Consider the following 115,343-nt stretch of genomic DNA (forward strand, 5'->3'; position numbering starts at 1 on the left):
CAGCAGGGTTTTGGGACTAGTGGCATTGTAGATCGCCAATACTTCAATGCCGTATACTTCCGCGAGCAAGGCGGTATTCTATTCGAGATCGCAACCGATCCGCCCGGATTTACGGTGGATGAGGAATTGAATGAGTTGGGGCACAAGCTGATGCTGCCTGAATGGTATGAGACTCAGCGCACCCAGATTGAGTCTAACCTGGTTCCCATTGAACCTAGAGTATTAAAACAGGATTAATCTGCTCGATCCAAACAATCATATTAAAAGCAAAAAGGTCCAATACGGGAAGATTTCTACCGTGATTGGACCTTTTTGTGCATGTGGAATTAGCTAGATCATGAGCAGTTCGCGAATCTCCAGCTCGGTCAGTGCCGAAAGGGTTTCTTGCCCCGGCTGAATGACCTGGTCGATCATGTTTTTCTTTTTTTGTTGCAGTTCATACATTTTGTCCTCTACCGTACCTTGGGCGACGAGACGAATAACCTGCACGACCTTTTTCTGGCCCATTCGGTGTGCGCGGTTGGTAGCCTGCTCCTCTACAGCGGGATTCCACCATAGATCATACAGTATGACTGTATCTGCGCCGGTGAGGTTCAGGCCAGTACCTCCTGCCTTTAGGGAAATCAGGAACAGCTCGCGTTCTCCTTCGTTGAAGCGACTGCACAGTTCGACTCGTTCCATAGCGGGAGTCTGCCCATCCAGGTAAAAGTAGGGCACTCCTTCTCGAGCAAGCTCGCGTCCGATCATTTGAAGCATCGTGGTGAACTGTGAAAAAATGAGCATCCGTTTCCCGGAGCTGAGACATTCCGTAATGATCTCCAACAGCTGTTCAAATTTGGCGGAGCTTCCCGTATATCCTTCGATGAACAAGCCAGGATGACAGCAGAGCTGACGAAGCCGGGTTAGACCTGCGAGAATTTTGATCCGATTTTTCTGAAATCCTTCCTCGTTGAGATGCTTTAACGTTTCATGCTGGAGCTTGGCCAGATAGGTCGTATACAGCTTTTTCTGATCTGGCAGAAGCCGGGATACCTGCACGGATTCGATTTTTTCCGGCAGCTCCTTGAGGACATCACTCTTGAGACGGCGCAGCAAAAAAGGACGAACCCGCTTGGCAATCACATTTCGAGGCAGGTTGTGAAACGCTCTTTTCCCGCCGGGAAATAACGCAGGAAATACAACGTCAAAGATGGACCACAGCTCTTCCAACGTATTTTCTACTGGCGTTCCTGTCAGGGCAAAACGGTAACGAGCTTTTACATCCTTAACAGCCTGTGCCGTCTGGGTGGCATGATTTTTGAAAGCCTGTGCCTCGTCCAGAATGAGCGTATGAAACGATGGCTTGCTGTACACATCTGCATCGCGTCGTAGCAGCGGGTAGGACGTAATGACGACGTCATAACTGGCGGCATCCCGTATGATCCGGCCGCGTTCTTCCGGGCTGCCATCTGCGATAGTAACGCGGATATGTGGAGCAAACTTCTCCAGCTCATTCCGCCAGTTGTACACCAGTGATGCAGGGGACACGATCATGGCTGGAAGCTGCTGGCTGCGGATTTCCGGCAATACTGAGACGAGAAAGGCGATACTTTGCAGCGTTTTACCCAGCCCCATATCATCTGCCAAAATGCCCCCAAAACGGTAATGCGCCAATGTCTTAAGCCATTGAAAGCCGTAAACCTGATAATCTCTTAAGATTGGGGCAAGCATGTCTGGAACTGGAAAGTCGAGATGGTCTGGGTTGCGTATATTTTCCAGTAGCTGGCGAAAGGTTTTACCCAAAGTCAGGTTTTTCCCATGATCGTGAGGATCAATTAAGTACAGTCCTTGCGTGACGGGAACACGAATTTGGGCTGCATCCAGATCACTTTTGCGGATACCTGTTTCATTCATGAATCGAATCAATTCCTTGTATTCCTCTGTTTCCAGCGGCAGCAAGGCACCATTCGGCAGACGGTGATATTTCTGTTTTTCCTCTAACGATTTGAGCAGTTTGCGAATTTCCGGTTCCGGTATGCCCTCCATATCAAATTTAAATTCAAGCCAATCTGTACGTTCATCCCACTCCGCGCGTATCCTTGGGGTAGGCAGAGTATTGTTTATTTTTGCTTTGACTGCACCTGTAGCATAGACGTCCAGCAGCTTTTCCAGTTGCGGAACCGTATGGTACAAAAAATCATACTCTGCATCTTCATCTTCCATAAAATATCCGCTGTCTGTTCTGGCAAAGGAGCTATGCTCCATCAGCTCCAAAATCCGTTGCTCCTGTTCCCCATCACGTATCAGAATTCGGTCGTTACCAGGCGTTCGTGCATCTGTTTCCAGCGGGTTGATGATGATATCCCCATATTGGAACTCCAGCCCTGCCAGCAGCTTGTCTCTTACTCGGTCCAGATACAGCTTGGCCTTCAATGGCTGCTGTGTGACCCGATCTGAGACGGAACGTGTCATATGAACACGTCCGAGCTTCATTAACCCGGGTACAACCTTGTCCATAAAAGATTCCATCTGCTCTGGCGCGATCTGAACTTTTCGCCTGTGGTGTACTTCTACCATCCGTTTTAGCTCGGACAAACGCCGTAAGGGGTCGGCTTTCTGTTTGACAAGCTTGCCATCGGCAATGACGACACCATAGTCTTCCATGATGGTCAAGTCATCCAATCCTTGTATGCTTAGCTGGTAGCCTTCGGTTTCGGCCTCAACCTCATCAAATTCAAATTGCAGCGGAAGCATCAGGTCGGACTGGGGAATACCCTCGTTCATGTTTCCGTGAATTTCAAAGTAGACGCCCTGTGCTGCTGTCAGCAAGGGGAGCAGCTTTTCCCAAGCCGCAGGCGGGATGAGGAGCATTCGTTCACCGCTCATATGACTACCTGAAGATGAATACGTACCTGAGGTTTCCCGAATCATACGCTCATGGTGGCACACCTGGGATAATTGCTGGAGAATAGCGTCATGTTCAGGTCGGAAGCGGTACAGCTCAGGCTCGTACGAGAAGCTTTTCGTGAACATGTAGCTATCCCCACGGTCAATACTATCCAGAAACGGACGAATTTTCTGGACGATATATAATCGTTTGGGACCAGCCTTCATTTCTACACCAAACATATATTTTTGGTAACCGTAGGCAAAAGGTCGGATCACGAACTGAAAATCCAAGACCGCACGAGTATCCAGCAGGGTAGGCGTGCTGCGAAGCGGTCGCTTGCGTTCAAATAGTTTTAACATACTGTCGGTCAGCTGGAGATCGCCTTGTGTGATGTCAGAGGATCGTGCTGTTCTAGCAGTGTGATCATATGAAGCATCTGTAGATGTGTACATCCCGTCTGAATCTAGGCTTCCTGCTGTATCTGGGGCAGTACCGGGATGAAGTCTGGAGGCATAGGAGCGCACAGACAGACTCTTTCCACGGCGTATATCATGGGCGTTAAGGAGAACAGCTGCGATATGTTTACAATATCGACCGGTGTTCTGAAATGTGCTACAGGTGCATTCTGCTCGGATACTTCCATTGGATCGGATCATCGCCGCAACAGCATAAAAGCTGCTTCCTTTGACCGTAGCTTCGTATACACCTTCATCATGATCTATTTGTGTAAAGGCCACTCTTTTGGCCCGGTAATAGGCATCCCCGTCGTCATAAGCGGCTTGACTGCATAGTTGTCTGATGGCTCGTCGGGTAAGTTCAAAACTCATGGTTCGTAATCCTTTCCTGGGTTATTCCGTTTTCCTACATGATAACAGAACAGACAGGAGGATGGACATGTGGGGAATGTAATACGAGAAATAAAACTTATCAGCTAAGAACGGAAGGTTTCCACACCGATTTGATACCGTAGACTTAACCCTATCCCATGTCTTATGGCGTATTGATTGTCTTTGGAAAGAAAAGGTACAATTTATAAAAGGGATTTTGTGGATATAAAATGGATGTTACGCATATGAAAGGGATGATTAGGATCAGTCACCGATATCTAAAAGGAATGATGGTGTTGATAGCCCTTATTTTAATACTGGGAGGATGCCACAAGGTGAATAAAGACGAAGATGCTGAACTGATCAGTAAGGCGAAAGCTACGGCTGTTCAATATTTGAAGGAAAAATACGAACTAGACGTTGAAATCACATATGCAAAAAAATTTCCTCCTTATGTAACAAACAAGGTAGATATAAGTGGCAATGTAATAGGTCATGCAGAAGAGGATTTTACGATTTCTGTAAACTATGAAAATCAGGAAACTTCGAATTTTGCTATAAGTCCCGAGCTAAAAAAGGTGCTTATTGAAAATGGGACTTATCCAGGCTTTCAAGATAAAAAGAAAAATCACTAGATCAGAGGAGTGTAAATAGTATGAGTTCACTTCAAGTAAGTGACGAAACTTATAAAATAATGTCTGAAATGGCCTATAAAAAAATGAAAAAAGGTGCTGAACCATCAGAAGAACTCCCCGGCTGGAAAGTGTTAGACACGCTCGATCGCGAGGATTCGGGACTTGCCGCTGTCACATTTTACAACGAAGAAACGGAACAGGCCGTTATCGCCTATCGTGGGACGGAAACGGATGATCCACAGGATCTGTATAACGATGTGACTCTTGCACTTCCTGAAATTAACCGCAAAATTCACGGTAGTTTGAATATTCATTCAGATGAATATAATGAAAAAATGAAAAAAATGGACGGCGCTTTAGGGTTCACGGCGTTTAACAACTGGATGGGAGAGAAAGAAAAAAGCGTAGATAAGGCTTTGTTCGGCAGCTCGAACCAGTTCTATCAGGCAGAGGACTATGCGAAGGATATACAAAACAAGTACAAAAACTACAACTTCTCGCTAACTGGACATTCGCTGGGAGGAGGGAATGCACAATATGTAGCTGCTTATACAGGGTTAAATGCGGTTACATTCTGTGCGCCTTCGGTCATTTCCAGTCTGACACCGGAGTACAGAGAGAAAGCAGAAAATGGTGAGTTTGACCATCAAATTACGAATTTTCTGCATCCCAGTGATATGATAGCTAGCTTTATTGGGGGAGGGTACGATCTTCACGTAGGAGCTTCCTACCATATTGACAATAATTATCAAACAGCTAATGAAGGCTTAGGACTAAAAGAGAGAGTGGACAACACGTTGGGTGGGCCTTCCTATCACTCACTCAATCATTATAAGTTTGATAAGAATGGCTATGTATCCAACCCGCTATATGATCCTGTAACAGGCGAACGAATCGCGGAATCTCCGCGTATTCCATCTGACTTTAACCTAATGGAAACGGTGGACGGCTGGATACATCAATTAGGACAGACCTTAACTCAATTCCAAAAGGCAGCGCTGGTAACGGCGGCAACATCTGCTTCAGCAGGTACGATTCAAGTCATGCCGGAGCATCTACTCGCTGTAGCTGAAAAATGGAAGGCGAATGCACAACAATGTGATGCAGATTTCCAACGTGTCAGAGCCAGGCTTTCACGCTATTTGCACAGTAGTCAGAGTCGGCGGTTGCAGCCGATTGTAACACAGCTTGACTCCTCCATGATGGAATTTAGTCAGTGGCATTTACGGACGACTAATGAATTCCTTTACAATCTCGAGTACAAAATAGAGCAGTTTATCCAGGCAGATATTAGCTAATAACGCTAATAACAAGGTACTAACGATATAGAAAAATGAATACATAGGAGGTGGCCAGTAATTTGAACGGACAATTACGGGTCGAACTGGAAGAGCTATTGCTTGCCGAAAAGGAGCTGACCTGGCTACTCGCCAAACTTCGCACAGATGAACAAGCGGCACGTGTATTATATGGGCGTCTGCATGAATGGACTGGGCATTCGGCCAATGCTATCAGAGACCAAATTGAAGCTTTTTTGTCGGGTTAACGAACAGAATTCATACTTTAGAGCAACAAAAGGCAGAGTTAATTCAGTATGTTGAATTGATGAAACGTACAGACGCTGTACAGTAATGAAGGTAGAGAAGTTTTTACAAGCTGCACATAGCAGGATACAATGGAAGTGTTAGAGAAAGGAGACGGATACTTTTGCAAAATGAAGAGAAAAAGACCGATTCCAAATCCGGCTCATCCAAATGGTACCTTGGTAGTGCAGCAGCATTGCTTCTTCTGAAAGGCAAGTCGTTACTTGCCCTTTTAAAATTCAGTAAATTTGGCGGTGCGCTGATATCTATGGCGATAACGATTAGCACATATGCGATCATTTACCCGTGGGGATTTGCGGTCGGCTTCGTGTTGCTGTTGTTTGTACATGAGCTGGGACATGTATTGGCCGCCAAGCGCAAGGGGCTTCCCGTATCAGCACCATTATTTATTCCTTTTCTCGGTGCGCTGATCACCATGAAACGTCAACCTTTGGATGCGCAGACAGAGGCTTATGTGGCCATGGGCGGCCCGTTACTGGGGACGATTGGGGCTATGGCAGTATACGCAGGAGCCTATGCAACAGACAGTCCCCTGTTGTATGCGCTCTCGTATGTCGGCTTTTTCCTGAACCTGATCAACCTGCTGCCGATTCATCCGCTCGACGGAGGACGGATTTCCACGGCAGTGACGCGTTGGCTGTGGCTGGTGGGTCTATTGGGTGGAATTGTAGTCGTAGTATATTTAAAATCCTTTTTATTTTTCTTGATATGGGCGTTCTTTGCCTACGATTTGTACAAAAAATATGTTAAACGCAATAAAGAAGAGGCTAAGGTCCAATCCTTTTTGCAAAAGCCACTGGTGAACGTACAGCATCTGTATGAACAAGGATATCCGCTGCCTGGACCGGAGCACACGCGCAGATTATCTTTTAATACCTACTCGGATTTAGAGGGGCAGCAATATGTGACGGTGTATATGGAAAGTCTGGATGTGGAGCAGACACTTCTGCTGCCACAGCAGTGTCTTGTCCAGGATGTATGGCTGAACGGTGTGGAACATATACCGACGCCGGATGCGTACCAGCTCAGATTGCTGTGTGGGATTGATTATATTCCGTTTGAAAATGATAAGTATTACGAAGTACCCGCATCATCGCGCTGGAAATTCGGCATCGGTTACTTGGCTTTGGCCGTATTCCTGATGGGGATGATGTATGTGGTGCACCAGCATATAGGGGATATTAGGCTGTGATCCGATGATGAGAGCTTGGTCAAGATTTTAGATCATTAAGGCAACGGGTACAGCTTATAGAAAATAGAGTCAAAAGAGCGCGACAACCGCAATATTCGGTGTCACGCTCTTTTTTTGTTGAATAACACGGAGGAGCCTTTACACTCCGTCCTTATATCTTAATCCTTTGTTCATCAGTAATCGGCTTTAACGTTTGGCGGTATTTAAGTGGGCTGGTGCCTGTCCAGCGCTTGAACTGTCTGCTGAAATGAGCCAGACTGGAGTATCCGAGCAGGGAAGCTACCTTGTTGAGTGGTAGATTGGCCTGCTGGATCAACACCTTAGCTTCATGCAACTTGGTCTCCGATAGATAGTGACGTGGTGAATAGCCGTATACCTTACGGAACACTTCCTGGGCATAGCCAGGACTGATCCCGAGAGAAGCCGCCACATCTTCAAGTCGGAACGCTTGCTCGCCAGATTCATCTTCCCGATAAGGCTTAAACCTCGATTGAATAGCTTCCATGATGGCTTTGGCATATTGAACGGATGAAGGCGCAATTCTGGGCTCCAAACTGGTAGATATCATTTGCGAGAATATCCCGAATAGCTCAAATAAGGCAATCTGCATGCGAAAACGGTCTGCTGTCGTATATTCTCCGCTTTCCCGCACCATGCCAATCCAGCTATGAACAACCTTTTGCAGCTTGGCATTCGTTTCAGTACCCGCCGGAAAAAAGAGCTGATTGCTTTTAATCATTTCCTGACGGAATAATGGATCATCGACATTAAAATGAGAGCTAAAATAGTACATGCCGTTTGGGGAAACACACTGACTCACATGTTTAAAACCCGGCGGAATGATTAAAATATCACCTTCTCCAACCGAATATACGTTATTTTCCATAATCGTTTCCTGACGACCTTCTAAAATGAGTGCAATTTCAAAACCGATATGAGATTCCTCCGGCATGCACCAATCCGCTTGGACCCGGTGAATATGGGCGCCAAAAAATTTCACATTCCAGTCAATAATGGGCAGCCATTGGCAATCATGAAATAGAGATGGATCAACATCAGGATTTAATATCATCAGATCACCTTCGATTAGGGCAAATTTTACACCGCTTAGACAATCTCATTGTATCTAACATTTAACTATAATAAAAGAGCGCTTACAAATACTATTGTATAAGCTTTTATATAAAAGAAAGTGCTTATATATAGACATTTTGAAAGTGATGCGGATTATGTTGACATATCTGTTTCAATTATCAGTACTCTATTTGTACTAGCCCGTATATGGAATGCACTTAGTGCTCCGATCTTCGGAGTGGCTGGAATCGAATTTTGCAAAATCCTGATGAACCTAATTGGAGGACGACTTGATGAAAAAGCTACTGTACGGTGTTGCCTATTATGATGAATATATGCCATATGACCGTTTGGACCAGGATATCCAAATGATGAAGGATGCGGGCATCAACGTGGTGCGGATTGCGGAATCCACTTGGAGTACGCATGAACCGCAAAATGGCGTGTTTGATTTTACTTCTGTGGATCGGGTGCTGGACGCCATGCATAAGGCGGGCATTGAAGCCATTGTGGGGACGCCCACCTATGCCGTACCCACGTGGCTGGTGAAGGAGCATCCTGATGTATTGGCGACAACGCCTCAAGGGCCGGGCAAATATGGTGCTCGCCAGATTATGGACATTACGAACCCGGTGTACCTGTTTCATGCCGAGCGAATCATACGCAAGCTGATCGGACGGGTGAGTCAGCATCCGGCGGTCATTGGCTTTCAGACGGATAATGAGACCAAGCATTACAACACGAGTGGGCCTAATGTGCAATTGCAATTTGTAAAGTATCTGCGAGAGCGGTTCGAATCGCTGGAGGAGCTAAACCGCAAATTTGGTCTGGACTATTGGAGTAATCGCATCAATAGCTGGGAGGACTTTCCTTCAGTGGTCGGAACGATTAATGGAAGTTTGGGCGCAGCCTTTTCCCAATTCCAGCGCAAGCTGGTGACGGACTTTCTGGCATGGCAGGTCGCGCTGGTGAAGGAATATAAGCGGGAGGACCAATTTATTACGCAAAACTTTGATTTTGAATGGAGAGGTCATTCCTTTGGTGTTCAGCCAGACGTGGATCACTTTGCGGCATCGCAAGCCTTTGATGTGACTGGGGTGGATATTTACCATCCATCACAGGATGACCTGACTGGTATTGAAATTTCCTTCGGTGGCGATGTGGCACGTTCGACGAAAAATAACAACTATCTAGTGCTAGAAACGGAAGCGCAGGCTTTTACCCACTGGGTTCCCTATCCGGGGCAATTGCGTCTGCAAGCGTTCAGCCATCTGGCTTCAGGGGCCAATATGGTGGCATACTGGCACTGGCATTCCATCCATAATTCCTTCGAAACCTACTGGAAGGGTCTGCTGAGCCATGATTTTGAGCCGAATCCAGTGTATGAGGAAGCACAGACCATAGGGAAGGATTTTGCAAGATTGTCTCCGCATTTGGTCAACTTGAAAAAAAATAATAAAACGGCGATTCTGGTCAGCAACGAAGCATTGACGTCAATTGACTGGTTTAAATTTAATATGAGTAGTCCGTTGAATTACAATGACATCGTACGTCGTTTGTATGACGAGTTGTATAAACTGAATATCGGGACAGATATTGTTCATCCAGGTACAGAATCGTTTGACGACTATGATCTCTTGATCGTCCCGGTTCTCTATTCTGCCCCAGATGCACTACTGGAGAAGCTGAACCGATATGTGGAAAAAGGTGGTCATGTAGTATACACATTCCGAAGCGGATTTACCAACGAGCATGTGCAGGTGAGAACGTCCCGACAGCCGGGCGTGATTAGCGAAGCCTGCGGCATTCATTACAGCTTGTTCGTGGAGCCGAAGAAAGTGACGCTTAAGAATAATCCTTTTGGGGTGGCACCAGAGGACAATCAGGTAGATACGTGGATGGAGCTGATTACCCCGACGACCGCCGAAGTATTGGCCTATTACGATCACCCGCATTGGGGCAAATATGCAGCAATTACGCAAAACCGCTATGGTCAGGGAACAGCGACCTATATCGGCTGTATCGTCAGCCCGGCGGTCATCCGCGAACTATTCAGCTCTGTAGCCAAAAAGGCAGGAGTATGGGGACTGGATCAGGAAACGTCTTATCCGATCATTGTTAAATCCGGCACGAATGAGCTAGGACGGACAATCCGGTACTATTTTAACTATTCTGAACAAGCAGGCTCGGTGGTCTATCCGCATGGAGACGGCAAGGAGCTGATTGGGGAGCATGCGGTTACCCAAGGAGAAACGCTTCCATTAGAGCCTTGGGGTGTTATAATTATCGAAGAAGCGTAAATGATGAATAATGAGCTGAAACCAACTTACGAATAATATCATATAGGTTTTCCCCGGGAGTATCCGGTACATGAAGCGCCCCTGCGAATTGCGGGGCGTTTTCGCATATGGCTGAAAGAGGAGTGCATCGCTATGCCAACCCGAGCAGTTCGCTGGTTCCGGGCGCTGACGGCCCCGTATCGACGTAGCATTCAGCTCAAGCTGATCTTGACGATGGTTGTTTTGTCTGTGCTGCCGGTCATTGCTGTCACGGTGCTGGCTGCGGAGAAAAGCAGAGCTTCCATGGAAACGGAAGTGGTAGAGACGAACATGTCCAATATGAAATGGACGGGGATCTATATCAGCGATCAGCTAGATCGTCTGAATCATCTGATTTACAGCATTCAGATCAGTCCTGATCTGAGCGATTATTTGAATGAGCGCGAGCCTGACAATCTTTCAAGCCAATTTAATGCCCAGCGAAAAATGCTGAATACGATGGCGAATGTGTATTATTCGGCCGGAAGTCATGTGATCGGCATCCAGCTTTATTCGAAGCAATCGCAAACCTTGTTTACCTTCAATAGCATGCAAAATGAAATTACGACGGTGAGCGGTATTCCCCCACAGTATGCCGAGATGTGGCAAGCGAATAAGGATTATTTGATTCGCCCAAGCTCTACTGACCCGGAACGCTTTACTCTGACGCGCAGTATTCGGCGTTTTGAAGACCAAAAGCAGACGGGAGCTATTTCTTTGGATGTATTGTGGTCTCAATTCGATCAGACGCTGGGCCTGCTGGGACGAGGGGATCAGCATCAAGTGTTGATTACAGATGCAGATGGCAGGGTTATGTATCCAGCACAGGCTCTTCAGTCGCCTCCTCCTGCAGGAGTGCTGACAGCTCTGCGTGACGTTAAGCCGGGCCCCGGGATGATTCAAACTGCTGAACATTATGTGTTCTATAATGATCTGGATGTAGTTGGGCTGAAGCTGGTCAAAATCGTACCCACTTCCTCCATTAACCACAGCGCCTTTTCAACCATGCTGTATGGTATCATCGTCGGCGTGATTTCAATCCTGGTTTCCATCTGCATTGCCGTTTTCATCGCATGGCGGACTGCACGTCCGATTGTTCATTTGGCACGTTCCGTACAGGAGCTGGATATGATCAAAGGACCGGTTGGACAGCCAAGTACACGTCCGGATGAGATAGGACTGCTGGAAAGAAGTCTGCATGGGATGGCAGGCCGAATCCGCGAGCATATCCAGACGGAATACAGTATCAATTTGCAAAAAAAGACGGCTGAATTGAAAGCGCTCCAGGCACAGATTCATCCACATTTTCTGCAAAATACACTGCAAATGATCGGGAGTATGGTATTTTCTCAAAAGCCGGAGGACACCTATGAAGTTATTCGGTCGCTGAGTGAGATGTTCCGTTACGTGGTACGGGAGCCTCAGGATTTGGCCTCTTTACGCGCAGAGCTCGACCATGTAGGGCATTATATGCGCATCCAACAACGTCGATTTCCACAAAGATTAGTGTTTCAGGTGGAGACGGAAGAACAGGCGATGGATATTCGTCTGCCTAAGCTATCGCTTCAGCCATTGTTAGAAAACGCGTTTCAGCACGGTCTTGACCGTAAGGCAGGGGCATGGCGAATGGGAATTCGAGTGGAGATTATGAGAGAAGATGTGTGTATTACGGTTTGCGATAATGGAAACGGCATGACCCCGGACAAGCTGGAAAAGGTACGGGCAAAGCTGGAAAACGCGTCGGAGGAACCGATCTGGGCGCAGGGTAGTCATATCGGATTGAGCAATGTGTCTTCACGCATACGGATGAATTTTGGAGTGCACTACGGAGTGATGATAGATAGTGAGCAGGGTGTTGGTACACGTGTTACCATCCGCATTCCATTCATCTCAGCAGAGGAGGGAAAAGTATGATCAGAGTATTAATTGTGGACGATGAGCCGTGGAATCGCGATATTCTGAAGACATTTGGCACATGGGAAAAACTCGGAATGTGGGTAGTGGGTGAGGCTGAGGACGGAGACGAGGCGTTCAGACTAGTCGGGGAGTTAGCTCCCCATATTGTGATTACGGATATGCACATGCCGGGTGCGGACGGAGTGGAGCTGCTGCAAGCGCTAAATAACCATTGTCCTGATGTAAAAATCATTGTCGTGAGCGGATATGATGACTTTGCGTATGCCAAACATGCCATCCGTTACAAGGCCGTCGATTATTTGTTAAAGCCAGTCAATCCTGCCGAGCTGAATGCAGTGTTGCTCAAATGCAAAAACGATCTGGAGGTCAAGGCTGCTGAACAGCAGCAAGAAGCGACGGAGCTGGATTATGAGTTTTTTCACAAGCTGACCCGGTATAAGCAACTGCTGCGTCTTTATTTTAATGAGTTGAACTGTGACGGGGTGAACCTAACCTGCAGACAGGTTATGCAGGAGCTGGAGAGTTATGGAGCGCCGAGTCCACCTATGCTAGGCAGGCTAGTGCAGGAGCTTCTTTCCCTGCTGAAAGAGCTGGCAGCGGATAACGGGCTGGATACTTCTACGGCAAAGGCAGGATCTCTACTGTCGCAGGATGCCGTATCCTCTGTAGAACATGCGTTGGAATTCGTATCGTCGTGCTATGTTCAGGAACTGGATCAGCTCATTCGGCAGCGGAAATACAAAAACAAGCTGAATTTAGAAGAGGTACGGCGATATATCGACAGTCACTTTGCTGGGCCGATTACACTGGAGCAGTTGGCGAAAAACTTTTTTGTGAGCAAGGAGTATATGAGCAAGGTATTTAAGCAGGAGTATGGTCAAAATGTAACGGACTATATTGTAGGGCGAAGAATGGAAAAGGCGCGAGAATGGCTGGTCAATAAACAGGTTTCAATTAAAGCAGTTGCGGAGATGGCAGGATATGAGGATGTGTCTTATTTCTATCGGGTATTTAAAAAGCATTTTGGCATGGCACCCGGTGAAATGAGGAAGGAAGTTTAAAAAAGTCCAATCCAATAAGCTAAGGGTGTCCAATGGCAGAAGTGACCTCCCATTCTATAATGAAAGCGTATACAAAACAAGTTGTACAAAGGAATTTGGCCTTTAGGAAGTTCGCACAGAGCTGAATAGAGGTTGAAGACCGGCGGCATAGCTGCTTTGAATAACAACTGATTTGCCGGTGGGTAGCAGTTATTTTCAAAATAGGGGAGGTCATTTTTTATGAAAATGTGGAAAGGTGTATTGAGCACAATGCTGGTTGGCACGTTATTGGCCGGGTGTGGAGCGAATTCTTCAGGCAGTGACAGCAGCGGTTCCGGTGGAGACGGCAAAACGGTGAATCTCAAAATGTTTATTGCTCAGCCCCGTTTGAAGGAGCACTACGATAAATACATTAATGCGTTCGTAGCGAAAGAGAAGAAAGATAAAAATATCGACGTTACGGTTCAACTGGAGATGCCGCCTGCGGACAACGCTGCACAAATTTTGAAGACAAGACTCGCATCCAACGATGCGCCGGACGTATTTGCATTGCACGCGGTGAATGAAATCCCTCCGTTTTATAAAGCGGGCTATTTGGAGGATTTGTCCGGTCAGCCTTTTGTTAACAAATTGATGGATAGTGTGAAGCCTTCGGTAACAACCAAAGACGGAAAGGTCGTAGCGGTTCCTTTGGAGACGATCTCATGGGGCTACTTGTACAATAAAAAGATATTTAAGGATTTGGATTTGCAGCCGCCGGGAACGTTAACCGAAATGAAGGCAGTGGTCGAGAAGCTGAAAGCGAATAATGTGAAACCGTTCCTGTTGTCCTACAAGGAATCCTGGATTCCACAGCTGTTCGTGCCGCTGACAACGGGTGCGATGATGAACACACAGAATAAGGATTTTATCGACCGGATGAATCAGGATAAAGGCTCTTTTTCCGAAATGAAAAGCATGTTCGATATTATTGATCTGGTGAATAGTAACGGTACGGACAAGGCGCTGGAAATCGGTGGGGATGATGGATCGGCTGCGTTTGCCTCGGGTAAAGCGGCGATGTGGATTCAGGGACCGTGGTTTGCAGAAACGATTTTAAAATCGGATCCGAAGATGGATTTTGGGGTAGCACCGCTGCCGATCAATGACGATCCCAATGCGACACTGATTAATTTGTCCACTTCGACTTCGCTGGCTGTATCCTCTACAAGCAAGAATAAGGAGGTTGCGCTCGATTTTGTTAACTATGTGCTGGATGACAAGGATTCCAGTGCGTTCTATGAAGCATTGAAATTTAACCCGATCTCCAAAGTGCATACGTTTAAAAGCTATCCTTGGGTTAATGACGCTACCGAATACGTAAAAGCAGGCAAGTCGTACCAAGATCCATCGATCCCGCAAGCGGTCAAGGACGAGGCAGGCAAATCGCTACAATCCTATTATGCGGGTCAGCTCTCGCAGGATGATGTCATTAAGGCGCTGGATAAGGCATGGAAATCGTATAACAAAGTGAACAAGTAACGGTAACCTACAGAATTACACCAGGAGGGAGAGACTCCATGCCTTTTAAAATCTATAAAAAATACGTCATGCTACTGGCGTTTACAGCCCCGGCGCTGATCTTTTATGCCATCTTCCTGCTCATTCCAACGATCAGCGGCATGTACTACAGCTTTACAGACTGGAACGGATTGAATCCCAATTACAGCTTTATCGGCTTGGGGAACTTTGTGGAATCGTTGAAAGAAGACCCCGATTTTCTCAATTCCCTTTGGTTTACCCTTAAATACGTATTCGTCATGATTGTGCTGCAAAATGTACTGGCGCTGGCACTGGCAGTGTTGATTGAGTCGCGTACACGTACCAAAGGATTTTTCCGGACGATATTTTTTATGCCCAATATGATCAGTACCATTATTAGCGCATTTATGTGGACATTCGTTTTTTCCTCCGTGCTGCCACAGATCGCCGAAAAGACGGCTATCGCCTTTTTGGGCCAATCGTGGCTGGGCGATCCGAAAGTATCTTTCTTCGCTATTATTATCGTGTCGCTCTGGAATGGTGTCGGTTATATGATGATCATCTATCTGGCTGCGCTTCAAGGCGTGCCACAAAGCTTGAAGGAAGCTGCGATTATTGACGGGGCGAACGCATTTCAGACATTGCGAAGTGTGACGATGCCGATGATTACTCATGCGATTACGATCTGTTTCTTCCTGACGCTGAATGGTGCCTTCAAGGTGTATGAGGTCGTATACGGCTTGACTGGCGGGGGTCCGGGACGCAGTACACAGGTGATTACGATGAACATTTATGAGGAGGCGTTCTCCAACAACTTCCGTTATGGTTATGCGAGCGCCAAATCTGTTATTTTGTTCGCGATTGTTCTCATTTTCACCCTGATTCAGCTGCGTGTCATGAAGAAGAGGGAGGTGGAGGCATGAGGTTGAAGAAAGCCAATTCCTTGCTGATTACGCTGATTTTGTGCGTGGGCGCAGTCGTGTCCTTCTTCCCGATCTACATGGCGGTAATTAATTCGTTTAAAACACAGGGTGAGATGTTTGCATCCTTTACAGCGCTGCCGACAAAGCTTCATTTTGAAAATTACAGTCAGGCTTTTCATCAGACTCATTTGCTAAACAGCGCTCTGAATTCCACGATTATTTCTTTTATCGGCATTGGTGGCATTGTGATCTGTTCGGCGCTGGCAGGCTACAAGCTGTCTCGTACACAGGGGAAACTGAGCAGTGCGATTTTCTTCCTGTTTGTCGCGTCGATGCTGGTGCCGTTTCACTCCATTATGATACCGCTTACACGAATGGCAAAAGATTTGTCCGTTCAGGGTAGTACGTACGGTTTGGCCCTGATCTATATCGGCTTGGGTGTGAATATGGCGATCTTTTTGTATCATGGATTTGTCAAATCCATCCCGCGTGAGCTGGAAGAATCCGCGCAAATGGACGGTTGTAATGAGTTTCAGACGTTCTTTCGCATTATATTTCCTTTGCTGCTGCCGATTACAGTTACTATCGCGATTTTGGATTTTTTGTGGATTTGGAATGACTTTTTGCTTCCATTGTTGATGCTGACGGATGTGAACCATTACACCCTGATTCTCTCGACCAATATGCTGTTTGGAGAGTACAACAAGGAATGGTCACTTATCCTGGCCGCACTCGTGCTGACCTCCATCCCGGTTATCCTGATCTATGCATTCTTTCAGAAATTCATTATGGAAGGAATCGCGGAGGGAGCGGTTAAGGGATAAGGTGGAGATGTGGGTAGGCGGATCATACTTCCCATCATCCCCATGACATAAATACCAAAGCCTTCCTATAATTAAGGAAGGCTTTTGTTTTGGAACGACGCAGATCCAATTTTCACTTCGAGAAAATACTTATAATAAAAAACAAAAGCGAAATGATGATCAAAGTTAGATATATACTAGAAACCCGTTTTCCGATTGTAGCTCCAAACTCTTTAGGATTTTTATATCCAATGATTAAACTGGGAATGAAAAAAATACTGGATAGATAAATGGTGTAGTGAAACCTAGTATTATCGACAGGATTGGACCATGCGGGCAGTCCTAAAAAGGAAAGCAACTGGTCTCCCCATATGTACTCGCCAAATTCAAAGGAAACGGCCATGCCAAGAAGAGATAACAGCAGTGAAAGTGATCCCCAGCCTACTTTTTTTCTGTTTTTTCTCAACAATTCAAAGATAATTAGTAAAATTGCAATTGCTTGTATGCTGTATGTCAACGTGATTGAAAACATAAAGTACCTCCTTGAACATCAGAATCCAGTGATAAGATATCCATTTGGAAATAAGTATACCGTTTTATGGTATGTCTTCATATGCCTTTCAATACAGCGATCGTAAGGTCAAATGGAACGCGAAGCGGCCTTAGCCATACAATATTTCATCTGAATGTAAAAGGAGATGATTATGTTGGCTACCTTCTCGGCCGCGCTTCAAGTGAAAAAGCGGATGGCCAAGCGAGTCTTAAAAATGTCCGGTGTCCACGGCATTGGCGTAGGATACAGGGACCCTGCCCATCCCAAAAGGGGAGCCGCTGTCATTGTGTACACGGACCGTTTAGCGTCGGCCTCTACTGGACTCCTGTCGGCCACCGCATTAGGAAAGAAAACGAACGTTCCAGTCCGAATTGTAAAGACTGGAAAGATCAGAGCCAATGCTACGGACTACAAAGTGCGCATACGCCCGGTCATCGCCGGCTACAGTGTCGGGACGATTGAAGGCTCCGGTACAACCGGACTCATCGTTGCCCCAACTGGAGCGCCGGCTACACGTTATCTTTTTAGCAACAACCATGTCCTCAATCCCTCCAATACAGACAATCGGGAGGCTACAATTCAGCCAGGCGGAGCCGATGGGGGGACGGTTGCTCAGGATCGTATAGGACGGCTATATCGTTACGTACGCTTGAATCCCACCGGAACGAACCTGATTGATGGGGCGCTTTCGCTTCCGACCCGTAACAGCCTGCTCAATCCGCGTTATGCCACAGTAGGAGCGATTCCGGGTCATGTGACCGCTTATCGCATAGGGGATAGGTTGAAGAAGGTAGGGCGTACGACCGGGCGGGTCAATGGCACGGTAGAGTCCGTCTATACGGACCTTCAAATCAATTATGGTGGAGAGTTGGGCTTACTGACCTTCGAAGATCAGACGGTTATTAGAGGTACGACTCCTGTATCACTACCCGGGGATTCTGGCTCTGTATGGCTCAGACAGTCTGATAATTATGCAACTGCGGTTAATTATGCAGGCACGGCAGATGGTCGCTTATCCATAGCCTTTCCAGTGCAGTGGGCCATGCAGGTATTCAACACACGGGTAGCCCGCCCCAACGGGGCAGGCAGGGTGCTGAGGGTAGATACAGGATCTTCCCCTCGCTCCTATACTAGACAACTCACCAGTGAGGAACTCGCTCGCTTAAGACCAAGAACGACACGCATTAGACGGAGCTAAACGCCCTCCCGATGGAAAAATTGCCGCTGATCGTCCCGGTAAGGCGTCAATTTAAATGCTTTCCATAGGGCGGCTCACTTCGGAAGCATCACCTCCCCGGATTTCACCCCTGATTACAGAATTAATATAAGAAATCCGGGGCGGAGGTAATGAGAAGCACCAGCAGAAATAATTCACGATCCCAATCATTTACGATGCAAATGTTTCACGATACAAATCATTCATAATACAAATCATTCACAATCTAAAACGTTAACGGCATGAATGAATGCATAATGCATTCTAATCTGCCCCCTCAGCATATGCTTGGACTCCCACATCAGGGGCTGTAATGATGCTACTTGCCGAGGCCAAGCCCCGGATTTCCTGAGCGGTCAGGGCTCTGTTGTAAATGATCAGTTCATCTACTGCGCCGTTCAGATAGGGATCATCAAACTGGGATTTCCCAATATAGTTCCGGTTTGTCAGTCCAAGACTGGAAGGATTCAGCGTCATGTTCGTGTTACGCGTCGCCTCTACACCGTCCACATACATCATTCCAGTATTGCCTGACAAAGTCACGGCGACATGCTTCCAAACCCCTGTTGCCAGCTCCGGCGCATTCAACTGTTGTTCCTTTCCGTTCCCCGAGACGGTGATAGCAAAGCGCATACCAGTTCCCTCGGCCTTAGGTGTCAAAAACATATACCGATCCGTGCTTGCTCCAAAATCAAACAGGCGTGCCCAGCCGTTATGCGTGTTCACCCGTACCCACGCAGCAATCGTAAAGTCATTTAAGCTGCTAACGATACCGCCGGGCAGGCTGGCATAGGCGTCTGTACCGTTAAGGCGCAGAGCATTGCCATTCCGTCCCGCGCCCCACGAGCCTCCATTTACACTGGCCTGCTGTCCATAACCTGAAGAATCGGCTGCGGTAGATCCGGCTGTTTCGTTAAATTCATAACGGGCTACAATGTCTCCGACGGGAGACGGGTTGTCTGTACTCGACTGGACACGGATATCATAGTTGGCTGCCGTACCGATATTCATTCTGACCGTGGTCACAGAGCTGTTAGCAGCCGTGATTGATCCGGTTTTGGTGCCGTCTACGAGCACGTCATACGTACCTGCCGCGAGTCCGATCAAGCTCATAACGGTGGTATGAGTCGTGCCAGGGGGCATATTTATCAGCGTCAGGCGGATGTTGTTCTTGGACTTAGACACGATGGCTGAGCTATATTGGTCCCGATTCAGCTCCACACTCAGCTTCTGGGTGATCAGATGCAGACGTTGGAATACGCCGTCTTTTGGAGTAACCGTATAGCTGTTATTGCTTTCTGTAACGTCACAGCCATAACCGAACAAACCGAATATGGGATCGACAGCAACATCCGAGCTTAGAATTTTAATGGCTCCAAATAGCCCCAGATCGGCTTCCCCGGACATGCCACGCCATCCGTTAAAGAGAGGGCCGCCGTCCAGACCGAGTGCGCCATAATTGCCTTTGCCTGCCTGATATGTCCACGATACCGCCCCGATATTGGCAGGATCAGAGTTGATCTGTCCCGAGTTAATCGCCCCGATGTTCGCCAGCTTGGCGGCATAGGATAGGCGCTGGTCCACTTCGGGGTTGGACGAATAACGGCGTGTCCAGTCATCCATCGCATAGCCTGCCAGCGAGGTCGTGTACTGGAAGTTCCACCAATTTTCTCCGGTGATTGTGACCGGATCGGCGTAATAGTACCAGACAGGCATATGACCACGTGCAGCACGCGTTTTGGCGTTGATTTTGCTCATCATCGTCGTGTTGTTGTTCATTTTGGCGAGTGTATATACGGCTTCTTCGCCTGTATTGTCATAGTTATACTCAGAGCCATAGGGATAGGTGGTATTTTTGAAATTGTTGTACTTGGTAGCCATTTTGGCATTCAGGTCGTTAGCCTCGGTGGTCAAGCCTTCTTCCTGAAGCGCTTTAATGATATCAGGTGTAGTCAGCTCACCCATGAGTCCCGTGTTCCAGTTATAGGCAACAGGACCTTCATACAACGCTTTAAAAATACGATAAGCACGTAGCAAATATGTGTTTTTGCTATTTCGATAGCTGATCAGGTTGGGATACAGCTTGGCAAGTTTATACATGCTAAAAAACGTATTATAAATGTGCGGATAGGCATAGCCCCGGTACGTTGGTGTCGTATTAGGCTGCGGCATCAGGAAATCAGGAACCAGATAATCGGTATGATGGCCTTCCATCAAATTCGTCCAGATGGCCACTTCCAAATAATCATCGACTGCCTTGATCTCAGATGCCACGGGCTTCTGAACGTTTTTCTCCGCCAGAAACTGACCGTGAGTTAGCCCCCAATCGTCACCCCAGCCCCAGTAACCAGCAAAGCTGTTGCGTTTGGCCTTGTACTGCATCATCCAGTCATCAAAGACCTTATCCCTCAGGTCGCCCGGAACGTTCCATTGGGTGCTGTTGACCATGAAGGTAGAGTGACGCTGAAGTGCAGCTTCGATTGGCTCGATGGCATAGAACTGGAGAACGGTTTTTTCGCCGTTACCATAGTTAACCGTAATATTGTTATGTCCCAGTCGTCCCAGTGTAAGTTCATATATTTTATGGTTTGTAGGGGCTGTTTCCAGATAGCTGATGGTCGTTTCCGACGGATATTGCGCGGTGACAGAGGTAATGGATTTGCTGGTATGCAGATCGAATTTAGCCTTGAGATTGGTTGGGAAGATCACACCCGGAACCACGGTCACATCCACATGTCCCTCACTGTACAGCCTGTCCTTTACGGCCTGCTCGTCCGCTACCTTGTAAAATTTAAAAGCATACGTTTTGCTTTCACCAGGAGCCAGCGACAGACTGGTGCTTCCAAGATAGCCACGGTTGGTGCTCTTGATGACATTGGAGTGGATATAGAACACATTCAGTCCTTCAGACCACCCCCCTTGCTCCATAGCCCATGTGCTGCCGGGATGCTCCTCAGTTCTCCAATGGTCCTGATATTCGAGACCAGCCCCCGTTGAGGCATCAGGGATTAGTAGTACATACGGTCCGATGCCGCTAGGTCGTCCAGCGGTAATAAAGGAACTGTTATGGCCTACAAAGGAGTGTGAGAGTACTCTGGTTTCATAAATTTGTTCATTATTGCCACCCGACCAGTACTCGTTAAACGGAAGTGGCAGTCCCCAATCTCCGATCTCCAGCGTTTGATTAGAGCTGTTCGTTACTTTCATTTGCCAGTGCAAATAATCGTTAACCAACGAATAAGTTTCATGTAAAATGAAATTACGTATTCCCTGATGGTTTGATGAATTCTGATAGGCTACCTGGACACTGTTTCCAGAAGAGGTGATCTGGCGCGCATCAGCAGAATTGCTTGTCCATGCCCGAGTCCACGCTCCGTTACCGAGACGATAGGTGAACATGAGTTCACCCAGCCATTGATGATCCGACGTATTCTGTTTAGGTGCGTTGGAGCTGTTCATAACATAGTTGGTATTAAAAGTGTCTCCTACCAGGCGCAAGGAAGAGAGATCCCCGTTATCTCCGACAGAGATGGAGAACACTTGATTAGATAGCTGTACTGCCATGTTATCAACCTCCTAACAAAGGTTCGTGAGCGTGCTCACTACGTTAATATATGTGTGAGAAATACTTTTGCTACCTTTGTATGAGAATTGATAGAAAATAGATTCATATAGATATCCTAGAGGGCTCTCAATCGTGGAGGTAGAGATATAATGAAAAATAAAATGGAGTTGCCAAAGATTCCTGCGGATTTACCCGTATTAAATGAAGAAATACGCTCCATACGATCCAAAGACGAACTCAGTATAGGGTCTGTAGAGGATATCATTTTGGACAATATGGAAGCGGTTAAGGTTTCATTAGAGAAGATGACTTTTAAAAATGTAACGATCATGGAATCGTCATTGCCGGAAAGTGAATGGACAGACGTTATTTTTGATAAATGCGATCTATCGAATGTTACTTTTTCAGGTTCCTTTATTCATCGGGTAGAGTTCAGAAACTGCAAATTGCTCGGAACGGATTTTTCGAGAAGCAGGTTCCAAAACGTTCGTTTTTCGGATTGTTTAGGGGATTATTCGATGTTCCGTTTTGCTAATTTCAAGCAAGTTGGTTTTGAGGATTGTTCTTTGATAAGTGCAGATCTGTATCATTTAACACTACAAAAAACCTCTTTTGCCCATTGCAATCTGGATCAAGCCACCCTGTCGGGGTCCAAGCTCAAGGGAATTGATCTCAGTGATTGCGAATTTGATGGATTACAAGTAGAGATAGAAGACTTGAATGGCTGCATCATCTCACCGCATCAGGCTTCATCCTTTGTGGGCCTTTTGGGGCTAGTAATTAAATAAGGGGATATATTCGAGTCATCCGCCGCAAATGACGAACGAGTCTCAGGCTACTCTTCATATTCTTCATATCGTTGCCGTCTTAACTTTCGAGCGCGTATATTTTTATCCAGCAGCTTTAATTGTCGTGCTATGGTATATCCTATCAGGTATGCAGCAGCGGATGTGTTGCCATCGACCGTGAAGGGGATGATGGAAGCATCGGCAACGATTAAATTTTTGACTCCATGCACGTTACCTCTGCGATCCACGACGCCTCCTCTATTTAATGGGGCCATGCGAAGAGAGCCTTGCTGGTGATGATTATGGCCAAAATTTTGCTTGATAAACTCCTCCAGGTTAGAGTCGTTGTCAATAACGTCAAGCGTAGGAGAAACGAGCTGATATGATGGATCAATGGCCGTCAGCTCTGCCGCTATGTTTTTGACATAATTTTTATATATGTTTTTCACCGCTTCCATGTCCTCGGGATTCGAGAGAAAGCCTTCATCTGCAAGCACGATTTTCAGAGGGTCGTTGTTTTGCAGTTTGATCGATCCCCGGCTTGCAGGGCGTAAGTAAATCAAACCTAAGGTAAGCATGCCTTCCGAACCTATACCTAGCATTTGAACCGCCCGACGATGGTCCTCCGTTCCATTGGGATCAGGCAAGAAGGCTCCACCCGTATATAGAGCACTTGGATCATTAGAAGGCAGTGCGCGATCCTTGGGATTGGTTGAGAAGGAGGCAAAGTTCAGAGTATGGTTACGCAGGCGTTTGCCTACATTGGGATTATTAAATACTACATGAATCCCTTTGTCTTTAAGCGATTTTTCAGGTCCGATTCCGGATAGCATTAATAACTGGGCGCTGTTAATGCCTGCTGAGACGATAACCTTCTTCCGCGCATAAGCTCGTGTACATATTCCTTCACGGAGGAATTCCACTCCTACAGCGCGCTTGTTAGTAAAAAGAACGCGCAAAGTTGTTGATTTAAAGAAAACCCTCAACTTCCGGCCGTTTACGCCCTGTCCGGAAGAAGTCATGATGCCTGGCGAGAGAAAAGCGGTTGAAGAGTTTTCCCTTCGACCATTTGGGTTCTGGAACAACTGCCACCGGGTAAAGGGGCCAAGGGGAGTTTTAGGATCGTTATAATCGAGGATTTCCGAAAAACCTGTAGCACGTTCAATGGCCAAGGTTAGTTTCTGCGCCATAGAAGTAGGGTTAACAGGGGCTTGCCTAATATCAATCCGTCCGCTAAATCCGTGAACCCTCGGGTTATTCGTTGCTCCGTTATAGTTCTCTAGTTTTTTGAATCGGCGAATAGCTCTCCTAGGTGACCATAACGGACCTAAAAGTTTTTCCCATTCTCTAAACACAGCCGAAGTAGGTCGTACATACTGCTCGCCGTTAATTGAAGAACCACCGCCTAGCAGCCGTCCTGTGGTCCATTCGAATGACCGATCGTCTACTCCATTTTGTGGAATGCCTTCCCCTTGCCAAAAGTATTCGGGGAAAAATTGTTCCTCCAGCTCCAGGGCAAAGGTAGAGTCCCTTATTGGTTTGTCTTTATCGTTATTTTCCCCTGCTTCCAGCCCAAGAACCGATGTTTGCTTATCATCCGTAAGGGTTTTCGCTATTACAGCACCTGCAGGACCTGTTCCTACGACAATATAATCAAAGATTAATTTGTTTTTCATAAAGCTCTCCTTTTAGATAAATGGGCTAATGTAGAATATTAATCTGTTTTGTCCTATGTTCCGCCCATAACAAAAAAAGACCCGCCAAAGCGGATCTCTTGCATTTATTGATAGCTTATTTTTTTTTAATAACCGGCCGTACAGGCTTCGTTGTCAAGACATTAAGCGCGTCACGTACTTCTGTGGCGAAAACAAGCGGTTTTTCTACTTTTTCAAAGTGGATGTACCAGAGATTGGGGTTATCAAATAGCCAGTGATTGTGCAGTGCCGTCACTTTGATATCGTGTTTACGAAGTCGAGAAATAAACGGATTAATTTCTGCGGTCAAAATCACGGTTTCACCAAGACATAATCCTTTTCCGTTACGGCCAATACTTTCGAAAGAAAAAGCTTGGGGTATGGCAAGAAAGGATCTGGCCCTTTTCCCTAAAATGATCGGCTTGATGTTATTTCTGACTGTAGATGCAGTACAAACTCCGTTGATGATTTGAGGTGTTGCTTTTAATATAGCTGCAAACTGTCTACAAAGCGGACTAATTGCCATTTCTCTCACTCCAATTCTTTTAAGTTACTAGCATCATATGAAAAAGTAAGAGAGTGGGAAGGGCAATTCTTCTTTATCGTTAGTCTAATTTGCTATATACAAAGCGCGAATGGAGTACCTTTTTAAAGCCTCAGCTTTGCTCCGTGATACTCATGTTTGATACTGTCCCATGCCTGGCGCAGGCGCTTAACACCTTCGATAATTTGCTGCTCCGTTAAGTGAGCAAAGATAAAGCAAGCTGATGGAGGTCCCGGTGTCAGTTGGTAATCAGCGGCATCACGCCATGTGACTCCGTAAAATCGTGCTGTCTGCATCAAATGATGATACTGGGCAGAATCATGCTTCCAGATGGCATAGGCATGTAGTCCGCAATTGTTCTGATGCCAGTGAAACAGTTCATTCAACTGCTGTATTTCCCGCTGGAACACGTCGTAGTGAGACCTGTATATGCGAGTCATCCGACGCACATGGCGAACGTAGTCGCCGCGCATCATAAAACGTGCCAGTGCGCGCTGTTCCAAGCGGGCAGGCGGCAGGGGATCGTATAGTCGTTTGGCAGCTGTCAGCGCTTGGGCTAATTCAACGGGCAGGATTGCAAACCCGAGCCGAAGGCTGCTGAACATGCTTTTGGAAAAGGAACCGACATAGATGACACATTCTGCGCAATCCAGTGCTTTTAACGGTTCAATGGGTCGTCCTGCCCAGCGGAATTCACTGTCATAATCGTCCTCAATGATCCACGCTCCCTTGGATGCTGCCCATTGCAAAATATGTTGACGTCGTGTTAATGGCAAAACTGCCCCGGTTGGAAACTGTCGTCCAGGTGTAACAAACAGCAATTTGGAATCCCAATCCTGTGGGACAATTCCGTGTTGATCCATTTCGGCAGCGAGTATCTGTCCGCCTGAGGCAGTAACTGCACGGTAGATGCCGGAAAAACAAGGATTCTCCAATACAATTCGATCTTGTTCATGAATAAGCAACTGACTTAATAACGTGATTACTTCCATGGAACCACTGCATAATACGACTTGATCCGGGCTGGCCGTAATTCCGCGTGTTCTGCCAACATGATGGCAAATCGCTTCACGTAGCCATTCATCACCGCTCACTGGCGCAGTAGTTTCGTCAGCCGAGGGCTTTTGCAGATCTTTTCCAGCGGCAGTCAGTGCGCTTTTCCATGCGATCTGTGAATTGCCCTCCAATACAACTTCTCCTGCCTGAAAAGAAATCAAAGGCTGTTGTGCACGGTCTCTATCTGTAGCAGAAACAGGAGACGACTGTAAGTTTCGTTCCCTTTCGATCTGCATGATTCGTTGTCCCCATGCTGACAGCGTAGGGGATTTTTGCTTGGAAACGGGTGGATTCTGATTCTGCAGGCCGATTTGAGATGGGTTTGGTAGCACTGCTGTCTGTTGCATAACAAAGGTTCCTCTGCCTACTGCCGAGTCTACATATCCTTCTGCCAGCAGCATATCGTATGCTTCTTTAACACTCCCTCGCGAAATTCCATACATCACAGCCAGATCACGAGTGGAAGGCAGACGCGTACCACTGGCAAGGGAACCATTGAGGATTCCCTCACGAAGAGCATGATACAATGCCAAATATTTTAAATGATATTTATGAAGCGCGCGCTGATATGCAATCGTAATATCCATACTCTTCTCCTTCGATTGGGCCACTCACTTTCGTTCATATTGGGTCTTTTTATGAATCCATTTTCAACATAATCTGAAATGTATCATTGGTCAATAGATGGAGGGAGAGTTCTCTATGAGAAGGAAAGAATTTGCGGTGGCAGAACTAGAGGAAATAGAGCAGTTTCTAAGCGAGGTCAGTTTCGGATTTTTAGGCATGAACAGCGAGGATGGTTTTCCGCGTGTGGTTCCCTTGAATTTCGCTTATGGAAATGGCGTTTTTTATATTCATGGCAGCCGTGCTGGAGAAAAGATGGAACAGATGAAAGAGGATAATCGGGTTACTTTTTCAGCCGCCAAAGAATATGCGCTCATTCCATCTTATTTTACGGATGAACATATGGCATGTCCGGCGACTTCATTTTTTAAAAGCATTACCGTTCGTGGTCATGCGGAGCATGTAGTGGATTTGGAAGAAAAAGCATCGGCCTTTTCCATTTTTATGAGTAAGCTGCAACCGGAAGGCGGGTATGACACGATTGATGCTAGCGATTCTCGGTATGCCTCACGTTTGAAAGGGGTCGCTCTGATCAAAATTGTACCGGAGGATTGGACCGCCAAGTTTAAATTCGGTCAAAATGTCAAAGATCAGGAACGTCAGCAAATTATCGACGGCTTGCAACAACGGGGGCTGGATGATGATCTGACGACGATTGAGATGATGCGCAAATATTGTCCTCATCACTGAGCGTAATAAATCCTGCTCGCTCACCGTCAGATTGGTTAATTATACCTTGTAGGGAGATGCCCTTGATTTTCCAAAACTTTCAGTCCTTCTGTATTAGGACTTTTGAAGGACAGGTATATATCATCCTCAAGCCCGTTGTTCTTACTGCAAAGGAACTTTATAATACGATAGATTTGTGGCGTAAGGGGGCAAGACCGTGATGGGAGCAGGAGTCAGAAGTCGGGAGAGTCGACGGTTGTTACTGGAAGCAGGGGCTGAAGAGTTCGCTCAGACGGGGTTTTATCAGACAAAGGTAAGTTCGATCGCGGCACGCGCAGGATTGACGCAGCCGGATTTTTATATTCATTTTGAAAGCAAGGAACAGATGTATGATGAGCTTGTGGAGAGCTTTCGTACTTTGGTGAATGAAACGGTTCAAAGCATGAAGATAGGTCCGGATCAAAGCGAAGCTGAAATTTTGCAACGGGGACAAGTGTTTCTGGAGGCTATTTTTCGCGTGTTGTCTAACAATCCGGCGATCACCCGTGTCGGATTTTACCAGGCGGCAGACTCGGTGCGCATTAAGGCGGAAATGGCCGAGCATATCAAAAAGCATCTGCTGGCTGCGCAACGATGGGGCTCGTGCCGTGAGGAACTGGACCCTGAACTGATAGCAGAATGCGTGATCGGCTTGATTGAACGGCTGACGTTAACGAAATTGCTACCTGGACGTGAAAGTCCGTCTGTGCTTGCCAAGCAGGCACGAAACCTCCTGTATCACGGCATGCTCGGGTCCGAAGAATAACAGGACTATACAATACCAAACCTAGATTTGGGCGGCAGGCGCGGCATTTGTCCCTATCATGAATGATGGCATAAGCATAAGATGCTCTTGTAAACCATGAAGGGAGGAATCACCATGTCTGGAGTAGGCGCTGGTTATGGAGCTTTTACATCTACAGGAGCGATTCTGGTACTTTTCATTCTGCTCGTTATTATTTCCAAAGCATTCGTCATCTAATTCGTAGCTCATGAATCTGATTTCGGGCGATTTGTTGTAATCGACAGAGGGAGGAGGAACTTAAGATGGGTGAAGTAGAAAGAGGTTGCGGTGGTGGCGGCTACAACATGTTTACTTCCACTGGTGTTATTCTGGTACTCTTCATTTTGCTGGTTATCATCACACGTACCATTTTCATCTAAAGCTATATTCATGGGCTTGAGCGCCGATGCTTCGGGTCTATGACCGTGCTAGTCAAAACAGGAACCGTCTCCAATAGAGGCGGTTTCTTTTTATATCAAAGTTTACGTTGACGTTAACGTTATATAGGCGTAGTATTTATATATAATCTTTTTCATAAGGTGGGTGTCATGGTTACGTATAAAATTGATGAGGTCGCCAAGCAAAGTGGTCTGACGAAGCGAACTATTCGTTATTATGAGGAGATCGGATTATTGCCCTCCCCGCAACGCAGTGAAGGAAATATGCGCCTGTATACGCAGGAGGATGTGGATTTACTAAAAAAAATAGTGAGTGCCAAGGAAGTACTTGGATTCTCCTTGCAAGAGCTTCAGCGTTACATGTCCGCAGCGGAAATGCTCAAGGGTCAGCGGGAGGAATATCGCGAGCGAACGGAGCATTTGCAACCGAACGAGCGACGGGCCATGTTGGAGGATATGGAAGGTACACTGAACGAACAGTTGGAATTAATGGAGGGAAAAATCAACAGCATCCGTTTGCTCCAGACTGAGTTGGAGGAGTTGCGGGTCAGGGTTCGTGAACGCAAAACCCTTTTGGATGAGGAACTTGATCACAACCCATCATAACAAGAACATTTACATTCAGATGTGGAGGTAACATCATAATATGAGTTCACAACATGCATTACCTGAAGAGCTAAAAGAACGCTCAGGCTTGCTGTCTCAACCTAAAGCGGTATGGGCGGTCGCCTTTGCTTGTGTTATTTCATTTATGGGCCTGGGATTGGTCGATCCGATTCTTCCGGCCATTGCCGATCAGCTTCATGCTACGAAAAGCCAAGTGTCATTGCTGTTCACCAGCTATAACCTGGTAACAGGCGTTGCGATGCTGATTACGGGCGTCGTATCTAGTCGATTGGGTGTCAAATGGACGTTACTAACCGGGATTTTGTTTATTATTGTGTTTGCTGGACTTGGCGGCACGGCCAATACAGTTGGCGGAATTGTGGGCTACCGGGCAGGCTGGGGCTTGGGGAACGCTTTGTTTATCGCAACAGCGTTATCTGCGATTGTAGGTCTGTCTACTTCTGGAACAGCTAAAGCAATTATTTTGTATGAAGCGGCCTTGGGCCTCGGGATTTCAGTGGGTCCGCTGCTGGGCGGTGAGTTAGGCTCCATTTCCTGGCGTGGTCCGTTTTTCGGTGTAGCCGGACTAATGGTCGTGGGATTTTTGTTCATTACGTTTATGCTGCCTTCGATTCCAAAGCCCAAAAAACGCGGTTCCATTGCCGATCCGTTCAAAGCGCTTAGTTATCCAGCTTTACTCACGCTCGGTATTGTAGCGTTGTTATATAACTTTGGATTTTTTACGTTGATGGCGTATTCTCCATATGTAATGCATCTGGACGAGCATGGTTTGGGTTATGTATTTTTTGGCTGGGGAATTATGCTAGCCTTTACCTCGGTGTTTGTAGCACCAAAGATTCAAGCACGCTTGAGCGTGGTATCTTCCATTAGTATCATGCTGACGCTATTTGCCATTGATTTAGGTGTTATGGCGATTGGGACGGTAGCTGGCTCGCCAACGACTGTCATTGTCGCCGTCATTGTAGCTGGTATTTTTCTGGGGATTAACAATACATTGATTACAACTGCTGTTATGCAGGCTGCTCCAGTGGAGCGCTCGACAGCATCTGCGGCCTACAGCTTCATGCGTTTTTTGGGTGGGGCCATTTCGCCGTGGCTTGCAGGGAAGCTGTCAGAGTGGTACTCAGCAGAAACCCCGTTTTATTTTGGAGCATTGATGGTACTGATTGGTGTAGCTGTGCTGATCGTACGTCGTCGACATATGCAGGATATTCAGGTGGATGCACACTAATATCGAACTTCTGAGGAGGAAAAGAGTATGAACGAATACAAACATATTCTGGTCGCGATTGATGGTTCGGAACACGCGATGAAGGCGTTGGAGACAGCCAAAACGTTGTCTAAACAGCTTCAGGGGAATCCGCATCTGACTGTATTGCATGTAAACCCAGCTCTATCCATGAATGAGCCCCCGATTGGGGTGGATGTGGATGAACGGATCGAAGAGGAGGGGCGTCATATCTTAGAACCTGCATCCGACTATTTAAAGAACGCGGACATCCCTTGCCGTATGCTAGCGGGTCATGGTAATCCAGCGAGTATCATTTGTGAAATTGCAGATCAGGAAAAGGTGGATCTGATCATTATGGGAACACGGGGAAAAGGACTTGTTTCTGAAATGATACTGGGCAGCGTGAGCCATCATGTGATTCAGCATGCACCTTGTCCGGTGCTGACGGTAAAATAGATGGTAAAAGAGACGTTAATATAGAGAAAAGGAGGAAAAAGCATGCAGCAGCATTTATTTATTGGAGGAGAATGGAAGGTAGCTTCAACGTACACGACGTTGAAATCACCGTATTCCGGGGAAATCATTGCTGAGGTGGCAGAGGCCACGCCAGAAGATGTCAAGGCTGCTATTCAGGCGGCCTCTGATGCACGCTCGGAGATGCGAGCCATGCCAGCGCACCAGCGGTCAGCCATTTTGGAGAAACTGGCTGACCTGCTGGAAGAGCGGCGTGAGGATGCAGCGCGCCTCATTGCACGCGAAGCGTCAAAACCATGGAAAGCTGCGCTGGCGGAGGTTGATCGGACGGTGCAAACCTACAAGTTCGCAGCTGAAGAAGCCAAACGGATTCACGGGGAAACCATTCCGCTGGATGCCGCACCGGGCGGCGAGGGCCGTATGGCCTACACGCTCAAAGAACCTGTCGGAGTAGTAGGAGCTATTACACCATTTAACTTCCCGATGAATCTGGTCGCTCATAAAGTGGGTCCCGCGCTGGCAGCAGGCAATACAGTCGTATTAAAGCCTGCGGAGCAGACGCCGTTGTCGGCTTACCTAATCGCGGAGCTGCTGGAGCAGGCTGGATTGCCTGCGGGCGCTCTTAACGTGATCAGCGGCGATGGTAAAACCAATGGCGACGTACTTGTCACTGATCCGCGCGTCAGCTATATCACTTTTACCGGTAGCCCGGCGGTCGGTACAGAAATTCGCTCCAAGGCTGGCTTGAAGCGGGTCACGCTGGAGCTGGGTTCCAACGCGGCCGTTATTATCGACCGTGATACGGATGTGGAAGCGGTCATCGACCGTTGTGTGAGTGGAGCCTTTGCCAATCAAGGGCAGGTGTGCATATCAGTTCAACGTATTTACGTTGTCGATGAACTGTATGATACCTTTGTATTCCGATTTATAGAAGCAACTCAACGTTTAAAAATGGGAGATCCGCTAGAGCCGGACACGGATGTATCCGCGCTTATTTCAGCCAAGGACGTCGAACGTGGCCGTGAGTGGCTGGAAGAAGCCGTTCAAGCAGGTGCGAGAATCGCTCTGGGTGGCCAAGTCAAGGGAGGTATTTTGGAGCCGACGGTTTTGCTTAATGTGGACCCGACTTCCAAGGTATCCTGTCGTGAAGTGTTTGCCCCGCTTGTGCTGATTCATTCTGTTAGCTCTATAGATGAAGCCGTAAACCATGTGAATGATTCGATCTATGGCCTGCAGGCGGGAATTTACACACGTAATATCACGACTGCGCTGGATGCAGCAGACAAGCTTGAGGTTGGCGGCGTGGTGATCAATGACATTCCAAGCTTCCGTGTCGACCATATGCCGTATGGTGGTGTGAAGCAAAGTGGCACCGGACGGGAAGGCGTAAAGTATGCCATGGAAGAAATGCTGGAAACAAAGCTGATCGTTATTAAACGGTAGTAGTTATATAAAAGCCTATCTGATGGACATAGATAATACGTTTTGCGTATGTCTGTTCATTAGATAGGCTTTTTTGGCACCTTCTACGTGATTGTCAGATGAAAATAAAGTGTTTTCTTAGTGCTAGATTAAGATAAGGCTCTTTTAAATCACTACTGCTACCCGCGTATGTTCTTTAATTAATATTTAAAAATGGAATATAATGAAGGATGGTCGTAGCCCCAAAAAGACAATAACAAAATAGACCTAGCCAAATGATTTTTTAAAAAAGGCAGTGCCTGAGAAGGGTTATGAAATTAAAGTATCAAAGATCTTTCAAGGCTAAACGTAAAATGAGGATGGTGCAGCAACCAGAGTAGGCTTAATCTCCCATGAGTTCTTCCCAAAAGGGAGCGACAAGCCACTAAACCCTTTGAAATTGCACGTTTCTCCTTGGAAGTTTACAGCAACAAGGAATTCACCCCAAAAAAGATTGTTTTAGTTCATTCAAATGATTAAACTAACGGTTAACAGTAGGTTCAAGTAATCGATGAGATGAAGAGGGGGAAACCGAAATGAAGACGATCAAGTGCATGATGGACCACCTGTACTGGGCGGACGGACGCATCTTGGACGCGCTCGAGGAGAGTGAGACGAAGAACAAGGACCTTCTGAAGCTGGTTCGGCACGTCGCGGTCGCGGAACGAGTCTGGCTGTCCCGATTGCCGGACAAGGGCAGCGCGCAATATTCGTTGTGGGAGGAAGCTGAAGACCTGTCGGCGATCCGGACGATGTTCGAAGAAAACGCCGAACAATATCGTGTCTATATCGAAGGGCTCGAGGAATCCGAGTTGGATGAGATGATCGACTATGCGAACCAGAGCGGGGTTCCGTTCCGAACGTCCGTCCGGGACAGCCTGTTGCAGGTCCTCTTACATGGACAATATCACCGGGGACAGATCAACCGGGCACTTCGGATCGAATCGGCAGAGCCTGCCCAAGTCGATTACATCACGTTCGCGAGGCTCTGAAAAGTTCCGCAATGAGAAGGAATGGAAACGCAGTAAAACCGAAATATCCTACTGCACAAGAAATGGCAAAGGTAACTCAGGATGAACTTAGGCAAACTCTAATTGCGATTGGAGCAAAATCGGCTGCTACAAAGCCTCCACGGTTTTAGCAGAGCTGTTTAGGATCAAAGAGAGCCCACACCCTTATAAATTGGAAAATTAATTTGCTTCCAAATACGGTTATGGGCTTATTGATAAAGCGTATTTAGCTTGAGTTTTAGACCGTTGGTACTGTTCCGCCGTCAATATTATATTCACTTCCTGTAATAGAAGCGGCCCGGTCAGATACCAGAAAAGCAACAAGCTCAGCGACTTCTTCTGGTAGTCCTGGACGACCAATTGGAATTCCTCCCAACGAGTCCATCAGTTGCTTTAATGCACTTTCTCGGTCACCTGTCGTCTCAGCAATCCGATCAATCAAACTTTGTGCTGCCTTCGTTTCGATAAAGCCTGGCGCAACTGTATTAATACGAATGCCTTGAGGCGAAAACTGCTTGGCTAACCCTTTGCTGTAAGTAGTTAAAGCTGCTTTGGCTGCAGCATAAGCCAATGTTGCATCATATAGGGGCAAGCGACGTTGAATGGATGAAATATGAATAATAACACCGGCTTCCTTTTCAACCATAGCCGGCAGCAGTCCACGGTCTAAACGGACAGCAGCAAACAGATTGGCGTTAAAAGTTTGCTGCCAATGCTCGTCTGTCAAGATAAGGGCTCCCCCGGATGGGGCTGACGAGCCTCCAACATTGTTGACAAGAATATCTACACCGCCTAGGCGCTCAAGAACGCTGGTTACCACTTTATCTACACCTTCAGGCGTACTAATATCGGCTGGAATAAATAGATCCGGATTTTCTAAATTAACTGGAGTAGTTCGAGCCGTAGTAATTACAGTAGCACCTGCAGCCGTAAGTCTCTTAGCAATAGCCTCTCCCATTCCTTTGGTACCGCCTGTGACCAAGGCCTTTTTACCTTTAAACTCACTTACAATGTTTTCTAATTGAAAACTCATGCGAATAATTCCTCCTGATTTTCACAATGTGGTTGAGAACTACCTCTATGTATCTTCACTCCGAGTTCACTTGTTTTGCGAACCTTACACACTATCGACAATGATACCTCGGTACCGCCCTCCGCGCAGTCGATGCTTTAGGGCTTTTTGATAGGCTGGACTAAAGTACCAAGCTTGTGCTTCCTCAAAAGTGGGGAATTCCAGGATGGCCAACCCTTCAATATCGGGTCCTTCGAGGACCAGGTATGCGCCATACATTGCTAGGGGTTTGACGGAATGTCCCGCCAAACCTGCCGGTGCCAACTGAGAATAGAGTTGGAGTTCAGTTTGATCGGTACTCTGTTCACGTATAAAAACAACATAAGCGGACATATACGGTTTTCCCTTTCTTGTTTTTTCAGGATTTTGCAAAATTCGATTCCAGTCGCTCCGAAGTGCAAGATATAGACGAACTAAACCATCTCGATCTATATCTTGTTCATTGGAAGTCGCTTATGGGATTTTTACAAAATCCTCTTTTAATTACTTTATGGGAGTGTAATAATCAGTTCTTTAATTTTATTGTTGTTTACTAGAAATTGATGTTTAAGTAGGAGTGGGTCGGGAAGATTCGATTTATCAAAGTCTCCGTCTACTTTCGCAGTTACGACGACGGTATTATTTGTGTCATCCATATCCATGATCTCGAAGGTGACATTCGGCTCCAATATTTCTGCTTCACACCATGATTTTATGGCTTCCATACCTTTGATTTCGCGATGATTATCCAAGATCAACGCATCTTTATCGAAAGCGGAAGTAAATGTTTCAAGCCGGGATTTGTTCGCTGATGTAAAGTAAGTTTCTACTGCTGGTGGCATGGGTCTATGTGGATTCATTGATTCTTCAACCTCCTATGGTGAGTATGTTGTGAGCGATAACTTCAAACTCATCATAGCAGTGATAATATGACTACATGGTGTCATATTATAGAGGATCATTTAAATTTCTTTTCATCGTTTCTAAATGAGACAATATTCTTGTACGTACTTGTTCGGGGCTAACCTTTATAAGGAGGGGACCAAAGGACAGCAGATAACTGTCCAGCCAATTGCCTACGGGAAATTGTGCCGTGACGGTATAAGAGCCGTCTTCCTTCTGAGTAATTGTTTTCTCGGCAAATTCATCGTATACGCGGTAAGCACCTTGAGCAGAAATGTGAAGAGTTACTTCAATGGTATCAAGCAAATTGTTCATTTTTGTATCTGTAGATGCTACGACCGTTCTTGGCTCATAACTAATTTCGGAAACTGTAATCTCTTTCATTCGGCTAATCTTAAATACACGATGACTTTCGGTATTTAAACAGTAACCTTCCACATACCAGGATTTATCTTTAAACAATAGCTTGGCAGGTTCGACGCTACGATAACTCTGTTCCCCGGCGACGTTATAATAGCGGAACTTTATAACATGGTTTGTAATTATTGCGTTGCGAATGAGTGTAAATAGCTGTCTTTGACTGTTTTGGCTTCCCCATGGCGAAAAATCTACCTCGATCCAGTTACCCATGTCTTTTTTAAAAAGCCTACTCAATTTGTTCAGCACTTCTTCTACCTGTGGGATGGTAGCGGTGGCCACACTCTGAAGGGCCATTAAGATATCATCTTGTTCCTGCTCGGACAGTAAAGAGGTGTTAAAGACATAACCCTCCATCAATGATATTCCGCCACCCTTGCCTCTACTGCTGTAGATGGGAATCCCAGCTGCGCTTAAGACATCTATGTCCCGATAAATGGTTCGTGTGGAAACCTCAAAATGTTCTGCCAATTCATCAGCAGTCACTTTTTTCTTATGGAGTAACATATAAATAATTTCAAAATGTCTGCTCAGTGGCATACGCTTCACCTCTCTAGGAGCATACACCTAATAACATGGCATTATAAAGTCATATTAAGTGATTGTTTGACACCACACCCTAATGGACATCAACTGGGGGACCAATCTTTTATATAAAGTTGAACAAAAAGCACTTGCAAAGTAAAAAGGAATAAACTATATTGAGACCAATCATTAGTGATTTATCAATCACTAACTAAATTAACAAGCAATGGAGGTGCTATTCATGAGCAGGATACCGCTCAAGGTTACTCAAACGTATCTTTATCGGAACTATGGATTGAGCATATTCAGTTAGTTGAAGGTGTACAAAATTTAGTAATTGATCAATCACTTACTTTGAAGTAAATGGAGGAAAACCAATGAAACATCTTATTATTTACGCACATCCATCTGAGGGAAGTTTTAATCATGCGATTTTGACAACAGCAGTCGAGGGGCTAAAGCAAAAAGGACATGATGTGGTTGTTCGTGATCTATATGCAATCAATTTTCAACCTGTGGTTAGCAGTAGCGAGGTCATTGGAGACATTGGAGAAGATGTTGTACGGGAGCAGGAGTATTTGCAATGGGCAGAGGTAATCACCTTTATTTATCCTATTTGGTGGACGGGGATGCCAGCTATTATGAAGGGATATATTGACCGCGTATTCTCCTACGGATTTGCTTATAAATATGTAAATGGAGTGCAGATGGGACTGCTCAAGGGAAAGAAGGCTATTATTCTCAATACGCAGGGAAAATCACGTGCGGAATATGCCAGCATTGGTATGGATCAAGCACTTCGCTTGACGTCCGACAAAGGCATATTTGAATATTGTGGACTTGATGTCATGTATCATCTATTTTTTGAGTCGGTACCCCAATCTGATGAAGATACGCGTAAAGAGTGGCTTAACCAGATTGCAGACATGGCTAGCAGATCCTAATATTTATGTTCAGAGCCAGTGGCTAACCCAAAAGGCAACGCGTGCATTTGCAGGCGACGCCTTTTGGTTGGTCCAACATTGAATGTGTTCCAATCGACAACTCGCTTATGACAAGTGGCAATTGCTACAATAAGGGTTGAATATTAGTTTTTCCGATTGGCGCTACGAGATCCACTGGAAGGCCACTGTGATCCACTACCTTGACCATGTTGAGGCCACCACTGTGGTCCGCCGCTCTGACCGCCGCCTTGACCATGAGGATGCCAATGCGATCCACCGCCTTGGCTCCCACCCTGACCACCGCTTTGTCCTGGAACAGAAGGCATGCTTGGATAAGGGCCTTGAGCCTGACTGATTTGAGTAACATCAATATAAGACTGTGTGCCATTAGGATATAGCACTAACATAGATTTGTTAGCGGGATCTACGCTTTTTACAAAAGCAACGATCTGTTGACCGTTCACAGTAAATATTCCCCATAAATTAACAAAATTGCTCACTTCAGTAGTGGTCGCGAAATGTGGTTGTTACGGCCCCATCGAACGATGAGAAGAATGTTTTGACAAGGCATCATATGTGCAAACGTACTCGTTGGAATGGGCAATGTTGCTACAAATCGAGATAATGCATCTTAGAGAATTTAGTTAATCAATTGAAACAATTTGCCATGCGCCATCTTTATCTTTTTCAAAGTAGAAGGTATATCGTATATCGGGTGAATATCCTTCTTCATTATTCAGCCGTTCCCCTACAACGGGTATCAATGTCCGATTATTTTCTTTTATAGCTCCAGCAATACCAGTAAACTTCACCGGATGATCGAAGAGGTAATCGTGACCTGTTCCAACGTCTGGACCGAGCGTAGCATGGAATTGTTCCAAATCTTTTGACACGAAGGCAGCTATTACTGCTTTGAGTTTTGTTATCATGGCATCTTCAATTAGAGGATCTTTAACATCATTCCATTTGATCTCGTCTAAGCTTTGCAGGGCGGCTGGTTGATCTGTTCCTTCTTTGACTACCGTTTCTGAGGTTGTTGGTACTGTTTCATTGGTAGATGTATCTGTTGTTTCCTGCTTTCCACAACCAGCAAACACACTTACACTTACACTTACGGAAAGTATAAGAATAGAAAAAATTTGAGCAGGTTTGTTCATATTAGGTTCACACATCCTTTCTCTATCTATAAAACGAATACTATTTTTTTATGAGGAGAAGATGTAATGAAATGACGAAAAACTGACGAAAAGAAAAAGTATAGGATGTTTTACTACAGAAAAATGAATAAATAAATGAAATGACCTTCTCTAATTAAAGAAGGCCATTTTTTAATTCAGGAACCAATATTAAATGTAGCACTGCCTTTTGCTATAGGCGTTCTCGCTTGTAAGTCATTCAGTGGGTCTTTATACCTGGTTTGGAATTTTCGCATGGACGTTTTTGCATTTTGTCGGTTAGCTATGATGCTGCGTATCACGGTTCAAAAGTAGCTGTACATGATGAAATCACTGGTGTATATCTATGTAGGGTATCAAGCTGTGGTTATAGCATTTTTTTGAGCTGGGATATACGGGCTTGGGAAACCTCAAGTATTTTGGCATATTCGTGCTGTGCTGCATTGGGGTGCTTTTGCATTAATTCTTTTAGACTTTCGATCATCTGTTGTGTCGATCGCCGCAGACGTTTGGACTCTTTATTAGATCGTTGTGAGTTGGATAAAGCTGATTTGGCTGGTCTTAGGACTGGGCTGAAATTTACCCCCTTCTTTAAACTCTCAATACATTCCCCGCAAATAAAGCTGTCTCTAAAATAAGTTAATTGTTCTGTTGAACCACACATTTTACACGTCACCCCAGTATATTTTCGAAAGGCGAGAATACCAGTTTCCTCATCTGCAAAAATCTCAACAGGATCACCCACATTATAATCCATGGAAATTCGCATTTCTTTGGGAATAACGATACGGCCTAACGCATCTAGGGGACGTGTCATACCTGTACTTTTCAAATGATAACCTCCTTTTTTATATCCTTATAATACTAAATAGTTATGATAAAAAAGAATAGGCTTAGAGAAGCAATCGCATATATTTAGTAAACTGTTGAAAAGTATACAAGTAATTACCAATATGTGTTTATTTATTGAGGGGTGTGTGAGGGTAATTATAAAGAATTACCGATATATATTCATAAATAATATTCTAGTTGGCAATAAAATTTTTAGTAATACCGGATAAGGAGCAAGCTGTGGTGGCAATCGATTCCCATGCTGTATGAGGTGGCGTTTGGTGTGTAGAATTGGATGCAATATAAGGCGGTGCGGGTATGAACTCGATTAGCACGTGAAGGTCTTCAGACCGACCAGATTGTGGACGATATTATCAGCCATGTTGACGATTTTGGTTATGAGGCACAAATGCCCACGTTCTATTTTCTGTCCGGACTGACGGGCAATAAGAAGGTTGCCTCGCTGCTGTAAGGTAGTAGGAATCTTAATTTTGCACTCTTTACTATGAAAACTTATACTTATCGTTAAAGCTGACTTGAAGAGAAAATATAAGAATGAGGAGGGGAATAACCATGTACTCCATTAAAGAAGTTCAAATCAAGAGCGGATTGCCCGCATCTACCCTTCGTTATTATGAAAAAGAAGGCATATTACCTGATGTCGGTCGGGATGAAGGGGGAAGAAGGGTATATACCGAAAAACAAATCGATTGGATCAGGTTCCTTATGGCTATGAAAGATACAGGGATGACCATTGAAGAAATTAAGGCATACCTTGAGCTAAATGTAAAAGGAGAAGCCACAATCCAAGAGAGAAGAGATTTCCTTGTAGCCCACAAAAAGAAGGTGGAGGAACATGTGGCACAAACGCAGCACAATTTGGAGAAAATTATTCAAAAGATAGCTTTTTATGATCGTGTGGTTATGGGAAAAAGCCTCTCTTAGGTATCGTTTGATCTGTAAATAGTGGTTAAGTCAAATCGAATATATGGAGCCCCCAGCATATTTGAAAATGCTCGTTGGTGGGCTTTTTTTTGCATAGTTATCTAAAGATGCCGATTGTAGGTCGCAAGTATGAAAAATGGTTGGTAAATGAGCGGTTCACAATGCGCTTATAGGGTAAAAGTGTAGTACCAAGGTGGGCAAGTGGGGGCGTTGACTCTCACGCCACGTGAGACTGTAGACTGTCAAGCAAGGGAGGTGAAGCGGAATGGCTTATACGGTGAAGGAAGTATCTAATCTGTCGGGAATCAGCGTACGAACCTTGCATTATTATGATGAAATAGGATTGCTGAAACCGCATCATATTGGAAATAATGGATATCGCTATTACGAACAGGAACAACTGTTGAGGCTTCAGCAAATCATGGTATATAGGGAACTGGATTTGCCTTTATCTGAAATTGGAAATATGCTGGAGCAAACCAAGGAACAAAAGGCCGAGGTTTTGCAAGAGCATCGAGCCAAGGTCGAGGCCAAAGTCTTCCGCTTGCATACTCTCCTACAAACCATCGACGAAACGGTGGCTCATTTGAAAGGGGAACAAGCAATGAAACCAGAGCAAATGTACCAAGGGTTTAACCCGGAAAAGCAGGAAATGTATGAACATGATTTGACAGACCGTTATGGTCAAGAGGCTCAGAAAACAATTCAGGAGAGCAAGACGGCGACGGAGAACTGGAGCAAAGAGGATTATTTGGATTCACAGGCAGAGGCTGACCAGATTCATCGACGGCTGGCTGAAGCCATGAATAAAGGATTGAAGCATAACAGTGAAGAAGTACAGGCGCTGATCCGCCGTCATCTTCAATGGGTAAGCCGATTTTATACTCCTACCGCAGAAATTTATAGCGGGCTGGGAGACTTGTATGTCGAGCATGAGGATTTCAATAAAATGTATGAAGGCTATCGCCCCGGGCTGGCTGAGTATTTGCGAGACGGAATGAAGGTGCTGGCCGAACGGGAATTAAACTAGCAACAGCTGATGAAAGGGCTTAAATGATATGAAAAAGAGGTGAACAACAAGCCGATCTGACGGCCTGCTGTTCACCCTTTTTTTTGTGTAAAACAGCTTACATGCTGCTTGGTACTGTTCTCATGCCTTGCTGACTGCTGTTTCCGAACTGCTGCATGTTACCACTGCCTGCAAAATGCTGTCCGGTCGTCCCCATATGCTGCGGAAAGCTGTGATTCATGTGGCTTCCTGCACTAAAGGTGGATGGTTGCATACTACGGGAAGCATAGTTATCGCCAAATCCAGGCTGAGTCATTTGGCTACTCGAGCGGATAGTGTTTTCCAGCTGACTACACAGTTGAATAACTTGTTGGTATTGTTGCATAGCTTTTTGGTGGTCCTGGATTGCGGTTTGGATCATTTGAGCTGCATTACGTTCACGTTGCATCAAGTTTTCAAGGCTGGATGCATTTTGTTGCTCTTGTTGCAGCAACTGCTGATACATGGCGGTTCCTTGCTGTGTTTGTTGTGCCAATTGCTGAATAATTTGTTCACATTGATGAAGTTGTTGTTGTGGAGCCATGTTGTTGAACATTGATCATCAATCTCCTTCGCCGGATAGTTTTGGGTTTCAGACCCTCCTATATTGTGGCGAAGGAAGACGATATATATGCGCTATTTTTGGTTATAGGCTGGCTAACAGAATAGCCGTAAATTCCTCTAGGAATACACGATCTTCGTGATCAAAACGACCTTTAAGTGGGCTGTCAATGTCCAGCACTCCTATCAGCTCCCCATTCTTGACAAGGGGAATAACGATTTCACTATTGGAAGCAGCGTCACAGGCAATATGTCCTGGAAACGCATGTACATCATCTATAACAAGCGTTCGTTGTTCTGCTGCTGCGGTACCGCATACGCCACGTCCCAACGGAATCCGTATACATGCAGGTAAGCCCTGGAAAGGACCAAGTACAAGCTCAGTGCCATCATAAAGATAGAAACCGCTCCAGTTAATATTTGGAAGGAAGTGACCGAGTAATGCTGAAGCATTTGCCAGATTAGCAATGGTATTGGATTCATCATGAATCAGTGCCCGGAGTTGCCCGAGAACGGATTCGAATTGTTCATGACGTGTGCCTTCGTAAGGTATAGTTTGAAACATGTAGAGTTCACGCTCCTAACATTAAATTTTCACATGAAGTGCTGTATAAATAGCCAAAAATAGGTAATTATGCAATTCGCTTTTACCATTGGTTAATTAATTTAAGATATAACGATTGTGTATATTCAGTCAAGTGGAAAACTATACGTTTTAGCGGGGCAAACAATATCGAAAGTAATTCAGCAAGGGTTGCCCTCATCTGTTTCCAGCTTATCCACTATGGGTAAAAACAGTGTAACATGGTTGGCTTAGGCCAGAGAGGAGTTACAATTATGCATGCAGATGTTCAGAACTTGTTTATCCGTATACAGATGCTTTCTTATGCACATCAGAACGATCTCACGATAAGAGATATTCAACCTGTGTTGGAAGAGCGCGGTTACCGTGTAGGAGAACGTGAGGTCAAGCAGGAGCTTGAAAACCTGACGCAGGAAAACTTTCTGACACCGCATGATGATATGTACAGCATTACCGGTGCAGGGATCGATGAATTACAGGAAATTCAGTCGATGCTGGACGTACTGTACAAGGATGTTGTGAAGAAAGCGACACGCACCACTACCCGTGTCTCTTCTTAAAAGGCTTAGATGCTCAATACTTTTGATTCGGAAGACAAGCTCTCAAACGGTTTAATCTCTTATAAAATAGAAGATGCCCTTCTAATTCCTAATCCTAGGAACAGAAGGGCATCTTCTATATATATAAGCTTCTCAGCTTTAAATAAGGTTGTGTTTGTTGAAGGTGTGTGCTTAAATGTAGCGTATATTTATTGTCATTTTAAATGCTGGAAGGATGATTGAACATGTGTGCATATGCATGTAAGGGGCATATACCACCGCAGGAAAGTTCGCGTCTTCGGCTGCGAAGGATGGAAAGCGGGGATGCGGCTACGATGTTCGCTTGCTGGTCTGACCCGGAGGTTCACCGTTATATGAACCTTTCTGGTATGTCAGGGCGTGAGGACGCAGAGGATATGATTGAGCTGTTGAATGAGCTGGCGAAGACGGAGGATGCGCTGCGCTGGGGAATAGAGCTGAAGGAGAACGGGAAGTTGATTGGAAGCTGTGGTTTTAATTATTGGCAGACAGAGGGAGCTTATAAAGCTGAGATTGGTTATGAGATAGCCAAGCCTTATTGGCGACAGGGTTACATGACCGAGGCGCTAAGCTTGGTGCTGTCATTCGGGTATAACACGATTCGGTTGAATCGGATCGAAGCGCTGGTGGACCCGCGCAATACAGGCTCGCAAGCTCTGCTGTCCTCGATGGGCTGGACACAGGAAGGACTGTTGCGGCAGGTACAGCATACATCTACAGGCTTTAAGGATATGCTGATGTATTCTTTACTGCATGAAGAATGGCTCAGACTGGAGGCACAACGAAATGCTGTTTCAGTATAACGGCGGTTCATCACCACTGCACAGACTAGGGCCGTTAAGTAAGCTAATATGGGTGGGATGCTTTAGCCTCCTGTCGATGGTTTGGGATTCGACGCTGCGGGAAGCAGTTCTCTTGGCTGTACTGATTGCTGTGGCTGGCTTGGGCGCACGTTTGACCTTAGCACGCCAGCTTCGGGCTATGTCATTCCTGATTGGGTTAGGCATCCCATATTTTATATTGTCTATCCTAGCGATTCGAGAAGGACATCCCGTGGCTTCATGGGGACCCATTGTCATTACAGCAGAGGGACTGGACATCGCAGGGGCGTTAACGTTGCGGATTTTTGTGTTGTTTTTGGCGTCTTATATCTATCTCTCGACGACCGATCCCCGAGATTTTGTGCAGGCATTGAATCTGCGCTTGCGTGTTCCTTATCGGTTTGCGTTCGGTATTTCAGTGGCACTGACGTTTCTCCCCTTATTGGAAGAAGAAGGGCGAACCATTATGGCAGCACGGCGTGTTCGTGGACAGGAACCACCACGAGGGTGGAGCCATCGGTTATCATGGTGGAGCGGGTATGCGGCTGCCGTGTTGGTGAATGCTGTAAGACGGGTTCAGCAGACGGCGCTGGCTATGGAGGGCAAAGGTTTCGGTGCTTATGCGGAACGGACTTATCTTCGTACACTGAAGAATGGGCGTTTAGGCAACTTATGTGCTGTGACTGCTGTAGTAGCTACGGCTGTTTTAGGGTGGAGCTTATAAAGTGAAGCCTCTTATTTTTAGTCTTATTGTCAACCTATGAAATATAATTAGGTTGACAATAAGACTGCAGATGAATACATTTATACAGTAGCAGCTTGTATAAGGATCAGAGCTGCAATCTTATAGATTAGATAGGGAGAGGAGTCAAGAATACATATGAAGGAATCTCGTATGTTTGCAAAGTTTACAACGCTGGATATCGTACTCATGGCGATGCTGGCCACGTTGAACGGCGTCATGACCGTGTATTTGTCGCTCATTAACAAAACATTAAACAGTCTGGGAGGGCCTATCGCAACTTCCACTATTGTCGGTCTGTACATGATATACGGTTTGTTGGCCTATTATATTATTCGTAAGCCGGGTACGGCGGTTATTGCTTATGCTTTTGGTGCGGTAGTGCAGTCTTTTATGGGCTCTGCCTATGGAATTGCTTCTATTATTGCGGCGGCTGTCTGCTATATGATTGCGGCTGAGTTGGTATTTGCCTTGTTGCGGTATCGGCGCTGGAACGCAGTTTCGCTGATGCTAGTGGGTGGGGCTATGGTTCCGCTGTGGTTTATTGTGGCAGCCAATATGTTTGGCTATATGCATTGGGGGTGGAAGGTGCTGACGATTGCACTGGTCGTTCGTATCCTGAGCGGCATTGTCCTGTGTGGTCTGCTGACGAAAGTGCTGGGCGATGCCTTAAATCGTACGGGACTGTTAAAACGGTTTGAACTAGGACGCGCTTCACGTGCATAGCCGTGGGTGGCTATGCATGTGGTTATATCTTCAACAATGGGGATCGAGGATATTTCAGTTATGAATGAACATAGCGATTATAATTCGAACAGTAAAATAGCCGTATCCTTGAAGAATTTTGGCTATCGGTATGATGATCAGGTGGAGCCAGCGTTACATGGCCTGACACTGGACATTGCGGTGGGCGAGCATGTAGCCATTGTCGGAGCCAGCGGAAGTGGAAAGTCTACGCTATGCCAGCTGCTTCATGGCGGGTTATCCCGTTCTGGCGAGGGCGAACGAACGGGTGAGTTGACCGTGTACGGGATGGACCCCGATACCGCTGATTTGGCTACTGTCGCCACCACTGTCGGCGTCGTGCTTCAGGACCCGGATGCCCAGCTGGTGCAGGGAATCGTCGAAGACGAGATTGCTTTTGGGCCGGAGAACCTGCGCGTGCCTCCGGCAGAAATAGCGCAGCGCATTGCTGCTGCGCTGGAGGCCGTCGGCCTAGCTTCCGAGCGCGACTCCTTCGTGCGGCGCCTCTCGGGAGGCCAGCGCCAACGTACCGCGATTGCTGCGGTACTGGCGTTGGAAGCGCCGCTGGTCGTGTTCGACGACGCAGCTGCGCAGTTAGACCCGCCGGCTGTCTGCGACTTCGTCCTGTTATGTCGGCGGCTCCATGCCGAAGGCCGGACGGTAGTTACCGCGTCCGGCCGCATAGACGATGGCGCACGGGCAGCGCAGCGCATCATCGTCCTGAAGGGCGGGACCGTGCAGCTGCAGGGTCCGCCCGAAACGCTGCTGCGCGAACATGGTGCGCAGCTGGCCGCCTTGGGGCTGCTCCCCTCTTCCGCAGAGAGGGGAGACGTGCCGCGTGAGCCGGGCGTGAAGCCCGGGTCAGCGGCGGACCGCGCTGGACAGCCGTTGCTGGAGGTGAAGGGATTGCCCTTCACCTACCCCGGCAGCCAGCGCCCGGCGCTCAAGGGCGTGAGTCTTGCCCTTGCGCCTGGCGAACGAGCCGTGCTGTTGGGCGAGAACGGCTCGGGTAAAACCACGCTCGGCAAGCTGCTCATGGGCCTACTCCCTGCACCGAAGGGGTGCATGTGGTGGGAGGGGCAGGATATGGCGAAGCTGCCCATTCACCAGCTGGCTACCGAAATCGGCTATGTGTTCCAGCAGCCAGAGCATCAGTTTGCAGCTGCAACGGTGTTGGAAGAGTGCTTGTATAACGTGCGCGCCAAGCTTGGTTTACGGACCCGGGAGCCAGTTCCCGCCGCATATGTGGAACGGGCGCATCACTTGCTGGCTGACGCCAGGCTGGAGCACAGACTGGATGCCTCCCCGTATCTGCTAAGTGGAGGCGAAAAAAGGCTCTTGAGCGTTGCAGCACAGTTTATCTTGCCCAAAAAGCTCTACATTCTGGATGAGCCTACCGCAGGAACGGATTACGAAGGGGCGAATATTCTGCTCCGTATGTGCACAGAGCAGTCTACCGAAGGCGCGGCATTCCTGATCATCACCCACGATATACAGGTAGCTGAACGCTTTGCCAGCCATGTTCTTCGTATGGAAGAGGGGTATCTCTATAAAACGGAAAATAGCTGGAATGATCATACGATTACAGTTGACAAAAATTAAGGATATGTAGACAATAATATATATACATCGTACAAAACAGGCGGCCTATATAGGCCGCCTGTTTACGATTATACAGTGCGGGTAATCATCCATCTGAGAGGGAAAACTGCACAGATACAACACAGTTTTTATAAGGAAAGGATTTGTGATTTGCTTGGGAGACGATAAACCTATGAAGCGCGGACTCGTGCTGACAGGTGTTCTATTGGCCACTTTTTTGGCCGCAATTGAAGGAACGGTTATCGGTCCAGCGGGACCGACGATTGTTAGTGAACTGGGCAGCGTGAATTTGCTCAGCTGGATTTTTACGGCATATTTACTGACGATGGCTGTGACCACACCTATTTTCGGAAAGCTTAGCGATTTGTTTGGACGAAAACCCATTTTTTTAATCGGTTGTTCGTTGTTTGTACTTGGCTCTTTACTTTGTATGATAGCTGGTACTATGGAGCAGCTTATTATCTACCGGGCCATTCAGGGGATTGGTGCGGGTGGTGTCATTCCCGTTACCTTTACCATCATCGGTGATATATACAAAATGGAGGAACGTGGCAAAGTCCAAGGCATGATCAGCTCAGTATGGGGAATTTCTTCCCTGATCGGGCCACTCTTGGGCGGTTATGTGGTCACCTATTTTGGTTGGGAGTGGATTTTCGGCTTTAACGTTCCCTTTGGATTGCTGGCTATGTTCTTCATCGCCCGTTACTTGCATGAACAGGTAAGCAAGCGTACCGCACGTATCGACGTACCCGGAGCGGTTACCTTTACCATCGGGATGACGGCTCTCTTGCTCGTATTGGCACTGGGCGGACAGTATATCGGTTGGGCTTCTCCTGAATTGCTGGCCTTGGCTGCCGTAGCCATTTTGTTCCTGATTCTGTTTTTGGTTATCGAAAAACGCGCTCAGGAACCGATGGTGCCACTAAAGTTATTTCGGATAAGGGATATCGCTTTTTCCTGTGCCGCAGCCCTGTTAGTCAGCACCCTGCTGATCGGATTGACTAGCTATCTTCCACTATGGATTCAAGGTGTATACGGTGGGGATGCCGCTTCATCTGGTCTCGCATTGGCTCCAATGTCCATAGGCTGGCTATTTGGCTCTATGATCGGAGGACGCATTTTGCTGACGCTGGGCTCGCGTCGAACCTCATTGATTGGACTGACCCTGATTGTATTGGGAGCCTTCGTCATGACCTTGATGGGCCAAACGGCTCCAATCTGGCTGCTCTTCCTGTCTACATTGTTGTATGGACTGGGATTCGGTTTCTCGATAACTGTGTTTACGATTATTGCCCAGTCCTCGGTCGGGTTCCAGTTGCGTGGCGCGTCTACAGCTTTGAATACATTCCTGCGCACGTTGGGGCAAACGATCGGGGTTGCTGCCTTCGGTTCATGGCTGAATTATCGCATTGCTGCCCAGACAGCAGAAGGACAGCTTACACAGCAAGGGGTTACGCAGGAGGATATTAACGGTCTGCTTGCACCTCATGCTTCACAGAGTCTAAGTGACAAGGTTGCCGGATTGCTTCGTTCTGTACTGGAAAACAGTCTGCATTCCCTGTTCGTTATCATGGTCGTTATTGCAGTGATTAGCTGGTTTGTCGTGCTCGGACTGCGGAACCGTCCGCCGGGTACGGAAGAAGAGGCAGATCAGCGCGTAAAGACACCACAAAGAGAACACGCATAAAAAATAATATAAATCTTTCATTATAAAAGAGATAGCCCGGACCTTTGAATAAAGGTCCGGGCTATCTCTTTATTCAAAGGTCTCTCCTCCTAATGATTCAACAAAAAAACACTTCGCATAGGACCAATAAATTTCCCAGCATACAAAAAGGAAATAAAAATCCCCTTGAGACTGCGATATATTCATATGATATAGGTAACAAAATAGTAAAAAAGTCTTAAGAAATTGTAACAAAAAATTTGTTTCTGGATGGAGCTGTAGGGTACTAAGGAACTATTTTTTTGAACCCGCTTACAAATTGGGCTTTGTATGATTTATTTTAGAATGATTTTGCATGTGAATGAAGCAACCAAGCTAGCAATATGAAACACGGAAAAAAATCAAGCAGCAAATTTTTCTGAATGTAATAGGAATGAAAAAATAGGAATTTTCAGAAAATTACTAGGAAAATATGAGGATGAAATTCATAGAGGAACCTGTTTTCTTACCTCACATAATAGGGCTTTTCAGTCTATATCAATCGTTTGACATACCATATAAAATGACCCTACCAACCAAAAAGTTGGGTTTCAAATCTAGAACATAATTAGATTAAGGGAGATGGAGTACTTGAAGTTTAACAAATGGTTCAGTAAAGCAGCCACTGCAACAGTAGCAACTACCTTGCTGTTAGGAGGCGGCGTTCAGGCTTTTGCCGAGGAAAATGATGCATCTGATCTCAAAACAGACAATGCATTTACACAAATTACGCGTAATGACATGCTGAATATTTTCAAACAGCAAGGCAAAGAGAAATATGAGGTTCCGTCCTTCGATGCGTCTACAATTAAGAATATTCCTTCTGCTATTGGTCGCGACAGCTCAGGCAAGCTGACTGATTTTGATGTCTGGGACTCTTGGCCGTTACAAAATGCCGATGGCACAGTAGCCAATTACAAAGGGTATAATATCGTTTTTGGATTGGCAGGCGATCCTAAAAGAGCAGAGGATACATTTATATATCTGTTCTATCAAAAAGCGGGTAATACCTCGCTGAGCGGCTGGAAAAATGCCGGAAGAGTATTTAAAGACAATGATAAATTACTTGCCAACGATCCGATTCTAAAAAATCAGTCAGAAGAATGGTCCGGTTCTGCTACGTTAACCTCTGATGGACAAGTACGTTTATTTTATACCAGCAGACAGCCCTTTGAGCCAAGTAACCAACTATACGGCAAACAAACCTTGAGCACGGCTCAAATTAATGTCTCTCAGCCTGATGACAAGACACTGAAAGTAGATGGAGTCGAGGATTTGAAATCGATCTATGACGGTGGAGATGGGAAAACCTATCAAAATGTACAGCAAAGCGTCGGAATAGATATGGACAACCATACGTTTAGAGACCCTCACTATGTCGAGGATCAAGGCCACAAATATATTATATTTGAAGCCAACACAGGAACAGAAACCGGCTACCAAGGCGAAGATTCGCTTCAAAACCCAGCTTATTATGGCGGCAATAAGAAATTCTTCACGGAAGAGCAACAAAATTTGTTGCAAAGTCCCAAGAAAAAGGGAGCTGAGCTGGCTAACGGCGCACTGGGCATCGTTGAATTGAATGATGATTATACGTTGAAAAATGTAATGCCTCCTTTGATTGCTTCCAATTTGGTAACAGATGAAATTGAACGGGCAAATGTGTTCAAAATGAACGGTTTGTGGTATTTATTTACGAGTACGAGAGGTTCCAAGGTGACTGTAGATGCGATCGGTGACGATGATATTTACATGCTGGGTTATGTTTCTACTTCCTTGACAGGGCCTTATAAACCCTTGAATGGAACCGGTCTCGTTCTTCATCAGGATCTGGATCGTGATGATATTACCTGGACGTATGCCCATTTTGCTATCCCGCAAGGCAAAGGCAATAACGTAGTCGTTTCGAGTTATATGACCAATCGCGGGCTTTTCCCGGATCACAAATCTACTTTCGCACCAAGCTTCCTGCTGAATATTAAAGGCTCGAAAACCTCTGTTGTGAAAAACGGTATTTTGGAGCAAGGGCAAATCACGATTGATCCAACGAATGACAAAAAAGAATCTCCAAATGAGTATGGAAAGAAATAAGTAGGTATATGTAATGCAGTATGTCCGAAGGCGGTAGATTGGTAGCAACCCGATCTGTCGTCCATCGGGCGGTACATAACGATGCAATGAGAGGTAAGGAGGATCGTCATAATGAAAAAAAAAACTCCCAAGAGCATTTGGATACGATCCGTTGTAATCATCACAGGCTTAACTATATTCATAGCTATGGGTTGGAGTATGTACCAACAGGATACAGCCGAACCCCCAAAATCTGCTGCAACTCCAAAAAGTCAAGCTAAACAAAGTAAGCATACAACACCGACCTATCGGTCAGCCTATCATTTTACCGTTCCGGATAAGTGGAAGAATGACCCCCAACGGCCCATTTATTTCGATGGAAAATATCATTATTACTATTTATACAATCGTGACTATCCCAAAAAGAACGGTACAGAATGGCGACATGCCACATCAACCGACCTGGTTCATTGGAAAGATGAAGGGGTGGCGATTCCCAAATATACGAACCGGAATGGAGATCCTTGGTCCGGTTCGGTCGTGATCGATGATAAGAATACCGCAGGTTTTGGAAAAGGGACGCTGGTAGCCATTGTGACACAGCCCTCCGCAGATGGCGGAAAGCAGGAACAATTTTTGTGGTACAGTAAGGATAACGGCAAGACGTTTACTTCTTACCGCAACAAGCCTGTGATGTCCAATCCCGGTACAAAGGACTTCAGAGATCCCAAAATCATCCGGGATACTGGGCGTAATCAATGGATGATGGTCATGGCAGAGGGAACGAAGATTGGCTTTTATAAGTCTAAAAATTTAAAGGATTGGCAGTTTACGAGTGGCTTTCAAACGGAAAATATCGGGCTTGTGGAATGTCCTGACCTTTACCAGATGCGTGCAGATGATGGAACCTATCAATGGGTTTTGGGCGCGAGCGCCAATAGCAAACCAACAGGCGGACCCAACACGTATGCCTACTGGACGGGAGATTTTAATGGAGAAGCATTTCTCCCTGATCACAGTGAACCTGAGTGGCTGGATTATGGGTTTGACTGGTATGGTGCAGTTACGTTCGAGGAAGGAAAAGACAAAGATAAATACAGTCACCGTTATGCTCTGGCCTGGATGAATAATTGGGATTATGCCAATAACACGCCTACCCTAAAGGAAGGCTTTAATGGAATGGATTCGATTGTTCGTCAAATTCGGTTGAAGCATACAGCAGATGCTGGGTATCGCTTGGTTTCACAGCCAGTAAAAACTTTGGAACGATTCCAAACTTCTACGAAATCATTTGGACAGATCAAAGTAGACGGTGTTTACTCGCTTCCGGTAGCAGGCGATACCTATCAGTTAGAGGCGGATGTATCTTGGTCAACGATCAAAAATGCGGGACTGAGGCTTCGAGAGTCAGCAGATGGCAAGCGCCATGTGGATGTCGGTGTTTCGGTGGATGGGCAATACTCCTACGTAAATAGAGCCAATACCGGACATCCGGATCAGAGTGGGAAATATGTAGAGAGCAAGGCGCCTTTTGATGCTAATAAGAAAAAGGTCCACCTAAACATTCTCGTCGATAAAACCAGCATTGAAGTGTTTGTAGATGATGGAGAAGTAGCTTATTCCTCCTTAATATTTCCACGATTAGAGGATCAGAAAATTACTCTTTTTTCCGATGGCGGTCCGGCTATGTTTAACAATGTAGTGGTCAAACATTTTAGTCGATAGCAGATACTTATGCTGCTCGTAAGCTTGGGCATATTTCGCTCTATTCAGGTATATAAAAAGTCCACCCATGAATATAAGGGTGGACTTTTCTAGTATAAATCTAATCTACGTTTAGCACAGCTAAAGATTGTTCATTTCTTCACAAATGTTTGTTTGCTAAAATTACTATACATTCTATTTGTGATAAGGTGACAGGTTATCAGCGCTACGACCCAATTTTTTAAGCAAGCCGATGAGTTGATCTCTTTCTGTTTCACTGATTCCGCTAAAGGCACGTTCAATCTGACGTGTATAATCAGGATAAATTTCGTCCATGACACGTTGTCCCTCGTCCGTCAATTCTGCATATATAATCCGACGATCTTGGTCGCACGGGTGACGGTGCAAATAACCGCGACTTTCCAGCTTGTCAATAACATAAGTGACATTTCCGCTTTGCAGAAGCAGCTTTGCTCCAATTTGTTGGATTGGCTGCGCGCCCTTGTGATATAAAACTTCCATCACGGCAAAGGCCGTTGGGTTGAAGCCCACCGTTTTGATGCCAGCAACCGCATGTTCGTTTACACTTTTGAATGACTTGGCAAACACGCTATACAAATGCATGGATTGCTGTGTCACCAATGTTCGGTAATCTATCATCTTCATTCCGCCTTTATGTATGGATTTGGGCATCCTTTGACCGCTCGGCTCGGATGACCGGGCAACCATACCCTTGTTACTAGCATAAAGGGATTTACATAGCGAAAACATGCGATTTGTCACAGTAGCTGCTTTTTTAACTATTTAATTTCAAAGCATTAAAGTAAATTTTTGAAAAATAAAGGATTTGAATGTAAAAATACTGTTCTGGTTGGTTATATTAAAAAAGAACATACCTAACCTAATGAACAAATTAACAAAATAAGCTAATTTAGAGGAGATGAAACACATGGATACGGGTTCTTTCCGTTTTCAATTTCGTGATCCGCAGCAAGCTGCTCAAGCCTGTGAAACATTAAAGGAAATTGGATACTCTGCCAGCACGAACGGTGACACAGGTCTCAATGTACATATTGAGAACCAAGATGTACTGTCTGCATTGGAAATTTGCCAAGCCTATGAAGGAAGCATGATTGAGGTAGGGACTCTTTTCTCTAAACCGGATGAATATCCCGGTTTGCAAGGAAATATAGGTGTACATAATCCAGGTTATAGCCCGGAAGACTGGATTATCCCAGCACATACGATCAACGAAGACTGGAGCGAAGCTTATAAAAATGGCTCCTCTCAAATGTACACTAATACGACGGAGGAGCACAACGTCAGCTCTGATCCTCAACCCGAGGACGATGTGGATGGATTTTCTGGAAGCATCCATACCTAATTTTATCCTAAAAATCATGATTAGAAATTTGAGTCTTCACTGTCCAGCACATTTTAAGGAAAAGTTCCTATAAGACCATGGATTATTGTGGCTTTGAAGGAGCTTTTTTTGTGTGAAAAAAACTCAGTTAGAACTTTTGCCAGAACTGAAACTCTGTAGGATTTGCATAAATAGCAGCGACAGCAGGGAATAACAATTTCAGAAAGGAGGTTTTGACCATGCAAAAATTAGGAGTTCACGAAAAATTGGAATTACATGAGCTGCTTACGTTTAAAACAACTTGCCTCACAAAAGCCCAAACCATGATTCCTTTAGTGTCAGACACAAACTTAAAAAACATTTTGCAGCAGGATATCAACGGTGGTACACAAGATATTCAACAGCTTAGAAATCTACTTGTGTAATTTTAAAGGAGGATTAATGTGAACTCTTTTGTTGAGAATATGACTGGAACGAGTCCCATGAACGATCAGGTGATTGCTTCTGATTTATTAATTTCAGCTAAAAGCGGAATTAAGAACTATGCTCTTGCGCTGACAGAGTCAACCAGTTCGGAAGTTCGCAATGTTCTTTGTGACCAATTGAGCAAAGCGGTTAATCTTCATGAACAAATCTTTAATTATATGAAGAACAACGGTTACTATAACGCTTATGATCCGGAGCAGCAATTACAAATGGATATTCAAAATGCCGATAAGGCCCTTTCTTTATCTAAAGTTTGATCGTTTGAGTTTCACTTAACCCCTCGGACAATTTTATACATTTACAAAGCACCAGTAAACCTTAACGGGGTTCTGGTGCTTCTTTATTCATAAATAAAGCCAAGTCATGCTTCACATGAAATATGGTGAAATAGGCAATCTTAAAATAGAGAACTCGGTCTCAAATTCAGGAACAGGGTGATTCTCTTTTATGGGTAAGTCTTCGGATCGTATGCAAAAAGAAAAAAAACTAAAATGGTGGCAACTAAGCTTGTTAGGAGTTGCAGGTACCATCGGTACAGGATATTTCCTCGGGTCCGGCTTAGCGATTTCCATCGGTGGCCCAGCCGTACTCATTGCATACTTTTTGGCAGCGGTGGGAACGTATGTGGTGTTTGACGCTCTTTCGCGCATGACGGCAGATCATCCAGAACAGGGCTCTTTCCGTTCCTATGCCCAAAAAGCATTTGGTAATTGGGCAGGCTTCGGTAGTGGCTGGGTGTATTGGTTCTCAGAATTGCTTATCAATGGGAGCCAACTAACGGCGCTATCTATATTTTCACGCTTCTGGTTTCCTCAGGTACCGATGTGGATTTTTGCGGCAGGCTTCGGGATTTTAGGGCTTGTGATTGTTTTTTTTGGTAACAAGGGTTTTGATCGAGTTGAAAATGTATTGGCTATTATTAAAATGGCAGCTATTGTTATGTTTCTGGTCTTGGCCGTTGCTCTTTTGGCAGGCTGGATCGGAGGAGGAAAATATAATCCAAAGTTCCCCATCAGTTACAAAGACTTTTTTCCTACCGGCGGTATGGGATTATGGTCATCTTTTATTTTTGCCTTTTATGCATACGGAGGTATTGAAGTGCTCGGAATAATGTCTAATCGGCTTCAAAAACCGGAGGATGCACCTAAAGCAGGAAAAGTAATGTTGATGACGCTCGTTGTAGTATATGTGCTTTCGATTGGTCTGGCTGTGTCTATGGTACCCTTAAGTGCCTTTAACCCGAAAGAAAGTCCATTTGTGCTTGCGCTGAGCAGCGATCATCTGGTTTTTGTACCTCATTTATTTAATGGAGTGCTTATTATTGCAGGGTTCTCAACAATGACAGCCTCCCTATATGCAGAGACATCTATGATGATTACACTTGCACAGGAGGGAGATGCGCCCACATTGTTTTCACGGAAGTGGAAGGGCAAATATCCTCTGTATGCACTTAGTTTGATCTCCGTTGGATTAATCTCAGCCATCGTAATGTCGTTGCTGCTGCCGGGAAAAGTGTATGAATATATTACAACGGCTGCAGGGTTAATGCTGTTGTATAACTGGTGCTTTATTTTGCTGTCTTCAGGTAAGTTACTGGAATCGAGCACATCTAGCAACATTAAACGCTGGGTTGGATTATTGTTGATAGCTATGGCTGTGGTCGGATCCTTTTTTCATAAGCTTAGCCGTCCTGGGGTTTACATCAGCTTACTTCTGGTCTTGTTCATTGCAATATGTGACCTCATTGTACAATGGGTTCGCCGAAAGCACGCCAAGGAATCTCGTTAACTTTGTCAGGGAGTTAATCGTCAGTGTAAAAAAAGTAATTGAAATGCCTGTACACCAAAATAAAAACCAAAACCGATAAGAGATAATCCAGACATCCAAGAGATGGTTTTGAGTAATCCGGTTTTTAGAAACCTCCGGAAAATACTTGAAGCGGCTGCCATGGTTACGTCCCAGAGTAACACACCTAATACAATCGCTCCGCTAAAGATCATTAGCTGTTGTACTGGATATGTATTAGCGACGTTGGCCAGTATGGACCCGTAAATGCCAAGCCAGAAAAGGATGGAGAGAGGATTAAATAATGACATCAGGAAGCCTGCCAAAAATGAATTGGTTAAGGTATTGCCATTTCCCCTTAATTCAGATTCTGAAATCACACCTGCATTTTTGATGCTTTCAACACCTGTATACACAAGTACGAAAAAACCAAATAACCATAAAAAAGCTTTAACAAACGGGGCATTGAGAAGGTGGATCATTCCCAAATAGACAAGCAGCATATAGATTATATCTGCGGTTATTGCCCCAAGCCCGATAAACCAAGCATGCCAAAATCCATTCTTAATACCTCGATCCAACTGTGCAGCATTAATCGGCCCAATGGGGGCCGAAAGTGACAGACCGAGAAAAATATAACTGATAAATGTATTAATGGTGTTTTCCTCCTTGATTTTTTATGGGCTGTTATGTACTTGTCTACTTTAGTTTATTCGGACAAACCCATGGGTAAGACCAATTTTTTGCGTATTTTGTAGGTGTAATCTCGTTATGACCAAACACTCAATAAATCAAATCCCAATAGGAGCTCTAATTCTTCGACAAAAGGATTAGAGCTTTTTGAATGCAGAGTATTAAAAGTTCATTGAATAAATGGGCTTGACACTTTTGGTGAAAGCGCTTATATTTATCCCATAAACAATACGTTATATAACGTTATATAAAAAGGAGAGGTAAAAATGATGAATGTACAACAGACGGTTCAGACGATTTATGAACAATCAAGTGGAGAGATTTCTGAGGTTTATTTAGTAGCTTGCGGGGGCTCATTAGTCGATATGTATCCCTCAAAATATTTCTTGGATAGTGAAGCAAAGAAGCTGGTAGCAGGCATGTATACAGCAAATGAATTTGTGCACGCGCTGCCAAAACGATTAGGTAAAAACTCAGTTGTCATCGTGTGTTCCCATGGAGGAAACACGCCGGAATCGGTTGCGGCTGCTAAATCAGCCAAAGAGAAAGGCGCTTACACCATCGGCTTAACCCACAATAGTGAAGCGACACTGCTCAAATATTCTGATTATTCATTCCTCTACGAGTGGGGAGATGAGAGCGATGTCAAAAATAACCCGATGGCTATTATTTTGGAGCTTACTGTTGAGCTGCTTCAAGTCGCTGAAGGCTATGTGCATTATCAAGCTTTCCAGAACGGCTTGGGAGCAATCAATGGAATTATTAACAGGGCCAAAATACAAGTCGAACCGCGTGCCAGTGTATTCGCTGACAAATACCGCAATGAAGATCTCTTCTATATCCTGACCAGCGGAGCTTCTTATGGACATGCCTACGGATTTGCTATCTGTTCTCTAATGGAAATGCAATGGCTTCATGCGGCTTCAATCCATTCCGGTGAATTTTTCCACGGTCCGTTTGAAGTAACGGATAAAGAAACTCCATTTATTCTGATGATCAACGAAGGACGCACACGGGCATTGGATGAGCGGGCACAGACTTTCCTGAATCAATATGCCGAGAAAGTAGAAGTAATCGATGCGAAGGAGCTTGGAATCGGAACCATTGCTGACGAGGTTGTCGAGTTCTTTAACCCGGTTTTATTTTATAGCATTGTATGTGTTTATCGTGAAGCACTCGCAAATGTACGCAATCACCCACTGGAAACTCGCCGTTATATGGGCAAAGTAGCTTACTAAGCGCACTTACCAACAGGAGGAAACCATCATGAAAGTTCTAGGCATTGGCGATAATGTGGTAGATAAATATGTTCATCTGCGCATGATGTATCCTGGCGGCAATGCGCTTAATTTCAGTGTGTTTGCCAAAAAAGCGGGAGTAGATGCAGCCTTTATTGGAGTATTCGGGGATGATAACGAAGCACAGCATGTAGAACACATTCTCCGTGAGCTGGAAATCGACATTTCACGGTGCAGATATCACAGCGGTGAGAACGGCTGCGCACGTGTAACCCTGGAAGACGGGGACAGAGTATTTCTGGGCAGCAATGAGGGAGGAGTTACACGTCTCCACCCGCTGAAGCTGAGTGAAGATGACAAGGCCTATGTTGGCGGGTTCGACCTTATTCACACGGGCTTGTACAGTCATACAGGGCACTTGCTGCCTGAATTGGAGACGCTGGGAATCCCTCTTTCTTTTGACTTTTCAGATGATTTCGTAGATGAACAGGTCGAGAGATATATTGCGTACGCCGATTTTGCATTCTTCTCTTGCAGCCATATGACGGATGAAGAGACACAGAACTATATCCGCTCCAATCGAAAAAAAGAGGGGCAAATTCTGGTAGCCACACGCGGCGGAGATAGATCTATTGCCTATGATGGTACCAAGTTCTATTTTCAAACGCCTGATTCCGTGGACGCTGTGGATACGATGGGGGCAGGAGACTCCTATATCACCGCCTTTTTACTGAGTTTTTTGAAAAAGGATAATATTCAGGACGCTATGGCAGAAGGATCGAGGGTTGCCGCCCAGAGCTGTCTGGTAGAAGGTTCATTCGGATACGGCGTCCGTTACTAATAAACTTTTTTCAAACATCTTCACTTGTAAGAATATGTAACATTTGATACTCTAAGTGGGAGTAATATAACGTTATATGACAAGTGAGGGTACATTATGTTGAATTCAGATCAAGCAGAGCCATTATATATTCAATTACAAAAAGCGGTCAAAACTGCTATTCATAATGGAACATATACGCAGGGAAGTCGTATACCGACCGAAACTGAGCTAAGCGAGACCTACAATGTAAGTCGAATTACCGTAAGAAAAGCGATTGCCGAATTGGTTCATGAAGGTTATCTGACCAAACGTCAAGGAAAAGGAACCTTTGTCAATGTACCCAAAATTGGGCGGAAGATTGAACATGTGATCAGCTTTACGGCTGCCTGCAAATCCAACGGCCTCTCTTCACACAGTGTGGTCACAGAACGTGAAATCATAGAAGCAGATGAGGAAATTGCACATCAGTTGCAGTTGCCACAAGGAGAAAAAGTGTTATTTATTCAGCGCCAAAGATACGCCGGTGATCGACCGCTCATGCTGGAGAATAATTTTTATCCTTATGACCGATTTTCATTTCTAATGGAAGAGCAGTTAGAGGGCTCTGTATACGAACTATTGCGTCATAAATACAGCATCGATCCTAACCAACCGGGAGAGACGATATTACAAATCGCTTTGGCGGATGAATACCAGGCAAAGCTGCTAGAGACAGCCATCGGACAGGCGTTGTTCTACATGCATACGATTATTTATGATCAGCATGGAAGCCCCGTTCATGTAGGTAAGCAGTACATCATTGGGGACCGTTATCAATTCTCAATATAAATCCGTTGCCTGTTACGTAATGTTATTCAGGTACGGCGCAGCTTCTGCTTCCACTCCATGAGAGAAGCAGAAGCAATATTATAACGTTATATTACGTTATGTTATGAAGCGGATAAATAATGAGGAGGTGAAACTGTGCAAGGGAAGAAGGACACATTAGCGGACAAGGTTCTACTGTCAAATGCTATTTTTAATGGCTTAGAAAATGAAGCTTCGCCTGGGTTTATTGCACTGCGGGGAGAATGTATTGCAGCAGTGGGGCGTCCCGAGGAAGCACAAGCTTGGATAGGAACTGAAACGGTTGTCTGTGATTTGGGTGATGCTTTTATCATGCCAGGAGTTCATGACAATCATGTATTTTTTACCGGATATATGTCGATGCATCGGGGCGTGGATTTGACTCATGCAGCCTCGATTGGAGAAGCAGTGGAATCCATGCTGCAAGCGGCAAACAATCTTCCGCCAGGGAAAGATGTAACCGCTTACGGTTGGAGCGAGGAAAGATGGGGCAAGCTGCCGGAACAAAGCTTGTTGGACGAGATGTTCCCTGATCGGGCGGTAATTGCCATTAACCTAAATAAAAGCTACTGCTGGATGAACCGACTGGCTCAGGAGAAATATCAATTTTTGCCGGATCAATGCAGTGCTGAGGCACGCGCTTTGCTACTCCAAGCCATGATGCAGGATCGCAGCCTTGTCAAACAAGAGTTTGTGGAGTTTTGCCGCCTGCTGGCTGCACGAGGAGTTACTTCCATAAAGGATATTGGCTTTGACCGACATAGCGAGCTACTGCCGATTCTAGAAGAATTGAAAGAAGCAGGAGAACTGCCACTCCGATTTCATTTTTCGCTTGAACCCGTTGTTGAACCGTTGGATGTTGGCACCGGTATCAAGTATAAAGCACTTTATAATGGAGACCTTATTCGTTTCCAAGGATACAAGCTGATGCTTGACGGCGTTGTAGCCGATCATACAGGGGATATGTTGGAGCCTTACGCAGATATGCCTGAAGTCACGAATTTAAGAACGGTTGATTATGAAAAAATTGAAGCCTCAGTTCTGGAAGCAGACAGCCAAGGTATCAAATGCTGCCTAACTGCAGAAGGGGATGCTGCAATTCGCCAGGCAGTATCGATGATTGAAAAATGCCGCGAACAACAAGGTAATCACCTTATTAGACATTCGATCAGTGATCTAGAGTATCCTCATTCAGATGATCTGATTAGAATGGGCGAGAACGAAATTTTTGCCGAAGTCTACGCCCAAATCCTGCTACTGAATCCTTCTTACGAGGATGCTTATATGTCTGCTGTGGTAGGTAAAGACAATGAAAACCGCTTTTATAATTATAAATCCATGCTGGAGGCTAACGTGCCAATAACCATTGGGACTGATCTGCCTTTATTTATCACTAGTGTCCCTGATTCACTGTATGCAGCCTCTCACCGATTATTCCCGGATGGCTCGCCTGCAGGAGGCTGGTATCCTGACCAAGGGATGCCGCCATCCGAAGTTTTAAGGGCATGGACCATTAATGGAGCCAAACATTGTTATATGGAAGAGGTTACAGGTACGCTGGAGGCTGGAAAATATGCTGACATCGCCGTTTTTGATCGCGACCTCCTTAACGCATCCGCTGGGGACATCAGGGATGCCCAAGTGATATTGACCATTATGGGAGGGAAGGTTACGTATAACCATTCTTGGAATGAGGGATAAACATGAACATCAAGAATAAGAAATGGAAATTATCCTTGCCCCATAGTTATACTTTAATATTTTTGATTATTATTACGGTCGCTACGTTGACATGGATTGTACCCAGCGGACAGTTTGAGCGTCATGAAGTGACAGTGAACGGTGTGATCAAAACGGCAATCGTTTCGGGAACCTATCACACTGTACCCAAAACGGGTGAGAATGGTGATTTAAGACAGGGAATCCCCCAAATCCTTAGCGCCCCGATTGAAGGGATTATCAATGCTGCCGATGTGGTCTCTTTTGTCCTTATTGTAGGCGGCTCCTTCGGGATTATTCTGCAGACGGGAGCCATCGATCGTGCTCTGACGGCTCTTGCCAGGCGACTGAAGAATAAGGGGATTTTGCTTATTCCAATTGCCATGGTTATATTCAGTCTTGGAGGCTCTACCTTTGGGATGAGCGAAGAAATTATTCCGCTTTATGCAATTTTTATTCCGTTAATGTTTGCCCTAGGCTTCGATTCTATGACTGCTATTCTCATTCTATTTCTGGGAACGCAAATTGGCTATGTTGGTTCGACTGTGAATCCATTTTCAGTATTGATTGCCCAGGGGATCGCAGGAGTGGAGGGGAATCCACAGCTCTGGCTGAGATTTATTGAATGGCTTGTATTTACTATGATTTCTATTGCCTTTACGATGTGGTATGCGCACCGGGTTAAGAGAAATCCGGAGAAATCCATTGTTTTTCAGAGTGATATTATAAATCGTGAGCAATTTATAAAAGAAAATACAGGTGAGGACGTCGTCTTCACGTTTCGGGACAAATTAATTATAGGTGGATTTATTGTAACGCTTGGAGCCATTGTCTGGGGAATTTTGGCCAAAGGCTGGTATATGACTGAAATCGGCGCCCTTTTCTTCGCACTCGGTCTTTTTGTCGGGGTAGTTACCAAAATGAGCCAGAAGGAGATAGCTGAGAATTTTGTAAAAGGGTGTGGAGAATTCATCTACGCTGCAGTGATTATAGGTCTCGCTCGCGGAATTCTGATCATCGCCGAGCAGGGTATGATCATCGATACCGTATTGAATGCACTCGCAGGCATCCTGGAAGGATTGCCAAATTACTTGTTCACAACCATTATGTTGGTTGCACATAATATTATTACTTTCCTGGTCCCATCTTCTTCGGGGGAAGCAGCACTAACTATGCCTGTACTTGCACCGCTTGGCGATCTTGTAGGCATCAATCGTGAAGCCGTAGTCACAGCTTACCAGTTTGGTAACGGGTTAACCAATCTCATTTCACCGACAGGTGGAGTTCTGCTAGCAGGATTGGCCATTGCCCGGATCAGCTTTGGACAGTGGCTGAAGGTAATCTTCAAGCTATTCCCCATCCTGTGGTTAGTTGCTGCTATTTTCGCTGCTATTTCGGCTGCGGTGGGTATTTAGTAAATCAAGTGAGAACCCCTGTCTTTAGAGACAAGGGTTTCTTTTTGTGTATAAGTTTACGTGGAAAATGAATAATATGGATAGCCTTTTTCTAAGGAGGAAATAAACTTGATGCTTGGTGATAATAGATTACTCATTGCTGCTTTAGGCGGTGTGAATGAAATCGGGAAAAACATGTATTTCATCCAATACGATCAGGATATCGTCGTAATCGATTGTGGTTCGAAGTTTCCTGATGAGAACTTGCCTGGTATTGACCTTATTGTGCCCGATGTCACCTATCTGCTGGAAAATCAGGATAAAGTCAGAGCGCTCATTGTGACTCATGGGCATGAGGATCACATCGGAGGTATTCCCTATCTGCTCAAGCAGATTAACATGCCTGTTTATGGGACAAAGCTCACCATCGAATTAATTAAGATTAAGTTAAGGGAACATAACCTTTTGCGTGATGCCGAGCTTCATCTTATAGATGCGGATTCAACCGTTCAAGCGGGAACGATTCAGGCATCCTTTTTCACCACGGTCCACAGTATCCCAGATTGCTTGGGTGTCTTTTTTCAGACACCGGAAGGAAATGTGGTTCATACCGGCGATTTCAAATTCGATATGTCTCCCGTAAGCGGACCTTTTCCCGATCTTCATCGAATGGCTGAAATAGGAAAGAAGGGGGTGAAAGTGCTGCTCTCCGAAAGTACAAATGCGGAAAGGCCAGGATTTACCCCTTCAGAACGTTTGGTTGGCGGGCATATTCTAGATGCATTTGCCAGAGCCAAACAGCAGGTATTTATCTCCACGTTCGCTTCTAATGTTAACCGTGTCCAGCAAGTCATTGACGCGGCTGTGGAAACAGGCAGGAAACTGGTTTTACTCGGACGCAGTATGATAAATGTGGTGTCAGTGGCCAAGGAGCTGGGCTTCTTGCATATGCCTGAGGATTTACTGATTGAGGCGGGAGAAACAGAGCGGTTTCCCGCAGAAGAAATTGCAGTTTTATGTACCGGAAGCCAGGGAGAGCCGATGGCCGCATTGTCACGTTTAGCCAATTCTCTGCATCCCAAAATCGAAATTTTGCCTGGTGATACGGTCATCATTGCTGCGGGAGCCATACCGGGGAATGAGCGAAACCTTTCCCAGGTCATTGACAACCTGTATGTGCTGGGTGCCCAGGTTATTTATGGATCAGGCAGCTCTACAGGAATGCACGTATCCGGTCATGGTAGCCAGGAAGAACTGAAATTAATGATGACTTTGATGAAACCACAGTATTTGATTCCTATACATGGTGAATTCAGAATGCTGTATCAGCATCGTCAGCTAGCGGAGTCAGTGGGGATTCCGATGGAGAATGTATTTATCGTCCATAACGGTGACACGATTCAAATTGAAGAGGGAAGGGCATCCCTGGGCCCTAAAGTACCAGCCGGCAATAGCTTGGTAGACGGGTTGGTAACCGGTGACGTAGGTAATATTGTCCTGCGTGACCGTAAAAAACTTTCTTCAGACGGAATGCTGATTATTGTGATGACGTTGAGTAAAAATGAGAAGCAAATGCTCGCAGCGCCAGAGGTCATTTCAAGAGGCTTTGTATATGTTAAGGATTCCGAAGAGCTCATGAGTCAGATCCACGACACGATTATGTCCACAGTGAACGAGCTAACAGAAATCGAAATGAGTCAGTGGGGACTGATTAAGCAGATGTTAAAAGATGATGTTGGTCGGTTCATTTACAATCAGACGAAGAGAAGACCCATGATTTTACCTATCATTATTGAGGTTTAAGATAGCGGCAAATGTCAAAACAAGATAGAGCTTGTTCAATACACGATTACTCAAAAAAAGACTTAACTCAGCAATTCAACTGATTTAAGTCTTTTTCATTTCCTTTTCCTATCTCCCCCAAACAAATGAGGATGCAGTGGTGGTATGCAGCGCAGCGGAGGATTTGAATCTGAAGAAGCGACAGCGTTCGCCTTTGCCACGGAATTTTTATATAATCAAGAGAATCCCGTGGCAACAGCGATCGTAAGATCAAGTCCTACGCGCAGCGTCTTAATCGCTTACGGCCGCTTGTGTCCCTGCTGTATGCCCTGTCGTAAACGCCGCTGTAATATTATAACCACCTGTGTAACCGTGAATATCGAGAATCTCACCGCAGAAGAACAATCCAGGCATCAGCTTGGACTCCATCGTTTTCGGATTAATTTCCTTCAAATTCACACCGCCCCCGGTAACAAATGCTTCCTTCAGAGAGAGCGTACCGTTCACACGGATTGGAAACGCCTTAATGCGATGAGCAAGTTCTTGCCATTGCTGCTTGGGAATATGATCATAGGTCAAGTCCTCACGCAGTTCGGCTTGCTGGAGCAACAATGGAATCAAGCGTTCCGGTAAATAAGGCTTAAGCACGTTTTTGATCGCTTTTTTAGCATCGACCGATGCCAACTCCAGCGTCTCACGGTAGACTTCATCGGCATGTTTATGAGGCTGCAAATCGAGAGTCAATAACACCGTGTTTACCTTATCTTTTTTCATTCCCTTGACGACAAATTGACTGCACCGCAAAGCAGTTGGGCCAGATAGACCGAAATGTGTAAAAATCATATCTCCTTCATGGACGACAACTTTCTTTTGCTTCGCATTCCATACGGTCAGACTGATGTCGCGTAAGGATAGTCCCTGAAGCTCTTTCGTCTGGATGAACGTTTCGCCTGAGGTCAATGGCACCTCTGTTGGATACAGCTCCGTAATGGTATGCCCCGCTTGTTCTGCCCATGCATAGCCGTCACCTTCCGAGCCGGTATGCGGGACGGACTTGCCACCGACGGCTACAATGACATTACGGCTATGTAGGATTTCACCGGAACGCAGCCGTACCCCAGCTGTATGACCTTCTTTGTAAATAACCTCTTGAACAGGAAGACTTGTCCGAATTTCGACTCCTTGAGAGCGTACCTTGTTAATCAAAGCATCGACTACTGTTTTGGCTTTGTCCGTCACTGGAAACATACGCCCATTGTCTTCTTCCTTTAAGGCTATACCCAGCTGTTCAAAAAAGGCGATGATATCCCGATTGCCAAAAGCCGCCAGTGCACTGTGCAGAAAACGGCCATTGCCGGGGATGTGCCGAATGAGTTCGTCCAGCTCTTTGGCATTCGTGACATTGCAACGGCCTCCACCAGAGATCCCCAGCTTTCGCCCGAGTTTATTTCCTTTTTCAAGTAAAAGCACCTTGGCGCCCTCACTGCTGGCAGCGGCAGCAGCCATTAATCCGGCTGAGCCGCCTCCGATCACAATAACGTCGTAAGTCATAAACCTCTTCCTTTTCGTCGACAAATTTTCAAAAAATTCAGAACGGCGTAACCAATTTTTCATCATATCGCAATACCGTCATTTTAGATAACCTAAGGGCACGGTAAACGTGTATATTTTTCAATTTACAGGATTTTAAAACGCGTAAAAACGATCTTCTTATATACATCTGGTATTTAGCAGATTTTGTCGTTCTATACCGGAATTTTAACACATATATTGTAATATATTGTAGCCTGTGCTTTAATTCAACTAACGGCGTCAAGGAAAGATGATGAGGGGGAGAAGTCCTTGTTAATTGCGTTGAAGGAAAGTGTGCTCCAAGTTCTCCTTGCCGTTATATCGGCGGGTTTTTTCTCTATATTAACGGATTATGGGGATAAGAAAAAGGTTTGGGGCGGCAATCTGCTTCCTGGACCCACTCAAGGAATACTGTATTTGTGTTGCTTACCAGCCATATTGCTATGTACACTCTTTCAATATCAGTCTCCGTATGGTCTACCTTCTAATCTCGGTATTATTCCCCTTGCTGTTGGCATCATGTACGGTAGACGTCGCACTGCCTTTGTGCTCGCTGCTTCCGCACTGATGGGTGTCCTGATTATAGCCCAGTCGACAGAAATGTCCCCAATGTATGTGGGCACTGGTTTTATCCTTTTTCCTTTTATGCTCCTGCATGTCAAGTTTTTTCAAAGAGGAACATTGCTGGACAAAAAGCTCCTGATCTCTGCATATGTTGTGGCTGATATGCTGTTTAAGGCGATATTTCCGCTACTGTGGGGCAAACAGGATGTTTCTGTATACATTCCTGACTTACTTACAACGTTTTGGAATATGGGTGCAGGGGTGCTGGCAAGTTTTACGGTCGTGAGTCTAATGCATAATGCCTTTGAGAAACTGACGCTTCGGCGTGATGTGACTGAGTTTACGAGCAAATACTTAATTGAAGTGGATAAGCTGCGTCAAGTTATGGATTTGATGCCGTTATCTCTTGTTACTCTGGACAGCGAAGAACGAGTTATACATATGAACAAAACGATGCTGGAACTCTATCGAAACTACGATCCCTACATTACACTGCCTGAGATAGTGGGTCGTCCATTGAGCACGTTATATGGTTTTGACACTTTACCTGTGGTTAACGAACGAGTTGCGAAAGCATTGGAAGGAGAGGCGGGTGCTGATTTTATAAATGTTACTCCCAAAGTATTCTTCTCCAGTTTCCTTCCTATTCGGGATAAACATGTAAACCAAACGACAGGCGTCATTATCGCCCTGCAAGATATTACAGAGCTTGAGACGCTGCGCAGTGAGCTGGGCAATTTCGAGAGGCTCAGCCTGGTTGGACAGATGGCAGCGGGCATTACTCATGAAATACGTAATCCGATGGCGGTTGTGCGTGGTTTTTTACAGCTTATGCGTGAGAAAAGCCCAGAATCCCTCAACCATTATTACCGCATTGTGATGGAGGAACTTGACCGGGCGAACGGGATTATTAACGATTTTCTTTCACTGGCCCAGAATCGAATTGTCGAGAAGGAGCAATGTCATCTGCATGATATTATTCGCGAACTGACGCCTTTATTGTGGGCAGATGCGAATCTGAGGGGGCAGACGATTGATCTAAAGCTGGAGGATCATGTGACGATGCTGCATTTGAACCCTAAGGAAATAAAGCAATTGCTGCTTAATTTATCGCGTAATGCGATGGAAGCCATGGGGGAAAAGGGAGTGCTGACCATTTCTACTCATGAGGAAGGGGATTTCGTGGAACTGGAAGTAAAGGATACAGGGCCTGGAATTTCGCAAAAACAGCTTGAAAAGCTGTTCCAACCTTTTTACACCACCAAAACGAAAGGTACAGGTCTGGGTCTGGCCTTATGTCAAAGTATAGTGGAGCGTCATCACGGTACGATTGCCGTAGATTCGGTGGAGGGAATGGGCACGCAGTTTAAAGTTCGATTGCGCAGAACCGTCCCGACTTACCGGGATCATTCTGAGCCTCCTGTCATGAGTCCGATACAGAAATAATCGTTCAAAAATATAGCCGGATTTTTGCAAATTACGTGAAAAAGATTGTATAATGAAATTTAGATGTCCATGCCTTTACTACGGCAAAGGATGAAATTAGAAACGTACTATACATGATTTTCGGAAAAGGAGTGAAAGAATATGTCTATGTCTTTCGATCAATATATGAGAGATTCAGTTCAGCCGATGCGCGATGAACTGACGAATCTTGGGATTCAGGAACTGCGTACCTCTGAAGATGTGGAGGCCAAGCTGCCTAATAGTAAAGGAACAGTGCTGGTGGTTGTGAACTCGGTATGTGGTTGTGCCGCAGGCCAATGCCGCCCGGGTGTGGGTGAAGCACTGAAGCATGATATTACGCCAGATCATCTGTATTCGGTTTTTGCCGGACAGGACAAGGAAGCAACGGCAAAGGCTCGCGAATTTTTCGCACCTTACCCACCGTCTTCCCCTTCTATCGCGCTGTTGAAAGACGGCGAGTTGGTTCACTTCATCGAGCGTCATCAGGTGGAGGATCGTTCGGCAGATCAGATTGCTGCTGATTTGACCAGTGCATTTGATCGTTTTTGCCGGTAAGACTGCTCAAGCTATGCCCCGCATTTTTCGCCTGCGAAACTTGCCGGGGCTTTTGCATGTTGGCTTGTGAAGGAAATTCCTAAAAAAGAGGTGCTTATCTGATGAGTTTGCAGGAACAGATTATTGCTGAATTGGGAGTACAGCCTACGATTAACGTAGAGGCAGAGGTCCGTAAGCGTGTGGATTTCCTCAAGTCGTATGTAACGAAAACGGGAAGCAAAGGGCTGTTGATCGCCATCAGTGGCGGGATTGACAGTGCCGTAGCAGCTGCTTTGTGCAAGCGGGCTACAGATGAATTGACGCAGGAACAAGGAGACGAATACAAAACGTTGGGTGTATTCCAGCCATACGGCCAACAGGAAGATATCGAGCATAGCTACGCGGTTGCCAAAGCGTTCGACCTGAAATATGCCGGGGAAACGAATATTAAGGAAGCCGTGGACAAGGTTGCCGTAGAAGTGGAGCATACGTTAAAGGATATCGGTCTTGAGCGTTCGATTACTCCGCAAGTGAGAGGGAATGTAAAGGCAAGAACACGGATGGTGGTTCAGTACGCACTTGCGAATGAGCTGAATTTGCTCGTTGTTGGCACAGATCATGCTTCCGAAGCCATCACAGGCTTTTATACCAAATGGGGCGATGGTGCGGTCGATATTACGCCACTTAGCACGCTGAACAAACGTCAGGTGCGCTTGCTCGCCAGCTATCTAGGAGTTCCGCAGGCCATTTTGGACAAAGCGCCTACAGCAGGATTGTGGGAAGGCCAGACGGATGAAAAAGAACTGGGGATCTCCTACGAAGCAAACAGTGACTATCTGGAAGGCAAGGAAATTGACCCGGCGGCACGCGAAAAGCTGGAAAGCTTCTTTACACGTACTGCGCATAAGCGGACAAGCATCCCAGGAGTTTAAGCATTAATCATTATGTAATTTTAAAATGCTCAAGCGAGGATTTTGCAAAATTCTGAAGTAAATAAATGCGGCGATCCGCCCGGCGGATCGCCGTTTGTATTGAAGGGGTAATAATTAATTGGCGATCCACTCAATGAAGCGGCGGGTTTCGGTAATCGCCTGATCCAGTGGAAGACTGCCTCCCTGGAATGGATGAACGGTATTAAAGGTATGATTGCCGCCTTGAATTTGTACCCATTCGATGTCGGGACGAACGGATGTGAGCAGGGCAGAGCCTTCTCGTAGACGTTTGGAATCTTCGGTTCCCTGGATCAGTACAGCTGGGAGCTGGCTGTTGGCAAGTCTGTCTACAATGGCAAAACGCTGGCGATTTTGTTCCAGGTCTTCCAGAATGATAGCATCTAGCGGAAGCTGTTGCCCGGTTCTGGCGTTCTCCACATAGCTGCGCCCCTTGGCGCGCATTTCTTCTTTTTGCGGTAAAGTAAACAGATCAAGATCTGTTACGCCATTCCATGAAATGACGCCAGCAATCTCGCCGGGATGATCCAGAGCGTATACAAAGCAGCTTCCCGCGCCACGGCTATGTCCTAACAGAAACAACGGCAATTCTCTGAACTCATGGCGTGCTCTCAGATTGGATAGCAATAGTTCCAAATCCTCTTGTTCGCGGCTATAGGTGTTGCGTGCGAACTTTTCCAGCTCGGTAAAATTCTCCAGATCCTCACCTATGCCATTATGTGAAAAGTTGAAGGTCACAACATGGTTATCCATACTCAAGGCTTCTGCTATATAGGGGAACATGCCCCAATCCTTAAATCCTTTGTAGCCATGAGCGATGATGAGCAGGCTTTTGGCTGTATTTTTAGAGGGAAACCAGGAAGCCCGGATCACCGCATCTGTTCCTGCTTCGGTACCTGCTTCAACAATAATGGTTTCTGACATCCTATCCTTCCTTTCTACGGGAATTTTTTTAAAATGGGCATATCAGCTGAATTTCAAACATTCATCTATAGCCTTTCTTATTTTAACATATTTTGGTGCTGTTTTTACGCCTTTGTGACTCGCCAGGGTGTGGACGCACTGTTACAATAGATCCAGTAAAGTATAAAGGACGGAGAATACCCAAATGATCTACGGAATTGGACATGATGTGCTGGAAATAAGCCGTATGGCTCATATTTTGGCAGGTAAATATGCAGATGCGTTTTTGAATCGAGTGCTGACCCCGGCAGAACGCGAGCTTGCTGTGGAACGCAAGGGTAGACTAACGGAGTTTGTAGCAGGGCGCTTTGCTGCCAAGGAAGCGATAACGAAAGCCTTCGGTTGCGGAATTGGGCAAATCATCGGGTTTGGCGATATGGATATTTTACCGGAACCTGGGGGGAAGCCAGTAGTTTATTTGTCTTCATCCGCGTGGGATCGACTGAGATTGCCGAATACAGGTGACTCAAATTACAGCATTCACTTGAGTATTACACATCAGCCTAACATTGCCTCTGCTTTTGTGATTGTCGAATATAAGGAGACGTGATGTGATGACTACAAATACATTGGAACAAAAGCGTTATTTCAGCTTTGAACTGTTGAATTGGTATACACGTAACAAACGCGATTTGCCGTGGCGACGTCATCGGAATCCTTTTTATATCTGGATCTCGGAAATTATGCTTCAGCAGACGCGTGTCGATACGGTCATTCCGTATTTTAATCGCTTTATTGCACGTTTTCCTACGATTGAAGCGCTGGCGGAAGCACCCGAGGAGGATGTGCTTAAGCTATGGGAAGGACTGGGCTATTATTCGCGGGCCCGGAATTTGCAAACTGCGGCAAAACAAGTAGTTGAGCTTCACGGCGGACAGGTGCCGGATGATACACAAGCTGTTGCTGCACTGAAAGGAGTAGGCCCGTATACGACGGGGGCGATTATGAGTATCGCCTTCAATCGACCAGAGCCTGCTGTGGACGGGAATGTGATGCGTGTGCTGTCGCGTTATTTTCTCATTGAAGAGGATATTATGAAAGGCAGCACGCGGGCACATATGGAAAGTCTGGTACGGGAGCTGATTCCCGAAGGAAGAGCCTCTGATTTTAATCAGGCTCTGATGGAGCTAGGCGCACTGGTCTGTACGCCGAAGTCGCCTCATTGTCTGACCTGCCCGGTCATGGAGCATTGCTCGGGCAGGCTGGCAGGTCGCGAGGAGACACTGCCAGTCAAGACCAAGGCAAAGCCGCCGCGGCTGGAGCCGCGCTCCGTCGCTCTCATCGAGGGCAGCGGAGCGAACACCGGCCGTCTGCTCGTACGGCAGCGCCCGGCCAAGGGCCTGTTGGCCCGCATGTGGGAGCTGCCGCATGAGCTTGCTGTGCCGGAGGGCTACAACGGCCCGGTGCCAGATGAGCCCGCCATGGACCATCTGGCGGCTCATTTGCTGGCAGAGGGCGTGCTTGCGCGCCCGGTGCGGTTTGTACGTGAGGCGGAGCACACGTTCAGCCACATTCACTGGAACCTGCGTGTGTTCCAGTGTGAGGAGGTCGCCGCCCCTGCCGGGGAGGCGGGAGGCCCCCCGCTGGCTGCCGAGCAGCGGGCCAGCTACAGCACCGGAGCGAAGCCGGGTGCGTTGATTGCGCTGGCTGAGCAGGCGGAGCACGCGCATAATGCGCTGCCAGCGGGGTACCGCTGGATCAGCGAAGCCGATATGGCCACCTTGGCGTTTCCCAAGGTGTTCCTCGATCTGATCACCGAGTATTATGCGAAGCAAAAAGAGAACTGATGTTAATGAAATAACTGTCAGTAAAAGACAAAGTATTTAATTTATCCTATAAAATGGAAACGGCGACAACTAAGGACGAGAAAATAAAGTCCTAGACTGTCGCTGTTTCCCTTGAACTAACGTTTCCCGTTAGCGGAATGCTCGCTAACCGTAACAACATTAGACGTACCTTTCTCGCGTATTGTTCTCTCCACCCCTAGAGTCTTCGCTCTTGTCCCCAATGGGGTTAGATTTGATTTCACATAACAAGCTATCTCCCCCTACCTGAATAAATAATATTCCTTAACTGGATGACCTGACTTTTAAGCTCTTTCTCTCTCTCCAAAAAGTAGAGCGAAGCTTGCAGCAACGGGAAGTTCGGTTCCGCTTTACGAGTTTCGTTCTGGATAAAATGGTAAACCTCTTTCAACTCCGAACGATGTTTTGCGCCGGATGGAAGAACATTAAGGGCCGAATCCATCTCCCGGAACAGCTCGGTAAGGAACTGCTCTCTCTCCCCTTGGCGGTCCTCGAGCCCCCAGCTTAAATACCTCTCGAACGAAGCCTGTTTTAGCAGAGGCTTCAGGTTAGAGGCCATCATATGCTTAACGAGCACATTGAGCTTATCCAAAATGAACCTTGCCGTTTCCTCAAGCGATAGAGACTTTTCTTCATAAACGATCCAAAATAAGTACTCCTTCAGAATCGCACGATAGATGGAAACCAAATCCCACAGGAACGGATAAATTTCTTCGCCATAAACCTGTATCAAGCACTCTTTATGCCATCGGATGAGCCGCCCTCTAACCTTGTGTCTAAGCGGCTGGAACTTGGGATCCTGTTGGATGGGGAGCTCCGTGAATTCGATCAGAATATGCTTGTATTCCATAAAATAACGGAATCGCAGAATGATCTGCTGCAGAAACTGCTCTTCTGGCGAGAGTTCGGGAAAGCGTTTCAGTTCATCGACTTGATCAAAATAGGCGTTATGGCATTGATCAAACACCTCGCTGAAGAGGTCTTCCTTGGAAGGGAAATATTTATAGACTGATCCTTTGGCAATACCGCAATCCTCGGCAATATCCTGTATCGTCGTCGAAAGAAACCCATGTTCCTTAAAAAGCTTCATCGCCGATTTTAAAACCTCTTCCCTTGTCACACTCATAAGAAAAATCTCCCCCTTGACTATTCATGAATTATAGTACAAAATACGAAACATGAAGTCAAATGACTATATGTTCGCGTAATTAAACATACGGTCAAATCGAAGAGATGAGGAGAACATACAGAATGGAACGATTATGGGATCCACAAAAAACAGCGTTGGTTGTTATTGACTTGCAAAAGTGGATAGGAAATCAATACGCCCCTTATTCTGCTGAGCAGGTAGTGTCTAACGCCGCAGCCTTGGCAGATACTTTCCGTGAGCAAAGCTCAATGGTTGCACTGGTCCGGGTATCTAGTAAAGATTTGAAGGATATCCCGCGTCCTAAGTTGGATTCGCCTGGACCACCCCTGAATCTGCCTGAAGGATGGGATCAAATCGTCCCGGAAATGCGGGTCACCGAGACAGACCATATCATCACGAAGAAGCAATGGGGGGCTTTTTACGGAACGGAGCTCGACCTTCAGTTGCGCCGCCGGGGAATTGATACCATCGTCTTATGCGGCATCGCTACTGAGTTGGGCGTTGATACGACTGCGCGGGAAGCGTTTATGCATGGGTATCAGCTGATTTTGGCGATTGATGCTATGACTGGATTTTCCGAAACCGGGCATGATTACGTAAAAAATTTCATTTTTCCACGCATCGGGCGTACCCGGACAACACAGGAAATCCTCTCTGCCCTTTCAGGCAACTGTTTATAGTTGAAAAAATGACTTTCCCATTCCCCGTGTATTATTTGACCGAATACACGAAGAACGCCACAGCTTGAAACTCGCTTTGCGTTTGCTGGGAATCTCATCTGGCCATACTTAAAGGACGATTATGTGTTCCCAGGGTGCACATATTGGCTGACGGCATGGGATACGACCTGCTGCACCAAATATACAAAGTAACCGCTGAATGATATAGAGCGAACGGCTCGTCGCAATTGGCACGCGCTTCTTGTATAGCAACCAGCATGAGTTCCGCAGTGCCCAATGGGACGAGTACGCCTAGTGGCGCAGCGCTAATGCTAATAAATTTGCATAATTGCCAGTGGAATTGGTGGTGCTCTTTTAAACGGTCTTTTCCAATCATGAGCTGCGCTTTTATTGTCTTTCGTAAGGCCATACGATTTATCGAAAGCTTTAAACTATCCTGCCCGTTAGTTAAACAAAGGCAGCCGATCACTATGATCGGCTGCCTTCTTGTCTTTTATGAGCTATCGTTTTCCGTTAGCATAATGACTTACTGTGATACGGTTCACCGTGCTGTTTGTAACGGCAAGTTTAATGGTCATCTACACGGAGGGCCTTCTTAGCGTTATAAGCTACAAACTTTACAACGATTACTCAGATAACGGACGACAGCATCAATAAGAGCAAGTCGGGAGAAACGAACGCGTTCACGAAATGGTTTGTAAAATACGAATGATTTCTTTTTCGATAACGGAATCGTCAACAGTATCCAGATACTCAGGACTAATCACTTGATACTGTTTCATCTTATAAAATTCCATAACGGCTTGTTTCAAGGTGAGATCATACCATTGAATACTAAAGGTCGGTTCCATAATGCGCCGAAGCGTAGCATCGTCTTGAACTAAGGACAGCGCAACGTGCATTCTGTTAAAAATCTTTTTATCCATACCGGATTGAAAAAAAGATTGTAAATTTTTAATTCTATTTTGTTGAGCAACGGAAATATTTTCAAAAAGTCGTGGATAAAACTCCTTAAGGTCTTGCAGGAACAAATCGGATAAATAAATAACACCTATTAACGATTCCAGAAACGTTTTTTGAAAGCGATCAATATATGAAACGGAATCATCATATACAACGGTGTCAGCCTGCTGCAAGTACTGAATTCCATACTCTACAACCTGTTCGATGATTTCATCTTTGGATGAAAAATGCTTGTAAAGCGTCACTTTACTAATATCCATATGTTTTGCGATATCGTCAATTTTCAGTTGGCTGAATCTGGTTCTTCTAATTACAGGTTTGATTTTATTAAGATATTGATCTGCGCTCATGGGTTTTCTCACGATTGAAGCCTCCTCTACCGCTCGTCAAATCATATTATATCAAAATAGAGGTATCAATAAACAATGTTTAAAAAGATTATTAAATTAACTAATTTTATTAAATTAGTTTACTTAGTTTATTTATCCGATGTATAATCTCTCTTGTAATGAATATCCAATCAAGGAAGGGATAACGGTCCCAATAAGCGATATCCATTTCTCGAAATCACATTAAAAAAGGAGATTACACAATGAAAATCACAGTTCTCGGCTCACTCGGCAATATTAACCGCAACTACCTCCCATCCCTAATCGCAGACGGCCACGATGTTACCGTCATCACAAGCTCCAAAGATCGTATCGCCGACATCAAAGCGCTCGGTGCCAAACCAGCGGTCGGCTCAAACCTCGACGTCGAATTCCTCGCGCAGGCTTTTGCAGGTAGCGACGTCGTCTACCTCATGATATCAGGTATCAATTATGCCTCTGGCACCGACATGTGGCAGACCGCCATTGATCTTTCTGAAAATTATAAGGCCGCTGTGCTAAAATCAGGCGTAAAAAACGTCGTCAACCTCAGCTCAGTCGGCGCCGACAACCCAAACGCCGGCATTCTCTACAGCTATCATTTTGCAGAAGAAGCGCTAAACTCGCTTGAAGACGTGAACGTTGTCCACATCCGCCCTGTCGGCTTTTACAGCAATCTTTTTGCCGACATGCAAAGCCTAAAAACCCAGCAGACCATCTTCAGCCCAATTTCAGTTGACATCCCACAAGGCTGGGTCAGCCCCGTTGATATCGCGGACGTCGCTTACGCCCTGATTTCTCACACCCCATCGGGTAAAAGTGCGAAGTTCATTGTTAGTGACTGGGCCACAGGTAACGACTGGCTCAATGCCCTTGCTGAGAATGGTATCGAGGCCAAATACCAACAAATCACCGTTGAAGCTCTTGCTGAGAATATGAAAAAAATCGGCTTCCACGAAAACACTGCCAATGCCTTTGCCCAAATGAACCGCGCCTGCGAGAACGCCGACGAGTTCTACGTCAGCCTCCGTGCCACCGACTACCACCTCGGTAAAGTCAAGGTCGAAGACTTTGCAAAAGTTTTTGCAGATGTGTATATTAAATCTGTTTAAACAGCGAGAATATTGTTTAACCTGCGGATGAGAACGCGCCTAAGTGCGCTATTTCTTTCGATAACTTGAGACCTCGAATAGGGTTTACTATGACTTGGTTTTGACATATAAAGAACAAAGCTCGCTGAAGTGACAGCGAGCTTTGTTCTTTATTGATGAATGCGCACAAAAAAATAACCTTACCTGTGATAAGGTTCATATCGATTGACTTTAAACTAATCTGCTCGTTAGCTTAATGAAATAGCGTCAGTCTAATGTAGTGTAGTGCTTAGGAGAAAGAAAATAAGCCCCTCACTTTGATTTGGAGGTTAAATCATTTCCAATTAATAAAGGGATAGGCTCTCTTTGGCATTAAATAAGGCGTGGTAAAAGCCAATTTATTGAGCTATCGTTTCCCGTTAGTTCAATCAATTCTGTTGCCATCGTATATGCTGGTGATGAACCAAGTTTCCTACATTACTATATCGTCTTTCATAAGTTTTTGGTACAGGGCTATCTTCTCGTTGGCAAGGGAAATCATGCGCTCAAGTTCCTGTCGCTTGGATTCCAGTTCCATCAGATGCTTCTCAAGAATTTCTATCCGTATGTGTAAGGCAGGAGTAAAATTAGCAAGTTCTTCCCCTTGTTGAATTTTATCCAGTACACATCCGTCACGAGTAAATTCCGTGATCTCCTCAAGCGACAATCCCAATTTTTTCAATCTAATTAAACATTGTATATATGAAACCTCACTTTCGGTATAAATACGTGTCCTTCCATTTCTTCGATTTGGTTCCTGTAGCACTCCAATTTTTTCATAATAGCGAATCGTATAAGGAGTTAACCCCGTTCTTTCTGATACTTGGCTTATAGTAAGCATTGTTTTATATGTCACTCCTTTTTTCTAAACCAAAATTTAAAACTATTATACATCTTTAAGTCAATTTGAAGTCGATATTTGCACCTCTAACTTCATTTCAAAGTTTGTGCTTGATTTCTAGTTGACTCTAACTTGTAAGCTAAAGTTGCTTATTGATATACATGAAAACAAAAAACAACCTAAAGATAAAAGGAAATGGTGTCAAACTTATTTTGATGGAGGTATAAACAATGAACAACAAATATTTCACGATTCAACAAGCAGCGGAAGGTATCTGGGGTGCTATTTCGGTACCTGGTAGTGGTTCTCTGGGGAATGCGGCAATTATTGACCTTGGGGATTTGACCGTTGTTGTGGACACAACCAACCTACCGCATTCTGGTGCTTTGTTACGTCAATCCGCAGAGCAATTAACGAATAAACCAATTAAATATGTGATCAATACTCATTTCCATGGAGATCATGTCAACGGCAATCAGGAATTCATGGAAAGTGATTTTATATCTACCGTTTGGACAAGAGATTTGCTATCTGAAATGGGTAAAGTGAATATTGATCTAATGCAACAAAACATTCAGAAGTTAATAAATAGCCTGCATCAAGTACATTCACAAGAAAAAAATCCGCACATGTTAACCGAAATCGGTTATGATCTTTCTGTGCAGAGAGCTCTATATAATGCTATCCCTTCCCTTCGTAGAGTGATACCCACGATAACTTTTGACGATAAACTAGTTATAAAAGGAGCAAAACGCACTGTCGAAGTTTTATCCTACGGAGGCGGCCATTCTTTAAGCGATGCCGTTGTTTACGTGCCTGAAGAAAGAACCTTAATTGCTGGTGATTTAATAACCAACAAGACGATTCCGGTCATGCCATACGGTAATCCATACGCTTGGATACGCATCCTAAAACGCATTCAAAGAGATCTGAAGGTAGATACTGTTATTCCCGGGCATGGGGATGTGTCCACTCCAGATAAAATTCTAGATGTCATTCGCTTTTTAGAAAAAACGATCGCTTATGTGTCTGAAGCTGCGACGAGCGGAAAACCAGAGTCTTACTGGTTAAATGAAGGTGTACTAAATGGTTATGAAGATTGGCATCTAGCTCAGTATTTCAGATGGAATTTTCGCTGGCTCTTCAATACAATGCTTGTTCAAAATAATAGATGAGACACAACTAGAACTCCCTTTAACTCCACCAAATTCAAAAGGCCAGTTCTGAATGTCAAACCGGCGGCACGTTTGGGTATTTTCAAACGTAATTGGCAGTCTACTTGTTAGGTTAACCTGCTCGTTAGCTTAATGAAGCAACGTCAGTCTAATACTTTATTTTTCAGTCTAGAACTTTATTTTCTTTTGACAATAGCGGCAGTATGGACATGAGGTTGATCCATGCTGCCGCTATTTTTCTGTTTTCTGGGAGGAATATGCCTAACTTACTTGCTAGCGAAGGTGTTATTTTTGGTGATTTTTTCGGTATTCGGATGGAGTTACCTTGTTGACCGTTTTGAACATCTTGGAGAATAGGAGTACATCTTTATACCCTACAGACCGAGCAATATCTCCGATTTTAAGGGAAGTATTTCTTAATAGGGAGCACGATTTTTCCATCCTCAAATGTAATAAAAATTCCTGCGGTGACTTATTTAGTTGCTGTTTAAATAAACGATGCAAATACGAACGGTCAATTGAAATGTACTTAGCAATATCACTTACGGTAATGAAGTGTGAGTAGTTTTGTTGAATGAAGAGAAGCGCTTCTTTAATATACCGCTGCTGTCTTACCTCAGGGTTGACTTCCTGATTAGGGTAAAGTTCAAACATCAGATACAGAAATTCATACAGCTTGGATGTAAGCAACAGGTCTTTGTTGGATTTCAGCGTAGAAGAAACCACGATGCTCTCCATACAGCGGGCAAGGCTGCCCTCCGCTTCAAACCGGAAAATGGGATTGTCCCTATGGATACAGGTCCGGCTTAGATATTCTTTTGCTTGCACCCCATTAAAACCAATCCAGGCATATTCCCATGGGTCGAGCTCATCCGCTTCGTAGTAAATTAAAACCTTCGGTTCAATAAAGAAAGCATCGTTTTTCTCCAAATGATAGATTTTATCGTTGACTTTAAAGATCCCTTTTCCTTTTAAAATAAAATGCACCATATACCCGCTTCGAATGGCTGGACCATAAGAGTGTTTGCTGGTACAGCTCTCTTTGCCACATGTGTATAGATTGAGATCCAGATTGTTATAGGAATGATTGGAAAAATGCGAACTCATTTGGTTTCACCCCTTAATTCATCTCTGCATATTATCACACTGTTTCATATAGAGTCTACATTATTCCATATAATTATTAAAACTATTCAATTATTATTAGAATGTAAACGATAAGCAAACAACATAATTTATAATTTTGGGAAATCGTACTATTAGCGCTATAAGGGGGTTGCTATGGCTATATACATCGATAAAGAGAAGCTTCTATTCCATTTACAAGGTAGCAATACAAGTTATGTCATGCAGGTTATACGAGGTGGTTATTTATCCCATTTGTATTGGGGAAAGAAAATTCAGAACTATCGGGGGAGCAATAAAATCATCTTTATGGATAGAGGATTTTCGCCCAATCCCGATGGCGAGGATCGAGCCTTTTCACTGGATACCATCCCGCAAGAATATCCGTCATTTGGGAATAGCGATTTCAGGATTCCTGCGTATCAGATTCAATTGGAGAATGGTTCTACCGTGACCGATTTCCGGTATAAAGAACATCGGGTTTTCCAAGGCAAACCAAAATTGAAAGGGCTTCCTTCTACGTATGCAGAGGATGATGGCGAAGTAGCAACACTGGAAATCGTCCTTGAAGACCCATTAATTGATGTAAAGGTTGTACTATCCTATAGCCTATATCAAAAGCGGGATGTCATTACCCGTTCAGTCCGTTTCGAGAATGAAGGTCGGCAACAGCTAAAACTGCTTAGAGCGTTAAGTGCTAGTGTGGATTTCCGTGATGATGAATACGAGCTCATTACCTTGTACGGTGCGCATAATAATGAGAAAAATATAGCAAGGCGAAAAATTGTACCCGGAATTCAAATGGTAGACAGCTGCCGTGGAGCTAGCAGCCCTCAACAGGCACCCTTTATGGCACTTGTAAGAAAAGGGACAGATGAAGAACAGGGTGAAGTGTACGCCTTTAATCTGGTGTATAGCGGGAACTTTACGGCCCAGACTCAGGTAGATTCCTATCGGAACACAAGAATCACGATGGGGATTAATCCTTTTGATTTTACATGGCTGCTTGAACCAGAGGAATCGTTCCAAACGCCAGAAGTGGTCATGGTATACACCGAAAATGGCTTGGGCGGTATGTCGAGAATTTATCATGATTTATACAGGAACAGATTATGCCGTGGGCCTTTTCGTGACAAGGAGCGGCCGATCCTGATTAATAACTGGGAAGCTACCTACTTTAACTTTGATGCCAACAAGATTGAGCAGTTGGCGAAGGAAGCTCAAAGTGTGGGAGTGGAGCTGTTTGTATTGGATGATGGGTGGTTTGGAAAACGAGATGATGACAATACTTCATTAGGCGATTGGGTGGTGGATCGTCGCAAACTTCCAGATGGATTGCCGGATCTTGCAAACCGCATTCGAAATCTGGGTATGGAGTTTGGTTTGTGGTTTGAACCTGAAATGGTATCCATAGACAGCGACTTATACAGAAAGCATCCCGATTGGTGTATCCATGTCCCTGATCGTCCGTATACGTTGGGAAGAAATCAGCTTATGTTGGATTTATCGAGGAAGGAAGTGTGTGAATACGTTATTAAATCGGTTTCCGATATTTTATCGGATGTTCCAATTACTTATGTAAAATGGGACATGAATCGTCACATGACGGATGTGGGTTCGGCAGCCTTGCCACCTGAGAGACAAAGGGAGACTGCGCATCGTTATATCCTGGGACTCTATAATATTATGGAAGAGCTTACATCAAAGTTCCCCAATGTCTTATTCGAGAGCTGTTCTAGTGGAGGAGGCCGTTTTGATGCCGGCATGCTCTATTACATGCCTCAGACCTGGACGAGCGATAATACGGATGCCATTTGCCGACTGAAAATTCAATGGGGAACAAGTCTTGTCTACCCGCCAATTACCATGGGGGCACACGTTTCCACAGTACCCAACCATCAAGTGGGTAGAATAACTCCCTTGGAGACAAGAGGTTATGTCGCCATGGCCGGGAATTTAGGATATGAGCTGGATTTGACGACATTAACCATTGAAGAAAAAGAAGTGGTGAAAAAACAGATAGCTCTATATAAAGAAATGAGATCGCTCATTCAGTTTGGAAATTTTTACAGAATGATTAATCCGTTTGATGAAAATGAAGCCGCATGGAGCTTTGTGTCAGAGGATCAAACGGAAATGGCGGCCAGCTATTTCAAGGTTTTATCCCAACCCGCTACCGCGATTAAAACGTTAAAATTCAAAGGTTTGAATCCAGACTACGTTTATAGAAATGTAGAAACCGGTGAGCTGTTCGGCGGTGATGAATTAATGCATGTTGGCATAACGCTTGCCAGGGTGAAGCAGGACTTTTTAGGCATGTTCTGGAGATTTGTTAAAGAAGAGATCTGATTCAGCTAGAGGAGGGTTTACTAGATGGAAGCAAAAGAAAAGCGGTATAAGCACATTTCTCAAGAAATTTTAAAATATATCGGTGGTGAAGAGAACATTATCGGTGTGGCCCATTGTGCCACAAGATTAAGAATTGTACTTGAGGACAATGAAAAAGCGGAATTAAAGAAGATTGAAGATATTGATCTGGTTAAAGGTGTTTTCATAGCGGGGGATCAACTGCAGATCATTTTTGGAGCAGGGTTGGTCAATAATATATATGCCGTGTTCTCCAAACTGACCGGAACAGAAGATATGTCATTAAGTGATGTCAAAACGAAGTCCGCACAAAAGCAAAATCCTTTTCAAAAAGCCATTAAATCGCTGTCAGATGTTTTCATTGAGATCATGCCGGGAATTCTCGCCGCCGCATTGTTAATGGGGATAACCGGGCTGTTAGGTCAGAAGGGGTTATTTGGTCCTAAATCGATTGTGGAGATGTATCCAATTTTTCAAGGGATTAATCGCTTTGTTCAAATCGTTTCCACGGGTATTTTCACCATCCTGCCGCTGCTTGTTGTTTATTCTGCAACCAAGAGATATGGTGGTCGTCCTATTCTGGGGCTTGTGCTGGGTGCGATTATGCTTCATCCGGCCCTGGCGGATGCCTTTGAGGTAGCTAAAGGGAGTCAAAATCCGGAATCGATCAGTCTTTTCGGCCTTCCCGTACAGTTGGTTGGATTTCAGGGTGGTATTATTATTGCTCTAATGATGGGATATGTGGTAGCCAAGTTGGATCAGTTTTTTAACAAAAAGGTTCCAGACATGATTAAACTATTTTTGGCTCCTTTGCTGACGGTCTTTGTTTCTTCCCTGCTATTGTTCACGATTATCGGCCCTCTTGGGCGAGAGTTGGCCAGTCTGGTCACCGTTTCGCTGCTTTGGATGACGCAAAATCTTGGAATATTCGGTTTTATGTTTTTTGCAGGCATTCAGCAGATCATTGTTATTACAGGCTTACATCATGTTATGGGTGCGGTAGAAGCGCAGCTGTTAACCGATACAGGCAGAAATTTTATCAACCCATTGGCATCAGTAGCTTTGATGGCTCAAGGGGGCGCCGTTTTGGGGTATATTCTTTTGAATCGCAAAGACACTAAAGTTAAAGAATTGGGTTACTCTGCATTCGGGTCTGTACTTTTTGGAATCTCGGAACCAGCGATCTTTGGGGTCACTTTAAAGTATAAGTTCCCCTTAGTTGCTGGATGCCTCGGAGGAATGGTTGCGGGAGCATATGTATATTTAAGTAAACTGACAGCCATAGGATTCGGAACCACGGCTCTTCCGGGCTTTGCAATTGCAGCGTCGGATAATCACGGTCATATCAATTATCTTATCGCTCATCTTATTGCCCTGTTATGTGGAGCATTATTTACATTGGCTTACGGTGCTATCAAGAGCAAGAGGTCACGAGCCTGAACCAAAAGAACATTAGCAGGTTGAAAAAATTAAGCTTTTATGAAAACGGTTAAAGGAGAGAATATTTGTGGAATGGACAAGAGAGCATAGATGAAAAATTAAAAGGGCTGTCCTCCGTCGTTATAAACGACCGAGGATGGCCCTAACTTTACATAGGTATGCATGTACATTCGTTAAAGCTAATCGATGCCACCATCGCTTTCAATCAGCCCTTTGCCGATTACATTGGCCGAAACCGGAGGCTTGCCGAGCTCCCGAGACCATATGGACAACTGCCCAATATGGTGGATTTGGTGGGCAATGACATGGCGCATCACCTCGCCCCAGGCATCCATTACAATTCTGCCGTCCGGGAGGTGATCTTCAAACCTTTTCCGTTCCAGACCATCATGCCAGGCGAGCACGAACGGCTCGACATTGAGTCGAAACTTCGCATCCAGCTCACGGACCTTGTCGAGCGTATCATACAGAGAGAAGTCCTCCTGAAAGTCGGGTTTGCCCTGAATCGTTTGAATCCAGCTCCACTCCACATCAACGATATGAAAGAGTGTCTTTAGAATGCCGCCGACTCCGCCGACGCGTTGTTTCAGTAATTCCTCCTGCGACACCTCTTCACACCAGCGGTACCATTGTTCCCGAATCATCCAGTTGTAACGAAAAAAAGTCTGCATCCATCAACCTCCAGAGCCATATTTGAGAATCATCTCCACCAGTTTACCATGGAATGCCAAAAGGGCTGTCTCATTCGTAGAAAATCTACTTTTGAGACAGCCCTTATTATAGGATAAGAATGTTGCTACTGGCTTATTTCTTTGCAGCCGCGTAACGTTTGTTGACTTCATCCCAGTTGATTACATTGTAGAAAGCTGAAATGTAGTCTGGGCGTTTGTTTTGATATTTCAGGTAGTAAGCATGCTCCCAAACGTCCAGTCCAAGTACCGGAGTCAGACCTTCAAACAGCGGGCTATCTTGGTTTGGAGTGCTAGTGATCGCCAGTTTGCCGTCTTTGCCGACAACCAACCAAGCCCAGCCGCTACCAAAACGAGTTGTAGCTGCTTTAGTGAAGTCTTCTTTAAATTTGTCATAGCCGCCCAGTTCATTGTTGATTGCTTCAGCAATTGCACCTGTTGGCTGTCCGCCACCGTTAGGACCGATAACTTCCCAGAACAGGCTGTGGTTGTGGTGTCCACCACCGTTATTGCGAACCGCAGTGCGGATGCTTTCTGGAACGCTGTCCAGATTAGAGATCAGATCCTCCAGGCTTTTGCTTTGCAGTTCGGGAGCGCTCTCCAGAGCTGCGTTCAAGTTTGTAACATATGTGTTATGGTGACGATCATGGTGAATTTCCATTGTCTGTGCATCAATGTGCGGTTCCAGTGCGTCTTTTGCGTAAGGAAGTTCTGGTAATTGAAATGCCATAGTAAATCCCTCCTGGTTATATGGTTGGGTAAGTGTTCCTATGTAATAATACCCTCGACAGTTATATTAAACCGCATTCAGCCTATTTAATCAACATTTTTGTTTGTAAAATAGCAAACTGGGCAATACGGCCTGGTAGATAGCATGTCCAAAAACCCGCTTAGAATACACAATACATAGGTAATAAGAGGTAAATTGTGAACATTAAAATGTAAACGCTTTATATACAGCGCTTACATGAGAAAAAGGGATGTATTCCGTCAAAAAGTATGGTTTAATGGTCAAGGAAGCAGAAATTTCGGCTTTTTTGTCGTCTGCTATAATCTGTCATGTCTATGACATGACGAACTTGAGGGCATACACCCTTTTCCTGTTCTTCATTTCATATATAGCAGATCGTATGCATTTTTATCATAATGCCTTGTGATTAACACCATGATAAGAAATTTAAGGATTTATGTAAAAATGACGGTGCTGTCTCAATTTTTTTATTATGCTTACGAAAAGGGAGATATTACTTATGCACGTTCGTTCCTTTCAATTAAGTGATGTGAACTCAGTAACGGAACTCATGCAAATTGCCTTGTCAGAGGAGTGCTACAAAGAGACGGTGAAAGCATTTGCCCGTCAGCTTTCGTGGGATTCCGGTTTGATTATCGTTGCAGAAGAAGAGGGAGAGATCGTGGGTGCTTTGATCGGCACGATCGATCAGAATGATGGTTGTTACTATCGTATCGCTATTCACCCGGATCGTCGTCGGATGGGAATCGGCAAATCGCTTGTGGAGTCCATGGAGCAGCGTTTTCAGCAACGTAAGGTTAGCCGTATTTGGGTAGCAGGGGACAAGCATAACAGTGTGGCCATGCCTTTGTACGAAGCGATGGGCTATGGAGCAAGCCAGATTTTACAGGCTTTTCAGAAGCTGAGTATTTTGGCGCCTCATTAATTGGAAATCGAAATAAAGAGAATTGAATAACATTAAGTATAATATTTACATTTAGAGCATATCTGAGTAACCGTTGCAATCGGGTACGGGATATGCTTTTCTATTTATAACAGGGTTGAGGAGGTTTAATTATGGACGCTTTGGCTCCTTCGTCAGGCCCGCCTCCCTCGCCGGAAACGTCCAAACAAGCAGGTCGCTCTGGTTACATACGCGATTGGTTAGTCACTCTTCTGATCGCTATGGTCGTCTTGCTGCTTCTGAACCTGTTTGTATTTAACTTGTCCACGGTTAGAGGACATTCGATGCAGCCGACGCTAATGGAAAGCCAGCATTTGTTCGTTAACAAGCTGGTTTATAATTTTCATGATCCGGGCAGGGGGGACATTGTGATTTTAAAAGATCCCGATTCCAAGCTGTCGAGCCCAAGATTTTTAGTGAAAAGAGTCATAGGTATTCCCGGAGATGTAATCCGAGTTGAACATAATCATTTGTATGTGAACGGTGAACTGCTAAATGAACCTTACACCAACTCTGACGTGGAGGATGGTGATTATGGTCCTTTTACGGTGGAACCGGGGCACTTTTTTGTCATGGGAGATAATCGCCATACTGCAGCAAGCAAGGATAGCCGCTATTTTGGCAGCATTAAATCTCAAGATTTACTGGGACGTGCAGAATTTATATTTTGGCCGATATCTGAGTGGAAGTGGCTATAGAGCAACTAAAGTCTGAAATCAAGGAAAGGAAGAGGATGATGAAAGAAGTGATGGTATATACCGACGGTGCTTGTTCGGGAAATCCGGGTCCTGGGGGCTGGGGGATCGTTCTGCTGTATGGGGAGCATCGTAAGGAGCTGTCAGGTGCCGAGAAAATGACGACAAACAACCGTATGGAGATTAAGTCCGTGATTGAAGCACTGAAGCTGCTCAAGGAGCCTTGCCATGTGAAAGTACACAGTGACTCTGCCTATGTCGTCAATTGCTTCAAACAGGGCTGGATTAAGAACTGGCTTCGTAATGGCTGGCGCAACAGTAAAAATCAGCCAGTGGAGAATAAGGAATTATGGGAAGAGCTGTGGGAACTGATGGGTAAGCATGAGGTTGAATATGTGAAGGTTAAGGGGCACAGTGACAACGAACTGAATAATCGTTGTGATTTTCTAGCGACCAGTGCTGTTAAAAATTTACGGTAGCATCTGCTGCTATTTTCTGTTGAAATTTGAGATATGAGAATTTTGCAAATTCTCATATCTGTAATGATAAAAAGTGGAAGAGAGGTGAGTATCGGATGCAACGCGGATTGACTCAGGCGGCTGCCGGAACCGCTTCGACCTGGGCTTCGCTCAAGCAGGAAATTATTGAGGCGGCTCCAGGGCTGGGTATCGACTCCATCGGGTTCGCATCCGCCGACCCCTTTCTGTCTCTGAAAGCTATATTGGAAGAGCATCGTGCGAAAGGCTATGAATCCGGCTTTGAGGAGCCAGATATTGATAAGCGGATCTACCCGGAGCTGTATGGCTCACAGCCTGCATCTCTGATTGCTATTGCAGTGGCGTATCCTTCCAAAATGAAGGACCCGCCGAAGTCGGACAAGGGGAAGTACCGTGGTATTTTGGCGCGTTCAGCCTGGGGGAAAGATTATCATCTGGTACTACGCGAAGCGATGGAAAAGCTTGAGGCTTTTATAAGCGAGCGGGTGCCTGATGCCATTATGAAAAACATGGTGGATACCGGAGAATTGTCGGATCGGGCCGTTGCGGAACGGGCAGGGATTGGCTTTAGCGGCAAAAATACGATGATGATTTCACCGACGCTGGGTTCATGGATCTATCTAGGTGAGCTGTTGACGAACATTCCTTTCCAGCCAGATGAACCGGTAACGGAGGGTTGCGGCGAGTGTACCAAATGTTTGGATGCCTGTCCTACGGGCGCGCTTGTGGGTCCTGGACAGCTGAATGCCCAACGGTGTGTGTCCTTTTTGACGCAAACGAAGGGCTTTCTGGATGAGGAGTTTATGCGGAAGATAGGGAATCGGCTGTATGGATGTGATACCTGCCAAATGGTATGCCCTAAAAATCGGGGTCTCAACTGGGATCACCATCCCGAGCTTACACCCGATCCTGAAATTGTGAAGCCGTTGCTGCTGCCGTTATTGGATTTGAGCAACCGTGAATTCAAAGACCGATTTGGACAAAGTGCGGCGGCTTGGCGGGGGAAGAAGCCCATTCAACGCAATGCAGTCATTGGACTGGGCAATTTCAAAGATATCAGTGCGGTGCCCAAATTAACGGAGATTTTATTGGATGATCCGCGTCCCGAGCTGCGAGGCACGGCGGCGTGGGCTTTGAGTCGAATAGGAGGGGAAAACGCTATGACAGCGATCAAGCAAGCATCAGAGAAGGAACAACATGAGCAAGTACGCGAAATGATCGCGCAAGCGCATTCCAAACTAGAGGAACAAGAGCAGGCAGAAGAGCTAAAGGCATCTGAATTATCAAAATCAGAAGTAACGGCCGGGGATTCACAGGGTCCAACCACCATTTATTATGATGAGATGGAGACACCTGTGGGCACGTTAACGCTGTGCGCTACGGATCGGGGGCTGTGTCGAATAGACTATGGCGTTTTTCATGCGAAGGAAGCACTGCTTCAGCAATGGGCCCGAACATGGATTGGGGAATACGTCTATGTGCAGGAGCCGGAAAAGCTGTGCGAAGCCGCGGATCAACTGCGTGAATATTTTGCCGGAGAACGACGGGAATTCAGTATAGCCTATGATTTGAGAGGCACCCCTTTTCAAGAGCAGGTATGGCGTGCACTGCAAAATATTCCGTACGGACAAAGTGTGTCCTACAAAGATATTGCGGAATCGATCGGACGAGCCAAGGCGGTACGTGCTGTGGGTGAAGCCAATAACAAAAATCCGTTACCCATTCTGTTTCCATGTCACCGGGTATCGGGTGCTAATGGAAGTTTGGTCGGTTATGCTGGAGGCTTGCCAGTTAAGACGAAGCTGCTGGATTTGGAGAAACAATAAGGACATATGTTTGCAAAAAGTGATTTGCTAGCTGTCCCATGTTTTGCTATGATAGGTTCGTGTGTAATTCAAGATGTTTCATATAAATATACAGAGGTGACGACTTCGTGGTGTGGAATATTGTCATTCCGATTATTACCCTGATTGCTGGTTTGGTTGGGGGATTTTTCATCGGTGCTTATTATCTTCGTAAACAGCTTGAAAAGATGCAAAACGACCCTGAAACGCTGCAAAAAATGGCCAAACAGATGGGTTACAACCTGAATGGGAAACAAATGCAAAAAGCCCAGCAGATGATGAAGAACCAACAGTTCTCCAAAAATCAGCCTGGTCCGCGTAAAAATCAGGGCCGTCGGAAATAATGAGCAACGTGAGTACGGATGCCGCATGAGGTTGCTGCATAGAGGAGGATTACTGTGGCTGGCGTAAAAGATTATATTAACCGCAAAGCTGCGGATAACCGGGATAAAATCGAGTACCATGTGGAGCAGATTTTACAACTGATCGGTGAGGACCCCAAGCGTGAAGGGTTGTTGGAAACACCGGCACGCGTTGCGCGCATGTATGAGGAAATATTTGCGGGTTATGAGGTTGATCCCCGGGATGCGCTGGGTGTGACATTTGACGAGAATCACGAGGAGCTTGTGATCGTGAAGGACATCGTCTATTACAGCCAGTGTGAGCACCATATGGCTCCTTTCTTCGGAAAAGTGCATATCGGCTATGTACCCAGCGGCAAAATTGTAGGATTGAGCAAGCTTGCACGCCTGGTAGAGGCAGTGACCCGCCGATTGCAGGTACAGGAGCGTATTACTTCACAGATCGCTGATATTTTAAATGAAGCGGTCTCCGCTCACGGGGTTATGGTAGTCGTAGAAGGCGAGCACCTGTGCATGTGTGCAAGAGGTGTCAAAAAGCCTGGTAGCAAAACAGTAACGTCTGCGGTACGCGGTACGTTTCGTGATGATGCAGCGCAGCGCGCAGAGTTTCTGTCGCTGCTTAAGGATTGATCGAACATCGCAAGACGTTTATGTGATGAACAAAAAAGGGTGGTTTACGCATAGGCGTAGCCACCTTTTTTTGTTAACATCAGATATGGACGACGGGATAGCCGCCTTAAAATTACGATTAGCCTATGGATAACAGTTATTTTTATAGATAGGGGATAGCGTATGGAGAATGTACATAGATCAACAGAAAAAACAACAGCTTTGCCTGAGTTGCAGTGGTTTGAAGCACCACTTGCGGACACTCAGGAGGACGTTTTGTCTCCGCTGGCTTGGGAGGAGCTGGCCTGTCGGCAAGTAGGGAAAGGAGCTGCACCCATTTTGCATCTTTGGCGGCATCCGTCAGCGCTTGTGATTGGTCACCGGGACCGCAGGCTCCCTTACGCCCCACAAGCGATGGAGCGAGTGCGCAACGCGGGAACCTCGGTATGCGTACGCCCCTCGGGGGGAGCGGCCGTCATGCTGGACAGGGGGATGCTGAACCTGTCCTTGATCCTGCCGAATCCACAGCGGGCCATCAGCCTGCATGAAGATTTTCGGCTCATGGCAGGGCTAATTACCGATGCGCTGGTTCCGTGGTCTGGCGAGGCGCAGACCGGAGAAATCCCCGGGTCCTTCTGTCCCGGGGATTACGATGTCAGCGTCCGGGGCCGCAAGTTTTGCGGCATTGCACAGCGACGTCAAGCCAAGGCGTATATCATCACAGCCTTCGTGATGATTGAGGGCAGCGGTGCAGAGCGTGCACAGGCGGTACAGCAATTCTATACAGAGGCAGCCGGAGATACGTCGACAGGCGTGCAGCAGCAGGATTACCCCCGGGTGAATCCAGCAACGATGGGTAGCCTGGCAGAGCTGGCTGGAGTGCCGTCTGTTGAGGCGTACACGGCATCTTTGCGCCGTGTCGTCGAGAGCCAGACAGCCATTTTACCTGCCGATAGCTGGCTGGTACAACCGGAAGGATGGACCGAACAAATGGCAGCGCTCAGAGAGCGATACGATTTGCAGGTGTAGTTTGTCTTTAGCTTAGAAGCCTATTAGTGCGTGTTCAAAAAGTCGGCTTTTCAGGACCGAGAAAGTTGGATGAAGCTAGGGACTGAGTAGCGGAGCGTAGACAGATCTACGTGAGCAACGGAAGGCCCGGCTGAATTCAAGATTCGACGTCGAATCCGCTTCTTGAATAGCTTCGTTATGGAAAGACGACTTTTTGAACAACCTCTAGAAGGGTTGCCATCTCAGCTTGGAGGCTTGATCGTAGCGTGCTTCCACTTCAGGCCAGTTAACGACATGCCACCAATCCTCAATGTATTTGTTGCGTTCGGCCTGATGCTTTAAGTAATATGCGTGTTCCCATACATCTATCGCCAGCAGCGGAATGGACTCCCATTGAGTCAGATTCTGGTGCTTTTCGGCCTGCAAAATTTCAAGTCGTCCCGCGCGCGGACTCCATACCAGGATAGCCCAGCCGCCACCCTCGACCTTTTCGGCTGCCGAACTGAATTGCTTTTTGAATGCATCGTAACTGCCAAAATCCTTTTTAATCTGTTCAGCCAGTGGCCCGCTTGGATTGCCACCGCCTTGAGGACTCATGATCGTCCAAAAAAGAGTATGCAGATAATGGCCTGCGCCGTTGAATGCCAGTTCGCGTTCCCAATGTTTTACGAGATCAAAATTACCTGTTTTTCGGGCTTCTTCCAGCTTCTTTTCCGCTTTATTCAGGTCATTCACATAGCTCAAATGATGCTTGTCATGGTGAATGCGCATCGTTTTTTCATCAATATACGGTTCAAGCGCATTATAGGGGTAAGGGAGCGGTGGGAGTCGATGTCCTCCAATAGGAACCGACCGGCCGATTGAGGTTTTTTCCGTTGCCGAAGGTTGAGCCTGGCTGGACTTGACGCCTTTAGTGGTCCATGCGCCTTCTCCCCTTATGCCTGCCTGCCGTTCTCGAAACGCTTCCTCTGGGTAATTCTCACCCTCTGTCGCTACATGATACAACCCAGCAGCCCTTGCGATGGAGCCAGGTTCTTGAAAGGGGGTTGTCGAGATCAGGAAATATTGGCTTTCATGTGCCGCGTGTAATACAACTCCAGCGGATTTTGGCTGCTGACGCAATGCATGACTGTGCTCGCTCAGCAGACCGAGCTGCCGTACATACTCCTGTGACTGGCGGTTTGCGGTTTGTAGCAAATCGTCCAATCGACGATTTAATTCTTGTGAGTCAGGCTGAGCGTTTAATGCTGACTCTGACGATGGCATCTTTACAGATGATGATGCGTCTAATCCCCTTGACTGTTTTGGAGGTTCAGTGAATTCGTGTGTATGTGCTTGTGGGGCAGCCGACAGCTGTTTCCATTCCTGATGCCACGCCTGATCTGCCGGATCAAGTGCGCTCCGTTGCTCTTCAAGCAACTCTATGGCGGTGCGTTCCGTCTGTTCGAATACAGTCCGCCAATCATCCAGCAGCCGTACATAAGTAGGCTCCAGTCCCTCGGTAGCGGATTTAATCACTTCCACATGCCAACTTTCCTGCTGCTTCCAATGCCGAATTTCCTCCAGCACACGTAAGGGCAGGAAAGACCCATAAGTACTCAGCATCGTTTTATACCTCCCGTATCCCACTATGGCTATCCGGCGGATCTGGCAGATCTGCCCTGGATGCATACGTACCCAGTATATTCGCTGTCCTATCGGGAATATGTCTATGAACTCGCTTAATTTGGTCACATCTGTTACGTAGAACAAGAATACCATGGTAAACGAAAAAGAAGCCCAGCTACGGCACGGGTTAGTGTCCGTAGGCAGGCTTCTTCAAGGTGAAGAATTAAATACAGTTTTTTTGAAAAATAATTCTTTACTTTGTAGTCGTTTGTTTGTGGGCATCAGCGATCGTTTTCTTGTCCTCCAGCTCCTGTACACTGCTTAGAAACGTCGATACCCGCCGTAGATATTCACGGGGATGCTCTCTGAAAATAAGCTCATGTATTCCGTTTTTGACAATCCATACACTGGAAAGTGGGTTGGTTTGATTGGCAGCGAGCTTTTCCGCAATAGGATAAGGAGCCTTTTCATCCTGTGTACCATGCACAAACATGATCGGGAACGGATAGTTTTCCTTTTTAACCTCCTGATATGGAATCTGATGCAAGCTGGTGCCGTTCAAGACTGGAAACAGCAACTCCAGAATTTCCAAAGACGGATGTCTTGGCAGGTTAATTTGATTGTGAATGTTATGGTACAGCGTATCCGGCTCCAACAGGAAAGTGCTGTCCAAAATCATTGCGTCCACATCCTTGGTTTGCAAGCCCGCCTGAAGAGCGGTTCCTGCCCCCATGGAGAAGCCCCATACGATAATCTCCGACGAGCCGCGTTGCTTCGCAAGCTGGATCGCTCCGAGAAGCTGCTGGGATTCCGCTTTGCCTCCGGTTGCGACTGATTTGCTGTTTTGTGACGCGAATCCATAATCGAACATGACCACATTAAAGTTCAAACTGTGGGCATAATGCGCCAGATCATACATGGGAATCCAGCTTTCTTCGCGGTTAGCTCCATAACCATGGCTGAAAATAATCGTTTTCCGCGATTGATCCGCCGGGATATACCAGCCTTGTACCATGCGGCTACCATCCTTGGCAGGGAAGCTGACTTCCTCATAAGGCATGTTTTTGGCCTGCATCGGATTAGAGTACAGCGGCGCGACGGTAGGATTCGTAAGTACCCATGCGATGTAAGCATGCAAAGCAATAAAACAAAACAACAGAAAAAAAACGACCGACAGCAGCAGAGCAATCACAACGTGCTTGAACCGCAGCAGACGGGGATTAAAGAGTGGGGTGGACGGCTCCTGAACAGCGGTCTGTAGCTGAGAGTTGCGCTGGGATGTAGAAATCATGTAAGAGCCTCCTTATATAAAATTGATCTTCGTTTCAATAGAATTTAGGTATAATTCCACTTGAAAATGATAGTGTATATCCGTATAGATACCTATTATCGTATGATGGGGGTTATCCAAAGTCAACGCCTGAACCGGAAAAGTAAAAATGATGCAAAGAATTGTCGATGTTTGTTCTCGTTCTGTAATATGGTTGTCACAAAAACATCGGTTTACAGTAGCCGCGACTATTCTATATAATTTATGTAACCATGTTTCATAGTGTGAAACGAATATGGATACAAGAGGAGCGGTTCACGAATGGAAGACCGTAAATTAACCGTTCGCGCTGTAGAGCGTGCACTTGATATATTGCTGTGTTTTACCGCAGATTCGGATCTTGGCCTAACGGAGATTGCCTCCAAAATTGGTCTACATAAAAGCACGGTTCATCGGCTGCTGACTACGTTGGAGGATCGGGGCTTTGTCGTTCGGAATGCCGAAACGGAAAAATATCGACTTGGCTTCCGCATTTGGGAGCTATCCACACATTTGTCCCAAAGTGACGAGCCGGCGGTGTTGTTACAGCCTGCAATGGAAGGACTGCGTGACCGTCTGGGCGAAACGGTCAGCTTGTACTTACGGGACGGCAGCATGCGTATTCGCATACAAGCCGTGCAGAGCAATCAGGCGATCCGCAGGGTTGCGCCTGTGGGTGCGCGTATGCCGCTGGCTGTAGGAGCCTCCAGTAAGGTGCTGGCTGCCTTTATGCCGCCGCAGGAGCTGGAAGCCCTGCTAAGCGGGAATGAATGGCCGCCCTCGGTAGACGCGGAGGTCTATAAAGCCCAGCTGCAGGACATTCGCGAGAAGGGCTATGCGACCAGCTATGAAGAACGGGAGCCAGGGGCCGCTGCTGTGGCAGCACCAATTGTGAACCGGAAGGGACAGGTCACTGCGGCTTTATCTGTATCCGGTCCGGTCAGTCGGCTTGCACCCGAGACGCTACATGACTTTGCTCCGATTTTGATCGAAGCGGCGAAGGAAATGGGGCTTATGCTTCCGTAACAAGAATGAATGCAGTTGAAGCAAGCAGAGTGATTTGATGAGGAGCGTCTCCTTGCTAAATGGAACCTAGAAGGGTTGCCAAAGCCATAAATTTGAAGTAATCTGATAAGGATGGCGGGATGTCTGTTATGTCCGCCTCATGTGAATAGAAGTATCACAGTTACTGGGGGAGCCTGTAATGCCGGGCTGAGATGGAATCGTGCAAGATTCCGGACCCTTTGCACCTGATCTGGATCATACCAGCGTAGGGAAGTAATCGGCCATTGAAATGTATACGCAGTTGCTGTCTACGGTGACGCATTGGAATAGGATTATTCCACATGTGCACGGTCTGGATAGCTGCCTCGTTAGATTAGCCGGTTCCCTCGGGAACCGGCTTTTTTGCATAGATCAGCGCCACCCTGGGAATGGTTCCGGATCGGTGTGTCATTTCATCGAAACAGGAGGAATGGACAATGAAGCCGACAGAAGTAGAAGGAACAAAAGGAACAGAATTTAAATCAGCAGAAGTAAGGTTGGCAGGAACAAGGGAAGTTGGGGTAGAGAAGACAAACGGGGAGCAAGCCAGTGGGGTAACGCCCTTTCCAGGGAGCCGTAAGGTATATATTCAAGGCTCGCGGCCGGACATTGCCGTCCCAGAGCGGGAAATTGCTCTTCATCCTACACATACGCCGCAGGGCACGGAGCATCATGAGCCATTGCGTGTGTACGATACGAGCGGTCCCATGACTGACGAAGCCTATCAGGTCGATATCCGTCAGGGCCTGCCTCCATTACGGCGAGCTTGGGCACTGGAACGGGGCGATGTGGAGGCTTACGAGGGACGCGCCGTCAAACCGGAGGATAATGGACTGAAACCTGGCTCCAAACGGGAGACAGTTGAATTTCCCGGCGTGACCAACCGTCCGCTTCGTGCTTCGCAAGGTCGTACAGTGACGCAAATGCATTATGCACGGCAAGGGATCATTACGCCCGAAATGGAATTTGCGGCGATCCGCGAAGGGGTGGAGCCTGAGTTTGTACGGCAGGAATTGGCGGCTGGACGAGCCATTTTGCCTTCGAATATCAATCACCCGGAAAGTGAGCCGATGGTCATTGGGCGTCATTTTCACGTGAAGATCAATGCGAACATTGGTAATTCTGCGGTTACCTCCTCGATTGAGGAGGAAGTGGAGAAAATGACCTGGGCTGTGCGTTGGGGCTCGGATACAGTTATGGACCTATCCACAGGCCGTAATATCCATACCACACGTGAATGGATCATTCGGAATTCTCCTGTACCGATTGGAACTGTGCCGCTGTATCAGGCACTTGAAAAGGTGAACGGCGAAGCAGAAGCGCTGACGTGGGAGTTGTATCGCGATACGCTGATCGAGCAGGCGGAGCAGGGAGTGGACTATTTTACAATTCATGCGGGTGTATTGCTGCGGTATATACCGATGACGGCGAATAGAATGACGGGAATTGTGTCCCGTGGCGGGTCGATCATGGCAGCCTGGTGCCTTGCGCACCATCAGGAGAATTTTTTGTATACACATTTTGAAGAAATCTGCGAAATTATGAAAGCCTATGATGTGGCCTTTTCTCTCGGGGATGGTCTACGTCCAGGTAGTATCTATGATGCGAATGATGAAGCACAGTTTGCAGAGCTGGAAACGTTGGGCGAGCTAACGCAAATCGCATGGAAGCATGATGTTCAGGTCATGATTGAGGGGCCGGGACATGTCCCTATGCATAAAATCAAAGAGAATGTGGATTTGCAAATGGAGATTTGTAAGGAAGCTCCTTTCTATACCTTGGGACCGCTCACGACGGATATTGCCCCCGGATATGATCATATTACCTCAGCCATCGGGGCGGCGATGATCGGTTGGTTCGGGACGTCCATGCTGTGCTATGTTACGCCTAAGGAGCATTTGGGTCTTCCGAATAAGGATGATGTCCGTGAGGGTGTCATTACCTACAAAATTGCAGCACATGCTGCCGATCTGGCGAAGGGCCATCCACGGGCGCAGCAGCGGGATGATGCTTTGTCCAAGGCACGCTTTGAGTTCCGCTGGCGGGATCAGTTCAATCTGTCGCTTGATCCCGAGCGGGCCTTGTCCTACCATGATGAAACGCTACCAGCAGAGGGAGCCAAGGAAGCACATTTTTGCTCGATGTGCGGCCCCAAATTTTGTAGTATGCGCATCACGCAGGACATTCGCGCCTATGCAGCGGATAAGGGGCTGAACACTCAAGAAGCAGTAGCTGCCGGGATGCGTGAGAAGGCAGAGCAGTATCGGGATGGCGGTCAGTAAAACGAATGTGTGAGTTTAGGAACGCATGAATCAAAAAAAGCCGTGGTTCTCTACAGTCGATGTAGGAAACTACGGCTTTTTGGCTTATGTAAAGCGAGTCATGCAACCGGTTAAACGGCGCCTTATTTTTTACCCATTTTTTCATTCAAAATGTCCTGAAAGCTGAGCTTCTTCTCCGAGCTATCTTCTTTCTTCTGCATACTCACCGCGTTGGCACGTTGGTATTGGTGGTGAAAGGGCATCAGGGTGTGGACGGTTAAGTTCATTGTATTCATGTAGATCATTCCTCCAATTCCATATTGTCAAATTCAGATTGAGTTGCTTTGGACGTCTGTATAGGACTATTTGTATGTACTTGATGTCGTAATGCTATGTAGGTTGCTTGGTTATGTTTCAATCATTATACCCACATTTTTTCAAAGTAAAACGCTTTTGACATAAAACAGGAAGATGGTCATATGTGTCCAAAATGCTGATTAGGAGGATGGTCGTTTTAGGGGAAAATGTGCCTAGGTCTAAAACAAGGGCTTGAGGCCCGTTTTCTTAGTTTAGTAGTCGGGATTGTGTTTTTTTTGTCGAATAACCTTGTAAAAGGAGGATTTTGCGGAATCCTCAAGTCAGGATTGAGGCAGTCTGGTGGCGAATTAAAGTGTCAAAGTTGTATTGACTTTATGTTTGGTAGTAGATACCATGAACTGGTTGTCAGCGTATTTTGACAACAAGAGTCAGCCAATCGATCTGGCGATTCATCCTTTGAAATGTTAGAGAGAGGATTAGAGCATATATGAAAAAATGTATTGCAGACATCGCATTTATTATTCTGGGTGCGTTTTTTTTCGCGCTAGCTGTTAATCTGTTTGTGATCCCGAATGAGTTTGGTGAGGGGGGCGTTACAGGGGTCACAATCATCCTGTACTACCTGTTTCAGTGGTCTCCCTCGATCGTTAATCTGGTGATTAATGGCTTGCTGCTGATTGTCGGATATAAATTTTTAGACAAGAGAACGACCTTGTACACTATCATTGCGGTCGCTTTTAACTCGCTGTTTTTACATTTAACAGTCAACTGGCGGATTGATTCGCATGAGCCGACGATTAATGCCGTTTTTGCCGGAGTTTTGGTGGGGGCTGGCATTGGCTTAATCGTACGGGTAGGTGGCACAACGGCGGGAACGGTCATTTTAGCCCGGATTGCCAACAAGTATCTAGATTGGAATATCAGTTATGGTCTTCTGTTTTTTGATTTGATTGTCGCATTCTCTTCCTATTTTATTATTGGCCCGGAAAAATTGATGCTAACTATCGTTATTTTGTACGTTGGTACGAAGGTGATGGACTTCATGATCGAAGGACTGAACCCCAAAAAAGCGGTCATGATCATTTCGGAGCACCAAGATAAAATTGCCGAGATGGTCATTACGAAAATGGATCGTGGAGTTACTGTCCTGTCAGGCCACGGTTATTACACTAAAAATCCAAAAGAAGTGCTCTATATCGTCATTAGTAAACAAGAGGTATCGGCACTTAAAAAGATAGTGAAAGCCATCGACACAGCAGCGTTTATCACCATTCATGACGTGCGAGACGTGTTCGGAGAGGGGTTTCTGGATATTTCGAAGTAACTCGCATGCGAAGGTCAGGTTATAGGAGAATAGGGTAGGAAGTCGGTCCTGAGGGATCGGCTTTTTTTACTTCACATTGAGTCCGTACAGATAAAAAAACACCCCCGAACCGCAGATAAATCTGCACTCGGGGGTTCTGTATATAATGTTACATTATTACTCTTGAATCATTTGACGCAATACGGTTTGCAGAATACCACCGTTGTGGTAGTAGTCGATGTCGACGGTGCTGTCCAAACGAGCAATTACCGGGAATTCGAACTTTGTGCCATCCTCGCGTTTAGCCACAACTGTAAGCTCTTGACCAGGCTTCACGTCATTGTTAATGCCGAGAATGTCGAAGGTTTCACGACCATTGAGGCCCAAGCTGGACCAGCCATAGCCTTCCTGGAATTGCAGAGGCAGTACACCCATGCCGACCAGGTTACTGCGGTGAATCCGCTCGAAGCTTTCGGCAATGACAGCCTTAACGCCCAGCAGAAGCGTACCTTTGGCCGCCCAGTCACGAGAGCTGCCTGTGCCGTATTCCTTACCAGCGATGACGATCAGGTTCTGATCGGCTGCCTGATATTTCATGGACGCATCATAGATGGACATTTCCTCATCCGTTGGCAAGTATTTGGTCACGCCGCCTTCAGTACCTGGAGCCACATTGTTGCGGATACGGATGTTGGCGAATGTACCGCGCATCATGACCTCGTGGTTACCGCGACGGGAGCCGTAGGAGTTGAAATCCTTGCGTTCCACGCCATGCTCCTTCAAGTACAGTCCTGCCGGGCTGGAAGGAGCAATGTTGCCTGCTGGTGAGATATGGTCCGTCGTGACCGAATCATTCAACAGGGCAAGCACACGGGCATTACGGATTTCCTTGATATCCTGCACGCCATCCTGAAGTTTTTCAAAGAATGGTGGATTTTGAATATAAGTTGATTTTTCATCCCATTCATACAGTTCGCCTTCAGGAACCGGAATGGAGTTCCATTTTTCATTGGCAGTAAATACATTTTCATATTTGCGACGGAACATATCCGGGCTGAGAGACAGGCTGATGGCTTCCTTGATTTCCTCGGAAGTGGGCCAAATGTCTTTCAGGTAGACAGGCTGATTGTCCTGATCGTAACCGAGCGGATCATTCACCAAATCAATGTTCACTGTACCTGCCAGCGCATAAGCGACAACCAGTGGCGGTGAGCCGAGATAGTTGGCTTTGACCTGCGCATGCACACGGCCTTCAAAGTTCCGGTTACCGGAAATAACTGCGCCAACCGTTAAATCATGGTCTGTGATAGCTTGACTCACTTCGTCAGGAAGTGGGCCGGAGTTACCGATACAGGTTGCGCAGCCGTAGCCTGCTACATGGAAGCCGAGGGCTTCGAGCGGTCCGATTAATCCCGCTTTTTGCAGGTATTCCGTCACGACGAGGGAGCCTGGCGTCAAGCTTGTTTTAACATAGCCTGGCTTTTTGAGCCCACGCTGCACTGCCTTTTTGGCCAGCAAGCCCGCACCGAGCATAACGCTTGGATTGGAGGTATTCGTGCAGCTTGTGATAGCCGCAATAACGACTGCTCCTGTACCTAACTCGCTGGTGGAGCCGTCCGGATGGGTCAGCGGAATCTTCTGTGCGATTTTTTCATCGCTCAGTCCATAGCCGCCCTTGTCCACCGGGGTACGAATAATGCCTTCAAACGTTTCTTTCATGCGGCCAAGCTCAACACGGTCCTGCGGACGTTTGGGTCCGGCGAGACTCGGTACAACCGAAGCTAGATCCAGCTCAATGGTATCGCTGAACACAGGGTCCGGTGTATCGGATGTGCGGAACATGCCTTGGGCCTTGTAATATTCCTCTACGAGGCTTACTTGCTCATCGGAACGTCCAGTGCTGCGCAGGTAGGCCAGTGTTTCCGCATCGACCGGGAAGAAACCAATCGTTGCGCCGTATTCCGGTGCCATGTTGGCAACTGTCGCACGGTCAGCCAAGCTGATGTTAGCCAGACCAGGCCCGTAAAACTCTACGAATTTGCCGACTACGCCTTTTTTACGCAGCATTTGTGTAACAGTGAGCGCCAGATCGGTGGCGGTAGAGCCTTCCGTCAGACTGCCTGTCAGCTTGAAGCCAATCACATCGGGAGTGACAAAATACAGCGGTTGCCCCAGCATACCCGCCTCTGCCTCAATCCCGCCGACACCCCAGCCAACAACACCAAGGCCGTTAATCATCGTGGTATGGGAGTCTGTTCCTACGAGGGAATCTGGAAAGACGACCGTTTCACCGTCAATGGTTTTGGTAGCGGCAACGGAGGCGAGATATTCCAGATTGACCTGATGGACGATACCTGTGGATGGCGGAACGGCGCGGAAGTTGTTGAACGCCGTTTGCGCCCAGCGCAGAAAACGGTACCGCTCCTCGTTACGTTCAAACTCTACATTAATGTTGTAATCCAGCGCATCACTGGTACCGAAAGCATCGACCATGACCGAGTGGTCGATAACGAGATCGACGGGAACGAGCGGATTGATTTGCTTCGGGTCCCCGCCTGCTTTTTTCACCGTATCACGCATAGCTGCCAAATCGACAACCACGGGGACACCGGTAAAATCCTGTAGCACGATGCGTGCAGGAATGAACGGAATCTCCTTGTTGGTGTCCCGATCCTCAGCCCAGCCTGTCAGCTGCTGTACATGTTCTTCAGTGATGGCGCGTCCGTCAAATTGGCGAACCGCGGCTTCCAGCAACACTTTAATGGAGAAAGGCAGCTTGGCGATACCGCTTTTTCCTTGTTCCTCCAGTGCCTTAAGACTGTAGTAGCGATAAGGCTTCCCGTTAACTTCCAGACTACGGGCGATGGAGAATTGATCTTTTCCTGACATAAGTATTACCTCCTTGAAGTGAATGCTTGGGGGAAAATAGGGATGTCGTTTTTTCGACGTCTTGCCCAGTTGGTTTAAATTGGTTGCGTTCTCAATTACATCTTCAGTGCTTCTTAACGTGTTAGAGGTTGTGATGAATGCAATTTGTTTCATTAGATGAAACGTGATTTCAAAATGATTGCTTTTGGATTAAGTATACCGTTTTCAGACAGTTCCGTAAAGTTTTTTTGGCCTAAATGATGCGTTGCAGATTGGAAAATAAAACGTCCCGCTCCCTCGCGTTTCGATGTTCATACCAAGCTTTAGAGATTCATACTTATAGATAGAGAGCATTTCAGACCAGAGAGGCAAGAAAGGAAGTTATACATCATTCCGGTTATCCCCGGAAAAGGATAGCGGGACGAATATGGAGGGATTGGGATGGGGGAGCGGGAATGGAAACAGGCCCTTTTTGCTTACGTGAATCAATACAATCGCAGTGAAGTGAATGGTGTACCGCAGCCGGATGAGTATCTGGAGGTGGGGCAGCGGATGGAACGAGCAGCACGTGCGGCCAGATTGGAGCAGTGGTACAACGAACGGGATGCTGTTCCCCTACGCAGCGAGACACGCGCCAAGCCGCTACGAATGGTGCAGGATACGCCGGATGAGGCTGTGGTAGATGTACAACTGCATGTCCGACTCTTTTATGAGAAGGGCGGGATGACTCACCGGGAGGATCGGATTGAACGGGAGCGTCTGACGTTCACACGCGAGGGTGAAGCCTGGCAGGTAGCGAGAATTGAGCGAGATCCGGCAGAAAGGAAGCCAGCGGGGGGAGAGGTTCCTTTTGAACAGGCTTCGTTTAATCAGGGAGGGAGTTTGCCGCTGCTGAATCGCGGTGTGCTGGGCTTTGGTTCGTCCGCACGTCCCAGCCGATATCGCCGTGAAGAAGCAGCGGCTTATGCAGATCAGTGGTGGGATAGCTTTAACCCGGAGTTTGAAGGTTTTGATGTGGATTGCACCAATTATATCTCGCAATGCCTCTTTGCAGGGGGCGCACCGATCCACTATACTGGTAAAAGAGAATCGGGCTGGTGGTATAAAGGACGGGTCGCCGGACGTGAGCTGTGGAGCTACAGTTGGGCAGTTTCCAACAGTCTGGAGCGGTATTTGGGCTCCAGCTCATGGGGTTTGACTGCTGAGCAGGTGAGTCGACCGGAGCAGCTCATGCTGGGGGACGTCATTTTTTACGATTGGGATGGTGACGGAACATTTCAGCACAGCACGGTGGTAACGGCCTTTGATGCGGGCGGCATGCCGCTAGTCAATGCGCATACGGTAAGCTCCAGACATCGTTATTGGGACTATAAAAATTCGTATGCGTGGACCGACAACACGGTATATCGCTTTTATCACATCGCCGACTATTTTTAAATGAGATGATGGATAACAGGTATAGTGACGCAAATCAGTCATAATGACGAAAGTAGGAAAGCGGAGGATAGGCATGGCAAATCAAAAATTGACCGTAGGGCTGGTGTACGGTGGCAAATCGGGCGAACATGAGGTTTCGCTGCAAACGGCGTATGCGGTAATGAACGCATTTAACTATGAGAAATACGAGATTATTCCTTTTTATATTACGAAGGCTGGCGATTGGCGTAGAGGGGCGCTATTAAGCGCTCCTCTGGCTTCTGTAGAGCAATTGAAGCTGGAACGTGCAGAGGGCGGTACCAAGGCGGCATTAGATACGTTGTTCGGCAAGCTGTACGGAGAGCAGACGCTGGATGTGCTGTTTCCGTTGCTGCACGGCACCTTTGGCGAGGACGGAACGATTCAGGGTCTGTTCGAAATGGCGGATATGCCTTATGTCGGTGCAGGAGTGTTGGCTTCGGCAGCAGGTATGGATAAAGGCGTCATGAAGAAGCTGTTTGAGCATGCAGGATTGCCGCAAGTGAAATACTGTTATTTTAATAGTACACAGTGGGCCCAAACCAGTCATGATCTGGTACGTAATATGGAAACCGAGCTAGGTTATCCTTGCTTTGTCAAACCGGCCAATCTGGGATCAAGTGTCGGTATTTCCAAAGCCAGCAACCGAGAAGAGCTGGAAAAGGCTGTAGATCTGGCTTTGCAATTTGACCTGAAGGTGATTGTCGAGGAGTACGTCGATGCCCGTGAGATTGAGGTCAGCGTACTTGGCAATGACGAGCCGATTGCCTCGGTACCGGGTGAAATTGTATCGTCGAGTGATTATTATGATTATGCTGCCAAATATACGGATGGCCAATCGGAAATGCTTATTCCGGCACCGTTGGATGAGGAAGTGGCAGATCGTATTCGTGAAGCCGCATTACAAGCATTCCGCGCGCTGGAAGGCTGCGGGATTTCCCGTGCCGATTTCTTCGTCAGATGCTCGGACGGACATATTCTTATTAATGAAGTGAATACGATGCCTGGTTTTACACCGTTCAGTATGTATCCATTATTGTGGAGAGAAACCGGCGTATCCTATGCAAGTCTGCTGGACCGCATGATTGCTCTTGCACTGGAGCGTTATGAGCGCAGGTCCGCATTGCACTACGAGAACTCATAAACGAAACAAAGGGGAGCTGATCACTCTCCTTTTTGTTCATATATATGGCACTTACTTGAGCATTTCACTAAACCCTTAATGATGAAAGGTGGCGGCTACACATGGGCTTTCAAACTGAATTTAACTCCGTATGCAAATTCAAGAGCGAACAAGAACTTTACGAACTGCTGGAATACGGACGTGGCAAAATGGTTAAATCCGGGCTGCGCGTGTTTCCGACAGGCCAGAAGGTCATCGCTTACAGCGTGGACAACGTGGCAGTAGCCATCGTGCAGATTGTGGGCTGTATCGCCGAAATTAATTTCCAGGGCGATGAAGTGACCGAAGTTGAAATGATCCTCATTCGTAAGCTGAATGATGAGGAATCAAGAATTCAGACCGCATTGGCGGATGAAATGTTTTTTGGAGCACAGCAGCAATCCTAGCTGTTTGCTTCTTGCAATTTGTGCGATAACACCGAATCAGCATGTGCTTTTCCGGGTATGATCAGTAGAAAAGGGTTTTAGGTCACAGAACGAAAGCGGCCTTACCATCTACTGCGAACTACTGAAAGGAAGACACCCTATGATCGTAAGGTTAGGTTATGTAGCCATGTCGGTTACCGTGCAAAATGCATCCCCCTCTAAAACCATGACGATGGCCAGCTTTAACAAGATTGGAGACCGAGAAGCTGCGATCCGCAAGCTAGAACGGATAGCAGCTGAAAATCTCCATAATACATTGAGGCTGCTGCGCCATAATCGCGCGAGTGATATCCAGGTCTATCGTTTCTCATCCAAGCTGATTCCGCTCGCGACCCATCAGGATCTGCGGGATTGGAACCCGTTTCAGGCGCTTGCTGCTGACTTTGCAGAGGTTGGGAACTATGTCAAGGCGAATAGGATGAGGGTATCGTTTCACCCCGATCATTTTACAGTGTTAAGCACTCCCCGTCCTGAGGTGTTGGAGAGCTCCATTAATGACTTGAAGTACCACAAAGCGATGCTGGAGGCCATGGGGCTCGGTGCCGAAGCCAAGAACAACATTCATATTGGTGGTGCATACGGAGATAAGGTGACCTCAGGCCAGCGTTTTGTAGAGCAGGTTAGTGCTCTGGATCTTTCGTTAAGAGAACGGTTGACGCTGGAAAATGATGATAAAACATTCAATGCGGTGGAAACACTGGAAGCTTGCAAAATAACGGGCTTGCCGATGGTTCTCGATATTCATCATCAATGGGTCAATAACGAGGGTGAGAAGCCGTGGGAGCTATGGCCGGACATATTGAATACCTGGAAAGGGGAATTGGCCCAAGCCGGATCTTCTACTGATCATCCATTGCCGCCAAAAATTCATGCCTCCAGTCCCAAAAGTGAAAAAGACCCTCGTGGTCATGCAGACGGTGTTCTGGTGGAGCCGTTGCTGACCTTTCTGCGCAATATTGCTGGATATACGGATCGGATTGATGTCATGCTTGAAGCCAAGCTTAAGGATGAAGCGTTATTCGGATTGATGAATGAACTGCGCCTTCAGGAAGATAATGGGGTCAAAGTGCTGGATGGGGCTTCCGTAGAAATTATGCCTTAGAAAGTAGTATTTTGCGGATAAATCTCTCATTTGGGGAAACTTTATGCAGTTTATTGTGTATACTAGAATGTGTAAACTAGCAAACTTGTACTGAAACAGAGATGGTTAAGAGACTGTGCTGTAGGCCAGCTTCGTAAACCACGTAACAATGATATAGAAAGTAGAGTGAACACGTTGAACGAACATGAAAACGAAAAGGTTCCCTATATCGTATCAGGAAAAAGCTATACTGCCGTGGCTATTAACGCGGCATCCAAAGCCGGGGAATGGATTAAGAGCAGGCTGGGAACTGTTGAACATTTGAATACCAAACAGTCTCCTACGGATCTAGTGACCGAGGTAGATAAAGGTGCAGAACAGATGATTCGCAGACTGATTCTGACCCATTTTCCCGATCATGCGATTTTGGGTGAAGAGGGTGTAGAGCCGGGAGCCGAAGCTTCGGCCCGCGCACTAGAGGCTGCCCGTGAAGAGGAATATTTATGGATTATTGATCCGGTAGATGGCACGACCAATTTTGTACACAGTCTGCCGTATTACAGTGTGTCCATTGCCTTGGCCCATCGTGGAGAGGTGATTGTCGGGGTTATTTATGATCCGTCCCGTGATGAAATGTTTGTAGCGGAAAAAGGAAAAGGCGCATATGTACATGGTAATCGCATGCAAGCCTCAAGAGAAGAAACACTGGGAGATAGTCTGGTGTGCATCGGCTTCCCGCCAGATCGTACGTATGCACAACCGCTAAATATGAAAATCACGCAGGTTCTTACACCTCAGGTACGCGGCATTCGGGCGCTGGGCTCGGCAGCATTGCATCTGGCTTATGTGGCGTCGGGACGGTTATCGGCCTATTGCGAAATTGGTTTGAATGCGTGGGATGTAGCAGCGGGCGCTTTGCTGGTGCAGGAATCAGGCGGTACCATTACCGATACATTGGGCAGACCTTATGACCTGAGTGTACGGCATATTGCAGCTACGAATACAGCTATTCATTCTCAACTTATTCAAGTGCTGAAAGAAGCAGACGCAACCGGGTTATAATTCTACGTAGGGACCATCACCCTAAAGGAGGAAATCGCGATGAGTCAATCCGAAGAATTGGAACGCCAGCTCAGTGAACTGCTGACGGAAGGCGAAATTCGTGAGAATGAGGCCCAAAAGCGGGAACGGCTCAGCCCTAAATATGAGGTGCGGGTTCAGACTCATATCGATCCCATTGTTGAGGAAACGCGTAAATACCGGAGTATGGCACGGGAACTTGATGACCGATACGACGAATATATGAGCAAGGCGGACAAATCGAAACCAACCGATCAACGCTAAGCAAATGCAAATACCTCTTGCCGAATGACCAAGGCATGGGGTATTTTGTATGTTATAAAGGAGGCGACAATCACTGATTACCTACTTTAAAAGCGCTTACAAAAATGCTGGAATCCATCATAAAATGGTACTGCTGATCACGGTGCTTATGCTGGTTAATTTTGCAGTTGTTGCAGTCATACTTAAGTACGTATTTCACATTTATGATAATCAAATGTACAAAAAAACATCCGAAGTACTCAATATTTCTTCAATCGGTATAGAAAATGAGCTGAAGGATGTGGAAAAAGTTACTTTCAAGGTAACAACGGACGAGCAGCTTCAACGTTATTTGCTGCAATTGGAAAAAGAGAAATCCCCTTATGCCAAAATGGTGCTGCGTAAAAAAATAACGAATAGGCTTGTCGCCTTTGCCGGCTCTGAAACCTATGTCTATTCTATGATGGTCATCGACAAAGAGGGACAGGTCATGAGTGCGGGCAACCGCGAAGGTATTCCCCAAGAGCTTCGATCCACCCTGTCGGAGCTGGCAGACGAACATGACGGTTCCAATGCATGGTATGCCGCAGGTCATTCCTCCTTGCTGGCAGCTCGGCAGTTCAAATCCTTTACCGATTCCAATTTTACGCTGAATGGGCTCGGAACGCTTGCGATTCGTGTACGAATTGACCGGATTGTAGCGGACCGTGTGCAAACCTCCGGTCGTGACGGACAACTGATGATTACAGATGGAAGGCGGATGATTTATCCCGAAACACCACTTTTGAGTGAGAGTGATATTCAGGCCGAGCTGGGCCGGAAGCAGCCTTACGGGATTGCGACCTACTCAGGAGGAACCTTTTTCGCTGCTCAAATCAAATCTTCTTATACGGATTGGACGTATTTGCATATGACCCCCTTCGATGATATGTTTCGCAGCATTACGATCATCAAAGAAGTTGTAAGCGCTATTTTTGTCATTATGCTTCTTATCGCATTGGCTCTGGGGGCTAGATTGTCAGGGAGCATTACCAAACCGATCGTTCAATTAATCCAGAACATGCGTAAAATAGAAAAAGGCGATCTCGACCGTTTGGAAGAGGAAGCACTTGGTGCGGTCCCCCTTTCCACACAGGATGAGGTAGGCTTGCTTCATCGAACGTACAAGAAAATGATTCGCCGCATTCGTGAGCTCATTAATGAGAATGTTGCCAAGCAGCTATTACTGCGGGAAACAGAGCTAAAGGCGCTCCAGGCCCAGATTAATCCACATTTTTTATACAATACATTAGAGTCCGTGAACTGGCTCGCCAAGGCCAATAAACAGGACCGGATTTCAGAGATGGTGGAAGCACTTGCTTTTCTACTGCGCAGTGCGGTCAGTTTTGAGGAGCAGCTGATTCCGCTTCGAAAAGAGCTGGATATTGTAAGGAGCTACGTAACGATCCAAAAAACACGTTTTGATGAACGTCTCGTTTTCCATCTGGATATTCCGGAAGAACTGATGGATGCACAAATTCCGAAGCTAACGCTTCAGCCCTTGGTGGAGAATGCCATTCATTATGCGCTGGAGCCGCGAATTGAACCCTGTCAGATTGCTATTATTGCGAGAGAAAGCGAGGGTGCTCTATTTCTGCGAGTTGAAGATGACGGACCGGGAATGACGCCGGATTTCTTGGAAAAGCTGCGAAGCGGGCAGGTTACGACTCGTGGGCAGGGCATTGGACTTACGAATATTCAGGAACGGATTAACCTGACATTTGGTACACCTTGGGGGATAGAGCTGCATAGCGAGTCAGGAACAGGAACGTCGATTCATGTCTGTATTCCATATGTGAAAGGGGATCAGGGTCGTGTACAAGGTGCTACTGGTTGATGATGAGCGTATGATTTTGGAAGGCATATCACAGGTGGTTGATTGGGGGAAAGCGGGCACGAGATTGGTTGGCACGGCACGTAACGGGATTGAGGCTTATGATCAGATTCAAGCCAGCCCACCTGATTTTGTGATTAGTGACATCTCTATGCCAGGACTAGACGGTATCGGACTGGTTGCCAAAACGACGGAGCATTTTCCAGACGTCCGTTTCATTCTGTTGTCTGGCTACAAAGATTTTGATTATGCCTGTCGGGCCATGCAATACGGGGTGAAGCACTACTTGTTGAAGCCATGCAATGAGCGGCAAATTCATGAGGCTCTGACCGAGTTGGGACAGGAGCGGGAGGAGCAGGAAGAACGCAAGCAGTTTGTAAACCGGATGAAGCTAGATTTTCAGCGTATGCTGCCTCATGTGAAGGAACACTTTTTGAAGGAGTTTATTTCCTATAAAACTTACGGTAGCCGCGATATCGCATTTTATGAGCGGTTATTCGGAATTGAATTGCAAGATAAGCAGGTTCGAATGCTGCTGCTGCGGGTGGAGGAATCCCATGAGCCGGAGCATCTGTTTGCATTGCAAAATATAGCGGCAGATTTGATGGATGATGTCTTGCTCAGTACGACCATGCAGGGGCAATTGCTCATCGTGCTGGAAAGCGAGGATGATACGTCACGGTTTATGAAACAGATTGAAGCGGTACGTGCGACATTTCATCGCTTTTACAAACTGGAGGTAACGGTCGCAGTTAGTGAGTCGGATAGTATGCAGCATTCACGGGGGATGTACCGGGAGACACTGCATTGTATGAATCACCGTTTTTACACCGGGGAGGGCAGTCTGATTACGAAAGAGGATTTAGCGACTGAGGATACCCGGGAGATGGCAGATTTGGAGCTGGACGAGGAAAAGTTCGGTCTGCTGATCAAGGCTGGAAATACGGTGGAGGTTGCACAGGAAGTGGATCGGTTATTCGGTATTTTGTCCCGGATGAAGCTGGAAATCTCTGTGACCCGCTCTTATGTGCTTCAGCTCTATGCCGCTATGATCCGTATATGCCCTGAAGAAGAGCGTGCGGCGTTTACGAGCCGAATGGTGGTGCTGGCAGAGCAAAAAACGCTGGCATGTCTCAAATCTTTTGTACAGGAAGCTGCCGAACGAATGACCGCAATCTATTATAAAAGTAATGTGTATCGCCAATCTTCTACCGTTGATAAAATGATCACTATTATTGAGCAAAACTACAGAAAATCCGATTTGTCGCTGAACGGAGTGGCAGGCCAAATGCTGTATATGAATTCCGACTACTTAGGGAAGATTTTCAAAAAGGTGACTGGGGAAAACTTCTCACACTACGTCAATCGTTATCGGATCGAACGTGCGGCTGAGCATATTCGAGAGACAGGAGATGTAAAGGTGTTTGAGCTGGCCGAATGGTTCGGCTTTGGCGGGAACGCGCAATATTTTAGCCAGGTGTTCAAAAAATGGGCAGGTATGACGCCTTCCGAGTACATTAAATCACACGAGAGGGGATGAGCTGATGGAGTCCCACTGTTTTTTAAACCCAGGAAACCTGATTTGTGTATTCCAATGCTTCTCAGCTTTTGGGAAAATAACAACAGGAGCTAATGTAAACGCTATCAAAAATGCGTAAATACGTTGTCACTTGTAATTTGGCTCCTTTCTAGAACAGCGAAAAGGGGAGAGATAGGTGGGCAAAAAGGGATGGTTTCTGATTATAGCTATGCTGCTCGTTTTGACGACAGCATGTAGCGGAGCGGACGGCGGCGGCAATTCGGGCACAAGTGCAGACGGGAAAGTAAAGTTACGTATCGCTTGGTGGGGATCGGATACGCGTCATGAATACACGCAGAAGGTCGTTGATTTGTATAAGCAGAAAAATCCTAATGTAACGATCGATGTGGAATATGCCTCTTTTGATGACTATTGGAAAAAGCTCGCCCCACAGGCTGCGGCTAATCAGTTACCGGATATCGTGCAAATGGACATTTCGTACATTAGCCAATATGCAAAAAATGGTCAACTGGAGGATCTCGCGCCTTACTTAAATCAAAAAATTCAGGTCGCTGACGTGAACGAAAATGTACTCAGTACCGGCGTAATAGCAGGAAAGCAATATGGTATTCCAACAGGTGTCAATGTTCTGGGTTTCCAGTATGATCCGGCGCTGCTCAAAAAAGCGGGCATAGACAAAATTCCTGACAACTGGACATGGGATCAATACAAAGAAATGGCTTTAAAGGCAGCTTCCAATAAAGTATACTTTGACAGCTCAATGGCTGCCGATATTTTCTTCCACTATTATTTGCGTACGCAAGGAAAGACTCTCTACAATGCGGAAGGGACAGGATTGGGGTATGACGATGATAAGCTGTTTGTTGACTTCTTCAGCGGATTGGCTGATCTGATTAAGAAGGGAGCGACCCCGCCTCCTGAAATTATGAACCAGACCAAGGGGATTCTTGAGGAATCCGATATCGTAAAAGGAACAGGCATCGGTATTTGGCAGTGGTCCAATCAGTATGTAGGTTTACAGCAGGTTGTTAACCGCCCCATGGCACTGGCACCAATGTTTGGGCCGAATATGGAAAAAGGCGTATACATGCAGCCTACGATGTACTGGACGGTTGCTTCCCGTTCACAGGTGAAGGATGAGGCCGCAAAGTTTATTGATTTCTGGATGAATGATGTGGAAGCGAATAAATTGATTAAAGGCGAACGTGGCGTACCGATTTCCTCCAAAATCAAGGAAGCTGTTGCGCCAGAGTTAAGCGAGCCTACGAAGCAGGTGTTTGAATTTGTAGCTTCCATGGAGCCGAAGGCTTCTCCAATGAGCCCGCCGCCGCCAGTCGGATCGCCGGAAGTGATTGCGACTCTGACCGATTATATTGAGCAGGTCAATTTTGGACAGATGACACCAGAAGACGCAGCGGCCAAATTCCGGGCTGATGCGAATACTATCCTTGCGAATAACAAGCAATAATGAGCGCAATGTGACCTTTAGGATATCTGACACTGTTTTAGCATAAGATCGATATGATCGAAGGAACGTTTCGTTAAGTTAACCGTGCGTAGTCCAAAGCATGATTGCGCACGGTTGATTCGACGAACCAACTGCATAAGCACCCTTTGCAGACATCACAATATTATTCACATAACAACGAATTATTAATATTATAAAGTTTTGCTAATTCTTTAAAATGCAACAGAAGGGAGGCTTGATGAGCTTGCGAAATCATCAGAGCTTGAAAGCCAATATGACCGGATATGCGTTTATCAGCCCGTTTATTGTGGGCTTTCTGGCGTTTACGTTAATTCCAATGTTTATTTCGCTGTATCTGTCCTTTACCACCTACAACCTGTTCACCCCGCCCAAATGGATTGGTCTGGGTAACTTCGAAAAAATGTTCACAGGCGACCCGAAATACTGGAATTCGATCAGGGTCACGTTTACGTATGTATTGGTCGGTGTACCGTTGCGACTGATTTTCGCGCTGTTTGTGGCTATGATTTTGAATACCAAGTCGCGTATGGTCGGCACCTATCGGACAATGTACTATCTGCCGTCGATTATCGGAGGTAGCGTTGCGGTATCCATTATGTGGCGGAACATTTTCAGTAATAACGGCATAGTGAACAGCCTGCTTTCGACCTTAGGGGCGACTCCGGTGAAGTGGTTTGGTGACCCGGATGCTTCGCTTACGATGCTAATCACCTTGTCCGTATGGCAATTTGGCTCCTCCATGCTGATTTTTCTGGCAGGTTTGAAGAACATTCCTGTTGAATTGTACGAGGCGTCCAGTGTAGATGGCGCTAAGCCAGTACGAAAATTTTTCAGTATTACGCTACCGTTGCTTAGCCCCATTATTCTATTTAATCTGATTATGCAGACGATCAGCGCCTTTATGACCTTCGTCCCGGCTTATGTTATTTCTAAGGGCGAAGGAGGCCCGATGGATGGAACGATGCTGCATTCACTGTATCTGTTCCGACAGGCGTTTATGTTCAGCAACATGGGATATGCGGCAGCCATGGCTTGGGTCATGCTCATTATGATTGGGATACTGACAGCGATATTATTTATAACCTCCAGATACTGGGTATTTTATGAAACGGAAAAGGGGCGCTGATAACGATGGCATGGAAAACGGTCAAATGGCCAATTTATCACATACTGGTTGCTGCACTGGCGCTCCTGATGCTGTATCCCGTTTTTTGGATGCTGTTCAGCTCGTTTAAAGAAAGTCGGACGATATTCGTCACGGCATCCTCGCTTTTCCCTACAGAATGGATCTGGCAAAACTATGTAACAGGCTGGAAAGGAACGACTGGCTACAACTTTGGCACGTACATTCTGAACTCGCTCACGATCGTGGTGATTTCAACGATTGGAGCCGTGCTTTCCTCCTCATTGATCGCATTTGGCTTTGCGCGCTTGAAATTCAAAGGACGTAACTTGTGGTTTGCTTTGATGATGGTGACGCTTATGCTACCAGGGGATGTGGTACTGGTACCGCAATATATTATTTTCACCAAGCTCGGTTGGATCAATACGATCTTACCGTTGGTGGTACCCTCCTTTTTCGGGATGCCGTTCTTCATCTTTCTGATGGTGCAGTTTATACGTACGATTCCAGGAGAGCTGGATGAAGCGGCAACGATTGACGGATGCGGCAAGTTCCGGCTGTATTTTAGAATTATTTTACCCTTACTCAAGTCGTCGTTGGCTACAGCGGCAATCTTCTCTTTCTACTGGAAGTGGGAGGATTTGCTAGGTCCGGTACTGTATCTGAATTCGCCGGAGAAATATACCGTATCTATTGCACTCAAGATGTTCCTCGACAGCGAGTCGGCTTCCAACTGGGGAGGAATGTTCGCGATGTCTATCCTAAGCCTGCTTCCAGTTATCGCTGTATTCTTCGCATTCCAGAAGCAAATTGTAGAAGGAATGAGTACGAGTGGCTTGAAGGGGTAAGATCCAAAATCCATAGCGTGAGGATATGAGGCTTACGAGTGAAAATGGAAGGTATTCGGGTTTATACAATTGAATGGTTGGGATTTGAGGGCGATGGCTGAGAGGTGAGTAAATTGTGGAAGTTTGATTTTGGCCCGGGGGAACCTGCGGATGGCTACAAGGGAGTGTCTCCGGATTGCGTATATACAACTGAACAGGGCTATGGCTTCGAGACTACGGAGCATGTGTACGGTCGAAAAAGGCAGTGTGCAGCTAAGGATGCACGCACGCAGCTACGAAACAGCTTTTGTATTCCACTGAACGCTGCATTTGTTGCAGATGTGCCAGACGGGATGTATCTCGCCACTATACTGGTCGGCGATTCGCAGGCGGAAACGCTCACGCGACTCAAGGCTGGTGAAGGCAAGCACATGCTTCCCCCGGTACACACGCTGCCGGGCCAGTTCACCGAAGCCCTGTTTGCGGTGCCAGTCCGGGGTGGCAAGCTGCGCCTCACCGTATCAGGCACCGCGCCACGGCTCAATGCGCTGGAGATTGCGCCAGCGCCACAGACCCTCCGGCTATTCCTAGCCGGAGATTCCACGGTTACGGATCAGGACGCATCCGGTTATCCGTATACTGGCTGGGGCCAGGCTTTGCCCGCCCTGTTCAAGCATGATGTCTGCGTGGATAATCATGCCGTATCGGGAAGAAGCTCCAAAAGCTTTGTGGACGAAGGACGGCTGGGTGCCATTTTGGGCGAAATAAAGGCAGGAGACTTCCTGTTCATCCAGTTCGGCCATAATGATCAGAAGCCTGACCCGGAGCGGGCTACAGAGCCTTTTACAACCTACAAGGAGCATCTTCGCCTCTACATCGACGGCGCAAGAAGCCATGGGGCAACCCCGGTACTGGTCACGCCCGTACATCGTCGCTATTTTAATGAGGATGGTACGCTATCTGACACACATGGTGACTATGTAACAGCGGTTCGTGAGCTGGCGGAAGAAGCGAATGTACCGCTGATTGATTTGTCTGCCCGCACGCAGGAGTTATATGAGCAGCTGGGTCCCGAAGAGAGTAAAGAGCTTTTTATGTGGCTGCTGCCTGGTGAATACATGAACTTTTCCGGCGGCTTAGAGGATAACACACATTTTCATGAGAATGGTGCGGTTCGTATTGCAGACATGGTGGTGGATGCTGTGAGGGCACTGGATTTGCAACCGTTACGCATGTATTTACGTTGAAGGACGACCTATTCATATACGGACGTCAAGGAGGTAACTC

At 46.2% G+C, this 115,343-nt stretch carries 104 protein-coding genes and 1 riboswitch (1 of these 105 cut by a window edge); of the genes, 74 read left to right on the top strand and 30 right to left on the bottom strand.

Annotated features, from left to right (window positions below; all coding sequences use genetic code 11):
• Positions 1–237, top strand: partial view of a ring-cleaving dioxygenase gene (locus NSQ57_RS03395; protein ID WP_342425624.1) — the 3' portion only. 714 nt of this gene lie to the left of the window's left edge; 237 of the gene's 951 nt are visible here — the last part of the coding sequence; the start codon falls outside the window, past its left edge; its stop codon occupies positions 235–237.
• Positions 238–330: 93 nt separating this feature from the next.
• On the opposite strand, the gene NSQ57_RS03400 is transcribed toward NSQ57_RS03395, so the two are convergent.
• Positions 331–3,696 (bottom strand): SNF2 helicase associated domain-containing protein, encoded by a 3,366-nt coding sequence (locus tag NSQ57_RS03400; RefSeq protein ID WP_342425625.1) that lies wholly within the window; start codon positions 3,694–3,696, stop codon positions 331–333.
• A gap of 335 nt (positions 3,697–4,031) precedes the next feature.
• Here NSQ57_RS03400 and NSQ57_RS03405 point away from each other — a divergent pair, with 335 nt between their 5' ends.
• From NSQ57_RS03405 to NSQ57_RS03420, 4 genes are all read left to right on the top strand, one after another.
• The gene (locus NSQ57_RS03405) at positions 4,032–4,331 is read left to right on the top strand and encodes a hypothetical protein (RefSeq protein WP_029515853.1); all 300 of its coding nucleotides are present in this window, start codon (positions 4,032–4,034) and stop codon (positions 4,329–4,331) included.
• Between the two features lie 20 nt (positions 4,332–4,351).
• Entirely contained in the window at positions 4,352–5,629 is a 1,278-nt protein-coding gene (locus NSQ57_RS03410; protein WP_342425626.1) for a hypothetical protein, read from the top strand.
• A 62-nt stretch (positions 5,630–5,691) separates the two neighbouring features.
• Entirely contained in the window at positions 5,692–5,877 is a 186-nt protein-coding gene (locus tag NSQ57_RS03415) for a hypothetical protein (protein ID WP_340884302.1), read from the top strand.
• Positions 5,878–6,038: 161 nt separating this feature from the next.
• Positions 6,039–7,127: a site-2 protease family protein gene (locus NSQ57_RS03420; RefSeq protein ID WP_029515850.1), complete on the top strand. Its 1,089-nt coding sequence runs from the start codon at positions 6,039–6,041 to the stop codon at positions 7,125–7,127.
• A 151-nt stretch (positions 7,128–7,278) separates the two neighbouring features.
• On the opposite strand, the gene NSQ57_RS03425 is transcribed toward NSQ57_RS03420, so the two are convergent.
• A complete protein-coding gene (locus NSQ57_RS03425; protein WP_342425627.1) occupies positions 7,279–8,199 on the bottom strand; it encodes an AraC family transcriptional regulator in 921 nt (306 codons plus the stop codon).
• 295 nt (positions 8,200–8,494) lie between these two features.
• Between NSQ57_RS03425 and NSQ57_RS03430 the strand changes: the two genes are divergently transcribed.
• The 6 genes from NSQ57_RS03430 (at position 8,495) to NSQ57_RS03455 (ending at position 16,744) form a co-directional block, all read left to right on the top strand.
• On the top strand, positions 8,495–10,501 hold the full coding sequence (locus NSQ57_RS03430) for a beta-galactosidase (RefSeq protein WP_342425628.1): 2,007 nt from the start codon (positions 8,495–8,497) through the stop codon (positions 10,499–10,501).
• A gap of 132 nt (positions 10,502–10,633) precedes the next feature.
• The gene (locus NSQ57_RS03435) at positions 10,634–12,433 is read left to right on the top strand and encodes a histidine kinase (protein ID WP_029515847.1); all 1,800 of its coding nucleotides are present in this window, start codon (positions 10,634–10,636) and stop codon (positions 12,431–12,433) included.
• Entirely contained in the window at positions 12,430–13,497 is a 1,068-nt protein-coding gene (locus tag NSQ57_RS03440; protein WP_342425629.1) for a response regulator, read from the top strand. Before NSQ57_RS03435 ends, NSQ57_RS03440 begins: the two co-directional genes overlap by 4 nt.
• Positions 13,498–13,716: 219 nt before the next feature.
• Positions 13,717–14,997: an extracellular solute-binding protein gene (locus NSQ57_RS03445; RefSeq protein WP_342425630.1), complete on the top strand. Its 1,281-nt coding sequence runs from the start codon at positions 13,717–13,719 to the stop codon at positions 14,995–14,997.
• Between the two features lie 38 nt (positions 14,998–15,035).
• Positions 15,036–15,920: a sugar ABC transporter permease gene (locus NSQ57_RS03450; RefSeq protein WP_029515844.1), complete on the top strand. Its 885-nt coding sequence runs from the start codon at positions 15,036–15,038 to the stop codon at positions 15,918–15,920.
• A complete protein-coding gene (locus NSQ57_RS03455; protein ID WP_029515843.1) occupies positions 15,917–16,744 on the top strand; it encodes a carbohydrate ABC transporter permease in 828 nt (275 codons plus the stop codon). Before NSQ57_RS03450 ends, NSQ57_RS03455 begins: the two co-directional genes overlap by 4 nt.
• 112 nt (positions 16,745–16,856) lie before the next feature.
• Here the strand turns inward: NSQ57_RS03455 and NSQ57_RS03460 are convergent, their stop codons facing one another.
• Positions 16,857–17,255 carry a hypothetical protein gene (locus NSQ57_RS03460; protein WP_342425631.1) on the bottom strand — a complete coding sequence of 133 codons (399 nt, stop codon included), beginning with the start codon at positions 17,253–17,255 and terminating at the stop codon, positions 16,857–16,859.
• Between the two features lie 172 nt (positions 17,256–17,427).
• Between NSQ57_RS03460 and NSQ57_RS03465 the strand changes: the two genes are divergently transcribed.
• A complete protein-coding gene (locus NSQ57_RS03465) occupies positions 17,428–18,474 on the top strand; it encodes a hypothetical protein (RefSeq protein ID WP_342425632.1) in 1,047 nt (348 codons plus the stop codon).
• A gap of 282 nt (positions 18,475–18,756) precedes the next feature.
• Here the strand turns inward: NSQ57_RS03465 and NSQ57_RS03470 are convergent, their stop codons facing one another.
• Positions 18,757–22,056, bottom strand: coding sequence for a DUF5695 domain-containing protein (locus NSQ57_RS03470; RefSeq protein WP_342425633.1), 3,300 nt, complete (start codon positions 22,054–22,056; stop codon positions 18,757–18,759).
• A gap of 150 nt (positions 22,057–22,206) precedes the next feature.
• Between NSQ57_RS03470 and NSQ57_RS03475 the strand changes: the two genes are divergently transcribed.
• A complete protein-coding gene (locus NSQ57_RS03475) occupies positions 22,207–22,845 on the top strand; it encodes a pentapeptide repeat-containing protein (RefSeq protein WP_342425634.1) in 639 nt (212 codons plus the stop codon).
• A 47-nt stretch (positions 22,846–22,892) separates the two neighbouring features.
• Here the strand turns inward: NSQ57_RS03475 and NSQ57_RS03480 are convergent, their stop codons facing one another.
• The 3 genes from NSQ57_RS03480 to NSQ57_RS03490 all read right to left on the bottom strand — a co-directional run bounded on the left by NSQ57_RS03480 (position 22,893) and on the right by NSQ57_RS03490 (position 26,726).
• Positions 22,893–24,521, bottom strand: coding sequence for a GMC family oxidoreductase (locus NSQ57_RS03480; protein ID WP_342425635.1), 1,629 nt, complete (start codon positions 24,519–24,521; stop codon positions 22,893–22,895).
• A gap of 115 nt (positions 24,522–24,636) precedes the next feature.
• Positions 24,637–25,065, bottom strand: coding sequence for a DUF1259 domain-containing protein (locus tag NSQ57_RS03485; protein ID WP_039270545.1), 429 nt, complete (start codon positions 25,063–25,065; stop codon positions 24,637–24,639).
• A 122-nt stretch (positions 25,066–25,187) separates the two neighbouring features.
• Positions 25,188–26,726: a PLP-dependent aminotransferase family protein gene (locus NSQ57_RS03490; RefSeq protein WP_342425636.1), complete on the bottom strand. Its 1,539-nt coding sequence runs from the start codon at positions 26,724–26,726 to the stop codon at positions 25,188–25,190.
• Positions 26,727–26,841: 115 nt separating this feature from the next.
• Here NSQ57_RS03490 and NSQ57_RS03495 point away from each other — a divergent pair, with 115 nt between their 5' ends.
• The 8 genes from NSQ57_RS03495 to NSQ57_RS03530 all read left to right on the top strand — a co-directional run bounded on the left by NSQ57_RS03495 (position 26,842) and on the right by NSQ57_RS03530 (position 33,438).
• Positions 26,842–27,453, top strand: a complete 612-nt coding sequence (locus tag NSQ57_RS03495) for a pyridoxamine 5'-phosphate oxidase family protein (RefSeq protein WP_069010955.1) — start codon at positions 26,842–26,844, stop codon at positions 27,451–27,453.
• 199 nt (positions 27,454–27,652) lie between these two features.
• Positions 27,653–28,237 carry a TetR/AcrR family transcriptional regulator gene (locus NSQ57_RS03500; protein ID WP_069010956.1) on the top strand — a complete coding sequence of 195 codons (585 nt, stop codon included), beginning with the start codon at positions 27,653–27,655 and terminating at the stop codon, positions 28,235–28,237.
• A gap of 114 nt (positions 28,238–28,351) precedes the next feature.
• Entirely contained in the window at positions 28,352–28,453 is a 102-nt protein-coding gene (locus NSQ57_RS03505; RefSeq protein ID WP_014599460.1) for a hypothetical protein, read from the top strand.
• 350 nt (positions 28,454–28,803) lie between these two features.
• Positions 28,804–29,259 (top strand): MerR family transcriptional regulator, encoded by a 456-nt coding sequence (locus tag NSQ57_RS03510; protein ID WP_069010957.1) that lies wholly within the window; start codon positions 28,804–28,806, stop codon positions 29,257–29,259.
• Positions 29,260–29,299: 40 nt separating this feature from the next.
• A complete protein-coding gene (locus NSQ57_RS03515; RefSeq protein WP_069010958.1) occupies positions 29,300–30,511 on the top strand; it encodes an MFS transporter in 1,212 nt (403 codons plus the stop codon).
• Between the two features lie 27 nt (positions 30,512–30,538).
• A complete protein-coding gene (locus NSQ57_RS03520; protein WP_069010959.1) occupies positions 30,539–30,967 on the top strand; it encodes a universal stress protein in 429 nt (142 codons plus the stop codon).
• Positions 30,968–31,009: 42 nt separating this feature from the next.
• Entirely contained in the window at positions 31,010–32,428 is a 1,419-nt protein-coding gene (locus NSQ57_RS03525; RefSeq protein ID WP_342425637.1) for an aldehyde dehydrogenase family protein, read from the top strand.
• A 554-nt stretch (positions 32,429–32,982) separates the two neighbouring features.
• Positions 32,983–33,438, top strand: a complete 456-nt coding sequence (locus NSQ57_RS03530) for a DinB family protein (RefSeq protein WP_342425638.1) — start codon at positions 32,983–32,985, stop codon at positions 33,436–33,438.
• 256 nt (positions 33,439–33,694) lie between these two features.
• On the opposite strand, the gene NSQ57_RS03535 is transcribed toward NSQ57_RS03530, so the two are convergent.
• From NSQ57_RS03535 to NSQ57_RS03550, 4 genes are all read right to left on the bottom strand, one after another.
• Positions 33,695–34,489 carry an SDR family oxidoreductase gene (locus tag NSQ57_RS03535; protein WP_165148345.1) on the bottom strand — a complete coding sequence of 265 codons (795 nt, stop codon included), beginning with the start codon at positions 34,487–34,489 and terminating at the stop codon, positions 33,695–33,697.
• Positions 34,490–34,573: 84 nt separating this feature from the next.
• Positions 34,574–34,900, bottom strand: coding sequence for a DUF1330 domain-containing protein (locus NSQ57_RS03540; protein ID WP_238437996.1), 327 nt, complete (start codon positions 34,898–34,900; stop codon positions 34,574–34,576).
• Between the two features lie 116 nt (positions 34,901–35,016).
• On the bottom strand, positions 35,017–35,367 hold the full coding sequence (locus NSQ57_RS03545; protein WP_069012151.1) for a nuclear transport factor 2 family protein: 351 nt from the start codon (positions 35,365–35,367) through the stop codon (positions 35,017–35,019).
• An 88-nt stretch (positions 35,368–35,455) separates the two neighbouring features.
• Positions 35,456–36,367 (bottom strand): YafY family protein, encoded by a 912-nt coding sequence (locus tag NSQ57_RS03550; protein ID WP_340931298.1) that lies wholly within the window; start codon positions 36,365–36,367, stop codon positions 35,456–35,458.
• A 362-nt stretch (positions 36,368–36,729) separates the two neighbouring features.
• On the opposite strand from NSQ57_RS03550, the gene NSQ57_RS03555 reads away from it, so the two are divergent.
• Complete coding sequence (locus tag NSQ57_RS03555; RefSeq protein WP_340931299.1) at positions 36,730–37,296, top strand: NAD(P)H-dependent oxidoreductase; 567 nt, start codon at positions 36,730–36,732, stop codon at positions 37,294–37,296.
• A gap of 143 nt (positions 37,297–37,439) precedes the next feature.
• Here the strand turns inward: NSQ57_RS03555 and NSQ57_RS03560 are convergent, their stop codons facing one another.
• The 3 genes from NSQ57_RS03560 to NSQ57_RS03570 form a co-directional block, all read right to left on the bottom strand.
• Positions 37,440–37,760 carry a hypothetical protein gene (locus NSQ57_RS03560; protein WP_340931300.1) on the bottom strand — a complete coding sequence of 107 codons (321 nt, stop codon included), beginning with the start codon at positions 37,758–37,760 and terminating at the stop codon, positions 37,440–37,442.
• A 180-nt stretch (positions 37,761–37,940) separates the two neighbouring features.
• Positions 37,941–38,453, bottom strand: a complete 513-nt coding sequence (locus NSQ57_RS03565; RefSeq protein WP_342425639.1) for a hypothetical protein — start codon at positions 38,451–38,453, stop codon at positions 37,941–37,943.
• A gap of 385 nt (positions 38,454–38,838) precedes the next feature.
• Complete coding sequence (locus tag NSQ57_RS03570) at positions 38,839–39,303, bottom strand: AbrB/MazE/SpoVT family DNA-binding domain-containing protein (protein ID WP_029515828.1); 465 nt, start codon at positions 39,301–39,303, stop codon at positions 38,839–38,841.
• A gap of 572 nt (positions 39,304–39,875) precedes the next feature.
• Here NSQ57_RS03570 and NSQ57_RS03575 point away from each other — a divergent pair.
• Positions 39,876–40,247 carry a MerR family transcriptional regulator gene (locus NSQ57_RS03575; RefSeq protein ID WP_029515827.1) on the top strand — a complete coding sequence of 124 codons (372 nt, stop codon included), beginning with the start codon at positions 39,876–39,878 and terminating at the stop codon, positions 40,245–40,247.
• Between the two features lie 265 nt (positions 40,248–40,512).
• Entirely contained in the window at positions 40,513–41,277 is a 765-nt protein-coding gene (locus NSQ57_RS03580) for a MerR family transcriptional regulator (RefSeq protein WP_165148360.1), read from the top strand.
• 97 nt (positions 41,278–41,374) lie between these two features.
• Here NSQ57_RS03580 and NSQ57_RS03585 read toward each other — a convergent pair whose 3' ends face one another.
• Both NSQ57_RS03585 and NSQ57_RS03590 read right to left on the bottom strand, forming a co-directional pair.
• Complete coding sequence (locus tag NSQ57_RS03585; RefSeq protein WP_069012145.1) at positions 41,375–41,851, bottom strand: hypothetical protein; 477 nt, start codon at positions 41,849–41,851, stop codon at positions 41,375–41,377.
• Positions 41,852–41,941: 90 nt separating this feature from the next.
• On the bottom strand, positions 41,942–42,421 hold the full coding sequence (locus NSQ57_RS03590; RefSeq protein WP_029515824.1) for a GAF domain-containing protein: 480 nt from the start codon (positions 42,419–42,421) through the stop codon (positions 41,942–41,944).
• Between the two features lie 272 nt (positions 42,422–42,693).
• On the opposite strand from NSQ57_RS03590, the gene NSQ57_RS03595 reads away from it, so the two are divergent.
• From NSQ57_RS03595 to NSQ57_RS03630, 8 genes are all read left to right on the top strand, one after another.
• Positions 42,694–42,999: a hypothetical protein gene (locus NSQ57_RS03595; RefSeq protein ID WP_029515823.1), complete on the top strand. Its 306-nt coding sequence runs from the start codon at positions 42,694–42,696 to the stop codon at positions 42,997–42,999.
• A gap of 224 nt (positions 43,000–43,223) precedes the next feature.
• A complete protein-coding gene (locus NSQ57_RS03600; RefSeq protein ID WP_029515822.1) occupies positions 43,224–43,820 on the top strand; it encodes a GNAT family N-acetyltransferase in 597 nt (198 codons plus the stop codon).
• A complete protein-coding gene (locus tag NSQ57_RS03605) occupies positions 43,804–44,562 on the top strand; it encodes an energy-coupling factor transporter transmembrane component T (protein WP_029515821.1) in 759 nt (252 codons plus the stop codon). Before NSQ57_RS03600 ends, NSQ57_RS03605 begins: the two co-directional genes overlap by 17 nt.
• A 156-nt stretch (positions 44,563–44,718) precedes the next feature.
• Positions 44,719–45,306: an ECF transporter S component gene (locus tag NSQ57_RS03610; protein WP_029515820.1), complete on the top strand. Its 588-nt coding sequence runs from the start codon at positions 44,719–44,721 to the stop codon at positions 45,304–45,306.
• Positions 45,307–45,366: 60 nt separating this feature from the next.
• Positions 45,367–46,926 (top strand): ABC transporter ATP-binding protein, encoded by a 1,560-nt coding sequence (locus NSQ57_RS03615; protein ID WP_342426111.1) that lies wholly within the window; start codon positions 45,367–45,369, stop codon positions 46,924–46,926.
• A gap of 172 nt (positions 46,927–47,098) precedes the next feature.
• Positions 47,099–48,613, top strand: coding sequence for an MDR family MFS transporter (locus NSQ57_RS03620; protein WP_029515817.1), 1,515 nt, complete (start codon positions 47,099–47,101; stop codon positions 48,611–48,613).
• 609 nt (positions 48,614–49,222) lie between these two features.
• Positions 49,223–50,722, top strand: coding sequence for a glycoside hydrolase family 68 protein (locus NSQ57_RS03625; protein WP_029515816.1), 1,500 nt, complete (start codon positions 49,223–49,225; stop codon positions 50,720–50,722).
• 111 nt (positions 50,723–50,833) lie between these two features.
• Complete coding sequence (locus tag NSQ57_RS03630) at positions 50,834–52,426, top strand: glycoside hydrolase family 32 protein (RefSeq protein WP_029515815.1); 1,593 nt, start codon at positions 50,834–50,836, stop codon at positions 52,424–52,426.
• Between the two features lie 174 nt (positions 52,427–52,600).
• Here the strand turns inward: NSQ57_RS03630 and NSQ57_RS03635 are convergent, their stop codons facing one another.
• Positions 52,601–53,065, bottom strand: coding sequence for a MarR family transcriptional regulator (locus tag NSQ57_RS03635; RefSeq protein WP_013369372.1), 465 nt, complete (start codon positions 53,063–53,065; stop codon positions 52,601–52,603).
• Between the two features lie 289 nt (positions 53,066–53,354).
• Here NSQ57_RS03635 and NSQ57_RS03640 point away from each other — a divergent pair, with 289 nt between their 5' ends.
• The 4 genes from NSQ57_RS03640 (at position 53,355) to NSQ57_RS03655 (ending at position 56,042) form a co-directional block, all read left to right on the top strand.
• Positions 53,355–53,789: a hypothetical protein gene (locus tag NSQ57_RS03640; RefSeq protein ID WP_318627585.1), complete on the top strand. Its 435-nt coding sequence runs from the start codon at positions 53,355–53,357 to the stop codon at positions 53,787–53,789.
• Positions 53,790–54,007: 218 nt separating this feature from the next.
• On the top strand, positions 54,008–54,193 hold the full coding sequence (locus NSQ57_RS03645; RefSeq protein WP_342425640.1) for a hypothetical protein: 186 nt from the start codon (positions 54,008–54,010) through the stop codon (positions 54,191–54,193).
• Positions 54,194–54,211: 18 nt separating this feature from the next.
• Positions 54,212–54,511 (top strand): spore coat protein, encoded by a 300-nt coding sequence (locus NSQ57_RS03650; protein WP_318627584.1) that lies wholly within the window; start codon positions 54,212–54,214, stop codon positions 54,509–54,511.
• A gap of 190 nt (positions 54,512–54,701) precedes the next feature.
• Complete coding sequence (locus NSQ57_RS03655; protein ID WP_069012138.1) at positions 54,702–56,042, top strand: amino acid permease; 1,341 nt, start codon at positions 54,702–54,704, stop codon at positions 56,040–56,042.
• Between the two features lie 20 nt (positions 56,043–56,062).
• Here NSQ57_RS03655 and NSQ57_RS03660 read toward each other — a convergent pair whose 3' ends face one another.
• Entirely contained in the window at positions 56,063–56,695 is a 633-nt protein-coding gene (locus NSQ57_RS03660; RefSeq protein ID WP_029515810.1) for a LysE family transporter, read from the bottom strand.
• 303 nt (positions 56,696–56,998) lie between these two features.
• On the opposite strand from NSQ57_RS03660, the gene NSQ57_RS03665 reads away from it, so the two are divergent.
• From NSQ57_RS03665 to NSQ57_RS03690, 6 genes are all read left to right on the top strand, one after another.
• Entirely contained in the window at positions 56,999–57,970 is a 972-nt protein-coding gene (locus NSQ57_RS03665) for an SIS domain-containing protein (protein WP_340931304.1), read from the top strand.
• A gap of 28 nt (positions 57,971–57,998) precedes the next feature.
• Entirely contained in the window at positions 57,999–58,811 is an 813-nt protein-coding gene (locus NSQ57_RS03670) for a fructoselysine 6-kinase (protein ID WP_165148393.1), read from the top strand.
• A gap of 96 nt (positions 58,812–58,907) precedes the next feature.
• Positions 58,908–59,621, top strand: coding sequence for a GntR family transcriptional regulator (locus tag NSQ57_RS03675; protein WP_318627582.1), 714 nt, complete (start codon positions 58,908–58,910; stop codon positions 59,619–59,621).
• A 135-nt stretch (positions 59,622–59,756) separates the two neighbouring features.
• On the top strand, positions 59,757–61,340 hold the full coding sequence (locus tag NSQ57_RS03680) for an amidohydrolase family protein (protein ID WP_342425641.1): 1,584 nt from the start codon (positions 59,757–59,759) through the stop codon (positions 61,338–61,340).
• Between the two features lie 2 nt (positions 61,341–61,342).
• Entirely contained in the window at positions 61,343–62,773 is a 1,431-nt protein-coding gene (locus tag NSQ57_RS03685; protein WP_341071642.1) for a YfcC family protein, read from the top strand.
• A 111-nt stretch (positions 62,774–62,884) separates the two neighbouring features.
• Positions 62,885–64,555 (top strand): ribonuclease J, encoded by a 1,671-nt coding sequence (locus NSQ57_RS03690; RefSeq protein WP_029515804.1) that lies wholly within the window; start codon positions 62,885–62,887, stop codon positions 64,553–64,555.
• A gap of 270 nt (positions 64,556–64,825) precedes the next feature.
• Here NSQ57_RS03690 and NSQ57_RS03695 read toward each other — a convergent pair whose 3' ends face one another.
• A complete protein-coding gene (locus NSQ57_RS03695; RefSeq protein ID WP_340954175.1) occupies positions 64,826–66,085 on the bottom strand; it encodes an NAD(P)/FAD-dependent oxidoreductase in 1,260 nt (419 codons plus the stop codon).
• A gap of 291 nt (positions 66,086–66,376) precedes the next feature.
• Here NSQ57_RS03695 and NSQ57_RS03700 point away from each other — a divergent pair, with 291 nt between their 5' ends.
• The 3 genes from NSQ57_RS03700 to nadE all read left to right on the top strand — a co-directional run bounded on the left by NSQ57_RS03700 (position 66,377) and on the right by nadE (position 69,603).
• Positions 66,377–68,116 (top strand): ATP-binding protein, encoded by a 1,740-nt coding sequence (locus tag NSQ57_RS03700; protein ID WP_039270619.1) that lies wholly within the window; start codon positions 66,377–66,379, stop codon positions 68,114–68,116.
• Positions 68,117–68,257: 141 nt separating this feature from the next.
• Positions 68,258–68,692, top strand: coding sequence for a BrxA/BrxB family bacilliredoxin (locus tag NSQ57_RS03705; RefSeq protein ID WP_029515801.1), 435 nt, complete (start codon positions 68,258–68,260; stop codon positions 68,690–68,692).
• Between the two features lie 101 nt (positions 68,693–68,793).
• Positions 68,794–69,603: an ammonia-dependent NAD(+) synthetase gene (gene nadE, locus NSQ57_RS03710; RefSeq protein ID WP_025722646.1), complete on the top strand. Its 810-nt coding sequence runs from the start codon at positions 68,794–68,796 to the stop codon at positions 69,601–69,603.
• 114 nt (positions 69,604–69,717) lie between these two features.
• On the opposite strand, the gene NSQ57_RS03715 is transcribed toward nadE, so the two are convergent.
• Positions 69,718–70,545, bottom strand: a complete 828-nt coding sequence (locus NSQ57_RS03715; RefSeq protein ID WP_029515800.1) for an alpha/beta hydrolase — start codon at positions 70,543–70,545, stop codon at positions 69,718–69,720.
• A gap of 184 nt (positions 70,546–70,729) precedes the next feature.
• On the opposite strand from NSQ57_RS03715, the gene acpS reads away from it, so the two are divergent.
• Positions 70,730–71,134 carry a holo-ACP synthase gene (gene acpS / locus NSQ57_RS03720; protein WP_029515799.1) on the top strand — a complete coding sequence of 135 codons (405 nt, stop codon included), beginning with the start codon at positions 70,730–70,732 and terminating at the stop codon, positions 71,132–71,134.
• 4 nt (positions 71,135–71,138) lie between these two features.
• The gene (gene mutY, locus NSQ57_RS03725; RefSeq protein WP_039270624.1) at positions 71,139–72,371 is read left to right on the top strand and encodes an A/G-specific adenine glycosylase; all 1,233 of its coding nucleotides are present in this window, start codon (positions 71,139–71,141) and stop codon (positions 72,369–72,371) included.
• A 250-nt stretch (positions 72,372–72,621) separates the two neighbouring features.
• On the opposite strand, the gene NSQ57_RS03730 is transcribed toward mutY, so the two are convergent.
• Positions 72,622–73,515: a TetR/AcrR family transcriptional regulator gene (locus NSQ57_RS03730; protein ID WP_165148399.1), complete on the bottom strand. Its 894-nt coding sequence runs from the start codon at positions 73,513–73,515 to the stop codon at positions 72,622–72,624.
• 125 nt (positions 73,516–73,640) lie between these two features.
• Between NSQ57_RS03730 and NSQ57_RS03735 the strand changes: the two genes are divergently transcribed.
• Positions 73,641–74,219 (top strand): hydrolase, encoded by a 579-nt coding sequence (locus NSQ57_RS03735; RefSeq protein WP_029515795.1) that lies wholly within the window; start codon positions 73,641–73,643, stop codon positions 74,217–74,219.
• Between the two features lie 683 nt (positions 74,220–74,902).
• On the opposite strand, the gene NSQ57_RS03740 is transcribed toward NSQ57_RS03735, so the two are convergent.
• Positions 74,903–75,544 carry a TetR/AcrR family transcriptional regulator gene (locus NSQ57_RS03740; protein ID WP_029515793.1) on the bottom strand — a complete coding sequence of 214 codons (642 nt, stop codon included), beginning with the start codon at positions 75,542–75,544 and terminating at the stop codon, positions 74,903–74,905.
• 230 nt (positions 75,545–75,774) lie between these two features.
• Between NSQ57_RS03740 and NSQ57_RS03745 the strand changes: the two genes are divergently transcribed.
• Positions 75,775–76,662, top strand: a complete 888-nt coding sequence (locus tag NSQ57_RS03745; RefSeq protein WP_069011272.1) for an NAD(P)H-binding protein — start codon at positions 75,775–75,777, stop codon at positions 76,660–76,662.
• A gap of 451 nt (positions 76,663–77,113) precedes the next feature.
• Here NSQ57_RS03745 and NSQ57_RS03750 read toward each other — a convergent pair whose 3' ends face one another.
• The gene (locus NSQ57_RS03750; protein WP_318627576.1) at positions 77,114–77,521 is read right to left on the bottom strand and encodes a MerR family transcriptional regulator; all 408 of its coding nucleotides are present in this window, start codon (positions 77,519–77,521) and stop codon (positions 77,114–77,116) included.
• A gap of 230 nt (positions 77,522–77,751) precedes the next feature.
• Here NSQ57_RS03750 and NSQ57_RS03755 point away from each other — a divergent pair, with 230 nt between their 5' ends.
• Entirely contained in the window at positions 77,752–78,696 is a 945-nt protein-coding gene (locus tag NSQ57_RS03755; protein ID WP_318627575.1) for an MBL fold metallo-hydrolase, read from the top strand.
• 285 nt (positions 78,697–78,981) lie between these two features.
• Here the strand turns inward: NSQ57_RS03755 and NSQ57_RS03760 are convergent, their stop codons facing one another.
• Positions 78,982–79,803, bottom strand: coding sequence for an AraC family transcriptional regulator (locus tag NSQ57_RS03760; RefSeq protein WP_039270637.1), 822 nt, complete (start codon positions 79,801–79,803; stop codon positions 78,982–78,984).
• Between the two features lie 174 nt (positions 79,804–79,977).
• On the opposite strand from NSQ57_RS03760, the gene NSQ57_RS03765 reads away from it, so the two are divergent.
• Entirely contained in the window at positions 79,978–82,170 is a 2,193-nt protein-coding gene (locus NSQ57_RS03765; RefSeq protein WP_342425642.1) for an alpha-galactosidase, read from the top strand.
• Positions 82,171–82,194: 24 nt separating this feature from the next.
• Positions 82,195–83,628: a PTS transporter subunit EIIC gene (locus NSQ57_RS03770; RefSeq protein WP_342425643.1), complete on the top strand. Its 1,434-nt coding sequence runs from the start codon at positions 82,195–82,197 to the stop codon at positions 83,626–83,628.
• 179 nt (positions 83,629–83,807) lie between these two features.
• Here the strand turns inward: NSQ57_RS03770 and NSQ57_RS03775 are convergent, their stop codons facing one another.
• Both NSQ57_RS03775 and NSQ57_RS03780 read right to left on the bottom strand, forming a co-directional pair.
• Positions 83,808–84,299, bottom strand: a complete 492-nt coding sequence (locus NSQ57_RS03775; RefSeq protein ID WP_029515787.1) for a DinB family protein — start codon at positions 84,297–84,299, stop codon at positions 83,808–83,810.
• Between the two features lie 133 nt (positions 84,300–84,432).
• Complete coding sequence (locus tag NSQ57_RS03780; RefSeq protein ID WP_029515786.1) at positions 84,433–85,047, bottom strand: superoxide dismutase; 615 nt, start codon at positions 85,045–85,047, stop codon at positions 84,433–84,435.
• A 520-nt stretch (positions 85,048–85,567) separates the two neighbouring features.
• Here NSQ57_RS03780 and NSQ57_RS03785 point away from each other — a divergent pair.
• The 7 genes from NSQ57_RS03785 to NSQ57_RS03815 all read left to right on the top strand — a co-directional run bounded on the left by NSQ57_RS03785 (position 85,568) and on the right by NSQ57_RS03815 (position 91,047).
• Positions 85,568–85,993, top strand: a complete 426-nt coding sequence (locus tag NSQ57_RS03785) for a GNAT family N-acetyltransferase (RefSeq protein WP_029515785.1) — start codon at positions 85,568–85,570, stop codon at positions 85,991–85,993.
• Between the two features lie 131 nt (positions 85,994–86,124).
• The gene (gene lepB / locus NSQ57_RS03790; RefSeq protein WP_029515784.1) at positions 86,125–86,709 is read left to right on the top strand and encodes a signal peptidase I; all 585 of its coding nucleotides are present in this window, start codon (positions 86,125–86,127) and stop codon (positions 86,707–86,709) included.
• A 38-nt stretch (positions 86,710–86,747) separates the two neighbouring features.
• Positions 86,748–87,185, top strand: coding sequence for a ribonuclease HI (rnhA, locus tag NSQ57_RS03795; protein WP_023986996.1), 438 nt, complete (start codon positions 86,748–86,750; stop codon positions 87,183–87,185).
• Positions 87,186–87,280: 95 nt separating this feature from the next.
• Positions 87,281–89,029, top strand: coding sequence for a tRNA epoxyqueuosine(34) reductase QueG (queG, locus tag NSQ57_RS03800; protein WP_340954189.1), 1,749 nt, complete (start codon positions 87,281–87,283; stop codon positions 89,027–89,029).
• A gap of 107 nt (positions 89,030–89,136) precedes the next feature.
• A complete protein-coding gene (locus NSQ57_RS03805; RefSeq protein ID WP_013308742.1) occupies positions 89,137–89,391 on the top strand; it encodes a YneF family protein in 255 nt (84 codons plus the stop codon).
• Between the two features lie 54 nt (positions 89,392–89,445).
• On the top strand, positions 89,446–90,039 hold the full coding sequence (gene folE, locus NSQ57_RS03810) for a GTP cyclohydrolase I FolE (RefSeq protein WP_013308743.1): 594 nt from the start codon (positions 89,446–89,448) through the stop codon (positions 90,037–90,039).
• 162 nt (positions 90,040–90,201) lie between these two features.
• On the top strand, positions 90,202–91,047 hold the full coding sequence (locus NSQ57_RS03815; protein WP_342425644.1) for a lipoate--protein ligase family protein: 846 nt from the start codon (positions 90,202–90,204) through the stop codon (positions 91,045–91,047).
• Between the two features lie 204 nt (positions 91,048–91,251).
• Here the strand turns inward: NSQ57_RS03815 and NSQ57_RS03820 are convergent, their stop codons facing one another.
• On the bottom strand, positions 91,252–92,631 hold the full coding sequence (locus NSQ57_RS03820; protein ID WP_342425645.1) for a Fe-Mn family superoxide dismutase: 1,380 nt from the start codon (positions 92,629–92,631) through the stop codon (positions 91,252–91,254).
• Positions 92,632–92,887: 256 nt separating this feature from the next.
• Positions 92,888–93,925 carry an alpha/beta hydrolase gene (locus NSQ57_RS03825; protein WP_029515779.1) on the bottom strand — a complete coding sequence of 346 codons (1,038 nt, stop codon included), beginning with the start codon at positions 93,923–93,925 and terminating at the stop codon, positions 92,888–92,890.
• A gap of 300 nt (positions 93,926–94,225) precedes the next feature.
• On the opposite strand from NSQ57_RS03825, the gene NSQ57_RS03830 reads away from it, so the two are divergent.
• Positions 94,226–94,969: an IclR family transcriptional regulator gene (locus NSQ57_RS03830; RefSeq protein WP_039270658.1), complete on the top strand. Its 744-nt coding sequence runs from the start codon at positions 94,226–94,228 to the stop codon at positions 94,967–94,969.
• A gap of 155 nt (positions 94,970–95,124) precedes the next feature.
• Positions 95,125–95,237, top strand: a riboswitch (TPP riboswitch).
• A gap of 187 nt (positions 95,238–95,424) precedes the next feature.
• The gene (thiC, locus tag NSQ57_RS03835; protein ID WP_342425646.1) at positions 95,425–97,269 is read left to right on the top strand and encodes a phosphomethylpyrimidine synthase ThiC; all 1,845 of its coding nucleotides are present in this window, start codon (positions 95,425–95,427) and stop codon (positions 97,267–97,269) included.
• A gap of 122 nt (positions 97,270–97,391) precedes the next feature.
• Here thiC and NSQ57_RS03840 read toward each other — a convergent pair whose 3' ends face one another.
• Complete coding sequence (locus NSQ57_RS03840) at positions 97,392–97,544, bottom strand: hypothetical protein (RefSeq protein WP_010348453.1); 153 nt, start codon at positions 97,542–97,544, stop codon at positions 97,392–97,394.
• Positions 97,545–98,053: 509 nt separating this feature from the next.
• Between NSQ57_RS03840 and NSQ57_RS03845 the strand changes: the two genes are divergently transcribed.
• Complete coding sequence (locus NSQ57_RS03845) at positions 98,054–98,890, top strand: YitT family protein (protein ID WP_322251843.1); 837 nt, start codon at positions 98,054–98,056, stop codon at positions 98,888–98,890.
• A 156-nt stretch (positions 98,891–99,046) separates the two neighbouring features.
• Here NSQ57_RS03845 and acnA read toward each other — a convergent pair whose 3' ends face one another.
• The gene (acnA, locus tag NSQ57_RS03850) at positions 99,047–101,758 is read right to left on the bottom strand and encodes an aconitate hydratase AcnA (protein WP_029515773.1); all 2,712 of its coding nucleotides are present in this window, start codon (positions 101,756–101,758) and stop codon (positions 99,047–99,049) included.
• Between the two features lie 420 nt (positions 101,759–102,178).
• Here acnA and NSQ57_RS03855 point away from each other — a divergent pair, with 420 nt between their 5' ends.
• From NSQ57_RS03855 to NSQ57_RS03910, 12 genes are all read left to right on the top strand, one after another.
• On the top strand, positions 102,179–103,174 hold the full coding sequence (locus NSQ57_RS03855; RefSeq protein ID WP_069011283.1) for an amidase domain-containing protein: 996 nt from the start codon (positions 102,179–102,181) through the stop codon (positions 103,172–103,174).
• Between the two features lie 73 nt (positions 103,175–103,247).
• Positions 103,248–104,336, top strand: coding sequence for a D-alanine--D-alanine ligase (locus NSQ57_RS03860; RefSeq protein WP_342425647.1), 1,089 nt, complete (start codon positions 103,248–103,250; stop codon positions 104,334–104,336).
• Positions 104,337–104,437: 101 nt separating this feature from the next.
• The gene (locus NSQ57_RS03865; protein WP_013308754.1) at positions 104,438–104,761 is read left to right on the top strand and encodes a hypothetical protein; all 324 of its coding nucleotides are present in this window, start codon (positions 104,438–104,440) and stop codon (positions 104,759–104,761) included.
• A 139-nt stretch (positions 104,762–104,900) separates the two neighbouring features.
• Entirely contained in the window at positions 104,901–105,902 is a 1,002-nt protein-coding gene (gene uvsE, locus NSQ57_RS03870; protein WP_069011284.1) for a UV DNA damage repair endonuclease UvsE, read from the top strand.
• A 174-nt stretch (positions 105,903–106,076) separates the two neighbouring features.
• Positions 106,077–106,943, top strand: coding sequence for an inositol monophosphatase family protein (locus NSQ57_RS03875; RefSeq protein ID WP_013308756.1), 867 nt, complete (start codon positions 106,077–106,079; stop codon positions 106,941–106,943).
• Between the two features lie 39 nt (positions 106,944–106,982).
• On the top strand, positions 106,983–107,225 hold the full coding sequence (locus NSQ57_RS03880; RefSeq protein ID WP_029515768.1) for a hypothetical protein: 243 nt from the start codon (positions 106,983–106,985) through the stop codon (positions 107,223–107,225).
• A gap of 124 nt (positions 107,226–107,349) precedes the next feature.
• On the top strand, positions 107,350–109,080 hold the full coding sequence (locus tag NSQ57_RS03885; protein WP_209018226.1) for a histidine kinase: 1,731 nt from the start codon (positions 107,350–107,352) through the stop codon (positions 109,078–109,080).
• Complete coding sequence (locus tag NSQ57_RS03890) at positions 109,058–110,617, top strand: response regulator (RefSeq protein WP_340931313.1); 1,560 nt, start codon at positions 109,058–109,060, stop codon at positions 110,615–110,617. The genes NSQ57_RS03885 and NSQ57_RS03890 overlap by 23 nt, the downstream gene beginning before the upstream one ends.
• 175 nt (positions 110,618–110,792) lie before the next feature.
• Complete coding sequence (locus NSQ57_RS03895) at positions 110,793–112,085, top strand: extracellular solute-binding protein (protein ID WP_029515765.1); 1,293 nt, start codon at positions 110,793–110,795, stop codon at positions 112,083–112,085.
• A gap of 238 nt (positions 112,086–112,323) precedes the next feature.
• Positions 112,324–113,232, top strand: coding sequence for a sugar ABC transporter permease (locus NSQ57_RS03900; RefSeq protein WP_023987015.1), 909 nt, complete (start codon positions 112,324–112,326; stop codon positions 113,230–113,232).
• A gap of 5 nt (positions 113,233–113,237) precedes the next feature.
• A complete protein-coding gene (locus NSQ57_RS03905) occupies positions 113,238–114,077 on the top strand; it encodes a carbohydrate ABC transporter permease (RefSeq protein ID WP_013308762.1) in 840 nt (279 codons plus the stop codon).
• Between the two features lie 113 nt (positions 114,078–114,190).
• Entirely contained in the window at positions 114,191–115,303 is a 1,113-nt protein-coding gene (locus tag NSQ57_RS03910) for a rhamnogalacturonan acetylesterase (protein WP_342426112.1), read from the top strand.
• The last annotated feature ends 40 nt before the right edge of the window (positions 115,304–115,343 follow it).

It is taken from the genome of Paenibacillus sp. FSL L8-0502 (assembly GCF_038593055.1).
In the GTDB taxonomy this organism is placed as follows: domain Bacteria; phylum Bacillota; class Bacilli; order Paenibacillales; family Paenibacillaceae; genus Paenibacillus; species Paenibacillus polymyxa_D.

Bases quoted from the DNA above. Each gene is read 5' to 3' on its own strand.
- NSQ57_RS03900 (WP_023987015.1), top strand. From the start codon at position 112,324: ATGAGCTTGCGAAATCATCAGAGCTTGAAAGCCAATATGACCGGATAT.
- NSQ57_RS03755 (WP_318627575.1), top strand. From the start codon at position 77,752: ATGAACAACAAATATTTCACGATTCAACAAGCAGCGGAAGGTATCTGG.
- NSQ57_RS03785 (WP_029515785.1), top strand. From the start codon at position 85,568: ATGCACGTTCGTTCCTTTCAATTAAGTGATGTGAACTCAGTAACGGAA.
- NSQ57_RS03705 (WP_029515801.1), top strand. From the start codon at position 68,258: ATGTCTATGTCTTTCGATCAATATATGAGAGATTCAGTTCAGCCGATG.
- thiC (WP_342425646.1), top strand. From the start codon at position 95,425: ATGAAGCCGACAGAAGTAGAAGGAACAAAAGGAACAGAATTTAAATCA.
- NSQ57_RS03760 (WP_039270637.1), bottom strand. From the start codon at position 79,803: ATGAGTTCGCATTTTTCCAATCATTCCTATAACAATCTGGATCTCAAT.
- NSQ57_RS03880 (WP_029515768.1), top strand. From the start codon at position 106,983: ATGAGTCAATCCGAAGAATTGGAACGCCAGCTCAGTGAACTGCTGACG.
- NSQ57_RS03580 (WP_165148360.1), top strand. From the start codon at position 40,513: ATGGCTTATACGGTGAAGGAAGTATCTAATCTGTCGGGAATCAGCGTA.
- NSQ57_RS03775 (WP_029515787.1), bottom strand. From the start codon at position 84,299: ATGCAGACTTTTTTTCGTTACAACTGGATGATTCGGGAACAATGGTAC.
- NSQ57_RS03505 (WP_014599460.1), top strand. From the start codon at position 28,352: ATGTCTGGAGTAGGCGCTGGTTATGGAGCTTTTACATCTACAGGAGCG.
- rnhA (WP_023986996.1), top strand. From the start codon at position 86,748: ATGAAAGAAGTGATGGTATATACCGACGGTGCTTGTTCGGGAAATCCG.
- NSQ57_RS03555 (WP_340931299.1), top strand. From the start codon at position 36,730: ATGAAACATCTTATTATTTACGCACATCCATCTGAGGGAAGTTTTAAT.
- NSQ57_RS03410 (WP_342425626.1), top strand. From the start codon at position 4,352: ATGAGTTCACTTCAAGTAAGTGACGAAACTTATAAAATAATGTCTGAA.
- NSQ57_RS03445 (WP_342425630.1), top strand. From the start codon at position 13,717: ATGAAAATGTGGAAAGGTGTATTGAGCACAATGCTGGTTGGCACGTTA.
- NSQ57_RS03730 (WP_165148399.1), bottom strand. From the start codon at position 73,515: ATGAGTGTGACAAGGGAAGAGGTTTTAAAATCGGCGATGAAGCTTTTT.
- NSQ57_RS03885 (WP_209018226.1), top strand. From the start codon at position 107,350: ATGGTACTGCTGATCACGGTGCTTATGCTGGTTAATTTTGCAGTTGTT.
- NSQ57_RS03675 (WP_318627582.1), top strand. From the start codon at position 58,908: ATGTTGAATTCAGATCAAGCAGAGCCATTATATATTCAATTACAAAAA.
- NSQ57_RS03490 (WP_342425636.1), bottom strand. From the start codon at position 26,726: ATGGATATTACGATTGCATATCAGCGCGCGCTTCATAAATATCATTTA.
- NSQ57_RS03780 (WP_029515786.1), bottom strand. From the start codon at position 85,047: ATGGCATTTCAATTACCAGAACTTCCTTACGCAAAAGACGCACTGGAA.
- NSQ57_RS03520 (WP_069010959.1), top strand. From the start codon at position 30,539: ATGAACGAATACAAACATATTCTGGTCGCGATTGATGGTTCGGAACAC.
- NSQ57_RS03455 (WP_029515843.1), top strand. From the start codon at position 15,917: ATGAGGTTGAAGAAAGCCAATTCCTTGCTGATTACGCTGATTTTGTGC.
- NSQ57_RS03435 (WP_029515847.1), top strand. From the start codon at position 10,634: ATGCCAACCCGAGCAGTTCGCTGGTTCCGGGCGCTGACGGCCCCGTAT.
- NSQ57_RS03495 (WP_069010955.1), top strand. From the start codon at position 26,842: ATGAGAAGGAAAGAATTTGCGGTGGCAGAACTAGAGGAAATAGAGCAG.
- NSQ57_RS03750 (WP_318627576.1), bottom strand. From the start codon at position 77,521: ATGCTTACTATAAGCCAAGTATCAGAAAGAACGGGGTTAACTCCTTAT.
- NSQ57_RS03545 (WP_069012151.1), bottom strand. From the start codon at position 35,367: ATGAATCCACATAGACCCATGCCACCAGCAGTAGAAACTTACTTTACA.
- NSQ57_RS03535 (WP_165148345.1), bottom strand. From the start codon at position 34,489: ATGAGTTTTCAATTAGAAAACATTGTAAGTGAGTTTAAAGGTAAAAAG.
- nadE (WP_025722646.1), top strand. From the start codon at position 68,794: ATGAGTTTGCAGGAACAGATTATTGCTGAATTGGGAGTACAGCCTACG.
- NSQ57_RS03840 (WP_010348453.1), bottom strand. From the start codon at position 97,544: ATGAATACAATGAACTTAACCGTCCACACCCTGATGCCCTTTCACCAC.
- NSQ57_RS03425 (WP_342425627.1), bottom strand. From the start codon at position 8,199: ATGATATTAAATCCTGATGTTGATCCATCTCTATTTCATGATTGCCAA.
- NSQ57_RS03590 (WP_029515824.1), bottom strand. From the start codon at position 42,421: ATGTTTCAAACTATACCTTACGAAGGCACACGTCATGAACAATTCGAA.
- NSQ57_RS03430 (WP_342425628.1), top strand. From the start codon at position 8,495: ATGAAAAAGCTACTGTACGGTGTTGCCTATTATGATGAATATATGCCA.
- NSQ57_RS03550 (WP_340931298.1), bottom strand. From the start codon at position 36,367: ATGCCACTGAGCAGACATTTTGAAATTATTTATATGTTACTCCATAAG.
- NSQ57_RS03825 (WP_029515779.1), bottom strand. From the start codon at position 93,925: ATGATTTCTACATCCCAGCGCAACTCTCAGCTACAGACCGCTGTTCAG.
- queG (WP_340954189.1), top strand. From the start codon at position 87,281: ATGCAACGCGGATTGACTCAGGCGGCTGCCGGAACCGCTTCGACCTGG.
- NSQ57_RS03530 (WP_342425638.1), top strand. From the start codon at position 32,983: ATGAAGACGATCAAGTGCATGATGGACCACCTGTACTGGGCGGACGGA.
- NSQ57_RS03735 (WP_029515795.1), top strand. From the start codon at position 73,641: ATGGAACGATTATGGGATCCACAAAAAACAGCGTTGGTTGTTATTGAC.
- NSQ57_RS03500 (WP_069010956.1), top strand. From the start codon at position 27,653: ATGGGAGCAGGAGTCAGAAGTCGGGAGAGTCGACGGTTGTTACTGGAA.
- NSQ57_RS03465 (WP_342425632.1), top strand. From the start codon at position 17,428: ATGTTGGCTACCTTCTCGGCCGCGCTTCAAGTGAAAAAGCGGATGGCC.
- NSQ57_RS03695 (WP_340954175.1), bottom strand. From the start codon at position 66,085: ATGACTTACGACGTTATTGTGATCGGAGGCGGCTCAGCCGGATTAATG.
- acnA (WP_029515773.1), bottom strand. From the start codon at position 101,758: ATGTCAGGAAAAGATCAATTCTCCATCGCCCGTAGTCTGGAAGTTAAC.
- NSQ57_RS03620 (WP_029515817.1), top strand. From the start codon at position 47,099: ATGAAGCGCGGACTCGTGCTGACAGGTGTTCTATTGGCCACTTTTTTG.
- NSQ57_RS03820 (WP_342425645.1), bottom strand. From the start codon at position 92,631: ATGCTGAGTACTTATGGGTCTTTCCTGCCCTTACGTGTGCTGGAGGAA.
- NSQ57_RS03400 (WP_342425625.1), bottom strand. From the start codon at position 3,696: ATGAGTTTTGAACTTACCCGACGAGCCATCAGACAACTATGCAGTCAA.
- acpS (WP_029515799.1), top strand. From the start codon at position 70,730: ATGATCTACGGAATTGGACATGATGTGCTGGAAATAAGCCGTATGGCT.
- NSQ57_RS03770 (WP_342425643.1), top strand. From the start codon at position 82,195: ATGGAAGCAAAAGAAAAGCGGTATAAGCACATTTCTCAAGAAATTTTA.
- NSQ57_RS03575 (WP_029515827.1), top strand. From the start codon at position 39,876: ATGTACTCCATTAAAGAAGTTCAAATCAAGAGCGGATTGCCCGCATCT.
- NSQ57_RS03860 (WP_342425647.1), top strand. From the start codon at position 103,248: ATGGCAAATCAAAAATTGACCGTAGGGCTGGTGTACGGTGGCAAATCG.
- NSQ57_RS03690 (WP_029515804.1), top strand. From the start codon at position 62,885: ATGCTTGGTGATAATAGATTACTCATTGCTGCTTTAGGCGGTGTGAAT.
- NSQ57_RS03565 (WP_342425639.1), bottom strand. From the start codon at position 38,453: ATGAACAAACCTGCTCAAATTTTTTCTATTCTTATACTTTCCGTAAGT.
- NSQ57_RS03600 (WP_029515822.1), top strand. From the start codon at position 43,224: ATGTGTGCATATGCATGTAAGGGGCATATACCACCGCAGGAAAGTTCG.
- NSQ57_RS03515 (WP_069010958.1), top strand. From the start codon at position 29,300: ATGAGTTCACAACATGCATTACCTGAAGAGCTAAAAGAACGCTCAGGC.
- NSQ57_RS03905 (WP_013308762.1), top strand. From the start codon at position 113,238: ATGGCATGGAAAACGGTCAAATGGCCAATTTATCACATACTGGTTGCT.
- NSQ57_RS03440 (WP_342425629.1), top strand. From the start codon at position 12,430: ATGATCAGAGTATTAATTGTGGACGATGAGCCGTGGAATCGCGATATT.
- NSQ57_RS03845 (WP_322251843.1), top strand. From the start codon at position 98,054: ATGAAAAAATGTATTGCAGACATCGCATTTATTATTCTGGGTGCGTTT.
- NSQ57_RS03815 (WP_342425644.1), top strand. From the start codon at position 90,202: ATGGAGAATGTACATAGATCAACAGAAAAAACAACAGCTTTGCCTGAG.
- NSQ57_RS03610 (WP_029515820.1), top strand. From the start codon at position 44,719: ATGAAGGAATCTCGTATGTTTGCAAAGTTTACAACGCTGGATATCGTA.
- NSQ57_RS03585 (WP_069012145.1), bottom strand. From the start codon at position 41,851: ATGTTCAACAACATGGCTCCACAACAACAACTTCATCAATGTGAACAA.
- NSQ57_RS03605 (WP_029515821.1), top strand. From the start codon at position 43,804: ATGCTGTTTCAGTATAACGGCGGTTCATCACCACTGCACAGACTAGGG.
- NSQ57_RS03450 (WP_029515844.1), top strand. From the start codon at position 15,036: ATGCCTTTTAAAATCTATAAAAAATACGTCATGCTACTGGCGTTTACA.
- NSQ57_RS03635 (WP_013369372.1), bottom strand. From the start codon at position 53,065: ATGATAGATTACCGAACATTGGTGACACAGCAATCCATGCATTTGTAT.
- NSQ57_RS03525 (WP_342425637.1), top strand. From the start codon at position 31,010: ATGCAGCAGCATTTATTTATTGGAGGAGAATGGAAGGTAGCTTCAACG.
- NSQ57_RS03645 (WP_342425640.1), top strand. From the start codon at position 54,008: ATGCAAAAATTAGGAGTTCACGAAAAATTGGAATTACATGAGCTGCTT.
- NSQ57_RS03630 (WP_029515815.1), top strand. From the start codon at position 50,834: ATGAAAAAAAAAACTCCCAAGAGCATTTGGATACGATCCGTTGTAATC.
- NSQ57_RS03865 (WP_013308754.1), top strand. From the start codon at position 104,438: ATGGGCTTTCAAACTGAATTTAACTCCGTATGCAAATTCAAGAGCGAA.
- NSQ57_RS03460 (WP_342425631.1), bottom strand. From the start codon at position 17,255: ATGTTTTCAATCACGTTGACATACAGCATACAAGCAATTGCAATTTTA.
- NSQ57_RS03745 (WP_069011272.1), top strand. From the start codon at position 75,775: ATGAAAATCACAGTTCTCGGCTCACTCGGCAATATTAACCGCAACTAC.
- mutY (WP_039270624.1), top strand. From the start codon at position 71,139: ATGACTACAAATACATTGGAACAAAAGCGTTATTTCAGCTTTGAACTG.
- NSQ57_RS03475 (WP_342425634.1), top strand. From the start codon at position 22,207: ATGAAAAATAAAATGGAGTTGCCAAAGATTCCTGCGGATTTACCCGTA.
- NSQ57_RS03510 (WP_069010957.1), top strand. From the start codon at position 28,804: ATGGTTACGTATAAAATTGATGAGGTCGCCAAGCAAAGTGGTCTGACG.
- NSQ57_RS03715 (WP_029515800.1), bottom strand. From the start codon at position 70,545: ATGTCAGAAACCATTATTGTTGAAGCAGGTACCGAAGCAGGAACAGAT.
- NSQ57_RS03640 (WP_318627585.1), top strand. From the start codon at position 53,355: ATGGATACGGGTTCTTTCCGTTTTCAATTTCGTGATCCGCAGCAAGCT.
- NSQ57_RS03665 (WP_340931304.1), top strand. From the start codon at position 56,999: ATGATGAATGTACAACAGACGGTTCAGACGATTTATGAACAATCAAGT.
- NSQ57_RS03670 (WP_165148393.1), top strand. From the start codon at position 57,999: ATGAAAGTTCTAGGCATTGGCGATAATGTGGTAGATAAATATGTTCAT.
- NSQ57_RS03485 (WP_039270545.1), bottom strand. From the start codon at position 25,065: ATGGCAATTAGTCCGCTTTGTAGACAGTTTGCAGCTATATTAAAAGCA.
- NSQ57_RS03655 (WP_069012138.1), top strand. From the start codon at position 54,702: ATGGGTAAGTCTTCGGATCGTATGCAAAAAGAAAAAAAACTAAAATGG.
- NSQ57_RS03615 (WP_342426111.1), top strand. From the start codon at position 45,367: ATGAATGAACATAGCGATTATAATTCGAACAGTAAAATAGCCGTATCC.
- NSQ57_RS03685 (WP_341071642.1), top strand. From the start codon at position 61,343: ATGAACATCAAGAATAAGAAATGGAAATTATCCTTGCCCCATAGTTAT.
- lepB (WP_029515784.1), top strand. From the start codon at position 86,125: ATGGACGCTTTGGCTCCTTCGTCAGGCCCGCCTCCCTCGCCGGAAACG.
- uvsE (WP_069011284.1), top strand. From the start codon at position 104,901: ATGATCGTAAGGTTAGGTTATGTAGCCATGTCGGTTACCGTGCAAAAT.
- NSQ57_RS03470 (WP_342425633.1), bottom strand. From the start codon at position 22,056: ATGGCAGTACAGCTATCTAATCAAGTGTTCTCCATCTCTGTCGGAGAT.
- NSQ57_RS03830 (WP_039270658.1), top strand. From the start codon at position 94,226: ATGGAAGACCGTAAATTAACCGTTCGCGCTGTAGAGCGTGCACTTGAT.
- NSQ57_RS03765 (WP_342425642.1), top strand. From the start codon at position 79,978: ATGGCTATATACATCGATAAAGAGAAGCTTCTATTCCATTTACAAGGT.
- NSQ57_RS03480 (WP_342425635.1), bottom strand. From the start codon at position 24,521: ATGAAAAACAAATTAATCTTTGATTATATTGTCGTAGGAACAGGTCCT.
- NSQ57_RS03855 (WP_069011283.1), top strand. From the start codon at position 102,179: ATGGGGGAGCGGGAATGGAAACAGGCCCTTTTTGCTTACGTGAATCAA.
- NSQ57_RS03595 (WP_029515823.1), top strand. From the start codon at position 42,694: ATGCATGCAGATGTTCAGAACTTGTTTATCCGTATACAGATGCTTTCT.